The 115,343-nt window shown below is 37.1% G+C and carries 97 protein-coding genes and 1 pseudogene (2 of these 98 cut by a window edge); 38 read left to right on the forward strand and 60 right to left on the reverse strand.

Annotation, left to right across the window (positions count from 1 at the left end):
• On the reverse strand, positions 1–112 hold the 5' portion of the coding sequence (locus tag IPH52_20265) for a DUF1566 domain-containing protein (protein MBK7057335.1). The gene continues 1,844 nt to the left of window position 1, outside the view; 112 of the gene's 1,956 nt are visible here — the first part of the coding sequence; it begins with the start codon at positions 110–112; its stop codon lies off the left edge, out of view.
• Between the two features lie 222 nt (positions 113–334).
• On the opposite strand from IPH52_20265, the gene IPH52_20270 reads away from it, so the two are divergent.
• Positions 335–472: a hypothetical protein gene (locus IPH52_20270; protein MBK7057336.1), complete on the forward strand. Its 138-nt coding sequence runs from the start codon at positions 335–337 to the stop codon at positions 470–472.
• Between the two features lie 100 nt (positions 473–572).
• Here IPH52_20270 and IPH52_20275 read toward each other — a convergent pair whose 3' ends face one another.
• The 3 genes from IPH52_20275 to dnaE are packed head-to-tail and all read right to left on the reverse strand — an operon-like array spanning position 573 to position 6,306.
• Positions 573–1,637: a hypothetical protein gene (locus IPH52_20275; protein MBK7057337.1), complete on the reverse strand. Its 1,065-nt coding sequence runs from the start codon at positions 1,635–1,637 to the stop codon at positions 573–575.
• 47 nt (positions 1,638–1,684) lie between these two features.
• Positions 1,685–2,803 carry a DUF5009 domain-containing protein gene (locus IPH52_20280; protein ID MBK7057338.1) on the reverse strand — a complete coding sequence of 373 codons (1,119 nt, stop codon included), beginning with the start codon at positions 2,801–2,803 and terminating at the stop codon, positions 1,685–1,687.
• A 5-nt stretch (positions 2,804–2,808) separates the two neighbouring features.
• On the reverse strand, positions 2,809–6,306 hold the full coding sequence (gene dnaE / locus IPH52_20285; protein ID MBK7057339.1) for a DNA polymerase III subunit alpha: 3,498 nt from the start codon (positions 6,304–6,306) through the stop codon (positions 2,809–2,811).
• A 188-nt stretch (positions 6,307–6,494) separates the two neighbouring features.
• On the opposite strand from dnaE, the gene IPH52_20290 reads away from it, so the two are divergent.
• Positions 6,495–7,895: a hypothetical protein gene (locus tag IPH52_20290; GenBank protein ID MBK7057340.1), complete on the forward strand. Its 1,401-nt coding sequence runs from the start codon at positions 6,495–6,497 to the stop codon at positions 7,893–7,895.
• 13 nt (positions 7,896–7,908) lie between these two features.
• On the opposite strand, the gene IPH52_20295 is transcribed toward IPH52_20290, so the two are convergent.
• The gene (locus IPH52_20295; protein MBK7057341.1) at positions 7,909–10,854 is read right to left on the reverse strand and encodes an EAL domain-containing protein; all 2,946 of its coding nucleotides are present in this window, start codon (positions 10,852–10,854) and stop codon (positions 7,909–7,911) included.
• Between the two features lie 678 nt (positions 10,855–11,532).
• Between IPH52_20295 and fbaA the strand changes: the two genes are divergently transcribed.
• A complete protein-coding gene (fbaA, locus tag IPH52_20300; protein ID MBK7057342.1) occupies positions 11,533–12,615 on the forward strand; it encodes a class II fructose-bisphosphate aldolase in 1,083 nt (360 codons plus the stop codon).
• A 198-nt stretch (positions 12,616–12,813) separates the two neighbouring features.
• Entirely contained in the window at positions 12,814–13,398 is a 585-nt protein-coding gene (locus IPH52_20305) for a Uma2 family endonuclease (GenBank protein ID MBK7057343.1), read from the forward strand.
• Positions 13,399–13,588: 190 nt separating this feature from the next.
• On the opposite strand, the gene IPH52_20310 is transcribed toward IPH52_20305, so the two are convergent.
• The 18 genes from IPH52_20310 to IPH52_20395 form a co-directional block, all read right to left on the reverse strand.
• Complete coding sequence (locus IPH52_20310) at positions 13,589–13,816, reverse strand: hypothetical protein (protein ID MBK7057344.1); 228 nt, start codon at positions 13,814–13,816, stop codon at positions 13,589–13,591.
• Positions 13,817–13,861: 45 nt separating this feature from the next.
• Positions 13,862–14,311 carry a hypothetical protein gene (locus IPH52_20315; protein MBK7057345.1) on the reverse strand — a complete coding sequence of 150 codons (450 nt, stop codon included), beginning with the start codon at positions 14,309–14,311 and terminating at the stop codon, positions 13,862–13,864.
• An 810-nt stretch (positions 14,312–15,121) separates the two neighbouring features.
• Complete coding sequence (locus IPH52_20320) at positions 15,122–15,448, reverse strand: endonuclease domain-containing protein (protein MBK7057346.1); 327 nt, start codon at positions 15,446–15,448, stop codon at positions 15,122–15,124.
• A gap of 348 nt (positions 15,449–15,796) precedes the next feature.
• Positions 15,797–17,026, reverse strand: coding sequence for a response regulator (locus IPH52_20325; protein MBK7057347.1), 1,230 nt, complete (start codon positions 17,024–17,026; stop codon positions 15,797–15,799).
• Positions 17,023–18,114, reverse strand: a complete 1,092-nt coding sequence (locus IPH52_20330; protein ID MBK7057348.1) for a hybrid sensor histidine kinase/response regulator — start codon at positions 18,112–18,114, stop codon at positions 17,023–17,025. Before IPH52_20330 ends, IPH52_20325 begins: the two co-directional genes overlap by 4 nt.
• The gene (locus IPH52_20335) at positions 18,111–20,192 is read right to left on the reverse strand and encodes a response regulator (protein MBK7057349.1); all 2,082 of its coding nucleotides are present in this window, start codon (positions 20,190–20,192) and stop codon (positions 18,111–18,113) included. Before IPH52_20335 ends, IPH52_20330 begins: the two co-directional genes overlap by 4 nt.
• A 25-nt stretch (positions 20,193–20,217) precedes the next feature.
• Complete coding sequence (locus IPH52_20340; protein MBK7057350.1) at positions 20,218–23,997, reverse strand: PAS domain S-box protein; 3,780 nt, start codon at positions 23,995–23,997, stop codon at positions 20,218–20,220.
• Between the two features lie 13 nt (positions 23,998–24,010).
• Positions 24,011–25,045, reverse strand: a complete 1,035-nt coding sequence (locus IPH52_20345) for a response regulator (GenBank protein MBK7057351.1) — start codon at positions 25,043–25,045, stop codon at positions 24,011–24,013.
• A gap of 134 nt (positions 25,046–25,179) precedes the next feature.
• On the reverse strand, positions 25,180–26,043 hold the full coding sequence (locus IPH52_20350) for a response regulator (protein MBK7057352.1): 864 nt from the start codon (positions 26,041–26,043) through the stop codon (positions 25,180–25,182).
• A 192-nt stretch (positions 26,044–26,235) separates the two neighbouring features.
• Positions 26,236–27,456: a PAS domain S-box protein gene (locus IPH52_20355; GenBank protein ID MBK7057353.1), complete on the reverse strand. Its 1,221-nt coding sequence runs from the start codon at positions 27,454–27,456 to the stop codon at positions 26,236–26,238.
• Positions 27,457–27,466: 10 nt separating this feature from the next.
• Positions 27,467–28,615, reverse strand: coding sequence for a transporter substrate-binding domain-containing protein (locus tag IPH52_20360; GenBank protein MBK7057354.1), 1,149 nt, complete (start codon positions 28,613–28,615; stop codon positions 27,467–27,469).
• Positions 28,616–28,626: 11 nt separating this feature from the next.
• Positions 28,627–29,001 carry a response regulator gene (locus IPH52_20365; GenBank protein MBK7057355.1) on the reverse strand — a complete coding sequence of 125 codons (375 nt, stop codon included), beginning with the start codon at positions 28,999–29,001 and terminating at the stop codon, positions 28,627–28,629.
• A 162-nt stretch (positions 29,002–29,163) separates the two neighbouring features.
• The gene (locus IPH52_20370) at positions 29,164–29,484 is read right to left on the reverse strand and encodes a DUF874 family protein (GenBank protein ID MBK7057356.1); all 321 of its coding nucleotides are present in this window, start codon (positions 29,482–29,484) and stop codon (positions 29,164–29,166) included.
• 170 nt (positions 29,485–29,654) lie between these two features.
• The gene (locus tag IPH52_20375; protein ID MBK7057357.1) at positions 29,655–30,869 is read right to left on the reverse strand and encodes a hypothetical protein; all 1,215 of its coding nucleotides are present in this window, start codon (positions 30,867–30,869) and stop codon (positions 29,655–29,657) included.
• Positions 30,870–30,988: 119 nt separating this feature from the next.
• The gene (locus IPH52_20380; protein MBK7057358.1) at positions 30,989–31,555 is read right to left on the reverse strand and encodes a hypothetical protein; all 567 of its coding nucleotides are present in this window, start codon (positions 31,553–31,555) and stop codon (positions 30,989–30,991) included.
• A gap of 90 nt (positions 31,556–31,645) precedes the next feature.
• Positions 31,646–31,954: a hypothetical protein gene (locus tag IPH52_20385; GenBank protein ID MBK7057359.1), complete on the reverse strand. Its 309-nt coding sequence runs from the start codon at positions 31,952–31,954 to the stop codon at positions 31,646–31,648.
• Positions 31,955–32,470: 516 nt separating this feature from the next.
• A complete protein-coding gene (locus IPH52_20390) occupies positions 32,471–33,613 on the reverse strand; it encodes an FIST C-terminal domain-containing protein (protein ID MBK7057360.1) in 1,143 nt (380 codons plus the stop codon).
• Between the two features lie 3 nt (positions 33,614–33,616).
• Positions 33,617–33,838, reverse strand: a complete 222-nt coding sequence (locus tag IPH52_20395; GenBank protein ID MBK7057361.1) for a hypothetical protein — start codon at positions 33,836–33,838, stop codon at positions 33,617–33,619.
• A gap of 210 nt (positions 33,839–34,048) precedes the next feature.
• On the opposite strand from IPH52_20395, the gene IPH52_20400 reads away from it, so the two are divergent.
• On the forward strand, positions 34,049–34,858 hold the full coding sequence (locus tag IPH52_20400) for a hypothetical protein (protein ID MBK7057362.1): 810 nt from the start codon (positions 34,049–34,051) through the stop codon (positions 34,856–34,858).
• A gap of 339 nt (positions 34,859–35,197) precedes the next feature.
• Here the strand turns inward: IPH52_20400 and IPH52_20405 are convergent, their stop codons facing one another.
• Together IPH52_20405 and IPH52_20410 are read right to left on the reverse strand one after the other, a co-directional pair.
• Positions 35,198–37,699, reverse strand: a complete 2,502-nt coding sequence (locus tag IPH52_20405; protein MBK7057363.1) for a PAS domain S-box protein — start codon at positions 37,697–37,699, stop codon at positions 35,198–35,200.
• A 120-nt stretch (positions 37,700–37,819) separates the two neighbouring features.
• The gene (locus IPH52_20410) at positions 37,820–39,286 is read right to left on the reverse strand and encodes an outer membrane protein transport protein (protein MBK7057364.1); all 1,467 of its coding nucleotides are present in this window, start codon (positions 39,284–39,286) and stop codon (positions 37,820–37,822) included.
• Positions 39,287–39,486: 200 nt separating this feature from the next.
• On the opposite strand from IPH52_20410, the gene IPH52_20415 reads away from it, so the two are divergent.
• Positions 39,487–41,121 carry a DUF1566 domain-containing protein gene (locus IPH52_20415; protein MBK7057365.1) on the forward strand — a complete coding sequence of 545 codons (1,635 nt, stop codon included), beginning with the start codon at positions 39,487–39,489 and terminating at the stop codon, positions 41,119–41,121.
• A 5-nt stretch (positions 41,122–41,126) separates the two neighbouring features.
• On the opposite strand, the gene IPH52_20420 is transcribed toward IPH52_20415, so the two are convergent.
• Positions 41,127–42,767 (reverse strand): caspase family protein, encoded by a 1,641-nt coding sequence (locus IPH52_20420; GenBank protein ID MBK7057366.1) that lies wholly within the window; start codon positions 42,765–42,767, stop codon positions 41,127–41,129.
• 528 nt (positions 42,768–43,295) lie between these two features.
• Here IPH52_20420 and IPH52_20425 point away from each other — a divergent pair.
• Entirely contained in the window at positions 43,296–44,711 is a 1,416-nt protein-coding gene (locus IPH52_20425) for a HAMP domain-containing histidine kinase (protein ID MBK7057367.1), read from the forward strand.
• Between the two features lie 6 nt (positions 44,712–44,717).
• Here IPH52_20425 and IPH52_20430 read toward each other — a convergent pair whose 3' ends face one another.
• The 7 genes from IPH52_20430 to IPH52_20460 form a co-directional block, all read right to left on the reverse strand.
• Positions 44,718–45,293, reverse strand: a complete 576-nt coding sequence (locus IPH52_20430) for a DUF3365 domain-containing protein (protein MBK7057368.1) — start codon at positions 45,291–45,293, stop codon at positions 44,718–44,720.
• Between the two features lie 100 nt (positions 45,294–45,393).
• Entirely contained in the window at positions 45,394–45,870 is a 477-nt protein-coding gene (locus tag IPH52_20435; GenBank protein ID MBK7057369.1) for a hypothetical protein, read from the reverse strand.
• Between the two features lie 4 nt (positions 45,871–45,874).
• Positions 45,875–46,762 carry a hypothetical protein gene (locus tag IPH52_20440; GenBank protein ID MBK7057370.1) on the reverse strand — a complete coding sequence of 296 codons (888 nt, stop codon included), beginning with the start codon at positions 46,760–46,762 and terminating at the stop codon, positions 45,875–45,877.
• Between the two features lie 397 nt (positions 46,763–47,159).
• Positions 47,160–48,860 carry a VWD domain-containing protein gene (locus IPH52_20445; protein MBK7057371.1) on the reverse strand — a complete coding sequence of 567 codons (1,701 nt, stop codon included), beginning with the start codon at positions 48,858–48,860 and terminating at the stop codon, positions 47,160–47,162.
• 332 nt (positions 48,861–49,192) lie between these two features.
• On the reverse strand, positions 49,193–49,879 hold the full coding sequence (locus IPH52_20450) for a mobilization protein (protein MBK7057372.1): 687 nt from the start codon (positions 49,877–49,879) through the stop codon (positions 49,193–49,195).
• A gap of 63 nt (positions 49,880–49,942) precedes the next feature.
• On the reverse strand, positions 49,943–51,034 hold the full coding sequence (locus IPH52_20455; GenBank protein MBK7057373.1) for an acyl-CoA desaturase: 1,092 nt from the start codon (positions 51,032–51,034) through the stop codon (positions 49,943–49,945).
• Positions 51,035–51,229: 195 nt separating this feature from the next.
• Positions 51,230–52,312, reverse strand: coding sequence for a 2Fe-2S iron-sulfur cluster binding domain-containing protein (locus IPH52_20460; protein ID MBK7057374.1), 1,083 nt, complete (start codon positions 52,310–52,312; stop codon positions 51,230–51,232).
• A gap of 129 nt (positions 52,313–52,441) precedes the next feature.
• Between IPH52_20460 and fabR the strand changes: the two genes are divergently transcribed.
• Entirely contained in the window at positions 52,442–53,119 is a 678-nt protein-coding gene (gene fabR, locus IPH52_20465; GenBank protein ID MBK7057375.1) for an HTH-type transcriptional repressor FabR, read from the forward strand.
• A complete protein-coding gene (locus IPH52_20470) occupies positions 53,106–53,972 on the forward strand; it encodes a hypothetical protein (protein ID MBK7057376.1) in 867 nt (288 codons plus the stop codon). The genes fabR and IPH52_20470 overlap by 14 nt, the downstream gene beginning before the upstream one ends.
• A 207-nt stretch (positions 53,973–54,179) precedes the next feature.
• On the opposite strand, the gene IPH52_20475 is transcribed toward IPH52_20470, so the two are convergent.
• Positions 54,180–55,253, reverse strand: a complete 1,074-nt coding sequence (locus tag IPH52_20475) for a fatty acid desaturase (GenBank protein MBK7057377.1) — start codon at positions 55,251–55,253, stop codon at positions 54,180–54,182.
• Positions 55,254–55,412: 159 nt separating this feature from the next.
• Here IPH52_20475 and IPH52_20480 point away from each other — a divergent pair, with 159 nt between their 5' ends.
• Both IPH52_20480 and IPH52_20485 read left to right on the forward strand, forming a co-directional pair.
• On the forward strand, positions 55,413–56,060 hold the full coding sequence (locus IPH52_20480) for a TetR/AcrR family transcriptional regulator (GenBank protein ID MBK7057378.1): 648 nt from the start codon (positions 55,413–55,415) through the stop codon (positions 56,058–56,060).
• 58 nt (positions 56,061–56,118) lie between these two features.
• Entirely contained in the window at positions 56,119–58,386 is a 2,268-nt protein-coding gene (locus IPH52_20485) for a serine/threonine-protein phosphatase (GenBank protein MBK7057379.1), read from the forward strand.
• Between the two features lie 3 nt (positions 58,387–58,389).
• On the opposite strand, the gene IPH52_20490 is transcribed toward IPH52_20485, so the two are convergent.
• From IPH52_20490 to IPH52_20515, 6 genes are read right to left on the reverse strand one after another with little or no spacing between them, the layout of a single operon-like run.
• On the reverse strand, positions 58,390–59,103 hold the full coding sequence (locus tag IPH52_20490; GenBank protein MBK7057380.1) for a hypothetical protein: 714 nt from the start codon (positions 59,101–59,103) through the stop codon (positions 58,390–58,392).
• 2 nt (positions 59,104–59,105) lie between these two features.
• Positions 59,106–59,882 (reverse strand): hypothetical protein, encoded by a 777-nt coding sequence (locus IPH52_20495; protein ID MBK7057381.1) that lies wholly within the window; start codon positions 59,880–59,882, stop codon positions 59,106–59,108.
• Positions 59,863–60,972: an N-acetylmuramoyl-L-alanine amidase gene (locus IPH52_20500; GenBank protein ID MBK7057382.1), complete on the reverse strand. Its 1,110-nt coding sequence runs from the start codon at positions 60,970–60,972 to the stop codon at positions 59,863–59,865. Before IPH52_20500 ends, IPH52_20495 begins: the two co-directional genes overlap by 20 nt.
• A complete protein-coding gene (locus IPH52_20505) occupies positions 60,939–62,597 on the reverse strand; it encodes a DEAD/DEAH box helicase (protein ID MBK7057383.1) in 1,659 nt (552 codons plus the stop codon). Before IPH52_20505 ends, IPH52_20500 begins: the two co-directional genes overlap by 34 nt.
• 2 nt (positions 62,598–62,599) lie before the next feature.
• Positions 62,600–63,385, reverse strand: a complete 786-nt coding sequence (locus tag IPH52_20510; GenBank protein ID MBK7057384.1) for a class I SAM-dependent methyltransferase — start codon at positions 63,383–63,385, stop codon at positions 62,600–62,602.
• A gap of 3 nt (positions 63,386–63,388) precedes the next feature.
• Positions 63,389–64,105, reverse strand: coding sequence for an MgtC/SapB family protein (locus IPH52_20515; GenBank protein MBK7057385.1), 717 nt, complete (start codon positions 64,103–64,105; stop codon positions 63,389–63,391).
• Positions 64,106–64,177: 72 nt separating this feature from the next.
• Here IPH52_20515 and IPH52_20520 point away from each other — a divergent pair, with 72 nt between their 5' ends.
• Entirely contained in the window at positions 64,178–64,636 is a 459-nt protein-coding gene (locus tag IPH52_20520) for a RidA family protein (protein MBK7057386.1), read from the forward strand.
• A complete protein-coding gene (locus tag IPH52_20525) occupies positions 64,633–65,130 on the forward strand; it encodes a hypothetical protein (GenBank protein ID MBK7057387.1) in 498 nt (165 codons plus the stop codon). The genes IPH52_20520 and IPH52_20525 overlap by 4 nt, the downstream gene beginning before the upstream one ends.
• 33 nt (positions 65,131–65,163) lie before the next feature.
• Here the strand turns inward: IPH52_20525 and IPH52_20530 are convergent.
• From IPH52_20530 to IPH52_20545, 4 genes and pseudogenes are all read right to left on the reverse strand, one after another.
• Positions 65,164–66,113: pseudogene (locus IPH52_20530) on the reverse strand (alkaline phosphatase family protein).
• Entirely contained in the window at positions 66,110–67,351 is a 1,242-nt protein-coding gene (locus IPH52_20535) for a serine hydroxymethyltransferase (protein MBK7057388.1), read from the reverse strand. Before IPH52_20535 ends, IPH52_20530 begins: the two are co-directional and overlap by 4 nt.
• An 11-nt stretch (positions 67,352–67,362) precedes the next feature.
• A complete protein-coding gene (locus IPH52_20540; protein ID MBK7057389.1) occupies positions 67,363–68,214 on the reverse strand; it encodes a lipoate--protein ligase family protein in 852 nt (283 codons plus the stop codon).
• Positions 68,211–68,996 carry a rhomboid family intramembrane serine protease gene (locus tag IPH52_20545; GenBank protein ID MBK7057390.1) on the reverse strand — a complete coding sequence of 262 codons (786 nt, stop codon included), beginning with the start codon at positions 68,994–68,996 and terminating at the stop codon, positions 68,211–68,213. The genes IPH52_20540 and IPH52_20545 overlap by 4 nt, the downstream gene beginning before the upstream one ends.
• A 120-nt stretch (positions 68,997–69,116) precedes the next feature.
• Here IPH52_20545 and IPH52_20550 point away from each other — a divergent pair, with 120 nt between their 5' ends.
• Positions 69,117–70,061: an MBL fold metallo-hydrolase gene (locus IPH52_20550; protein MBK7057391.1), complete on the forward strand. Its 945-nt coding sequence runs from the start codon at positions 69,117–69,119 to the stop codon at positions 70,059–70,061.
• Between the two features lie 57 nt (positions 70,062–70,118).
• Here IPH52_20550 and IPH52_20555 read toward each other — a convergent pair whose 3' ends face one another.
• Both IPH52_20555 and IPH52_20560 read right to left on the reverse strand, forming a co-directional pair.
• A complete protein-coding gene (locus IPH52_20555; protein MBK7057392.1) occupies positions 70,119–71,291 on the reverse strand; it encodes a FecR domain-containing protein in 1,173 nt (390 codons plus the stop codon).
• Positions 71,292–71,313: 22 nt separating this feature from the next.
• Complete coding sequence (locus tag IPH52_20560) at positions 71,314–71,760, reverse strand: hypothetical protein (protein ID MBK7057393.1); 447 nt, start codon at positions 71,758–71,760, stop codon at positions 71,314–71,316.
• A 266-nt stretch (positions 71,761–72,026) separates the two neighbouring features.
• On the opposite strand from IPH52_20560, the gene IPH52_20565 reads away from it, so the two are divergent.
• A complete protein-coding gene (locus tag IPH52_20565) occupies positions 72,027–72,884 on the forward strand; it encodes a hypothetical protein (protein ID MBK7057394.1) in 858 nt (285 codons plus the stop codon).
• On the opposite strand, the gene IPH52_20570 is transcribed toward IPH52_20565, so the two are convergent.
• The 4 genes from IPH52_20570 to IPH52_20585 form a co-directional block, all read right to left on the reverse strand.
• Positions 72,881–73,900: a hypothetical protein gene (locus IPH52_20570; GenBank protein ID MBK7057395.1), complete on the reverse strand. Its 1,020-nt coding sequence runs from the start codon at positions 73,898–73,900 to the stop codon at positions 72,881–72,883. The genes IPH52_20565 and IPH52_20570 overlap by 4 nt on opposite strands.
• Positions 73,897–74,829 (reverse strand): hypothetical protein, encoded by a 933-nt coding sequence (locus tag IPH52_20575; GenBank protein MBK7057396.1) that lies wholly within the window; start codon positions 74,827–74,829, stop codon positions 73,897–73,899. Before IPH52_20575 ends, IPH52_20570 begins: the two co-directional genes overlap by 4 nt.
• Before the next feature lie 279 nt (positions 74,830–75,108).
• Positions 75,109–76,851 carry a DEAD/DEAH box helicase gene (locus IPH52_20580; protein ID MBK7057397.1) on the reverse strand — a complete coding sequence of 581 codons (1,743 nt, stop codon included), beginning with the start codon at positions 76,849–76,851 and terminating at the stop codon, positions 75,109–75,111.
• 480 nt (positions 76,852–77,331) lie between these two features.
• Complete coding sequence (locus tag IPH52_20585; GenBank protein ID MBK7057398.1) at positions 77,332–78,438, reverse strand: hypothetical protein; 1,107 nt, start codon at positions 78,436–78,438, stop codon at positions 77,332–77,334.
• A gap of 202 nt (positions 78,439–78,640) precedes the next feature.
• Here IPH52_20585 and IPH52_20590 point away from each other — a divergent pair, with 202 nt between their 5' ends.
• Positions 78,641–79,414, forward strand: a complete 774-nt coding sequence (locus IPH52_20590; GenBank protein MBK7057399.1) for a serine/threonine-protein phosphatase — start codon at positions 78,641–78,643, stop codon at positions 79,412–79,414.
• An 11-nt stretch (positions 79,415–79,425) separates the two neighbouring features.
• On the opposite strand, the gene IPH52_20595 is transcribed toward IPH52_20590, so the two are convergent.
• From IPH52_20595 to lmtA, 4 genes are all read right to left on the reverse strand, one after another.
• Positions 79,426–79,713 carry an immunity 53 family protein gene (locus tag IPH52_20595; GenBank protein ID MBK7057400.1) on the reverse strand — a complete coding sequence of 96 codons (288 nt, stop codon included), beginning with the start codon at positions 79,711–79,713 and terminating at the stop codon, positions 79,426–79,428.
• Positions 79,706–80,002, reverse strand: a complete 297-nt coding sequence (locus IPH52_20600) for a hypothetical protein (protein ID MBK7057401.1) — start codon at positions 80,000–80,002, stop codon at positions 79,706–79,708. The genes IPH52_20595 and IPH52_20600 overlap by 8 nt, the downstream gene beginning before the upstream one ends.
• A gap of 62 nt (positions 80,003–80,064) precedes the next feature.
• Entirely contained in the window at positions 80,065–80,964 is a 900-nt protein-coding gene (locus IPH52_20605) for an SH3 domain-containing protein (protein ID MBK7057402.1), read from the reverse strand.
• Between the two features lie 86 nt (positions 80,965–81,050).
• On the reverse strand, positions 81,051–81,812 hold the full coding sequence (gene lmtA / locus IPH52_20610) for a lipid A Kdo2 1-phosphate O-methyltransferase (GenBank protein ID MBK7057403.1): 762 nt from the start codon (positions 81,810–81,812) through the stop codon (positions 81,051–81,053).
• A gap of 257 nt (positions 81,813–82,069) precedes the next feature.
• On the opposite strand from lmtA, the gene IPH52_20615 reads away from it, so the two are divergent.
• Both IPH52_20615 and IPH52_20620 read left to right on the forward strand, forming a co-directional pair.
• Complete coding sequence (locus tag IPH52_20615) at positions 82,070–83,320, forward strand: 1-acyl-sn-glycerol-3-phosphate acyltransferase (protein MBK7057404.1); 1,251 nt, start codon at positions 82,070–82,072, stop codon at positions 83,318–83,320.
• A 168-nt stretch (positions 83,321–83,488) separates the two neighbouring features.
• Positions 83,489–84,367 carry a hypothetical protein gene (locus tag IPH52_20620; GenBank protein ID MBK7057405.1) on the forward strand — a complete coding sequence of 293 codons (879 nt, stop codon included), beginning with the start codon at positions 83,489–83,491 and terminating at the stop codon, positions 84,365–84,367.
• 3 nt (positions 84,368–84,370) lie between these two features.
• Here IPH52_20620 and IPH52_20625 read toward each other — a convergent pair whose 3' ends face one another.
• From IPH52_20625 to IPH52_20635, 3 genes are read right to left on the reverse strand one after another with little or no spacing between them, the layout of a single operon-like run.
• Positions 84,371–85,072 (reverse strand): DNA alkylation repair protein, encoded by a 702-nt coding sequence (locus IPH52_20625; protein ID MBK7057406.1) that lies wholly within the window; start codon positions 85,070–85,072, stop codon positions 84,371–84,373.
• A 53-nt stretch (positions 85,073–85,125) separates the two neighbouring features.
• A complete protein-coding gene (locus IPH52_20630; protein ID MBK7057407.1) occupies positions 85,126–85,545 on the reverse strand; it encodes an HIT domain-containing protein in 420 nt (139 codons plus the stop codon).
• A gap of 4 nt (positions 85,546–85,549) precedes the next feature.
• Positions 85,550–86,383 carry a DMT family transporter gene (locus IPH52_20635; GenBank protein ID MBK7057408.1) on the reverse strand — a complete coding sequence of 278 codons (834 nt, stop codon included), beginning with the start codon at positions 86,381–86,383 and terminating at the stop codon, positions 85,550–85,552.
• A 127-nt stretch (positions 86,384–86,510) separates the two neighbouring features.
• Between IPH52_20635 and IPH52_20640 the strand changes: the two genes are divergently transcribed.
• From IPH52_20640 to IPH52_20735, 20 genes are all read left to right on the forward strand, one after another.
• A complete protein-coding gene (locus tag IPH52_20640) occupies positions 86,511–87,029 on the forward strand; it encodes an HIT domain-containing protein (GenBank protein ID MBK7057409.1) in 519 nt (172 codons plus the stop codon).
• Positions 87,030–87,220: 191 nt separating this feature from the next.
• The gene (locus tag IPH52_20645; protein ID MBK7057410.1) at positions 87,221–88,501 is read left to right on the forward strand and encodes an MFS transporter; all 1,281 of its coding nucleotides are present in this window, start codon (positions 87,221–87,223) and stop codon (positions 88,499–88,501) included.
• A 48-nt stretch (positions 88,502–88,549) separates the two neighbouring features.
• Complete coding sequence (locus IPH52_20650; protein MBK7057411.1) at positions 88,550–89,254, forward strand: RNA pseudouridine synthase; 705 nt, start codon at positions 88,550–88,552, stop codon at positions 89,252–89,254.
• A 508-nt stretch (positions 89,255–89,762) separates the two neighbouring features.
• Complete coding sequence (locus tag IPH52_20655) at positions 89,763–90,602, forward strand: MoxR family ATPase (GenBank protein ID MBK7057412.1); 840 nt, start codon at positions 89,763–89,765, stop codon at positions 90,600–90,602.
• A 7-nt stretch (positions 90,603–90,609) separates the two neighbouring features.
• Positions 90,610–91,815: a VWA domain-containing protein gene (locus tag IPH52_20660; protein MBK7057413.1), complete on the forward strand. Its 1,206-nt coding sequence runs from the start codon at positions 90,610–90,612 to the stop codon at positions 91,813–91,815.
• A gap of 402 nt (positions 91,816–92,217) precedes the next feature.
• Positions 92,218–93,999, forward strand: a complete 1,782-nt coding sequence (locus tag IPH52_20665; protein ID MBK7057414.1) for a hypothetical protein — start codon at positions 92,218–92,220, stop codon at positions 93,997–93,999.
• Positions 94,000–94,008: 9 nt separating this feature from the next.
• Positions 94,009–94,278, forward strand: a complete 270-nt coding sequence (locus IPH52_20670; GenBank protein MBK7057415.1) for a hypothetical protein — start codon at positions 94,009–94,011, stop codon at positions 94,276–94,278.
• Positions 94,259–95,986, forward strand: a complete 1,728-nt coding sequence (locus IPH52_20675; GenBank protein MBK7057416.1) for an IPT/TIG domain-containing protein — start codon at positions 94,259–94,261, stop codon at positions 95,984–95,986. The genes IPH52_20670 and IPH52_20675 overlap by 20 nt, the downstream gene beginning before the upstream one ends.
• Before the next feature lie 32 nt (positions 95,987–96,018).
• Entirely contained in the window at positions 96,019–97,707 is a 1,689-nt protein-coding gene (locus tag IPH52_20680) for a sodium-dependent transporter (GenBank protein ID MBK7057417.1), read from the forward strand.
• Positions 97,708–97,745: 38 nt separating this feature from the next.
• The gene (locus IPH52_20685) at positions 97,746–98,681 is read left to right on the forward strand and encodes an EamA family transporter (GenBank protein ID MBK7057418.1); all 936 of its coding nucleotides are present in this window, start codon (positions 97,746–97,748) and stop codon (positions 98,679–98,681) included.
• Positions 98,668–100,149, forward strand: coding sequence for a betaine-aldehyde dehydrogenase (gene betB, locus IPH52_20690; protein MBK7057419.1), 1,482 nt, complete (start codon positions 98,668–98,670; stop codon positions 100,147–100,149). The genes IPH52_20685 and betB overlap by 14 nt, the downstream gene beginning before the upstream one ends.
• A gap of 162 nt (positions 100,150–100,311) precedes the next feature.
• Entirely contained in the window at positions 100,312–101,961 is a 1,650-nt protein-coding gene (gene betA / locus IPH52_20695; GenBank protein ID MBK7057420.1) for a choline dehydrogenase, read from the forward strand.
• A gap of 51 nt (positions 101,962–102,012) precedes the next feature.
• Positions 102,013–103,647 (forward strand): sodium:solute symporter family protein, encoded by a 1,635-nt coding sequence (locus IPH52_20700; protein MBK7057421.1) that lies wholly within the window; start codon positions 102,013–102,015, stop codon positions 103,645–103,647.
• Between the two features lie 52 nt (positions 103,648–103,699).
• Entirely contained in the window at positions 103,700–105,325 is a 1,626-nt protein-coding gene (locus IPH52_20705; GenBank protein MBK7057422.1) for a sodium:solute symporter family protein, read from the forward strand.
• Between the two features lie 231 nt (positions 105,326–105,556).
• The gene (locus tag IPH52_20710; GenBank protein MBK7057423.1) at positions 105,557–106,861 is read left to right on the forward strand and encodes a UDP-glucose/GDP-mannose dehydrogenase family protein; all 1,305 of its coding nucleotides are present in this window, start codon (positions 105,557–105,559) and stop codon (positions 106,859–106,861) included.
• Positions 106,862–107,525: 664 nt separating this feature from the next.
• On the forward strand, positions 107,526–108,296 hold the full coding sequence (locus IPH52_20715) for a hypothetical protein (GenBank protein MBK7057424.1): 771 nt from the start codon (positions 107,526–107,528) through the stop codon (positions 108,294–108,296).
• 310 nt (positions 108,297–108,606) lie between these two features.
• The gene (locus tag IPH52_20720; protein MBK7057425.1) at positions 108,607–109,998 is read left to right on the forward strand and encodes a hypothetical protein; all 1,392 of its coding nucleotides are present in this window, start codon (positions 108,607–108,609) and stop codon (positions 109,996–109,998) included.
• Positions 109,988–110,962, forward strand: a complete 975-nt coding sequence (locus tag IPH52_20725; protein MBK7057426.1) for a zinc ABC transporter substrate-binding protein — start codon at positions 109,988–109,990, stop codon at positions 110,960–110,962. The genes IPH52_20720 and IPH52_20725 overlap by 11 nt, the downstream gene beginning before the upstream one ends.
• Positions 110,963–110,965: 3 nt before the next feature.
• On the forward strand, positions 110,966–111,607 hold the full coding sequence (locus tag IPH52_20730; protein ID MBK7057427.1) for an ATP-binding cassette domain-containing protein: 642 nt from the start codon (positions 110,966–110,968) through the stop codon (positions 111,605–111,607).
• The gene (locus IPH52_20735; GenBank protein MBK7057428.1) at positions 111,604–112,431 is read left to right on the forward strand and encodes a metal ABC transporter permease; all 828 of its coding nucleotides are present in this window, start codon (positions 111,604–111,606) and stop codon (positions 112,429–112,431) included. The genes IPH52_20730 and IPH52_20735 overlap by 4 nt, the downstream gene beginning before the upstream one ends.
• Here IPH52_20735 and IPH52_20740 read toward each other — a convergent pair.
• The 3 genes from IPH52_20740 to IPH52_20750 form a co-directional block, all read right to left on the reverse strand.
• Complete coding sequence (locus IPH52_20740) at positions 112,413–113,192, reverse strand: hypothetical protein (GenBank protein ID MBK7057429.1); 780 nt, start codon at positions 113,190–113,192, stop codon at positions 112,413–112,415. The two genes, IPH52_20735 and IPH52_20740, sit on opposite strands and share 19 nt — an antisense overlap.
• A complete protein-coding gene (locus IPH52_20745; GenBank protein MBK7057430.1) occupies positions 113,182–113,778 on the reverse strand; it encodes a hypothetical protein in 597 nt (198 codons plus the stop codon). The genes IPH52_20740 and IPH52_20745 overlap by 11 nt, the downstream gene beginning before the upstream one ends.
• 362 nt (positions 113,779–114,140) lie before the next feature.
• Positions 114,141–115,343, reverse strand: partial view of a GTP-binding protein gene (locus IPH52_20750; protein ID MBK7057431.1) — the 3' portion only. It continues 81 nt past the right edge of the window; only the last 1,203 of its 1,284 coding nucleotides appear in the window; the start codon falls outside the window, past its right edge; its stop codon occupies positions 114,141–114,143.

Here is a 115,343-nt window from a genome sequence, read left to right on the forward strand (position 1 = left end):
TCCCAAAAAGAATTCCAATTAATAAAATAAAGGCTAGTATTGACTTCGCTCTTACTTCTTTTCTCTGCGATCTTTGCTGCTTAACTTTATCTATTTTGATTATCGAATTCATTTTTTTATCCCACTTTAGCATTGATAAATATTAGTAAAGAATCACATGCATTGAAGGTCACGTCGGAAGAACACTAAATGAAAAAGAAATAACTGTCAAGAGCTTTTGGTTATTTCTGTGGTCTGCATAAAGCCAATTATTTTTCTGAACCAGTTTGCTCTCTGTCTAAGATACTGATTTCTGTTTCATTAAATGTACTATCAAATATACTGAATTTTTTCTGTGAGTATCTTTGATAGTAAAGAAGACAGTATCATAGATAGTATCATTCATGCATCGCAAGTATACCAATTCCCAAAAGTAAATTCTGATTTGATTCAAGAAGACCTTCGTTTGGAAATTGGGAATACCCCTTTCTAGAAAAATAGCGGAACTTATTTATGAGAAGTGGTATATAAGAATAAAACAAATTTGTCAACTCCCCCAAAATGTATGGGAACAAAACCTTCTACCGTCCTCGTTAAAACTCTATCGTATAGCCCATAGTGAAATAGAAAATAGTGCGAACAAACTTTGTTGATGTCCAATCATTGTAAATTGAATTCGTAACTTCTTTCGGATAACGTCGATTTAACTCATCGTAAACGGCGCGGTTGTTTCCATATTGTCTTGCAGGGTCTGGAAGTTTTCCATCGCTTCTGTTCTGATCATAGGTATCATAGAGCCTCGCTTCGGGACGATATAAAACGTTAAGCGTCAAGTCAACGGCACCCATTAGAAATTGAACTGATGCTATGGCATTGGAAATACCGGAGCGTTTATTTGTGTTGTCATTATTCTGGACATACCCTGTTTGCAGTTTGGGGGTAATATGAATTAGCTTGTCTGCGAAAAATTGATGACTAACTTCAAACGAATAATAATTCTGCCCATTTGTATTGGCAAGTGGTGTTCCCTCTGAGCCTCCGTTATCAAAAGAAGTATTCAGAAAAAATTGAAACTTAGGATTTGCCCATTTCGCTACTGGAGGCGAATACCAAATAAACCATTCCTGCCAGGAATACTTACCAAAACGATTTAGATTATTCCACATCCAGGTTCCAACCGACCAATCTCCAATTGCAGTTTTCCAATCATAGTAGATTCCGAAAAACACACCATCATAACGACTAAGTGAATTTCTTTCTCGATAGCTTCTTGTCCGGCTAGGATCATAGGTCATTTTCCCATTCTGCAAATCGGAAATAACACCAGGTAAACGCTCCTCCTTTCCCGGAGCGTCTTGGAGCACAAACATATCATTATCCCTATCTTTCAAATTATTTAGGAAAAAATTTCCCCAGAATAATGTCTTAAGTCCCTTTAATGGAGTGGAGTAGATAAATTGAGGTTGGAGTGCCGGGGCAAAAGTAAAATTTGTGTAGGAAGTATTGTTTCTCTGACTTGCGAGTGCTGCATAATTATAGCCTCGAAAGTTGTGATCAGATGTCATGCGAACAGACATCCACATTGGTTTTTCTTCCTCTTCGCCAAAAAGAGAAATCGAAAAAGACAAAAGGAAAGTTAGAAAAAGGATTTTAAACATTCCGTAAAACATCCTATCCCTAATTAAAAAGACAAGAAGATTCTATTTTAGAGTTTAATAAATATTTTGCGTTTATAGAGAATAAAAAAAAAGGCAAGCCAGAGAAGCGTATATGCGAACGCCCAAGCAAACGATGCATTGTAAGTTGAAAAATAAGGAGTGAAGTATTGCGCATAGAGATAAGTTTTGAGTCCAATTTGTTTTCCATTCGCATGAGAGAGAAAAGGAATGGTTATAATTTTAGAAAACAGACTAGAAAGAAAAAAAGCAGCGAGAGCATTGACTCCAAAAATTTCAAATGCCTTATGCCATATCTTCGATTTGGAAACATCAATCCAATCATAGAGTAAATGCAATACTAAAATGGCAAGACCAGTTGTGAGTAATACATAAGAGCCAGTCCAGAGTCCTTTGTTAATCGGAAAGACTATATCCCATACAAAAGAGAGGCTTATCAAAAGTATCCCCAAAAAGATGCCAAAGTAAAACTGCTCTGTAGAGAATCGATTCTCTTCTACAAATATCTTTCCATAATAAACACCGAATAGACAAGAAGATATTGCGGGTATCGTCCCAAGTATTCCTTCCGGGTCCCAGGTCTTAGTGTGTATCCAGAGATGCTTTGGCATTAAAGAATAGTCAATCCAACCAGCCAAATTTTTTCCCATTTCTAAACTTGCTATACCGATTTCTGGCACAGGAATTTGAGTCAATAAAAACCAGTGTATCAGTAACATTAGGACAGACAGGCTAAGAATTAGTTTGCGCTCTAGAAATAAAAATAGTGTCGCTGAGAATAAATAAACAAGGGCTATTCGCTGTAAGACTCCCGGTATTCGAATACTTTGCCAATTGAATTCAGGAAATCCATTTAGAAAAACTCCAAGGATAAAAAGAAGCAAGCTTCGCTTTGCGATTTTAAAAAATAGGGGTAATGCTAATTTTCCGTTCGAAAGGTATTTAGAAGTAGAAACTGGAATTGCAAATCCTATGATGAAAAGAAAAAAAGGAAATATCCAGTCTGCTCCATAAAATCCATTCCACTTTGCATGTTTAAAAATAGGATAGATATGACCCCAACTTCCAGGGTTATTGACGATTAGCATAGAAAAAATAGTGATGCCGCGAAAGACGTCAAGCGAAAGAACTCTAGAGTTTGGATTCAAAGACACTAAGCTGAGTATTTCAAAATTTCGTTGCCGATTGTATAGAACACGCTATCGTTTCCTAAGAGTTGAGACAGCCTGGAGAGTAATTCGCGTGTCGGCTCCACAGAATAATGATTATGCGCTCGAATGACTTTCTTGAGATTTGGATCACCTATCAGATGAAAGAATACAGTAGAGTTGCCTTTGAATGCGGTGAGTATGGAATACAGGTTGTTAACCACTTGATTGTCACCGAAGTCTTTTGGATTGATCTTGATATGAAGAGATTTTTCTAGCTTTGCGACTAAGTTGTCTTCGTTTAGAATTTCTACATCGTTTACAATGATTTGTCCTCTAAGCTCAGCCTCTCCAATTTCTACTTTCTGTAAAATTCCTTTGATAAAGACTGCCTGATCTTCTTTCATGATCTCTTTGAATTTTACGTAGGTGCGTGGAAAAACAGTGCAATCAATATCTCCCGTAAAATCTTCTAGCTTGAAGTTCATAAACTCTTCATTCTTCTTAGTGTATTTTACCTCTGGACTTGTGACAATACCGCATAATTCCACTTTTGCGCCGGAAGATACTGCATCAATTTTTTCAATCGTGACCGAAGAAAGTGTAGATAGCTTGGCTCTGTATTTGTCTAGTGGATGACCAGAAAGAAATAAACCGGAGACCAATTTCTCTCGTTTTAATTTTTCATCTAGCTCCCACTCCTCTGAGTTCTTAGGAAGATTTAAAGAATACGTTTCAGAGTTTCCACCCATGAAAAGATTTCCCTGTCCTTCTAATTTGCGCGTTTGCTCCTTAGCCGCATAATTAGAAATTGCATCGACTGATTCAAAAAGACATTTGCGTGTATAACCAAAAGAATCAAACGCACCTACTTGAATGAGTGCTTCAATCACACGCTTATTTACACTATGTGTATCTACGTTTAATAGAAAATCATTGAGAGATTTGAAGCCACCTGCTTTTTTTCTAGCTTCAATTATACTGTTAGCCGCTATAGACCCAACACCTTTAAGTGCAGAAATTCCAAAGCGTATGGTATTATCCGCTGGAATACTAAACGAGGCTTCTGACTCGGTGACATCAGGATTTAGAATTTTAATTCCCATTTCACGTGCGTTGTTTACAAATTTTACAATCGCACTTGTATCATTACCGTCAGATGCAAGAAGAGCTGTCATATACTCTGTCGGATAATTCGCCTTGAAATAAGCAGTCTGATAGGTTACTAGCGCGTAGGCGACAGAGTGCGATTTATTAAAACCATATCCACCGAATTTTTCTAGCAAATCAAACAAATCGGAAGCAAGTTTTCCATCTATGCTTTGAGCCTTTGCACCAGCGACAAATTTGATTTTTAGATCAGCCATTAGATCAAGCTTTTTCTTTGCCATCGCTTTACGCAATACATCGGATTCACCCATAGTAAATCCACCCACTACGCGCGAAATACTCATTACCTGCTCTTGGTATACGGCAACACCAAAGGTCTCTTTTAGAATAGGCTCGCAGGATGGATGAGGATAGGCTACTTTTTGTTTGCCGCTCTTTCTGTCTAAATAATCTTGTAACATCCCTGAGTCCATTGGACCGGGACGATATAGGGCAATCAGGGCAACGATTTCTTCGAATGTATTGACCTGTGACTTTGCCACGAGATCCGTAATACCATTCGACTCTAACTGAAATATTCCAAGAGTATTTGCTTTCTTTAAAAGGGAATAAGTCTTTGGATCATCAATCGGTAGCTCATCGGGAACAATTTTAATTCCATGACGCTTTTCTACTAAGTGAACAGCATAATCAAGTGTAGTTAAGTTCTTGAGTCCTAAAATATCCATCTTGATAAGACCGACACTTTCTAGTTGGTCTTTGTCGTATTGAGTTACGATAGAGCGACCGTTCTTTCCTTTTTCGGCGACAGTGGAAAGAGGAACAATTTCTTCTAGCGGATAAGGAGAGATTACCACACCGGCGGCATGTCGTCCCGGCTGACGGTAGTTACCCTCTAGCTTCTCTGCGATATAAAAAAGCTTTTTATTGATTTCATTTTTTTCTTTGATTTGCTTTAAGTCATTGGATACATCAACTGCCTCTGCAATAGAAATTCCAAGTTTAGCAGGAAACGCTTTAGAAATCTCGTTTGATTCAGCGAAGCTAATATTGAGAACCCGCGCAACGTCTTTTAAGGCAGCCTTTGCAGCAAGACTTCCAAAAGTAATGATCTGCCCTACTTTTTCTTTGCCGTATTTTTCTTTGATGTAGTTAATGACTTGGTCTCGTTTTTCTACACAGAAGTCAGTATCCACGTCAGGCATATCTTTACGATCCGGGTTTAAGAATCTTTCAAAGAGTAGATTATAACGTAGGGGATCAATATTAGTAATGCCTAGCGCATAAGATACAATAGACCCTGCCGCGGAGCCTCTACCCGGTCCGACAGGAATACCGGAACGTCGCGCAAAATCAATGTAATCCTGCACAATTAAAAAGTATCCAGCAAAGTGCATATTGCGAATTGTATTTAACTCAAAATCAACTCTGTCTTGGATTTCCTTTGTAACGATTGGATATTTTTTCTTAATCCCATCGTTTACTAATTTTAATAAATAGGATTCTGTGTCGTAGCCTTCTGGAACTTTAAAATCAGGAAGAAGATTATTTCCAAACTTGAAAGTCAAATCGCATTTATCCCGAATCTCTAAAGTATTGCGCATCGCTTCTGGAATTTCTGGAAATAGTTTTGCCATCTCGGCAGGATTTTTTACGTAGAACTCCTGGTTAAAACCAAAACGCATTTCATCATCGATTTTCTTTTGCATTCCAATTCGAAGTAAAATATCCTGCGCGCTTTGATCATCTTTTGTTAAGAAATGAGAGTCATTGGTGACGACTAAAGGAATACCAGTCTTCTTATAAAAGTTATAAACCGCCTTTGCACAAATGTCTTGCTCTTTGATTCCGTGGTTTTGGATTTCCATGTAGAAATCTTCTTTGCGGAAAATTTCATTTAGCTTATTGGCAAGTGCAAGTGCGGCAGTGTCATTGCCTTCGATGATTTTTCTTTGGACTTCCCCTGCGAGACAGGCAGTGAGACAAATAAGTCCTTCACTATGACGCGCAAGCAAATCGTAATCGATGCGAGCCTTTTTGTAAAAGCCTTCTGTATAGGAACGGCTAGCAAGTTTAATGATATTCTTGTAGCCTACTTCGTTTTTGGCGAGCAAGATGAGATGGTAAGCGTTTCCATCGGGAATGCTTTCCATTTCCTTTTCTTCCGAGCGATTGGCGGAAACATAGAACTCACACCCGATAATAGGCTTAATTCCATTTTTCGTAGCCTCTTTATAGAACTCAATGGCACCAAACATATTCCCGTGATCGGTAATCGCAACAGAGGACATGCCCTGCGCTTTGACATATTTCATTAGCTCAGGGATACGAATCGCCCCATCGAGCATCGAATACGTGGTATGTAGATGTAAATGTGTAAAATCTTCAGCCATAAGGAGACATAATAAGAGAAATTCCCAAAAGGGTAATTTACATGAAATGCAGAAATTGTTTTAATTTCAATAGAAAAATGCTCAAAGATACATAATTTTTCCACCACTGTTTGGAAGCTTCCTTCAGCAGAATCCCATTTTTACATTGACCAACTTCCTTTTTTGTGAATTCTTATGCTACTATGTCTATGAACTCTCCCTCAATAAACCGCAAAACGGTTTTTCTATCTATTGTAGTTCTCTATTTCTCCACTGTTCTCTTGCAATGCTCAAGCACAAAGGTAATCAAAATTGCAGACACCAAGGAACCATTGCAAGCTGAGTTAATTATAAGAGTGGTAAGCACTAAACCTTGTATCACGCTTTACGGGGGAGGGACTTGTTCCTATCAAGAAGCTGCCATTCAATTGGGAGGTGTTTTGGATAGAGAGATTCCCTATGGCTGCTTTCTTTCAAAATCGGGTGCACCCGAAGCTGCCATTTCTACCAATAAGTCTGATGCTGGTTACAGAATTGCCTACCGATGTGACAAAAAAGATTCCTGGCACGTAGTTTACATTGGCTCGGAATATCGATCCTTCAAAGACTGCAAGGATTATTCCTTTGGGGACAATTTCAATTGGACGAATGTGCCTGAGTTGCAAGTAGCAGCTTCTGATATGGTAGGAAATAAATGTGGCAATTTTTCATTTGAAGAACTGGTTACAGAGCTAAAACAAATTGGAGGCGAAGCAGCAGTAACCGACTTACTGATTAAAACAATTTCTTTTAATGCGCATCGCCATATTTCAATGGATAATCTCCAAGCCTGGGATGACGCATACTTACGTTTATCCGCACCGGAAAAAGCAAAATTAATTCCAACTTTTCGAAAAGCGATCATGGAAGAATCTGAAATTCTTGCTTTAGAGCGAGCTGTGCGTTACTCTGATCTAGGTAATCCTGAATATATGCCCGCGATGATTGCTCATATGAAGCGGATAGTCAACTCTAAGCCGCATTATGAAACAGATGCCGCTTCCGAAATCATTCTAACTAGAATCGCAAAATCAGATTCAAATCTAGGAGGAGAGCTTGCTTGTCGTGAATTAGAAAGGGAAATGAAACGAGGGGCTATTGTGTATTTGCCGTCAGCTCTTCTCGCTGTTGCTTATGCAAATTATCCCTGCTCTGCCGTTCTTCCAACGCTTGCAAATTCCCGCTGTGATGCAGCGTATTTTTGTCCACAGGGTCAAACTGCCAAAATCTGTGAATCAAAAGATTTAAAACTAGAAGTCGAAAAAGCATTGAACAGTGATACAAGAAAACTCAGTATCCAAATGCGCGATAGAGCACTGTTAGCCGCAGCATTGCCATTAAAAGAATCAGAGAGTATTTTAAAACTCTGGCAGAAAAGGAGAACCTATACAATAGATCAAGTAGCAGAGCCTTCCTGTGAAAAAATATACGTGATTGGAAAAAAGGGAGTGGCTTGCAACTGCTTCAAAGAACTACCAAATTCCGCCTGCGGCAAAACGTATAATGAAACAACCTGTGTTTATACCGTCGATGATGTCTCAGGACAAATAAAGAATATAGTAACACCATAAAAATAATCATTACCTAAATATTGATTGGGGAAATATTCCATTTGGGTTCTGGCTTATAGGCATTTACCCAAAGGGCAAAGTCTTTGGCGGGCATGGGGCGGGCAATTCCATAACCCTGTGCAAGATCACATCCCATTTCCAATAAAAGAATTCCTTGCTCAATTGTCTCTACACCTTCGGCGATAACTTTTCTATGAAATGCTTTTGCAAGTCCAATTACGCCTTGCACAATTGCCTTATCTTCTTTGTCTGTGAGCATATCTCGAACAAAGGATTGGTCTATCTTTAAAACTTCGGTCGATAGACGTTTTAGATAGGTTAACGAGGAATAGCCGGTGCCAAAATCATCAAGCGCAAATAGAACTCCCATTTGCTTACATTCTTCAATCAACGTGCAAACTCTAGCGATATCCTCTAATGCACTGGTCTCTAAAATTTCTAATTCCAGTTGATTCGCTGATACATTCGGATACTTTTTTAAAAATTCAGACAGTCTACCCAGAAAAGATTTGTGTTGCAAATGCTTTGCAGATATATTCACGCTCACAGGTAGCATAATACCGTTAGCCGCCCATTCGTTCATCTGCCTTAATCCTTCATTGATTACCCATTCTCCTAGTGAAATGGAAAACTCACTATTTTCGATTACCGGCAAAAACTCCAAAGGAGGAACAATTCCTCTTTGTGGATGCATCCAACGAATCAATGCCTCAGCCCCAACTACCTTTCCTGTTCTCATATTTACTTTGGGTTGGTAATACAATTGAAACTCATTTCTCTCTAATGCAATTCTAATTCTTGCAATCGCTTCGTATTTTACACGAAAATGTCTATCTAGTTCTGAATCAAAGATATGAAATCTGTTTTTACCTGCTTGCTTTGCAAAATACATTGCCTGGTCAGCATGACGAATCAATCCATCTGCATCAACTCTATCATTTGGAAAAAATGTCACACCAATGCTTGCTGTCACAGAAGTTTCTAATAGATTTTCTTTCAAAGAATACTTAAATGATATTTCTTTTAGTAGATTAGAAAGTAGCTCTTCGCCTTCTTCTATAGATTGCAGGTTAGTAAATAGCAACACAAATTCATCTCCACCTAACCGCGCAACAGTATCTGCCTCGCGCAAAAGCTGTCTTAGCCTCCGCGCTACTTCAATTAAAAATCGATCTCCCGCTTCATGTCCGAATTGATCATTGATTGGTTTAAACTCGTCTAAGTCTAAATAACAAATGGCTAATAACTTTTCGGATGAAATAGTATGAAGCATAGCTTCTTGTAATCTTTCCGCTAATAGAATTCGATTGGGAAGTTGCGTCAACGCATCGTAATGCGCCATGATCTCTAATCTATGTTGCTGGTCTTTTTGATTTGTAATATCCTCTACTAGTGACCATATATACTCCTGTCCATCTTTGCCTGTGAGCAAAACACCTCTTAGCCGTATTGGAACAAGAATTCCATCCTTTCTTAAATATTCTTTTTCATAAGGTCCATACTTTCTTGTTTCACTCAACGATTTCAGTTGTAATAATTCCATGTCTTTGTATTTTTCGGGAGTCAACTTCCAATAGTCCAATTGATTTAATTCATCTTCGGTATAGCCTGTAATCAATCGGAATGCATCGTTGAATTCGTGATACTTCCCATTCATATCTGTAAGTGCAATCCCGATAGGAGATAGGGAAAATAAGCCATAAAGTTTTTCTTCATTTTCTCGAAGTGTTTTTTCTGCCTGCTTTCTTACAGAAATATCAGAAATATGACCATTCCAAAGTATAGATCCATCTTTTAACATTTCAGGAATGCCCTGAGCCTCTAACCAGACAAGCTCTCTTTTGGTAGAAGAAATTCTAAATTCAATTCGAAATGGAGTCTGCATGAAAGAAGAAGACTTCATTGTATCTTCGATTATTTTTAAATCTTCGGGATAAACCACTTCAAAAAAAAGACCTGCATCTTCCTGCACTGATTCAGGGGAAAATCCGAATATACCTTCAAAACCCTGACTAAGAAAAGGAAAACTTCGATTACCCTCTAAATCCATTTTGAATTGATAGATTACTCCCGGCACTTGATCTGATAGATCTGTTAATAATAAATCGCTAGAAGAAAGTTCTGAGACAAGTGCAGAGATAAGAACAGATAGAATCGTCATTGCTGTCATATAGCCCCAGAGTAAACCAAGACCACTGTAAATTCCGGCTTGCACAAACGGACCACTTCCATTTGCTGTTGCCCATGCACCAATCACCGAAGTCAGAAGCGTAGCAAAAGAAGAAATAGTCACCCCACTGCGAAGACCAAGCCAGCTAACCAGAATAAAGGATGCAAACAAAAAAACAGGGATGGAAATAATGACAAAGGGAGGAATACCAAAAAGTAAAGCCCCACACAAAAAAAGCAAAGCGAGGACAAAGAGATTTTCCACACCTTTCCAACCTTTTAATTCTCTTAGAACTCGTTTACCTGAATAACTTACAAAGGGTAAGCCAGCGACCATTGCGCCTACCGCATCTCCGAGCCACCAGCACAACCATGCCTCTGACAATTTGGAATAATCCAATACTCCAAAAAGAAAAAGACTAATAGAACCAACGCTTGCATTGATTGCCATTGCAATGGTAACGATTAATACATAGAGTAGAAGATCTTTTCGTCTTTCAAGGGAAATACGAAATCTTAATTTTTTTAAAAAGTATACAGCGGCTAACGGTCCCAATGTATTACCGGAGGCAATGACTAGAGAAAGTAAAATGGATGATCCGATTAGGTAATTTACAAAAAAAGAAGCAATCCAAATTCCAATTCCTGTAATAGTTCCAAATCTAAGTAGTCCTGCAATCGCAATTCCAGTAGGTGCCCAGAAAAGACTGATATGAGAGCCAACAGATGCAATCTGCAATCCAAGCATTCCAGCAAAAAAATAAGATACGGCAACTACTAAAATCTGCAAAAAAACTTTGCTACGCTGACTAAGGTTAAAGAAATTCTGCATTAACACTAATAAACTCATTTTATCAAACATCTATTTCATTTTGCAGATAAGAACATTTATCCACAAAGTAATGCTTTTTTTTTCTACTTACCATGCAACTCATTCTTTAATTTTAAGTTGTAAACTTCGAGTTTCAAGTCTTTTTTATTTTCCGAACTGTGAAGCAATGTAAAAGCATTGCCACAGAACTCGAAATACACTCAAGTCAGACTGGTTTTCGGAAGTTGTCATCCTGAGCATAGATTCGGACAAGCTCATTATGACAGTTTTCGAAAACCACTCTACCTTGAGTATAAAATAGGATTCCATTAAACGGGTCAACCTTTACTTAGTAGGTAAAAATACATGTTCTAAGAATATGAATTAAAAATTTTAATCTTGTCCATCTTGTAAATCATGTCTAGAAGAGTTTTTAGACAGGATTTACAAGATTCACAGGATTTTGTAAAACTTTACCTACTCAACAAAGGTAGACCCCCATTAAACCCTCTTCGTGAACTTCGTGTTCTTCGTGGTAAACCCTTTCCCTCCCTCTTCTCTGTGTCTCAGTGCCTCGGTGGCAATTCCAATGATTTTTTTTCTAAAAAAACAAAAACTAAATAGCAAAAAAAACCTATGCAAAAATAAAATATAAATATGGGAATTAAAGTTTTAGATAAAATCAAACCGGGTGTAGTATTTGGGGAAGACCTAAAGACATTGTTTTCAATTTGTAAGTCTGAGGGCTTCGCATTGCCAGCAGTTAATTGTGTGGGAACTGATAGTGTAAACGCTGTCTTGGAAGCTGCCAGAAAAGCAGGCTCTCCAGTCATCATACAATTTTCCAATGGTGGGGGAAAATTCTTTGCAGGAAAAGCAATTCCTGTAGAAGGCGAGAAAGGTGCCATTTTAGGCTCTATCTCAGGAGCACAGCATATCCATTTAGTTGCTGAGCATTACGGCGTTCCAGTCGTAGTTCACACTGACCATTGTGCTAAAAAACTTCTACCTTGGGTAGATGGACTACTCGATGCAGGCGAAGAGCATTTTAAAAAGACAGGAAAACCACTATTTTCCTCACATATGTTAGATCTTTCCGAAGAGCCTATCGCTGAAAACATCGAAATCTGTAAGAAATACCTTGCTAGAATGAGCAAAATGGGAATGTTCTTAGAAATCGAATTAGGTGTAACAGGCGGCGAAGAAGACGGCGTTGACAATTCAGGTGCATCACAAGATGACCTCTACTCCAAGCCAGAAGAAATCGACTTTGCTTATTCAGAGCTTTTAAAAATCAGCCCGAACTTCACCATTGCGGCTGCCTTTGGAAACGTTCACGGAGTTTACAAGCCTGGAAACGTGAAACTAACACCTCCAATCTTGAAAAAGGCACAAGACTTTGTAAGCAAAAAATATAACACTACAGATGCAAGACCAGTTACCTTCGTATTTCACGGTGGATCCGGCTCAAGCAGAGACGAAATCAGAGAAGCAATCAGCTATGGCGTTGTAAAAATGAACATCGACACTGACACTCAGTGGGCAACTTGGGAAGGAATCCTCAATTTCTACAAAGAAAAGGAAGGTTATCTCCAAGGTCAATTGGGCAACCCAGAAGGCGAAGACAAACCAAACAAAAAATACTACGATCCAAGAGTCTGGTTAAGAAAAGCACAAGAAACTATGATCAAAAGACTTGTAATAGCTTACGAAGACTTAAATTGCACAGGTAGAAACTAAATTTTAAACTGATTACCACCGATGGCGCAGATATCACCGATATTCGGTGAAGAATCTTACCCATCGGATGGTTTTTTATCCGAGGGAGAATTTTTCTCTTTCACGAAAGACACTTCTTCCGCCTTCCCCAATTCCTGAGTTATCTATTGACAATTTTTCTTCTTATAGAAGTATATAAAAGGAATAGTAGGAACTCAAATGGGAAATCTCGCACATAAAAAAATCACTGTATCGGAATACTTTGAAATAGAAAGAAACTCCTTAGAAAAGCACGAATACTATGAGGGTGAATTATTTGCGATGGCAGGAGCTAAAAAGAAACACAACCTGATCGTGAGTAATTTAATAGCAGCATTGCACGGAAAGTTTAAAGATCGACCCTGTGTAGTCTATCCATCTGATATGAAAGTAGCGGTAGACAGATACAACCATTACACCTATCCTGATATTTCTATTGTGTGCGGCGAGAGTAAATTTGTAAATGATTCGGAAGATTCTCTTACAAACCCAAACGTAATTATGGAAGTATTGTCTGACTCCACTGAAAAATATGATAGAGGTAAAAAATTCCAATCGTATAGAAATATTTCTTCTCTAAAGGAATATGTTTTGGTATCTACAGAGAATAAGAAGGTAGAAGTATTTACGAAATCATCCGAAGGCAAGTGGGTTCTTTCTGAATCAGATGAATCGGGTATAATAAAATTATCCTCGATTGAATGTGTTTTACTTTTGGATGATATATATGATAAAGTAGAAATATTGGAAGATGAAAACCGATGATCACTTGCGTTTCTATTACTAACGGGGTTGTGTAAAAACAAAGATTTTAATAAACCACGAAGAGCATGAAGGTCACGAAGGTCAAAATTTCCTAGGAAATTTTCTCTTTTTCTTCGTGTCCTTCGCGTTCTTCGTGGTAAAAAGAATGCTTTTACACAGTCCCCTACTTAGTGGCTAATCTTTATTCTCCTCAGGCGATTTCTTTTAGCATTTGCGAATTGTTGGCGAAGGCGATTTTGGAAATGGTGATTAGATCAGAATAGAATTCGTCGAGAGCTTCGATTTTTTCATCTCTGGATTTTGTGGCGAGGACTGCTTCTGTGTTTTCGCGGTAGAAATTGCTATAGGCAGAGACAGCATTTAAAAAGTCACCTTTGAAGCCGGATAATTTCTTATGGTCGTAGCTGTAGACTGACATGGCTTGGATTACGCTTTCGTCAGCAAGTGCGTTGTCATAGAAAGTTTAGATTTGGTCGATTAAACCACTGATGGTTTGCTTTTTGGCTTGGTCGGCTCCGAGTCTGGTTAATTTTTCCGGTTGTTTCTTGAATGCGATTTTTGCAATGCTGACCGCACCCGAGTAATTTTTTTTGGAGACACTAAAAAGCCTCTCGAATTCTGCATAAGCTTCCGCCTTCTCGCCAAATTCCTTTTGTTGGTGACTGTTTGCTTCTACAGCCTCGTTGTATAATTTTTCAAAAGAATTGATTTTCTCAGGAGTATAACCAAACACAGCCAATTGCCCCGCGATTTCTGGACTGCTCCTAATATTGTCTAAAGCTCTTTTGTTAATAACTAGACGTTGTGCGATATTTTGTCTTTGGTATGCCTTAGATTTCGCTTTAGTCTGAGTATCCTCGGTATCGTTCGGCGCTGTCGCCTCGGTGTTAGAATTTTCTTGGGTTGTAGTCATGGTTTTCCTCCCTATAACTAAATATTTCTGACATGAGACATATATTTCCTCTATTTTGCAAGTATTTTTTGGTGTATAGTCTATTTTTTCTTGGAGCTATACAGTTGAAATTTGGGGGAATAAGGAGTTGCAATCTGATGTTAAGTTAAGAAAGAAGAATTAACCACGAAGGGCACGAAGAACACGAAGCGATGCTCTGAGCTTGCTGAATGTGAAAAGAAGCTGCTGGGAAATTTCGACTCATGGACGAGGTTTATTCATCTCTAGACGATGTTTGTTCATCTCTAGACGTGGTTTGTTTGTCTCTAGACGTGGTTTGTTTGTCTTCGATCGGTATTTGTTCGTCCTTAGACTGGCTTTGTTCGCCTCTGGACGGGGTTTGTTCATCTCTTTATGTAGTTTGTTCACATCTATACGCGCTTTGTTCGCCTCTGGACGGCCTTTGATGAATTTTGATGTTCTAAGTTTTGCTTTTTCGTTCTAGGAATCCCCCCTGCCCCCCTTTGCGAAAGGGGGTAATTGTAATAAGTCACACTTGAAACTATTTCTGCTTATACTGCAAAGAAAACCTTCCCACAAAACCCCCTTTTGCAAAGGGGGATCAAGGGGGATTCTTACCCCTACAAACCTTCCACAATCCAAATCTCCTCCTCCGTCAACCCATACAACTTATACACCATCTCATCAATCTCCTTCTCCCATTTGCCTGTATCCGCAGCAGGGTCTTTCTTTTTGGCTTCGATGATTTTCTAGACGAGTTTCTTAAAAGGAAGTTCTTGTTTCTCGGTGATTTGTTTGACTGGGATTTTTTCAAAGAATACTTTTCTTAATCACCCTTTCCTGCACTCTTCTTTTTAAATCTATCACCACATCTTCAAAACGATTCAATATCTCTTCATTCGTATATCGCACAACTTCAATTCCATAGCTATTCAAAACTTTTGTCCTATGCTCATCATACTCCTTCGCATCTGCGGATAAGTGTGATTCTCCGTCAATTTCAACCACGAGTTTTAGTTCATGACAATAAAAATCTACAATATACTCATCAATAGGCTTTTGCCTCAAGAATCTTAATCCATTTAGATTATCTTTTGCAAATAGTTGAGACCAAATATTTTTTTCTGCAAGCGTCATGTTCCGTCTTAACTTGCATGCTTTTTCTTTTAAGTTTTTGTTGAATGGTAGCACTTTTAATCCCCCTGCCCTAAGATGCTATTTTTTTTGAAAATTCCCCCAGTTTTTTTAACACAAAGCTCACTAAGTATGCACAAAGAACACTAGGGAAGATATTTAACCTTTGTGCACTTTGTGAAACCTTTGTGACCTTTGTGTTAAATCTTTAGTTGGAAGAATTTCCTTGCTGTGCCACAACAATTTTATCATATTCCTCCAATCGCCCCCTCCGTCACCCCATACAAACTATACACCATCTCATCCATTTCCGAAAAATCAGCGTTAGGCGCAGAGAATGTATTTTTTCTATCAAACTACAAAAGGTAATTCTATACAAAAATCAATTAGAACTTGGTTATTCTTTTCGATGTAATTTTTTAGATTGGATACTCTGATTTTTCCTTTGTGGTTTTGAATTATTTTTTCTACATAGCAAAGTCCGAGACCGAAATCCAAAGTTGGAAAAGATTCAAATACATATTTAGAAATTCTAAAGAAGGGTTCAAATATAATATTCTCGTATCCCTGCCCGATTCCATTTTGTTCTTTGGTCTTTGAATCCGGTGAGTTTAAAAAAGAAATTTGAAAGCTTTCATTTATTTTTTCAAATAGAATATAAATTTTACTGCCTTGATCCGAAAACTTGAATGCATTGAATAACAATTCTCTCACAGCCTTCTTAAAATAATCAGAATTAATCTGTATTTTTTTTGTATTCGATGTTTGAATATTTTTTGCTACAGCTACACTATTGCCTCTAACCGATTGATAGGGGATAAGTTCTTTTACAACGTCTTCAATTATTCTGTGCAATTCTTGGATAGAAATATGATCTTTAGGCAAATCAACGTTAATCACATACTCAATGTCTCCGATAGTCTGGACTAATTTTTTTGAATACTCTGCATTTTCAAAAAGTGTATCAAGAACATCCTTTGGAACTGTATATTGATTATCTTCTAATACAGACGCTGACTTGATTAGGTCAACAATTGGATTTAGAGTTCCGAGTCCGGCACCCTGGATTAGACCTGTGTTAATACTTGTAATCAATCCGCCTTCCATTTTGCTAGAATCTTTTTTAATCAGATTTTCTTTGTATAAATTCCAGTTCAGTTGGTATTCAATTCGGATTTCTCTTTCTTTCTGTAAGTTTTCACTTATGATTTTAAGTTCCGCAAATTCAAAAGCTTTGCTCACTCTATTTATAAATTCCGATGCATTAAATGGCTTAACTATATAATCATGAATCCCAGTTTTAAAAAGCTCCACCACTTTTTTAACTTCTGTCTCAGAGGTGAGCATTATGAAAACAGGATGATGACCTGATTGAAATACATTCATCATGAATTCTCTTCCATTCATCTCAGGCATATCTAAATCGGAAATCACAACTAGGGTAGGATTTTCTAAAAATAAATCCAGTGCTTCTTTTCCATTTGTCGCGCAGATTACTTCGAAGTTTGCTTTTTCCAAAGCAACTCGAATCAATTCTAGCATATTGAGATCATCATCTACTGCTATTAGTTTGTTTTTCATTTCTTTCCTAGCGGCAAAGTAAAAGTAAACTTACTTCCTTTTCCGAATTCACTTTCTACTCTGATATTTCCATCTTGCAATTCTACAAATTCTTTACACAAAATAAGTCCAAGCCCAGTTCCTTTTTCTTTATCAGTTCCGGAATCTATTCTAAAGATTTTATCTAAGTTTTTAGGATTAATCCCTATGCCTGTATCCGTTACAGATATTTCAAAATAGTCTTCTTTCTTTTGTGTGGATACTATTACTTTGCCGTTTGGGTGAGTAAACTTAATCGCATTTGTTAAAAGGTTTCGAAGGATTGTCTTTGTCAGGGAATCGTCTGCAAAAACTGTCTCGTCTTCCATACATTCGTTTTCGATTGCGATATTTTTATTCAGTGCGTTTCCTTGCACAAGTGGAATTACATTCGCCACTAGACAATTTATCGAAATATTTTGTAGATTAACAGTAATTTTCCCTGTTTGTGATTTTGCCCACTCCATTAACGTATTAAGCAAATCAAATGCAGATTTTGAAGTAGAAAGAATCATCTCGTTGTATTTCAAAAGCTCAGGGATATCTACATTCGTATTCTCAATCAGATCAGCCTCTATGATTTCCGAAAGTCCTATAATGCCAGCGAACGGATTACGCAGATCATGCGCTATGATACTAAAGAATTTATCTTTTGTGGCATTTAGTTCGACTAATTTTTCACGTGACTGTTTTATTTCAATTTGAGTTGCCACTCGCACAATCAATTCTGCTGTATTAAAAGGTTTTGTAATATAATCCACTGCACCGAGTTCAAATCCATGCACTATTTTTTCTGACTCAACCATTGCAGTAAGAAATATCACTGGAATTTCTTTTGTGTCTGGATTTGCTTTTAGTGTCGCGCATACTTCAAAGCCATCCATTTCCGGCATTTGAATATCGAGTAAAATTAAATCAGGCTCTTCTGTTTTTACTAGTTCGAGAGATTGCTTTCCTGAAGTTGCGACAGATATACTATATCCCTTGTCTCGAAGAATATTTCCCAATACTTGAATATTCTTCGGTGTATCATCTACAATTAAAATTAAAGGCTTCTTTGTTGTTTTCATTTTCTTTCCTCATCATTAATATAGCTGGATAATTTTTCCAATGTGGCATAGATTATTTCTATATTGAATGTATCAATGCTGTCTTTTAATTGGATAGAGTATTCATTTAGCTGTGGTATATTGTGTTTTACCGCGAATACTTCTAACTCCTTTTGGAAATCCAGCAGGTCGTCTGAATTTAATGTCTTCTGTAATTTTATAATTCGCAAAAGAAATTTTTCATTGAACATAGCCTTCATTTCTATTGGTAACTTTTCGTATGTAGCCATTGGTAATGCGTTTGTTTTAATTGGAATCACAGATGGCTCTTCGTAAGGGAGGTATTTTGTAAGTAAGGCAAGTAGATCATATTTATAAATCGGCTTTAGTAAAAAATCATTTGCCATACTACCTAGTTTATCTTTTTCATGCGTCATAGCCGATGCAGTGAGGATAATGATGGGTATCTGTTTTAAATCATTGTCCGATTTTAAGATACTAATTGCTGTTGCTCCATCCATCACAGGCATCTGCATATCCATTAATATAAGGTCAGGTATTTTTTGACGTGCTACTTCAATGCATTCTTTTCCATTTTCTGTTTCTATTATAGTGATATTGAATGGCTCTAAATATTCTTTTACTACCTTTCTGTTTGAAATTATATCTTCTGCTATCAGTAGAATCGGATTATGAAAGTGTATATTTTTAAGCCAACTGCTATCTGCATTTGTTTTATCATCCTTATTCATTACACCAATTTCTATATCAAAAAGGGAAACACTAAAAATCGAACCTTGACCATACGTGCTTGCTACAGAAATAGTTCCACCAAGAAGTTCCACTAAGCGACTCGTAATGCTTAAACCGAGACCTGTTCCCCCATTCGTTCTTTTATTATGAATAACTACTTGCCTAAATGGCTCGAAAATATTTGTAAATTCACTTTCAGGAATACCAATTCCAGAATCTTTAACGGAAAATAGTAAATCAACTCTACTATCTTCTTCCTTCTTGGGGATAATGGCAACAGTTATAGCAACTCCTCCTTTATCTGTGAATTTTACTGCATTGCCAATTATATTATAGAAAATCTGTCTAAGATATTTTTCATCTGTAATTAGGCTCAAAGGAATCTCACCTGCAATATCAATGGATAGCGTTATTCCTTTTTCTTTTGCTCTCAATGCAAAGACGGAGCGTATTTCATTTATCAGTGCATCCAAACTTATAGGTTGATTGTTTACCACCATGCGACCTGCTTCCACTTTGGAAAGATCAAGAATGTCGTTTATCAGGTTTAACAATACTTTGCCGCTCTGAATTATATTTCCTAAATACTCCGTATATTCTTTGTTACCTTCTAGCTTTTCTTGGAGTATACTTGAAAAACCTACTATCGCATTGAGTGGAGTTCTTATTTCATGACTCATATTTGCGAGAAATTCGCTTTTCATTTTGTTCGCGTCTTCTGCAATTTGTTTTGCTTGCTTCAATTCAATTTCAGTTTTCTTAGCATTGGTGACATCGGTAGTGATTATACCCAATCCTTCTCCAGCTTTAAAAGCTTTGATCGTAACATAATATGCATTTAATTGTGAATCTTTAGGTTGAACACTTTCTAGAAGTAAAGGCTCGCCCGTTTTCTTTACATTCAGGTATGCTGTCAGTCTTTCTGATCCCGCAAGACCTGGAGCCAATTCAGTCATATTTTTACCTATTAACTCTTCTTTCGGAAGGGAACGAAACCATTTTAGGCTTGCTTGATTCGTCTCTATTAGATTGAGATCGGAATCATAAAGAGATAGACCGTCTATCGCAGAGTCCATGAAAGAACTCAATCGCTCTTGGCTAATTCGTAATGCTTCTTCGGTTTTTTTCTGTTCCGTTATATCAATCAAATGTGTAAATGCCAAAGATTCTCCTTTATGATTTAAGATTGCAACTACACCCAAAGCATTTCCTAACTCTCCTGATTTTGTGCGAAACTGCAAATCAAAAAGCGAAATAGGATTTCCTTCTTTAATGACTGTTACTCTTTCTTCACGAGCTTCTCGATCTACTACAAAGTCCAACTCTGGAGAAGTTCTTCCGATCACTTCCTCCGATTATAGCCAAGCATTTTCAAAAGCTATCATTCACTTCGATGAAACGTCCGTCAGAGATTCGATTTAGTGCAATGGCAGTTGGACTAGACTGAAAGAATGCATGGAACAATTCTAGGTGTTCTTTTGCTTTAGTCTCCAGTTGTTTTTTTTCTGTGACATCTCGAATAATACTTACAGTTTCATTCTGACCACTTTTTACAATACGAGCTTCAAAGTAACGTATACCTTCTTCAAATGGGACTTCATATTCATAGGTCTGTATTTCTCCTGTATCTAAAGCAACTTGTAAGCAGTGCCATAATTCTTCCTTAGCAGGAGAAGGTAGCGGTATATTGGCATAATTCTCTCCGATTATTTTTTCTTTGGAAATAATTGTATTGTCAGGAAGTGCTTTCACATCTAAATAAACACCCTGTCCATTCATTCTAAAGATTAAATCTGGAATTGCATTCAGAAGTGCTTCTTGACGCTCTTTGACTTGAAGCAATTCCTCTTCGATTCGCTTTCTTTCTGTAATATCTGTCCTAATTGCAATGTATTGTGTTGGATTTCCTTTCAAATCAAGAAAGGGAATGAGAGTGCTGTTTACCCAATAATACGATCCATCCTTTGCTTGGTTTTTAATGTCTCCCTTCCATACTTTTCCATTCTTAATTGTATCCCAAAACTTTTGCATAAACTCTTTTGAGTGATAGCCGGAATTGATAAGTCGATGCGTTTTTCCAATTAATTCTTCTCGATTGTATTTGGAGATTTCACAAAATTTATCATTCGCGTATGTAATTTGTCCATTCACATCTGTGATTGCGACTATCGCATGTTCATCTAAGGCAAACTTAAAATCTAATAAAGATTTTTCTAATACATTGCGCTCTGTTACATCATGTATAATTGCAAAAATAATTTTCTTATTTTTATAATCAATGGGCGTTGCATACATTTCTACGATTCGATTCTCACCACTTGCCAACTTATGCGGCAAAACAAAATAATTCTGTTGCCTGTTCTTCGCAGCATTCATTCTATCCTGTATTTCTTTTTGTGATAATGCATTTATATCTTTAGCATACATTTGCCCATTACCTAAATCTTTATATCCATAGAACTGAATCGCTGCTTGATTAGCTTTTAGGATTAATCCAGTTTCTGGATCTCCTAACAGCATAATTGCATTATGCCGCTCAAACATTTGATTAAAACGTTCTTCGCTTTCTTTTATTTTGGTTTCTGCAATTTTTCGATTTGTTATATCTATAAAGTTAGCAATGGCACCTTCTAACATATTATCTGAATCCAAAAGTGGGTATGCGTTTACGATTAACCATTTACGATTACCGGTATCGTCGATTAAGCCATGCTCTATATTAACTACTTCGCGTAGTTCGGTCATAGCAATCGCTAAGGGTAATTTCTCCGGTGGAAAAGGATCGCCCTTTTCGTCAATTTGCCTCCAGTCCTTTGAATTGAAATATTGGTTCGTAATTTCATCTCTCTCGATGTTTAATATTTCTGAAGCAGTATGATTTGCATAAACAATCATTCCTTCCTTGTTTATCCTAACCACACCAGCAATCAAATTCTCCAAAATGTTAAACAGATTTTCTTTTTGTTCTAATAGTTCACTTTCTAGCTTTTTAGTTTCAGTGACATCTGTTAAGATTAGCCCCATGCCCTCACCCACCTTAAAAGCCTTCACTGAAATATATTTTACTTTCCTATTTAGGTCTGCCGGTAAAACAGAATCTGCTACAAATGCCTTCCTCGTTTTAATTACACTTTGGTAGGTTTCAAATATTTCTGATCCACTTAATCCAAGCGAAAGTTCTAATATATTTTTTCCGATTGCTTCTTCTCTATTTGTATTGTGGAGCCATTCAAGACAGACTTCATTTAGATCAAGCAAATTTAGTTTGGAATCGTAAATACTGAAATTATCTGTTGCTGCATCCATAAATGCACGTAATCGTTGTTCGCTATTAATTGTAGCTTCTTCTGCTAGTTTACGAAATTGAATCTCTTCCATCAGTTTATCATTTGATTCAGAAAGTTCGGATGTTCGTTCCTTTACTTTATGCTCTAATGTTTTGTTTAAATTACTTAAATCGTTCTCTGCTTTTTTTCGCTTCGAAATATTTTCATGCGAAACAGTAACTAAAACTTGACCTTCTCCTTGAAAGCGCGTTACATTCATAATAAACCAGCGTTCCTCTGTCGGGGAATCGCAAGGGTATTCGATATCATATGTTTGAATTTCCCCTCGGATGACTGCTCGAATGCCGTCTGCAGATGCTTTTGCAAATACAGAATCTATAGATTCTGCGGGAACATTGTCACAGGCGTTTAAGTAATTATAACTTTTCTGTTTTTCTGACGGTAAAAGAGAATTATCCTCTCCAAAATCGCGCCATGCTTTGTTTTCAAAAATAATTTCTCCATACTCATTTAATACAACGATATGTGCAGATAAAGCGTCAAGAGTTGCTCTGCTAAAGCGTTCCGAATCGTGTAATGCTTTTTCTATTCGCTTACGCTCGGTAATGTCATTGATTAGAATTAGGATATAATCAATCGTTCCATCAATTTTCATAACGCCTTGCACCGAGAGGATAATATCAAGCATATGTCCATCTTTGTGCTGATATTGTTTTTCCATTACATAGCCATTCAATTTGCCACTCAATAAATTTGCCAGATTGACCGAATCCTCTTCGACCTTATCTTTTGGAAAAGTTATATCGACCCATGTTTTTTGTAACAATTCTTCTTCGGTATAACCTAACATTTTACAAAGATGCTGATTGGCAGAAAGAAAATAGTATGTATAGGGATGAGTAGTCGCCATACCGACAACGCCTAGTTCGAGTGTCTTGTGGAAAAGTTCCTTACTTTCTTTAAGCGCTTCATCTGCTTTTTTACGTTTAATTTCCGCAGCATGAAGTATATTTTGCATTTCGAGTAACCATCTTAGTATACTTCCTGGTGGAGCATTTTCAATTGAAATCGTGTTAGTAAAATCTCCGCTTCCAATTTTTGCAATCTTCGCTTGAACAGCATCGAGAGTTGCTCCCAATGTTTGATTCAAAGAATGATAAGTCTTCCATACCATGTAAAAAAGTCCGAATCCTAAAAATATGAATACTACTCGCATTATTAGCGCATTCTTCTCATTATGCGTTACCATTTCTAAGGTGCGAATATCTGCCATCTCATAGAAATCACCGATGAGATTCATGATTTCGCCTTTTGCTTGAAAGTATTTTTCGTTGTGAAGTAAAAATCTTGCTTTAGCACGATTTGTTTCCTGGCTTGGATAGTTTGTAGTTACCAAGGTAAGTGCTTCGTTTTCCGTATTGGATAGTAGATCAGAGAGTTGTTTTGCTTTTTCTAATTTTTGATATTCGTCTTCGGTGAATTCTTTTTGTCGAACCATAGCAAGGAGGGAAATTGTTAGATTGGAATCAGGATTAGGTGGGATTCCTGTAGCCAGCATGATAATCCAGTAAGGCTTATGGTAATTATCCGGTCTTGGTTTTTTTCCATCTCGAATATCTATTATATCTTGGAAATATTTTTTATGGATTGGATTTCCTGTTACAACATAAACTCTAGCCATTCGAGTTAAGTCTTCGGAAGATTGTCGTAGTTCATTTGCAATTAGAATGGAATCATGACGAAGTTCATTGGCTATATCAATTTGTTTTTCTGACCAAGCATAAATGGAGAATACGATAGCAAGAAGAATCAATAAAACAAAGGTTACAATCAGATTGCGTTTAAAAGGAGTTATGCTTTTCATTTTGTATTTATGTTTATCCTAGAAACTTTTGTTTTATTTCCAGAATGGCAGGGAGTTGTTCTAGAAAGAGGTCTGCTAGAATTGGATCAAAGTGCTGTCCTTTTTCTTTTTGAATGAAGTTGATTGCATCTTCCACAGACCATCCCTTTTTGTATGGTCTTTCCGAAGTGAGAGCGTCAAAAACATCTGCGATAGAAACAATTCTAACTTCTATGGGAATATTTTCTCCACTCAAACCATTTGGATATCCTTTGCCATTCCATTTTTCATGGTGTGATAGTGCGATGCTCTCAGCCATTTTTAGCAATTCAGATTTGCTTTCTGATAATAGCTCTGCGCCTAACGTTGTATGAGTTTTCATTACTTCAAATTCTTCGGGAGTTAATTTTCCTGGTTTTAATAAAATATTATCAGCAATTCCAATTTTTCCTACATCGTGCATCATGCTTGCACTTAATAACATTTCCAATTTTGTCTCATCCAATTTTGCGGCTCTGCCAAGGATAACACAATAATGGCTCATTCTTTTTACATGCATTCCTGTTTCGTTGTCTTTGAATTCTGCGGCTCTTCCTAATCGATCAATCAAATCATGTTGGGATATTTCAATTATCCTCAGAGCATTTCTAAGTTGAGTCGTTCTTTCTCCAACTATCTCTTCTAGATTTTCTTTCAGCTTTTTATTTTCTATTTGAGTTTTTACTCTTACTAATAATTCTAAAGATTGAAACGGCTTAGTAATATAATCCGCTGCACCTATTTCAAATCCTTTCACGATGTCATCCGTCTCTACATTCGCTGTTAAAAATATAACTGGAATTTTAGTTGTATGCCCAGACTCTTTAAGCCTTTTACATACTTCATAGCCATCCATTTCGGGCATTTGAACATCTAATAAAATTAAATCCGGAGTTTCTGTTTTTACTAATTCCAGTGCTTGTGCGCCAGAGGTTGCAACATAGATATTGTATCCTTTATCGCGCAGAATATTTCCCAATACTTGAATGTTCTTGGGAGAATCATCTACAATTAGAATGGATGATTTCATAATTTTTCCTTAAAGAAGTTATTAGATGAGTTTGAGAGTTTGAGAGTTTTAGAGTTTGAGAGTTTGAGAGGTGAACATTATCAATATAACTAAAGTTCTATTTTTTCGTCAATGGAATAAAATTTATATATGATTTATTCTTTCGAATACTTCATAATAGCCACTCGAAGAGTAGAATTCTCTTTATTTCGGTAACTTAAAGTTAAGTATATTGGAAATTTCATTGCTTCTTGGTAAATCAAATAAATAGAGATACATAGCGGAGCGTCTTTGCGTAATTCATTTGCTTGGTTTGTATAATTCGAGTCTATAAATTTCTTTTTATACAGATAAAATAAATCCTGATCTTCTTCTGAGATAAAATTATGAAAGTTCCGGTCTATTAGATTTGCGTGAACACCTAACATTTTTTGTGCAGTCAGATTTGATTCTTTAATCAATCCTTTTTCATCCAATGTCAAATAACCGATAGGAGAAAGATCGTAGAAGTCAAAGAACTTACGATATAAAGCTTCCCGTTCTTCTTGCTCTGCACGAAACATTTCAATCTGCATCTGTAATTCTATCTGATGCTTTATAAGTTCTTCTTCGATAGACTTTGCTTTTTCCTTTGCCTCAAAAAGCCTAAAAGCCATCTTGATTGAAGCATCTAGAACTGTGGCACCTGAATTTTTTACTACATAACCATACGATGTAATATTTTCTGTTAACTCAACGATTTCTTTTTCTGTATGGCTTGAAAAAAATAATAGCGGTATATTATGATTTGCCAGAATTAACTTCGCTAGGTCTGTTCCAAGATATTCGTCATCTCCTAAGTCTATATCCATTAGAATCAAAGCTAATTCCTTATTTACTTGAACTGTATTGATAGCCTCTTTACCTGATTGGGCATGTAAAACAGTATACCCAGAGTTTTCTAAATGCTTTGTATTTACCATTGCCATTAGTGGGTCATCTTCCACGAGAAGCAGTGTTTTTTTATTTATTCTGTTCATTATTATTCTTAGTAAATTAGATTCTGAACCTAAATATTAATTCTTCAATATTTTTGTAAAGCTTTTCATCACTGAATAAAGAATTAAAAAAAATAGCACCGATTAATGTATACAATGCACATGATTTCCAGAACTTTTATAAAAGTAACCGACAGAGAATTTGATAAGCTTTGTCAGTTCACGGACGGGATTTTATACTCTTGCCTTATATAAAGTTTTTGGAAATTCAAAGGTGCAGGTGATTCCTTCTTTGCTTTCCATAAGAATATTTCCCTTCATTTGTATTTCGGCGATGCTATAAATTAATTTTAGTCCTAATGTGTTTTGTTTTCTAAAATCAAATCCTTCTGAAACACCGACACCGTTATCGGAGTATTGTAAAATATAATTTCCTGAATCGTTAAGAATGAGATTGATTGAAATATTTCCACTTCTATTGTCTGGGAATCCATATTTTAAAGAATTCGTCATAAGTTCATTGATAATCAATCCAAATGGAACTGCCGTATCGAGAAGAAAGGATTGCTCCACAATATTTACATGCAAAGAAATTCTATTATTTGCAATATTAAAACTTTCCATTATTAAAACAGATAAGTCATGAATATATTCTTTGATAGAAATTTGAGATAGATTCTGTTTCTTATAAAGCATTTGGTGCACTAGAGAGATTGCAATGATTCTTTTTTCAGTTTCATCAACTAATTTTTTAAGTTCAGCATTGTCTTGAAAGTCCGCAGACTGAAGCCTTAGGATTCCTCCAATCAATTGCAAAGTGTTTCTTGTTCTATGATAGAGTTCTTTAATTAGAATTTCTTTTTCTCGTAGGGATTGAAGTATTTTATTTTCATTTTGTATACGTTCTGTGATATCATTCGAAATGGCGCATATTCCAAAAGGTTGATTATTTTGTAGGAAAATTGGAAATTTAACTGTTAAATAAGTATGCCAATTTCCATCTTTATGCATTACTACTTCTTCTGAATAAACAGGGCTTCCATTTTCTAAGGCAGCTAGATCGTTACTCCATAACTTCTCAGCAACTTCTTTTTGAAAGACATCAAATACATTTTTTCCTATGAATTCATTCAAGGGAGGAGCATCTAAGACCGCAAAACTTCTATTTGCAAGTAAAATATTTCCATCCAGATCCTTAATAGAAATTAGCGCGGGGGAATAATCCAAAATAGCCTGTAACTTGGAATGCTCTTTTTGCAATTCAATTTCTCTTTTCTTTCTTTCCGTAATATCGTTTGTAACAATTACAACTCGCCAATGAGGGAATGAACAAGCCACAGCACTTACTTCTGTCCAGATTAATTCATTATTTTCCTTTATGATTCCAATTTCGACATTATGAACTGCGTTTTCCCCTTTACGAATCCTTGTGCTTGGGAATTCATCAAAGTTCATTTCTGAGAAATCAGATTTTAAATACTTTCTTTTTTTTATACTCTCCTTTTAGTAAATTTTCAGGAGAAATTTCTAGCAATCTACTAATGTGGTCATTTTGTTTTATAATATGACCATCGCCATTTAATACAGTAATTCCAATGGGTAAAATACTAAAAAGGAATTCTAATTTCTGATTTAATGTTTGTTGGCATTTTTCATTTTCCTCGGCTTTTTCTTTGGCTAATAATAATTCATTTGTTTTTTGTTTAACTTTTTTTTGTAGAAATAGACTGAATAAGCCAATACCAGAAATGCCAATCAGAAATATAGCAGCAATTATTATCCAAAATTTAACTTCAAAATAAAAAGGTTTAACTTCATTCGATAGCCACTTGCTGTAAATATTTTGCTTTTCCGTTTTAGATATTGAATTCACTGCTTTAGATAGAATTGAATTTAAGGGTTCCAAATCTTTTCTATTTGCTATAGCAAGGTCATTGGAATAATCGATTTCTCCTGCGATTCTCAAATTACTAATGCCTTGATTTTCAATATAATACGTTGTAGAAGCTTGTTGCGATATGAAAGCATCAACCTGCCCCACAGAGACAGCTCTTAAACAAGTAATATCATCGAAAAATGGAATCAAAGAATAATCGGGATAGTTTTTTATTAAAAACTCTTGAACTGCATACATATTTACGACTGCAATTTTTTTATTTTTTAAATCGGCAATTGAAGTAATGCTTTGTTCGGTATTTCTAACTACAATCACATGCTTGTGAGATATAAGTAGAGGTGTGAAATTTAAGTATTGCTGCCTAGCATCCGTTTTTTGGACTTCAAGTATAACATCAACAGTTCCATCTTTTATTTCATTTAATAGTCTGGGGAAATCTGATTGGTAGATTCTTTTAAATTTATAGTTTATTCGATCTTCAATAATTGTTAAGAAATCAATAAATATTCCAACTTCTTCACCCTTGTCATTTATGAATTGGTAAGGTGGGGCATTTGGTGATAATCCAACAATGAGGTTTGGATGTTCTTTTAACCATTCCTTTTCACTCTCCGTAAGAATATCAAAATTATGACAGGAGAATTGACAGAATAGAAATATATAAATGAAAAAATATATTACTTTTTTTTTTATTAGTAAACAATTATACAGTTTCATTTTTTTAAATCCTAAACGTTTCTTGCTCCATTACCAAAATGGTTATCTAAAAGAATTTTTAATTTCTGAAATTCGAGAGGTTTTATAAAATAACCTAAAGGGTTGAGTTTTTCTGCTCTTTCTTTCATGGCATCTTCGTCATAGCCAGTCATAAAAACAAAGGGGATATCATGTTCCGATTTAATAATTGACATTGCCTCAATTCCATCCATATCATCTGCAAGTCTGATATCCATTAAAATTAAATCCGGAGGATTCGATCTTACAGAATCAACTGCTTCTTCCCCAGTTACTACATGATTTGTGACGGTATAACCAACTCCTTGCATTCGATTTTTCATGTCCATTGCAGTAATCACTTCATCCTCTACTAAAAGAATTTTCATTTCACACCCCCACCGTCTTGCACTACAATTGTCATTATAACCAATATACATCGCATTATGCAACTCATATTCGCATCTTTGATAAGTAAATATACCTAATTCAAGTGAGTTCAATACAAGAATTTTCCCGTTAGTCCCCCCAATAAGCACAGAAGGAGACTTTTAAAGATTACCTCCCGATGGACACCGATGTTTGGTGTTATAATCCTGCGCATCCGATGGATTTTTTGGAAATGGACGGTGTTTGTGCATCTTTTGACGGGATTTGTTTGTCCTTGGACTGGATTTGTTTGTCTCTAGGCGGGATTTGTTTGTCTTTAGACGGGATTTGTTTGTCTTTAGATGGGATTTGTTTGTCTTTAGACGTAGTTTGTTTGTCTCTAGACGTGATTTGTTTGTCTTTAGACGGGTTTTGTTTGTCTTTAGACGTGGTTTGTTTGTCTTTAGACGTGGTTTGTTTGTCTCTAGACGTGGTTTGTTCATCTCTGGATGGGCTTTGTTTGTCTCTGGATGGGCTTTGACGAATTTTGGCGTTTTAAGTTTTGCTTTTTTGTTTTAGAAATGAGGCTTGGTATTAAAACTTACTTCTAGAAATGCTTTGATCGACGCTAGTTTATCGCGCAGACCAAAGCGGAAATTCTGTGCCGCCAACTTTAATAAGAATAAACTTCTGAAGTCTTCTCGCTTCCATTTAAGATTAAAACAAATCCGTTTGATAATAAGGTGGATAAAGGCGCTCCCCTAACTTGATTCATAGATGCGATAGTAGAAAATACTCCCTTTGCTGTATCATATATTTCTGCATTCTTCACCGAGTTCGATCCTGCGAATAAAACATTCCCGTCGTTTAGCAATACGGCTGAACCAGACATTCTAAAAAAGTTAGCACTCCCAGTCGCTTTTGATGTGTAAGTATTCATATTTAGAATTTCAGCACTTGTTAACTCTACATTATTCAAATAGCCACCAACCACAAGAATAGAACCATCTCTTAGGAGAGTTGCAGAATAAGATTTTCTAGCACCAAGCAAGTCGCCTATTGATTGAAATGTTTCTGTTGACGGGTCAAAGATTTCTAAGCTTGTAATAGCAATACTACCATCAGAAGAAGAAACTCCACCGTAAACCAAAACTTTTCCATTTGACAATAGAATCGCTTTAGCTCCCGTCCTCGCGGTAATCATACTTCCTGTATAAGATCGATTACCCGTAAATGGATTGAAAATTTCCGCTGACGTAGTGGGATTACTACTATTTGCATCCGTTAGTCCACCTGCAGATAAAATTCTTCCGTCATTCAGAACTATACTGACATGACCAGCCCTTGCGGATAATAATGAATATTGACTCAGGAATAGACCTGTGTTTGGATTATAAATTTGTATATCATTCTTCAATGTTGAAGAAAGACTTGAGCGACCACCCGCTAGATATAGATTTCCATCTTTCAATATGCCGGCAGTATGTCCATAGCGAGGCGACATACTAGAGGCAACGGTGGTAAACTTTCCTGTCGTATAATCAAAGCGCTCTAGTTTATCATTTCCGCAGGGTAGCTGTATGCATTGCGTCCTAGCATAGGAAAAGCCCGAAAATGCAATTGCTGCATTATTGGTAAGACTGAATAAATCAGAAGCGCTGTCTCCCGAAAAACCACTTCTCTCTCCTGCATATTTAAAACTTCCACTACTAGTCGAAGGTGAAACAGGTGTGGGTGAATCCTGTGGCGATCCTTGTGTCGGTAAACGCTGCGTTTGCGTTAGCATGAAATAATAAGATGCAGCCAATATCTTTGTTTTGTTATCTTTCGAAGACGAACAGGAACTAGTGAAGACTAATATTAAAAGACCAATAAGAATTGTTTTCATGATTACACTCCTTTATAGGGACTTCCTTACTTTTTCCCTATTCATTTCCCCCTAATTATTAGACTTCTAGTTTTTTGAAAAAAAGCCTAAAGTTTTTCAAAGAATAGACTTATCTAATTTCACTTCAACCATTTCCATTTGAAAAAAATACTTATGAATGCAGGAGTCATATCGGCTTTAGTGGCTAATGATTGAATCGCTCCATCTCTAATTATTTTCGAACTGCCATCATTTAAGTCTTTGCCTACAACATTACCCACAGATTGAATGTATTCAAAAAGTAACGAATCTGTTCCACTACCCGATAGATATACTAAATGAGCTTTGTTGCTCAATGGAATCTTTGGTCTTCCTATTACAAGCACAGCTTCCTGAACTTTAATTGTGACTTCATGCATTTGTTTAGGGGGATACCCATGAACTGTTCTAGTCGAAATAATTAAATCTGAACTAGGATTTGATTCGGGAATCGCTTCCGATAAAGGAATTGCCTTTGGCGTCTTCTCTGAAATATCATGCTCTACCCCTCCACATTGGATAAGCCCTAAGCTCAAGAACGCATTACAAATGTGGATAATGGTCATAAGCCTAAACTTGGGGTAATATCCTTGTAGCCTTAAATTAAAATTAAGCGTAATTAGCCGCTGAAAGAAAATGGATTTGTCATTCTTAAAAAGAACATACATATTAATATCTCCTGAATAATGCATTCACGAATATACTAAATCACCAATTATAGTGAGATAGAAATTTTGATTATTGTGCTGATCTTCTAATTAGCAGTGAACAGGAGGGGGAAGGTCTGAGTTAAGATAAAGAATCTTTATTTGATCTACACTTTCAATTTCTAATAAGTCAATACTGTGTAAAAAAATATAAGTATGGCATATATTTGTAACGGGTCGCTGAAATAATACGTAACTCTGGACAAATGGATTTATAATTTTAGATTCTTGCTCATGCAGGATTATATAAATAGCATTTGATTTTGTAGTGTATTGATTAAGAATTCTATCGATTCTTGCGCAATGTATATAAAAGGGAATGATGATTAAAGAAATTAATAGAACCAATTTATAAAGCATTGGCAATTTAATCCTCATTTGTAATCCCATCATATACTTTATACCATTTCTCAAAAAGAATTGCGTCTCACCATCTTAAATAAATCTAAATGGTCTATACTGATTCTATAAAATCTTGCGCAACGATTAAATAGAATCAGTATATATGACGAAATTATGCAACAGAAATATCCATCCAAAAAAAATATAAAAGAATTTATTTTAAAAGGTATTTTTTAGAAACTAAGCTTTTCCACTATTCGACAATGATTAGTGTTGTAAATGCAGCTAAAACTACGAGCTACCAATAGCCAAATCAAACCAAGGAAAGGGGCTTTGTATTAAGAAAACTTTATTTGCGATTCATCTTCTTTCTTAAATCCATTCCCCATTCCCCATTAACCATTAACCATTAACCATTAACCATTAACCATTAACCATTAACCATTAACCATTAACCATTAACCATTAACCATTAACCATTAACCATTAACCATTAACCATTAACCATTAACCATTAACCATTAACCATTAACCCTACCTCTTTAAAATCGCAAGATAAGTCTCTGTTTGGTTTACATTGGCGCCGCAGAAATTTTCGCTGAATGTGCCGAAGCCTATTTTGGGAGTGCCGGGGAATGCAGTTTCATAGAGAGCGGCGATGGTTTCGATTTCTTTGTTGGCGTCTCTTGCTAAATAGCATAGAACACAATCGAAGGAAATGTATCCGATTAGTTTTTCCTTGTCGATTGTTTGCAATTTTGCCAAACGATCTTCGTATTGAAGTTTTGCTTTGTAGATATTAAGATGAGCTCCTTCGAGCAAATCATTATAAGTCAATAGACCAGTCTTTCCATCATCTTTCATAATACTAGTGATGAGTTTTTCTCCGTCACCGGGTTCAATTCCGAGAGTATACATTGCATATACCGCAGCTCCCAAATCAGAAGTGGATTTACCGATGACTCGCGCGTATTCCTCTGCTGCAGGACGATTGTTTAGTTCAAGAATGTAACGGGGAGAAGCAAGCTTTGTAACTGCGAGAATTCCTTCCATCGGATCAAAGCTAGAAGCACGATCGATAAAAAAATAGTATTCTGGTTTTAAGCGGATTACGGCTGTTGCCCCAATCGAGCCCATACCTTTACTAGAAATTACACTAGAACTAATAAAGTCTAGTTTCCCGCCGGAGCTTCCGCCTACCGTTTGTTGAAATAGACTCACTTCGTTTTGAGCGGATAATACTGAATTGGCAGATTGAAGTCCGAAGAGTAGATTAATAGAAAAATCTCTCTCCATATCAGGAGAAGAAAGATCAAAGCCTAATTTTGTTAAGATTCGAGAGTATTCGTCTTTGCTAGATTGATACATCGAGTGGTTACTCGTAGTTCTCCTCATATCATAGGCAATGACTCCTACTTTTTCTAGAATCTCTTTAGAAATTGTCATGACTGCAACTGAATTTGTCTCAAAGCGATACTCTGAATTGGAAAGTCTTGCGATATCCATACAACCTAAAAACGGGATTCCTGTTTTTTTAAGAGTATGAAAAAGTGTCGTATAATCGAAATCAGCCCCATAAAAACAAAGGATTAATCCTGCATTTTTATCTTGCACTGCTAAAGGAATTTCATCCGAGTTGTGAAAAAGTTGAGAAGAAATATATTGATTTTTATACATGTATTATGCCGCCGCCGGTAGATTTAAACTTTTTAAAATGATTTTTAATTTTTCAAGCTCTGCTGGATCATCGATAGAATCAGGTCCATGCTCGGAGAGATTAATTCCTTTTAAGGAAACTTGAATACGAATAGATCTTATTTTCGTTTTACCAGAAAGGGAATTTTCAGAAAGCCCTAGGCTTTGAAAGTAATCATTGAGGTATTTGTAAACTACGCCTTTCATTTTTAATGTCCTTACACTATTTTCTTAAGAATTATACACTAATATTCTTCACGAATTATAACGTCTATGCATTAAGTTTTTATTCTCTCGAAAAAAATCTATTGGCTAAGCTCAATTAACCCTTAGCCGCTTTGTACTCAAGGATAATTAATACTTGTAACGAGGAAGGCGAAATGGATAAATGTAGAATTGGATATAGAGAAGGCAATCATGCAAGAAAAATTTACAATAGAGAAATGGTTCCAAGTTTCTTTTCAAATACTAAAAAAAAATTGGATACAATGGATAGTCATTTCAGCGATAACGACTGTTATCCTCTCCGCGATATTTTATTTTTTATTTCAAGAAATAGGACTTCTTATTCTTCAAATATCGAGCAAGCCAGAAGATTATAAACAAATCTTACTTACGCAAGCGCATAAGACTGGTTTATTGGTATTATCCGCTTTACTAGTATTAAATTTCATAGATCTATATATGATTCACACAACGTCTCAATGGTATTCAGAGAAAATGCTTACTGTAGAGGAGACTTTCTTAAAAGTCCTTTCTGCAATGCCCGTTTCCATTATTTTAACAATCATTTATATTCTAATGACAACTATTTCTTTGTTCTTTTGTATAATACCTGTGATCTTTGTAATCGTTTATTTTTTATTTATTTTCCAGGCTCTCATCATAGAAGATAGAAGTTTTGGTTCCCTTGGAAGAAGCATTGAACTAGTCAAACCAAACTTCGGCATATTAGTTGTTCTGCCTTTCGTGATTTCTCTTGGTTTGCAATTTACGAATTCGCTTCCCTTTTACTTAATCCAACTCATTATAGAAAATTTTATCGGTCAGACAATTACTCCTGAAATGAGTTCAAGAGAAGTGTTTGAATTTTTAATCAAATCACCTTATATCCTATTTATTTCCGCGCCGTGGATATTATTCTTTTCTTTGCAATCAAATTTAAAATCCATTCTCTACACAGTTGCATTCGAACAAGCAAGACAAATCGATCCAACCAAAGAGTAAATTGACTAATGTGAAAACTCAATAATAAATTTAGTTCCGTTTGCTTATGCGTTTGTTCCCCTTTTGTTATAGTAGGTTTGTCGCCACCCGGGCACCTTCCCGGTTCGCCTTCCCTTGTGTTGCGCTGTATTTTAACACCCCCCTTTTCCTTCTTCAACCCCCGGTTTTCCGGCTTTTTTCTTCATTCCCCGCGGCCCCGGGTTGAGCCCGGCGCCCCCGGCACATGCCCGCCCCCCCCCCCCCCCCCCACCCCCCCCCCCCCCCCCCAGACCCCGGCCCGAGAACGGTTGTTGGTAGTAAACTGCCGTGAGTTCTATGTATGAATAATCCTGTCCTATTTCACATCTCGAACTCTAAAATAACTCTTGTTCCATTTTCCCGCTCGATTCGTATATTTCCTTTTAACTGTTTTGTGAGTAATCCAACTAGCATGAGTCCAAAACCAGTTGAGTTTTGAAAATCAATGGATTCAGGAATACTATTCCCATTGTCTTCCACAACTAAGAAAATAGAATTTACATTTGTTGTAGAATTTAGATTCACCGAAATATTAATTCTTCCCTGTTCTTTTCCATTAAACGCATACTTCATAATATTGGTCAAGAGTTCATTGATGATAATTCCAAGTGTTTGCAATCTCTTTACATCTAGCTCAATATCATCAATGTTTTTCTCAATTGTAACAACCTCGGCATTAGGAAAATTGATTACAATCTCATCTACCAAGGAAGGAATGAAATTTGCTATAGATATTCTTTGGAAATTGGTCGTATGATATAATTTATCATATAAAACCATCATACTCTGCACACGGCTTCCCGCATCTAAGAGAGCATTTCTTCCACGTGAAGGCTCTTCCATACTTTCTGCTTGTAAAGTAAGTAGACCATTAATTGTGCTCATATTGTTTTTAATGCGATGATGCACTTCTTTTAGTATGATTTCTTTTTCTTGGAGAAGGTTTTTTACTTCTTCCTCGGCTCGTTTGCGCTCTGTAATATCATGGGCAACCGTAAAGCGATACTTTCTATTTTGAACAAAAATGTTTTCAGCGGATAATAGCACATGTTTAATTTCGCCGGTCTTAGTTCTTAAATCGGCTTCCACATTATTTACACAACCATTCTCATCTGCTTGCGCTAAAATTGTTTCGATTACTTCGGGAGTTAATATGCCTAACTCAGTAGCTGTTCTACCAATCACTTCATTTTTATCAAATCCAAGTAGAGAATAAAATGCTTCGTTGACTTCAATGTATTTGCGATCTTCTAAATCACTTAATCCACAGGCAGACGGATTAATATAAAACAATTTGGAAAACTTTTCTTCTGACAATTGAATCTTGGAAATATCTTTCGTCACTCCAAAGATGGCAGGCTTACCATTCCAAGAACCAAGAGACACCCTTGTCTCAACTGGAATTTGAACGCCTGATTTTGTGATAACGGGAACAGGACAAAATTCTGCTTTTCCGTTCAACATTTCCCCTACTATTCTGCCTACTTCCTCACGACGCTCGGGAGGATGAACCATAAGGACAGATTTTCCGAGGAGCTCTTCTCTTGAATATCCGAGTCGATTCGTTACAGTTGAATTTTCATGGACTATTTTTCCCTGTTCATCTAAGACGAAGAGAAAATCATCAATAGTGTTAAAGAAGGTTTCGTAATTCTGACGGGTCTGCTGCAATAAATCTTCTGCTCGTTTCCGTTCCGTTATATCATGAGCAGAAGCATATAGAAAATTACTGTCTTCTAATTTAATACAAATACAATTGATTTCGACTTCATATAAAGAACCGTCTTTACGACGATGCCTTGTTTCAAATACAGCGGGATGATCAATTAATTCTTCTATTTTTTCTAAGATTTGTCTTTCTGAATACAATACATCCCAATCGGTAATCTTAAGCTGTAATAATTCTTCGCGTGTATAACCTAGCATTTTACAGAATGCCGGGTTTACTTCTATGATTTTTCCTTGATCATCCATTACATGAATGCCATCACTCGTTGCGTTCAGTAATGTTTGATTGCGAAGCGCGAGTAACTCAACTGCTGTCTCTGACTTTTTACGCTCTGTAATATCACTTACGCTTCCAATCAGTGCTAACGGTTTTCCAGTGGCATCACGTAACACCGTAAATTTATCATGAAACCATCTGAACTGACCATTTTTATGCCTAAAGCGATAGTTTACTTCGTATTCACCGGCGGGGTGATTTAGTGCATTTGAAATCACTCGCTTGGTTTCCGCTGCATCATCTGCGTGGAATAAGTTCATCACAGCTTCCAGTGGCATTTTATTGATTTCTTCTTGCGTATATCCAGAGATTAGAACAAAAACAGGGCTTAGATAATCATAGGAATTAGTTTGTAAATTGCGTTTGTAGGAAACATCAGAGGAATTTTCAAGAACCTCTCTTAAACGAGCCTCGCTTTCTTTGATTTGTTTGTTCGCATTGAAAAGCTTAAATGCCATTTTAATAGAGGCATCAAGAACAGTAGGACCTGAGTTCTTCACTACATAACCGTAAGAAGTAATCTTTTCTGTTTTTTCAACAACTTCGGGTTCTGTATGACTAGAAAGAAATACTACTGGGATTTCTTTTAGTTCTAATAGTGCCTCGGCTGCTTTCGTTCCGTCTAAACCTTCTCCTAAATCTATATCCATTAGGATGAGTTCGATAGAATTTGTTTCCTTAAACACTTCAATGGCTTTTTCCCCGGAGGTGGCAACGATGACTTTGTATCCGTAATTCTCAAGCGTTTGCTTATTAGCCATAGCTAAAATAACTTCATCTTCTACAAGGAGAAGTGTTTTTTTCGTTTCACTGCTCATAAATTACTTCTCTCCTTTTTTCACTCATCTGTCAAGGCGAAACTGAGTTCATTGGAATAACATTACTCATATCCATTCTTATCGTTTCCTTATCGGTGCTCATCGATGGTAATCTTCTTATTACTTTTTCACAGAAGCACCTAAGTATACTTTTCTATCTACAAACTCATAGGGAACAATGGGAGTAAAGTTAATAGGAAGAGCACTACCTCTGCCTGATTCAATTACATAGTTTAAGCTTAAAGAAGTATTACTTGTTTCATAAGAAATCCCAACTGAGTATCCTATTAAATTTACATAGTTCGGAATTCTAGTGCTCTGCTGACCGTTTGGATAAATTACTATGGAACTGTTTGAGTTAGATAGATTAATTAGATCTTTCCCGTTTGTGCGTAGGTTTGCGGCTATTGCTGATTCTAACCAAGAAACATTTCTGCTATTCGATTGATTGGTATGATAACCTGCTCTGAGTGCAATGAAGTCTGTTAAGAAAAACTCTAATCCTAAAGCATAATTGTCGGTTGCATAGACTCGCAAATCGCGATACTCTCTGTCTGTCAAAATGACTAGAGAAGCGCTGGGCTCATAGGCATATATTTTCTTGGACTTTGAAAAATCAGAGGTGTGAATCCAGTCCGCTGCCACAAGAAATCGCTTGGATAAAAAATAAGATATTCCCATTCTTAACTCAACTGGTTCTGGAATTCCTCCGTTCGTTACAGGCTTGCCAAAAAGCTTGAGTGGAGTATTGGATGGGAGATTCATTGCCTGCGGCTGACCGAGAATTGCATTGTCATAACGAGTGGAACTATCATATAGATTGATATCACTTGCACTTTGTGTAAAACTACTTGTTTGAATGTATTGGTCTCTTTGATACTTATACGTCGCAAACGGTTTTCTAGCAGAAAAACCCAAGCCGACTTTTTCTGTAATCATATACTGCAAACCAAAAATGGGAATGACTCCCCTCGTATCCCTCGTATGTTCGAGAGACTCATTTATATAGGCACCTCCCTTTAAACCAAAAACAGATTTTTGCGAGGCACGATTTTTATCTTGGAAGGCATAAATGGTAAGACCAATAGAGAGTTTGTCGGTTAAAAGATAAGCAATGCTCGGACCTGTATAGGTGATCTGGCTGTTTTGTGTAAATTGAAACTGAACACTACTCACAGTGCTAATACTCGCCGGTGTATAGCTTTGAATGCTCTGATCGTAGTTTTCCACGGAAGGATTTACGAGACTAAAAGCATATCTCCATTTGTCTATCGACTTAGCTACACCAATATAGGAAGGAAGCATTCCGGAGGAATGAGCCGTAAGTCCTTGACCAGGACCTTGTAAATTGTAATAAGAAGATCTCGTATCACTCGCACTAAACGTAGAGGTAGTCGAAGAACTGTCATACATAAACCCAAGTCCCGCAGGATTATAATAGGCTCCAGAAGCGTCATCCGATACAGCAGTATAAGCACCGCTCATGCCGGCAGCTCTATCCCCAAATGCACCTTTTATATTGTGATCCACGTCAGCCATAACAGATTGTCCTAAAACTACAATCAACAATAAGAAGATTCTATTCATAAATCTCCAAGCCTCCTTTCAATCAAATCAGAGAAAAAGAAATAGGGAAAAGTGAATAGTGAAATTTTATCTAAGCTATACTACTTTTTTCCGTTTCAGTCTAGAGAGTGGTTAATTGGGAGGGTTGCGAATAATATTTCATGTTGTTGACAGAGTAGAATCAAAGGCATACAATTCTAGATGGCGGGAGAGGTAGGAAAATGAAAACCATTATCTTAGTAATATTTGCATTATTCTTCGACTGTTGCTTTCTATTGCCTCCAAAGGCAGTTTTAAACAATGGCTATGATGGTCCTTTACCAATTATTGCTAAGCTGATTGACGATTTGAGCCAAAGGGCGAACTCTCTCTCACCGGTGAATACTTTTTCTCTAAGAAATGTTCCGACAAAGATTTCAGAAGGAGGATTTCAAACCATTTATATTCGTCTTTCTTTAAAAACATCGGATACGCAAACCGTTATCATAGCCAGTGACAATCCTGCCATAGAAGTTGGGAATGCGAGTAGCACGACTTTGACTTTTGCCCCCAATTATTCCACGATCGAACAATCTTTCACATTGAATGCATTGATAGATAATAATCAAATAGACGAAACTGCACAGATAACAATTAGTTCAAGCAGTATAGAGACAACAACATTGAGTATAAAAAATACAGATACATTGGGAAGTTGGATTTCTATCTCGAATGGAAATATAGTAGAAGGATCAACGGGGAATATCAATGTTAAACTCACACAAAAGCCATTTGAAAATATTGCGGTTACTCTTAGTTCGTCTCTCACAGAGTTGTCTATTGATACTCCGCAGATTATTTTTACCTCCGATAACTGGAACACAAATCAAACGATAGGTCTTACAGGCTCGATAGACTCGAATTCAATTTCTGAGACTGTTACGATTACCGGAAATGCTACAGGAATTTCCAATACAGGAACGGTTCAATACTTAGAGAATGGAATTATAATAGCGGGTGCGAATAGCATAAAGGCAAACAATACGGCAATAATTCTAGTATCATTGGAAAGGCAACCGAAGCAAAATGTTTCAGTCAGTCTTAAATCCAATACGGGAGAAGTTACAGTAAGTAGCAGCAATTTACTATTTACCGCACAGAATTATAATACAGCGCAAACTATCACCTTATCATCGGGAAGCCTTACAATTACAAAAGCTACTATCACTGCAAGTTCAAATGGAATTTCTGATAAAACAACATCTATCTGGTCAAGTATTCCAGTTGCTTACAGTTGGGGAACATTTACGGATAACTTCAACGGAACCATTCAGTTTGATGGAATAGCGGGAACTTTCGGTGGAAATATTTATACAGCAAAAACTTTAACTTTTATGAAATGCACCCAAGGACAAACCTATGATTCTACGAATAATACATGTATAGGCTCCCCAATCACGTATCAGTTCTGTTCTACTGTTTCAAACAATTGTAATAATGGAGATTTGAATCAAATACTCGGAAGTGCTTTTTTAAATAATGCATATAGCTCTGCATACAATACCTGCGATGATTTAATCTTTGCCGGAAAAACAGATTGGAGAGTTCCAACTATCAGTGAGCTAAAAACTTTAATCCATTGCACTGATAAAACAATGCCATCGGTTATGTATATGGGCTGTTCGCTTGGAAATTTTTCCTCACCAGCGGTTAATGGTTTATTTCCAAATACTGTTGCCTACAATTACTGGTCTTCCGCTACTTATGCCACTTTAGATCAAAACGCTTTGACTGTATATTTCAGTGATGGATCTTTGTCTAACAGTCCAAAGAACACAGATACCTACCATTACATTCGTTGCATTTCAGGACAATGAGTTATTTAAAATCTCCAAGACCACTGCACAGAATGTAAAGTTTCTGTTGAAGCTCCAACTGCAATAGGGGAAACTTTATACATTTTATAATCAAAAGCAAAGGTGTCAACTTTGGGCAAATCGGTATATAACCCTGCATGAGCGATATTCCAAACCCAAAAACCCAGCAGTAGCAGATAACCTCCAGTAGCCGTAGACTCAGCTTTATGCAAATCATTTCTCTTTGATTGCATATTCATGTATCCTGCTAGTAGGAGTTCAGGTTGCTGATAAGGAATGATTGCTTTATTATAATCAGACTGAGCTGCTTTTAAATGAGATAAATTCATCGAGTAGTAACCTAAGAATCCAAGACCTAATGCGAAATAAGTTGCGCCTGCCAGACGATTCCCACTATTCCATTGACCCCAACCTGGAATCAATGCAGATCTCCAAACAAAACCTAAACGAGATGGTTCTTTGATCTTTTTTTCCACAAGACTTTTCGATGTATCACCTGCAACTGTAATGATTAAATCTCCCGTCTTCTCTCCGTAAATTTTGGTAAACGGTTTTTGTTTTTTATTTTTCTTGAGAGACCATTCCTTTACTCCTTTCTGAACAAACTGTTCTAATTCTGAAAACGCCACGACTCCGTCTTTGTTTGTATCCGCTTGTCCTTCGGAACCCATAACCAAATACTTTGTGAATACACCATAGTCTGTTTCATCATCTTCATAACTATAAAAGCCAGCCTTTGTAGAATAGAAAGTTCCAGCAAGTTCTGCACCGGTGAATTCTTTTTCTAAGATACTGTTTCGAGAAGAACTTTTGCTCGCATAAAGAACATCTCTACATGCATCTAAAATCAAAAGGCTTTTTTTAATTCCATGAGTCTTGAATCTATTTACAATGGAGTTAATAGAAAGAGCAGTATTGAATTGTTTTTCAACTACAGTGTCTACGGCGATTAGATATCCATTTTCATCCATATCAGAAACTCCATGTCCTGAGAAAAAGAACACAATCATATCCTCGGGGCGGGTAAATCGCAGTATGCTGTCAAGCTTCTCTTCAATATTGAGTTTACTTGGAAATAAATTTTCGGAATCATTTCTTGGATCAATGTCATCAGTCATAACAAAGACTTGATCGAATTGTCCCATGTCTTTTAGAATTTTCCCAAAAATCTTTGCATCATTTCTTGCCTTAGAGAGTTTACTAATTGCCTTATCCTGGTATTCATTAACACCTACAAGTATCGCATAACGCTTTCCCTGGTTCTCTTCATCCAATTTTTCAATTTCAATTTTGATTCCTTTGGATTTGATTTCATATTTCTTTATTACAGTAGACTTGGTTGAAGTTTCGGGCACTTGGCTTGGTTCAGCAGGTTTTTCTTTTGCAATTTCCTTTGTTGTATCTTTTGCCGGTTCTTTCAATGCATCTTTCGCCGCTTCCACTGGAATAGGATTATTCTTTATGCCTTCCATTTCTTTGCGTAAGCTTTCATTTTCAGCCTCTAACTTTTTCAACCGTTCTTCTTGGGTCATCCTCTTCTTCTGTAAATCTTTCAAACCAATAGAGTCTTTCGGAAAAATCGTCAGAGAAACAATAAAGAGGATGAATACAGCAAGACCAAACTTCCTTGAATGAAGTATTAACATGAATAAAAAATACTCCTAATTCCATCGAATGTCAATAGAATTAAAAATCAATGTATTCACTTCCAGTAACGTATTATCTCTTCACCTTCACGAATGGAAAATCATTTATCCTCTCATCAATCGCTCTTCGACCAAGGGAAATAGACGGTGGAGTTTGAACAATGTCTTTCAAGTAAGGTTTTTTACGGATATGAAGTCCCTTGTATTTTCCCAAGGGCGTGGATTAACCCACGCCCTTGGGAAAACGTGTGAGGAATTTGCTTCTAGAATTTACAAAGAATTTCCCAAAGCTAACGTTGTATGGATCTCGTGCAAGAGGAAATTCCGCAAATGTCAGAATCCTAGACTCACGTGTGATGGTCATCTGAAAAGCTATCAAAAGCCCTACTCTTCATTTCTTCCATTTCCTAAATATCTCATTCAAATAGAATTTGACATAGCTATAATATTTAAAGAGTCTAGGTTTGGGAATCATCGAAAGCTATGTGATTTCATGCTTTTACTAAGTGAGGTTTGCTGTTGGAAGAATTGAGAAGAGAAATTGAAGATCTAAAAGGAATTATCAGTTCCTATGAAACATTGCATGAACTGAGCCAAAAGGAATTGTCAGAAGCGAAAGAGGCAATCAAAGGCTATGAAGCAATGCTCAATCTTTCAGCCGAAGAAAGAAAACAATCTTATGAAACAGTAGATGCATTTCGTTTGGTGCAAGAAGTTTCCAGACAGGAACTTCTAGATGCAGATAAAGTAATTCAAAATATTCTTTCGATGGATAGAGAACTTTCAGAGGTTTCGGATGTGAAACCGCTCATGACTAAGATTCTTCAATCTGCCATTCAATCTCTTGGGGGAGATCTTGGAATTATCTTCCTTAAGAAAGAAGGGAAATTAACTCCCATGTATTATGAAAATATCACCGAGCATCAAATTTCAATCCTGGGTTATATCAAGTCTCTCGCCGAGAGTGGTATGAAAGCAGAAGGTGGAAAAACAATTGGAACTTATTTAGTTCATCATGATAAAGAAGAAAAGAAGATTTCCTATATTTGCAATAGCTTCAAACAAGATGAGCGGGTAATCGGTATTATCTATTTGGAAAAATCTTCTAACGATATGGCATTTCACACCACTGACTTGACCACGCTAGAAGTTTATAGCCTGCAAACTTCCATTGCGTTACAACAATCTAAAACAAGTATAAAAGTTCTTTCTATGCTAAGAGAGATCAATCAGAAAAACCAAATGTTAGAGAAAGCGCAAGAATTAAACATTCGACTCAGTCAAACAAAGGATGCATTCTTAAAGAATCTTTCTTTTGAATTAAAGACTCCGCTTTCTTTCATTCGCGGTTTCTCGGAACTATTACAGGGAACAGATCCAACTCATATAGATCAAATAAAAGCTCATGTGGAATCCATCTATCTAGAGAGTGAAAAACTAACACTTCTACTAAGTGATCTTTTACTTCTCACAGATCTGGAAACAGAAATAAAACTCAAGAAAGAAGAAATTGCTCTTAAGCAAATAATAGATATTTGCCTCTCTAAAGTAGAAGAAATTTCCAAGCGCAAGAAATTAGAAATTACTATCACTGTAGCGGGTAACGTTCTAGCGGATAAAGTTCTATTTACCAAAGTCTTGTTTAATCTAATTAAAAATGCAGTGTATTACAACAGACGAAACGGAAAGGTAGAGATATTCTCGGAAAGGTTAAAAACAGAAACACGTATCACAGTGCGCGATACAGGACTTGGTATTTCAGAAGAAAACCTCAAACATGTATTCGAGAAATTCTTTCGGGCAGACAATGTAGATTCTTTTGATGGAATTGGTGTGGGACTTTTTATTGCTGAACGAGTCGTCGAATTACACGGTGGAAGTATTTCTGCCAAAAGTGAATTACTGGGAGGCAGTGAATTTCAAATCCATTTGCCTTTGGTCTAAATGGATTTATTTCATTGATTTCTTTCGTTCCACTACCCACATACCTCGAAGTTGATTTTCTGAATAGCCGATTGCTTTGTCAGTAGGATAGAGAAGAGAAAGTTTAGTTGCGACTTCTTTGGAAATATTCTTTTCTTTTTCTCCATGGCATTGTAAGCACATTGCGACTGTTTCTATCGGATAATATCCTATTTGCGCTACTTCGGTTTCAACTGTAACAGGACTTGGCTTTTCCTTGTTTGCTATCTGAGCTTTGAATGCTTGTAGGATCTTTAACTCTTCTTCACTTGCTGCATTGTCAGGATTACGAGGTCTATCCGTTACTCGCTTGAGCTTTACATTTTGTTTTTGAGAAATTTCATTCGTCAAGGAAATTGCATTGGTATTACAAAACTCAATAGATCCAACAATTCCTTTGGCTTGAATCGCATTCATTAGATTCTTTCCTAATTCAGCTTTTGCTTGCAGGGCAATCTCTTTTCCTTCTTCGAGGAAGGGTTTTGTTTTTATATCTGCACTATCTTTACATTGAATGACAGTTGAAAGAATGAGAAAACTTAGAACGGTAATTTTTAATTGCATGAATCAATACCTCTTTTACGTTAAAGTCTTAATGCTTCTAGGTTCAGATGAATGGTCAAGATAGATTTTGCCTATTAGCCACGAATTAGATTGATTTTTATCACCGCACGACAGTTATTTCATCGCTGAGCCATACTTTTAATTCTCCAAACCATTCTCCATACTCGCCTTTCTGATTGATTTCTTCATTGGAGAATGCAAGAATTGGAATTCCACAATCAACTAGAATCAATTCGTCCACAGAATCAGAAATTGTCTTTCCTTTCATAATCCAATCTAGCTCATAAACTTCCTGGATTTCTGGAAGAATAGGAGAAGAAAGTTTCTTCGCATAATGCCCAGTAGACGTTTCAGTCAATTCAACCATAACTCTAAACTTTCTACCCGGATATAATACCTTACTCACATTTTCGTATGTATCATATGGATCAAAAAGGGAAGTATCGCAAAAATTGCAGGAGAATTCTATATCATTATACCTAAGAACAAGTCTTGCTCCGTCAGCAAACACGATAAGAAGCTTTTCCAATTTTACTATCTCAACATCAATTGCAATAGGATTCAGTTCTTCTATCATCTAATTATTGTCCGGGCATGAATGTTTCGAGTGTAGTTTTAGTTATCACTTCCTCTACATTGGGAATATCGATTACTTTTCCATCTTGCATAAGATAAGGATTTCTTCTACCGGCAATCTGATGATAAGGATATAAATCTGTTTCGTTATTTAGAAGCAAATCATCCTTATCCTCTACTAGCCATCGGACTTTCTTTTGTTCTATCCATTTTTCCAAATCATATTCTTGTGGCTCCGATCTTTCTCCGACAAATGTAGCAGACGAAACTATTTGGTCTCTCGCAACATATTCTTCTCTTGCCCAACCGGTTGCAAATTCACTTTGCGAAATAAAATTCTTTGAAAAATAGGTAACAGGAAAACCGGTATACTTTTCTGCAATGAATACAGAGTGGATAACAGCAATTACTCCCTCTTTGTCTAAGATTCTTGGTTTGATAAAAGGAACTTCTGCTCCCATATAAATCTTATGACGAATAAAACTAAAGGCAGAAATTTTCTCAGGTATAGGTTGGTTATTCAAATTAAGAGCACCGTCCATCACAAACAGATGCTCACATTTAGAATCATCTGTAACGGTTTTTCCATCATCGTATTCCATCACCCAAAAACTTGCATTCAGTGTGAATACTCCATGTTTAATCCTAGCCCAAATCTTACGGGCACAATAAGGACATATTGCAACAAGCACATCAGGACTAGGAGCGGCTATAAGTTTACTAAACTCCTGTGTTCGCAAATGATAAAATGGAATCCGTTCTTTGACTGGTATCTCCCCAATTTCTATATCTAATTGCGATACCTTCTTTTCTGCTTCTTCATATTCTTGGATGGAGCGCAGCTTTAAGCTTTCGTCTTTTAGATTTGTGTATCGATAAATGTTTTTAGCCATTGGAGTTTACTTGCCACAGAGTCACTAAGGCACAGAGAAATGTCAAGGAATCTACGCACTTACAAAATCACCGATTACGGAAAAGGAAGCCGAATCTGTCTTGACAGACTTAGACAAGCAGTTCGCCCTTCAACAAAAATTGCTTTGGGGTGTGCTTTCTGTGGGGATGTTTCTGACGTTCAGCACAGGTGAGACAGACGACCATCTCACGAGAGACTGACGACCAGCACACGAGAGACTGACAACCATCTCACGAGAGTCTGGCACCAAGCCCTGATTATTTATGATTTTTTTTGAAAAACTGGAAGGAGAAGGGGCGGCAAATTCTAGATCTTTTTCTCTGTCCTTCGCGCTTTCGTGGTAAAAGAATGCTTTTACTCAGGCTACTTTTTAAATATTAATTGGATTTTTTAGTTTGTCCCCAAATGTAATAGATGGAACAAACACCGTGATTGGTATCTGTTTTTTCTAAATACTTCTTACAACGTCCAGAGACACTCTCTTCATCGGAATCATGATGTCTTTCAGAAGAATTTCCGTTATGACACTTTTCTTTTCCTGAATGCTCATCATCGCCTTCGCGATCTCTTCTATCGTCGCGATCTCCATCTTTTTCTTTCTTGCTCTTTTCGTTTTTATCGCGGTCCCCGTATTGGTTTCCTTTTCCTCTGTCGCTATTCTTTCCATCGTTGCCGTAGTGATTTCCACGATTTCCATGGTGCTCTTTTCCATCATGGTGCTCTTTTCCATCATGGTGTTCTTTCCCATCATGATGATCGTCCTTATCGCCTACGCTACAAGAATTATCGCCATTTCCAGAGTTACCACCGTTTCCAGAGTTACCACCGTTTCCAGAGTTACCGCCGTTTCCAGAGTTACCGCCGTTTCCAGAACTACCGCCGTTTCCAGAACTACCGCCGTTTCCAGAACTACCGCCGTTTCCAGAACTACCACCGTTTCCAGAACTACCACCTGTTCCACCAGAAGTAGAAGTATCAGTGATAGCAGCTAGAACTTCGTAATAAATGGCAGACGAACCTTCTGCTGGAATACTCAAAGCTTCATCAATAGATTGAGCAAAGCTAGCATCTCCGGTCATAGCAACGTCTAACACACAAGCATCAAAGACTACTTTATTGGTAATCCCTTGCGCTTTACATACAGTTTCTGCTGCAGTGATTGCTGCTGGATCAATTGGAGTGATCTTGTCCGGGATACCATCAAAAGAACCTAAAGATTGTCCATTTCCGTATTCAAACCAACTTTCACCCGATTTTAATCTCCAGCTATTGCCAAAGACCATATAGAGATTGTTGAAAGTAATTGGGGAAATAGCAGAAGTAGTATCTCTTGGAGCTAAATCATCTTTGAAGTTCCCGTTACAGTTACCAAGTAAACCTGCTACTTGTCCTGTTAATCTAACTGCACCAAGGTAAACGTTTATGTAAGAACTATTGACTGTAATATTTACAACAGTTCCTTCCGGCAAAGTAGCCTTGAAAGTTGTTCCAGTAAGAGCAATAGAACCACCATCTAAGTCAACTTTCTTACCTGATGTGAAGCTAGTTAAAGTCTTGTCTATATAAACCTTTCCACCTAGATACATAGAAACAGTATGTGTTCCGATTTTAACTGCTACAGCAGTGTTTACCGTTACTTTCTTGTTTGATTTCCATGCCTCTTGGCGAACTTGAATTCCGGAACCTTCAGAAGTGCGGATTAACCAGTATTCTCCTAAACCTTGGAAGTCGTAGACCATACCGTCTAGAGTTTTAAGGTGGGGATCCCCCCAGCTATGTCCTGGATTATTCAAAGAACAAGAAATATTAGCTTCTGAGGAATTAGAAGTAGAGGTTGATCCCTCAGAAGGTCTCGTATTTTCTGGTTCAGATGAAGGAACGGTTGGATTCGCTGTAAATACTGAAACGGTTGGATTTCCCGGATTTCCTGTAATTTGAACCCCAGGAACACCCTGTGATCCTTGGGCTTGCGATCCTGTTACACTCGCTAGCGGCAAAAGGAGAGCCTTTTTGTCTTTGCTGTCACAGGCAACTAGTATTAAACTAGAAACAAGCAACAACACATAAGTCGATTTCATTTTCATATATTCCTCATTAGCATACTCATATAAAGTCAGACTAGAAAAAATATAATTATTTGCCATAATAATTTATTGACCTTTTCTTTTTTTTTTCTAGATACCTATAGTTGAGTTCTAGTATCATTAAATAAATTTGAAATAAAAAGTCAGAATTTGAGTTCTAATTTTCGCGAAGGTTTCTTAATGGTTGTGAGGTTTGCGCCTAACGGTCACGGCTTGTAATTCATAAAGAAGATACGGAGTTCTCAGAAAGAATTTTTTCTCTCTTTGTCTCCGTACTCTGTGGCAAAAATCTACTTCAATTTATAATCGCGTTGCCTGACTAATCATCAAACATTGATTCTTCTAAATTCATCATAGGCTGAGTTGAGCCAAGTCTTGACTCTCTCTTTTTCCATTAAACCTAGACTTTGCGGTTTATTGTGAATTGCCGCCCAGAAGCTAGAATTTGTTTCATCAATTTTCTGCATCGTTCGCTCATGGAGTTTTTTCAAATTCACGAATGTTGCATTGTAGGATGCTGCTAGATCTTTAACAGAAGATGATTCAAATATTTTAAACTGAGTTCCCCTTCCCTGATTGAATACGATTGTATATTCTACTTTGTCCTGAAATCGATTGAGTAGATTTTCAAGAAGAATGACTGAGTCCTTGCTATCATCCATTACATGCCAGAATCTTAGGTTTAAGTTTAACTCTTTTGAAAGTTCGACCACATTACTCTCTTCAATCCATTTTTGCAATGGAAGAGTTGTCTGAGCAGCAAGGTCAACGATGATTCGATTTGGATTTTCCATATCATAGTTTTCAATCATCGCATCTAAATGTTCGTAGCTATCTACCGTAGTCGGAGAAGCAAAATCTTCATAAAAACGTAGAAACGTATTGTGTGATCTATCTGTGTCATAGCCCTTAAACGGGATTTGATTATCAATGAAATATTGAGCAAGTAGCCTAGAAATTACCGACTTTCCTACTCCCCCTTTTTCGCCGCCAATAAAATGTATCATTCTTATACAGAAATTACAAGCACTAAGCAAGTCAAGCAGAGAATTTGGGGGAGTAGAGTCTTCGAAAGATTAAGCCGCCATTACCTTCTCTGCGTATGGATCCGGTAAAGAAAATGCAAAGATTCGTTTCCAAACCGAGGCAAATTGTTTTACGAAGCTTCCATTGTTATAATGCTGACCGTAATCTTCACAAAGTGCTTTGAGTCTTGGAGCTATTTCTTCATAACGGGCAGCCGGAATATCAGGGAACATATGATGCTCTATTTGATGGCTTAAATGTCCACTCATTAGATAGAAAAGTTTACTTCCTTCCAAGTTTGATGAGCCTTTTAATTGGCGCAAATACCATTCTGCTTTTGTTTCATTCTCAATGTCTTTAGGAGTAAATGTTTCTGCGTTCTCCGTAAAATGTCCACAGAAGATAATGGAATACGTCCAGAGGTTACGCATAGTATTCGCAAGAAGGTTACCTAAAAATATTTTTGGAGCCATAAGTCCACCGAGTAGCGGAAAACCGATGTAATCCTTAAAGAGTTGGATTTCTATTTTCTTGTTATAGACTTCTTTGTAATCTTGTAGAGTTTTTTTAGTTCTTTGTTTTTTAGGTTTTTCTAAGTATTCTACTTTGTAACCATGTCCGCCTACTCCCCATTCAAAATTAAACGCTAGAAAGAAATTTGCAATGGATTGGAAAAGATGCACTGGTTTCCATTCTTGCTCTTCCGAAAGTCTTGTGAAGTGGTAACCGTAGTCATGGTCTTTCCCTACAACGTTAGTGTACGTATGGTGCATATAGTTGTGGTAAAATTTCCATTGGGAAGAATCAGAAACAATATCCCATTCAAAGGTATTCGAATTAAACTCCGGATCATTCATCCAATCGTATTGACCATGCATTACATTATGACCAATCTCCATATTGTTTAGAATTTTAGAAATTCCGAGCATACTAGTTCCGAGTGCAAATGTAATCGGATCCATGCTAAAATGAATCAGTAGTCTTCCCATAATTTCATTGTAACGATAAGTCGCCTGGACTTTTCTAATATGGTCAGCATCTTCCTGTCCTACTTTCGAAAGTATTTCAGTGCGGATAATCTCTAATTCTTTTCCGAAGTTTTCAATTTCTTCTTTTGTTAATGGTTTACTTTTCGTATTCATAAATAACTCCTTGTTATTCTTAATTTTTTTTTCTAATAGTTTCATTTGTTTTCAATCTTCTAAATTTCTTTTATTGTCATTCCGAAATCCCCTATCGGGAATCTCAATGTCTAAAGAATCCCAAGTTTTTTAATCAGAGTCTCAACTTCAAGAGATTCCCGATTGAAAAACTCGGGAATGACACTATAATATTCTTTAAATATCTAATTCTAAATTTTCTTCTGCGCGGCTTAGACAGAGTTGGATAGTTTCTTCACCGGACTCGGACTCACTGCCTTCTTGGAGATTTGTGACAACACCAGATTTTTTAGTGCAAGCACAGGTGTGGCAAATTCCCATACGGCATCCACTTTGCGGATAGATTCCGTTATCCTCTAATTCTTCTAGAAGATTTTTTTCTCCATTGAGTAGCAGTGTCTTGTGAGACTTAGTTAGAGTAACTTCTACTTGCTTTGCTTCTCTCTTAGTGCTAGTCTTTAGAAACGGTTGGAAATTTTCGGAGATGAGTTTCTCTTTGGGGATAATACTCTTTACACTCTCTTGCAAAGTTCCAGGACCACAGAGATAGGTAAGTCTTTCGGAAAAATCAGGCACTAATTCTAAAAGCATTTCTCTTGTAAAAAATCCAGTTCTAAATCCGAGAGAATCTTCATCAGTCAAAATGAATTCAACTGCAAGGGTTGGAAATTTTTCACGTAGAGAATTCAAATCAGAATAGAAGATAATTTCTTCTTTAGTGCGTGAGAAATACAGTAGTTTGACACTACCGGTATAATTTTGATTTTGCAAAGTATTTAGAATGGAATACACAGGAGTAATTCCACTTCCGCCTGCGACAAATAGGAATTTGCCCGGTAATGCTTTCGGAAGAACAAAACTTCCCTGCGCTTCTCCCAACTCGACAAAATCACCTAACTGCAAACTCTCATGCACAAAGTTAGAAACAAGACCTTGTTTTTGACGCTTTATTGTGATTCGAAGATTGACTTCAGAAGGCATAGAAGAAATGGAATAGTAGCGAGTTACACGCTTACCATTAATTTCAACTGTGACGGGAACATATTGACCCGCTTGAAATCGGAAGCCTTTCTTGTTCACTCGGAGAACAAGTGTTTTAGTTTCTTTAGTTTCTAGGTGTATACTGATAATCTTAGCCCTAGTCTTAGAAATGGAATATACTGGGTTTAATTCCTCTAAAAGGAAGTTAAACATGTTCTTTGGATTGAATAAATCTAGATATTCGCTTGGTTTATGGTATTTAAATGGAAAAGTTTTCATTTCGCCTCTCTTAAGTGAGTAAACACTTGTTCACAAAGTTTCACATATTAATTTTTAAGTCAACCGAAAAAAGACTTTTTTTCCCAAACTAATAAAAAAAAGTGAACAAGTGTTCACACAGGAATTTAAATGAAATTAAACCAGAGATACCAACAAAAGCTTAGAACTAGGACTACTTTAATCCAATCTGCCTTGAAATTAATGGGAGAAGACAAGAGTTTAGGCTCTTTAAGCCTGAGAGAAGTTGCAGGCGAAGCGGGAATTGTGCCTGCTGCCTTCTATCGACATTTTAAAGACATCGAAGAATTAGGGCTAGCATTAGTTGATGATATGAGCGTTAAACTGCGCGTTATCCTCCGCGACGCAAGAAAGAAAGGCGCCTACAAAACAGCCCTTCAAGTCTCCATGTCTCTCTTTTTTAATTATGTAAAAAACAATCGACTCCTTTTTCGTTTTATCACACGCGAACAAGTCGGCGGAAGTAAGCGGATAAGACAGGCTATCCGTAACGAGATGTCGTTCATTGCATCTGAACTAGCATCTGATATGAAGCGCCCAGGAATTCCCTTCTCAAAATTAGAATTTATCTCTGACTTCATCGTTGCCACTGCCTTTACATTAGCGGGAACCTATTTAGATTGTGACCCAAAAGACAGTGAAGCAGAAAAGAAATTAAAAATAAAAAGTATTAACCAACTACGACTCATCTTCAAAGGTGCGTTAGGCGGCAGAAACAATCGACATAGAATTAAAAAACAAATAGCAGACGAATCAGTAATCGGAGAAAATAAAAATGATAACAACTGACAGAAAAGGAATTTCCGAATTAGTCAAACTCTCTCTTCCATATACTGGACTATGTATTCTTTATTTTGCGGGAGTTATTTTTTTAGAAGAAACTTACGGAGATCACATATACAAAATATCAGGACAAATGGGAACTGTATTTGGATTAGCTTTGGCATTTTTTCTAGGCTTTCGAATGAATACAGCCTATGATAGATGGTGGGAAGGCAGAAAAATTCTAGGTGAGTTTGTTAGCACATCAAGAAGTTTCGCTGCAAAAGCGATCACTTACTTTCCGAGCAAGAAAGGTATTTCGCCTATCGCTATAGATTTAATCAAATTATTACAAGTCTACATTCATCAATTCAAAGATCAAATGCAACACAACTCCAACGTAAGAAAATACGCAGAAGAATTGGGAGAACTAGCAAATCGGCTTTCCACTAAATCAAATCCCGCCGTTCATTTGCTTGCAGAAATTAGTCTAGGCATCGAAAAGAATTGGAAGAGCAAAAACGAATTGGATAAGAATGATTTAATGCAGCATATAACACGTTTCTACGAAGCGCAGGGGAAAGCAGAGCGTATCCGCAACACTCCTTTTCTAAAAGTATACAAGGCTTTGACTAATTTAATGGTCTATTCTTATGTAATGCTGATTCCATTATTTATGGGTGATATTGACTTAGGTGGTGAAGTAAGTCGATGGGAATATCTTTCTATTCCTATCATGAGTTTAATTGGCACTGTGTTTCTGACCGTGAATAAATTAAGTAATCTTTATGCTGAGCCTTTTAGTGATCATATCATTTCCTTACCCGTAGACATGGTTACAAAAATCATTGAAACCGATTTAAAAGAAATGATAGAATAAGAAGATTGGCCACAGAGGCACAAAGACACAGAGAGATTTAAAGAGAGTCTCTATACGGAATATTGTTTGCTTTCGAAATTTAACTTTGTTATTATGCTATCACTACAAACATGAATTTGATTTACTCATCCGCTCTTTCTGACGGGATGCACATAAATTAAACTGGCACAACTCCATAATCTTCTCTGTGCCTCTGTGGCATCTTCCTTACTTAATATCACTAAATCGAACATAACCGCTCTTATCCTCATCCCAGAGATTGCAGTTGCGAATTGTTTGAAAGTAATGCTTCCAAGTAAATTCTTCTTCCTCAATGTCTTCGGAATACTTAGACTTGTTTAGATCAGATTGTGCGGCTAATAGCATATAGCTTGGAATTTTAATATTTAGATGATGGGGAATATGGATATCAATGTGAAAATGCAAAGCAGAAAGAAGGCGAGGCATTTTGTAGTTGGTTGTAGATTTAATCTGTCCCCGGTATTGATTCCATTCTTCTTTCGGATAAAAAGACATCTCCTCTGAGGTATGATGTAAAAAAGTATAAAGAGACATCCAGAATTGAAAGAATAAAGCAGGGATAATCCAAAAATGAAATACTGCAAAAAGACTTTCAGTCGCATAATAAATACTAGCCGCTATTAAACTCCCGGTGATCGCTAAAACAAAATAAGAAAATTTTACGTTTTCCCTATGCTCTGCTTTAAACTTGGAAGGAAAATAATGATATATCATATTGTGAATGAGAGAGCCAAGAGGAATAAAAAGTCTAGTTACTTTATAAGCCAAAGCATGAGAGGGATATTTTTCTTTCGTTGCCTTGTATTGATTCACAGTCATCGGAATCCACGCATTGTCAAAGTATACTGTATTAGCCTCTGCATAGAGTTCATTCGTATGTTGATGGTGTGCTGCATGAGAATACTTCCAGGCATAAAAGGGATAAAAAGTAGGGATAAATAATATATGCCCCAAGAAGGAATTGAGTTTTTTACTGCCAGTAAAAGATTCATGGGCACAATCATGGCCTAGAACAAAAAGAGATGTAAATACAAATCCACTAACAAACCAGGCAACAGGAAATAACGCCCAGTTACCCCAAGTCCAAGTCAAATAAGAGAAACATACTGCAAATAAAAATTGGATGATTCCTGAAAGCAAAAACAAAGATGCCTTTGTATAATCAGGCTGAAAGCATTCAATCCGAACTGATTTTTTTACTTCACTTAAGGTTGGCTCTCTTTCCAGCACAGATTCCAGCGGCTCGATAACACGTATCATGTAAATCTCCTGACTTGCATTGCTACCACATATTTAACACTGTTAGTATATGTCAATCACTAATGAATAGTGTTAGATATGAATTCAGAAAAATCTAAACTGAGAATGATTTTACTTGCTCTTATCTTATATGCTTTTTAACGTAAAAAAAGAAAATTTATGAGAAAGACCAAGACTATTGCTAAAAAACGCCCGCGCAGAGTAAGAAACAGCCTAAATCGAGCGGAGATTTTATCTGCCGCGTTGAAAATTATTCAAACGGATGGCGTTGAAAGTTTAAGTATGAGAACCATTGCCAAGCATTTAAACTGTAGTGTAGCAAGTCCCTATGCTCACTTTAAGAACCAAGAAGAAATCATCCAGGCACTTCTCTATAGCGGTGAACAAAAATTAACCGCTGATTTAAACATAGCGAGAGCTTCGACTGAAAATCCATTCGGACAAATCACCGCAATCGCTCACACCTACTGGCAATTTTCCGTTGAAAACCAAGGTCTTCATAAATTAATGTTCAGCTCCGGCGGAGGTTTACACAAAAAACTCTTTGCTGCTCCAAGTAGCTACCGAGTCTTTCTGAAAACGGTTCGGGACGGTTTAAAAAAGGAATCAAGTGAAATGCCGCGCCCTAGATACAATTCTATCGCAAGAACAATGTGGGCTTGGATGTATGGACTCCTAGTCCTACAGATGACTGAGATTCTAAATAGAGAAAAGTTAAAACAAGATCCGATTGAAGAAGGAATGCTTGTCTTTAAAACACTTTTCCGCAATGCAATCGACGAAGAGAAATCAAAAAAGAAAAAATAAATCTATCAGTAAATTTATTGCATGACATCGTAGAAAAAATATGCTTTTTTGATGCTGAATGTTTAAAAATATTTATTTAAAACTAACACTGCGGCTTGAAACGTTTACTCACGTTGTGCCTCTACCATTTGCCATTTATTTTTCTGTAGTAACTGGCTCTGGTTCTTATCTTTCTAAAGATGAGATGGTAGTTGTTGCCATGGCAGGCTCGATCAATGCAACCGCCCTTATCATAATGGGTTGTGTTTGGAGATGGTTTTATTTAAAGAAACTTCTTCGAGAAATTAAATCTATGTATACCGATACTTCCATTTCGGAAGAGCAAAAAGTGCAACTCAAATTGAAGCTTTTAAAATATCCGTTTCTCGAAGCGCGGATAATCGTTCTTCGCTGGTTAGCAGGAATCATTGGCTCTCATCTATTTGTATTTCTAGTAGCAGGTCCTAGACCGGGACTTCATCTAACTGCGCCCTTTCTATTTTTTATGATTACTCCTATTTCTTATGTAGCCTATTATTTTATCAGTGAGAACATAATACATATTATCTTCAAGTTAAGAAAAGTAAAACAAATCGAAATTGGAATAGAGCAAATTCCACAATTCAACTCTTTTCAAAGAATTATTCTTTCGATGGTGGCTATTACGATTATGCCAATCATTGTGCTCGGCTACATGCTTTACGGACTCAAGACCGGACTTGTAAAATTAGAAGATCCAGGTCTACACTTAACAATTATGAGTTTATTATTTCCTGTTCCTGTTATTATCGTTGGCTACGTTGTAGCAAAAACATTTCGAAACGGGATCATGGGAATTAACGATCACTTGAATCAACTGGGCAAAGGAAATTTCTCTATCGTAAGTATGCCTATGTCGTCTGACGACTTTGGATTACAGGCATACAACCTAAATGAAATTATCAAACAACTAAACTCACTCTACCGTGAAATTTCTGATCTAAATGTAAACCTAGAATACAAAGTGGAACTTCGCACCGAGCAGTTAAATTCTTCTCTTCAAAAAGTAGAAACACTAAAAGTCCAGCAAGATGGAGACTATTATTTAACAAGTCTATTGCTTCGACCACTCGGACGAAATTTAGCAATGAGTAAAAACTTTGATTTCTCTTTTTTCGTGAAACAGAAAAAGACATTTGAGTTTAGAAACAGAGAAAATGAAATCGGTGGGGATATCTGTGTTACCCACACAATCCAATTACAAGGCGAAACATTTCATGTAGTTTTAAATGGAGATGCAATGGGCAAGTCGATTCAGGGAGCTGGTGGTTCCTTAATATTAGGCTCTGTGTTTCAATCTATCATCGAAAGAACGTTGTTATCCCCTAGCCTCTCCGAGCAGTCTCCTGAAATTTGGCTCAAGAACGCATTCATCGAAATGCACAAAATCTTCGAAAGTTTCGATGGCTCAATGCTAGTATCTATTGTAATTGGGCTCATAGATGACTCCAATGGATTCATCTATTATATAAATGCAGAGCATCCACCTAGCATTCTGTATCGAGATGGAAAGGCTCAATATATCGAGGAAGAATCTTTCTTTCGAAAACTAGGAACTCTTCAAATCAATACAGGTATTTTTATTCAAACCTTTCAAATGTTACAAGGGGATACGCTTCTAATTGGCTCCGATGGAAGAGATGATATTAGAATGATGGATGAGGCAAGCATTGCAAACATTAACTCCAACCCTAAACGAATCTTGCAAATTGTAGAAGGGGAAAACTGTGATTTACCGCAAATCTATAAGACTCTTCAAACTTACGGAGAGATTACAGATGATTTATCTTTTCTAAAAATTTATTTCCACAAAAAAGATTCAAAGTCAAAAGAAATTCATCCTGATCTGATTCCAATTCTAGACAAAGTAGACAAACACTTGCAAGAAAAAGAACAGGAAGAAGCAATAAATTTTCTTATTTCCCAAACAAATGAATATCCAGATGACCATGAGTTATTAAAACAATTATCCATTCTATTTGCAAGAATCGACAAATATAAATTAGCCGTAGAGAAGGGACTCAGATATATCGAATTCGCTCCATCTGATACAGTCTTTTTCTATCGACTAGCCAGTTATTGTAAAATGGCAAATGACTTTTCCACTGGAATCGAAATTGCCGAGCGCCTTCGCTTACGAGAACCACAAAATCTAAACAACTTACTTAACTTAGTAGATTTATATTCTTTAAGTCAAAATCACAAGCGCGCAGAAGAACTATTACAATATTATCTAAAACTAGACCCATCAAATCCAACAGCTTTAGACTTAAGGGATGCAATTAAAAAAGAAAATCGTAGTAAATAGTCGTTATTCGCTAAATAGAATTAACGCTTGGTAACATAATACTAAAAATAAAACTATCGTGCTTCGTCTAACGGTTGATTCACTGAAACCACCTCTCGTTCTTTTCTCAGAAAATTGCACCAAGAAGAAAATGGAATTCACAGTAAGCATAAGAAAGAAAAACCGAATATCAAAGTATTTTAAATAAAAAAGAACAAAGCAAATAACTGCGGGCAAAAAGAAGGCAATTGCTTTTCCAATCTGCAATTTCCAATCGAAAACAAAGGATTCTACTTTTAAATTTGTGAATTTCTCAATCTCTATTTGAAATTCTTCTGGCTCAAGCAAATTCAGAATAGCCTCAGATGCTTCCCCTTCATAGATTAGAAAACGATCAAATCCGCGAAATCTATCTCTTTCGATTTTCTTTACCCGCTTTAGATTTATGGAAGTGCATTTACCGGTTCCAGTATACCATTGGAGTATATGGTTGTTAATCTCTAAGTAATTATTCTTAAGAATAGAAAGCTGGCGATTGAAATTTTGATTCAGAAATAAACCAATCGCAATAATTACAATAGAACAAATAGCAAGATAATTTAGAACACTTTCTTTGGGAGCATTCCACACTGTCCAGGAAAGCAAGATTAGATTGATCAAGAAAATAGAAATCGATCTAAGGATTAGTCTTTTCTTGTAAAGCTGTAAGTTGATCGGAAAGATTCTGAGGTTACTCAAGATTAGTTTCGCTTTTTTACTTCCGTAAGTTTATACTCAAGACCTGCAAAGTCTTTAGATACGCCATTGAGTTTAAATTCTATCGTCTCTACAGTAGAAAAATTTTCGAAGATGGTTTTCTCTAAAGCTCTGAGTGCAGTGTTTAATACTTTCACACGGGCAGCTTGCAATTCTTCCAATCTTTTCTTTTCGATAGATTCTTCTTCTAGATTTTTCTTGCCGTCTGGATTCTCTTCTGTTACTTCTAATTTGATTTTAATAGAAGACAATTCTTTTTGAATACTTGCTTCATTCAAATCAAGGATGAGTTTTTTATCTGAGTCTAATAGCCATACTGCGATAATCGGACTTCTTAAATCCGGAAGCTTCTTAGGAAAAACATTTTCCTCTGTAGTCTCGATTATATCATCATAGGGAGGCTGACTCAATTCTCCTATTATGATATTTAGATTCTTTCGTATATCGTTATCCGCAAGCAATATCTTTCGCTTTGACTTAAGCAAATTAGTCTTACCATCGGAGACGTAGAGGGTAACATTCGTTCGCCTATCCACACTAGGGAGATCGTAAAAGTTAAATGGAACCAAAAGGCTAAAAGGATTTTTCCCGACTAGAATGAATACAATGAAGAATAAAATCGCAAGAGAAGAAGCTAGAAATAAAAAACGAAATTGATTGTTCTTGGTTTCACCGGTAGCTTCTAAGAATATCTTAGAAAATAGATTTTTTAAAAATCCAATGCTTGTATTGAAGCCAGATTTAATTTTTTGCCATAACATAGTTTTTAATTCCTTCTGCGATTCCCTCTGCCAATTTTAATTGAACAGTTTTTTCTTCGAGCATTTTTACATCTTGTGGATGACTGATAAACCCAAGTTCAATCAACACAGCTGGCATCATACTTCCCCGTAAAACCTGGTAGTTATTTTTTTTCACGCCTCTACTTGCAATTTTAGAATCGAGTGACTCTTTGAGCTTTGTATCAATTGCTTTCGCTAAGAGAATGCTCCTGCGCTGAATCACAGAGGAAAGCATTCCACTTTGAATGTATTGCACTTTCGGGTCTCGCCTTGCATCGATTAATTGATTTGTAAGAATCGATGTCTCGCGAGTAGTCTCAATCGGACCACTTTGCGCTAGATAGTATACTTCATAACCATGAGGACTCTTTTCGGGAGTCGGAGTAGAATTGCAGTGGAGGCTAATGAATATTGTATCCCTACTCGTTCGTAATTTTTTATTTGCAATCTTAGCTCTATCTTCTAAAGGCACATAGACATCTTTCTTTCGAGTGAACTTAATTTTTAGATTTGGAAATTTCTTCTTGATGTATCTCTTCACCATTTTGGCAATTTTAAGAGTATAATTCTTTTCGTATTCGCCATTAACCGCTGTTGCTCCCGGATCTTTTCCCCCATGTCCTGCATCAATGATTAAATGACGAAGTCCAATCTCTTCTGGTTGAACAATCACTTTTTGATATAAATTTAAAGTCAAAGTATCATCTGTAAATTTATAAGAAACCTCTGTGTCAATTAGATAAATGAAGATTGCCTCAACCATTTCCCTTGGTAAATATAAATCCCGTCCAATGTAGAGGATAGGCTTTGTTAGACTCTCGATATTATTTCTATGAATGTAGTAAGCTGAATCTACTCGAAACTTAAATTCATTGCTTTTCTTAAAACGAATCTCACCGACTAAAATCACTTTGTCTAGTTTGAATTGCAAACCCGGTAGTCTTTTTTTTAATTCTTCGAATTTAACATACCCTCTTTCTAAAGAAATCGTATCCGCTTTTAAAGATACGATTCCAAAGAAAAAAAGTAGGAAGATTATCGACGAAAGAGTGATTTTATTCTTTTCCAAATTGATACCGGTTTCTTCACGTTGTTGTGATTTGCTTCATTGATATCAAATAGATTTCGTTTCGATTTATCATAAGTTTGTGTTTTAGGCTCATACGGTTTATTTGGTTTTACTTTAGAAACTTTATCTTTATGGTGCGCATGAGTTTCCTTTTTAGAAGGATGCACTTGCGCTGGTTTTAATTTTTCGGATCCTAATACAGAATCGGCTTTTTGTAAATAAAGCTTTGCTTCTTCTAGTGGATTTATAGGTTCTTTTTTGAAATTTCCTTGCTTACCTTTATTAAACTTATCTTTCTTGAATTTATCCTCTCTACCTTTGTCATTTCTCGCCTCTCTTGGCTCTCTAGCTTTTTCATCTTTGAACCTATCATCCTTACGCTTAGGAGGAAAATTCCCTTTGCCTTTGTTATTAGAATTGCGATTCGGTTTATTTTGATTAGACGCTGTGCCTTCTCGTAATTTTTCCCCGATGAATGGAGTAAACTCTCCTTCTGGAAATTTCAAGAATTCTTCTTCTACTTGAATGGTGCTCAACTTATCTCCTAAAAATTTTTCTATTTTTTCTAACTCTGCATAATCTCTTTCGGAACAAAAGCTAACAGACCTTCCTTTTTTTCCTGCCCGCGCAGTTCTTCCGATTCGGTGAACATAGTTTTCTGTGTCCATCGGCAAATCGTAGTTATACACAACCTTGATATTATCTACGTCAATTCCACGAGAAGCAACGTCAGTCGCAACCATGTATTTATATTTTCCGAACTTAAAGTCTTTTAAGAGTCGGACTCTTTTCTTTTGGTCTAGAAGAGAAGAAATTCCAGTAGCAGGAATTCCAAATCTAGAAAGCCGACTGACTATTTCGGGAACCATTACTTTCAAGTTTGTAAAAATAATTCCAAGTCCTTCTTCTGAGTCTTTTAAAATCAAGTTCACAAGGTAGGGAAGCTTTTCATCTCTACCTAAATGAATTAGCTTTTGATCGATATTATCAGTGACAACCTTGTCGGATTCAATCGAAACTTCTACGGCATCTTTTAAGTATTCAGATGCAAGACGAATCACATAATAAGACAAAGTAGCAGAAAACAACATTACCTGTTTCGTGTCAGGACATTTTTTCATGACATAGCGGATATCTTTGATAAACCCCATGTCAAACATTCTATCTGCTTCATCCAAAACAAAGAAGCTGATATTGGAAAGAGAAAGTTTACCGGACTTGATATGGTCAATCAAACGACCGGGTGTTGCAACGATGATTTCAGTTTTATCTTCAATGTCCTGCAATTGTTCTTTATAATCAGTGCCGCCGATAAAGCTTGCTACTTTTTTGTCTGAGTATTTTAAGAGTCTCTTTGCTTCTTCGCAGATTTGCATTACAAGCTCGCGGGTAGGAGCAAGAATCAAAGCAACAGGACCGACCGGATTTTCGTTTAGGATTTTATTTACAATAGGAATTAAGAAAGCTAATGTCTTTCCGGTTCCTGTTTGCGCAAGTCCTGTAATATCTCTTCCTTCTAATCCGAATGGAATGGATTTTTCTTGAATTGGGGTTAATTCTACGTAGCCGATCTCTTGGAAGACTCGTAGCATACTTTCGTGGATGTTTAATTCATCAAATTTCATAGTTATCTTCTTTTTGCAAGTATTTGGATTGTATCCCCGTAGGAAGTGAGTTTGGCGAGAGAATTGTAAAAAAGTTTAAATGGAAACCTGCCTCTAATTCCTCTATCTCGAGAAACATGAAAGGACATGGGCTCACAAAATAAAACTTTAGCCTCAAAGTATTGAAACACTTTTTTAAGGGATAATGGTGAGTAATCTGCGAAATGATCTTCTGGATGAGTCTTGAACCATTCGTCTGTGTTCGTGGAAAAAGTTGGTCCGTATAGAGAAGGCAGAGCAAGAAAAACAAAGCCGCCTTCGTTCAAAAGAGAGAAAATTTTAGTTAGAACTTTTTCTTGATCGGAAAAATGTTCGAGGACAAAGAAGGCAGCAATACAGTCAAATTTTTCATCAGTAGTATAATCAAGAAAGGAAATGCTTTCAGCGTCTAATCCTAATTTGTCTCTAGAATAAGCAACTTCTGATTGGGATATTTCAATGCCTTTTACTTTGTAGCCGATTTTTTTTGCCTCATCTAAAAAGAATCCAGCCGCAGAGCCGATTTCGAGTAGATTAGTTTTCTTAGTGTTAAATCTTTCTAATATTGCCAGACGTCTTTTGGCAAGCTGACGAAGAGCTGCTTCGTCTTCATAATAAGTCTTCTTGTATTGAGCTTTGTATTCATCCATGAAGTACGAGTTCGAATAACTACGTGACTTAGCAGGAATGTAAAAGCAGGTGCCCGTCTTTTCACAGTATGTATAGTATTCTGGAAATTTTGGATGGGCTGTAATTTTAAATAGACTCATTCGTTATTGTACGCTTGTAATATTAAAAGATAGTATATTGTCGTCTTCGCTTAAATGATTGAGTAGAGCCTCTTCCATCAAAGGGGAGATATTTATCTCTGCTCGATATTCGACTTCATCCATTCTTTTTTTAATTGATTCAGAATCAATAAAGATACCCTTTCTGTAAATTTCCTTTTTCAACTGAGCAATTTTTTTGACATTTTTAAGGATAATTAGTAGCGTTCTAGGTTTTGGATGTGTGGCATTCGTTCTCGTCTCAATCATTCGAACGACATAAAGTGTGAAAAGAACAAAAGCAGTGCTGATTCCCCCAAGTATATAAAACCCTGCACCGACCGCAAGTCCAATGGCAGCATTAGTCCAAATGGTGGCAGCCGTCGTAAGTCCTAGGACTGCTCCATTCGTTCGACTATGTAAAATTGCCCCTGCACCTAAGAAGCCAATTCCACTGATAACTTGAGCGGCAAGTCTGGCTGGATCCCCAACTATTCGCTGTGTCACCTTGCCGGTCAGCAAATCTGATTCGGGAACAGAATAAGAAAGATGTTGAGAAAGAATCATAACAAGTGCAGAACCAATACAAATCAGCATATTGGTTCTGAGTCCTGCGGGTTTTTTATGGTTTTTCCGTTCGAAGCCTATCAGTCCTCCGAATAAGGCAGCGAGAAATAGTTTGGTTATTATATCTAAAACATCTATGGTAGTCACAAAAACAATGCAACTCTGAAAGCCAAATTAGATTAAACAATTTTTTATTGTAAACAAAGTATTTTTTCAAATTCTGACAGAATGTCTATCGAAGAAAAACTAAAATCTCTCGGATTGGAACTCCCACCAATTCCAAAGGCAATCGCTTCCTATATTCCAGCCAACGGAGCCGGAAATTTGGTTTTTACCTCCGGTCAATTACCAATGAAAGAAGGAAAGCTTCTTTACACAGGACGAACAGGCGCAGAGGTCAGTCTCGAACAAGCAAAAGAGGCGATGAAACAATCCTGTCTAAATGCACTTGCAGCAATCAAAGGCTATATTGGCGACTTGGACAAAATAGGACGGGTTGTAAAAATAGGAGCCTTCGTGTCGTCGGATAACGCATTTTTCGAGCAACACCTAGTGGCAAATGCGGCGAGTGATTTACTGATGGAGCTATTTGGCGAAGCTGGAAAACATGCTAGATTTGCGATAGGCGTAAACGCTCTTCCTTTAAATGCCTGCGTGGAATTAGAGTTAACAGTCGAAGTAAAATGATTTTAGTGAGATACATTCGTGATTTTCTATTTTTTATACCGATAGCCGCAATAGGCTGGATCAAGGTTCTTCTGCGTTTTCTAGCCTATCTCTATTCTATCTGGCAAAAAAAATCTTCATTCGAAAAGGTTTCTATTCTAGTATTATTTTCCCAACTCGTATTTGCGACAAGACCCTGGTTTGAATACAAGATTCAATTCAACGAAGTCACAGAAGTTTTATCTGTGTCTTCCAAAGTCAACTTAATCTTCATCTTCCTCTCATTGGCTAATTTTATTTTGCTGCTAATCAATGTTTCCTTCTCGCGGCTAATGATTTTTATCTTACAAATAATTATGGGAGTCTTATTTCTTGTCGGCTACCAAAGCCCAACTTCTCTTCATGTGGATTTCCTTAACCCAAGCGATTATAAATTCAATCTCAATTTCTATCTATTCGCGGGTGCGTATTTTTTCGCACTGCTTCTTTCGATTCGCGGATTCTTGAAGAGGTAAAATATAGGGAAATGACGGTCAACTTATACAGATTCAGGAGTTAGGTAAAACTTCCCACTTAAGTTCAATGTCTACTCCTAGCTTTTCATATAAAAGTGGAACTATATCGCATAACGCAGAAATTTTATCTTTAAAAGAATCAGTGTGTTTACCATAGAGATAGGTTGGAACCGGGTTTGTTGTATGAGTTGTGGTTGTTAGGTTTTCTAGATTTCCATGGTCGGAGGTGATGATGAGTTGGTGTTTGGTTTTATCCATTGCATCGTGGATACCTTCGATAAACCGCTCTACTGTGTGTATGACTCTTTCTGCCATTTCCCAGTTTTGATCGTGACCTGTCTTATCAGTTAGGAAATATTCAAATATCACCAAATCATAATTATCCGACATTTTTACTACATTCTTTCCTACTTCATAGGGATCACGAAGATCGAGTAGACTATCTCCGGGAGGAAGAAAACTCTTCGCAAACTCTCGAAAGAATTCATGCGATATATCCATGAAGACTCCATTGTGATTTCGCAAATCTTCCATATCCCGAAATGGAATTTTAGAAGCCTGCTGAATCATCGTTGAGGCAGATACATGCTTTGGTTTTTTCTTTACGTTTTCGAAATAGATTGGGCTGTAGCAGTTTAGAACTGCCGCTTTTTTTCCTCTCTCGTCTAATACTTTTAGAATGGAAAATTCATCTATAATCTTACGAAGGGTAAATGTTGGATAGCCGCTGATATGTCTTTGTAGAACTTGTGGTGCGTTAATTCCTGTCCAGATAGCAGTCTGCCCCGTCGCACTCTGAGGCAAACCTTTTATTCCCATAGAAGCATCGGTTTTTACATACACTCCCTCGGCTAATTTGCTATTAGCCGGTAAAGGTAAATCAGCAAGGGGAAGAAAAAACCCTTTGCGTATTTAGCGAAAGGATTCTTTTCTACATCGTTCTCGCCAAAGCCGACGCCATCTATGAAGAAATAGATAATCACAAGCGGAATTTGTCCATTGGGAATTGTTTTGTGATTTCGGCAACGCCTGCTTTTACTTCTTTCTTCTTTTTGTCGTCTGTCATGTTTTCGAGTAAATCACAGATGAGATGTCCCACTTTTTCGAATTCGGTTTTACCTAGTCCGCGTGTTGTAAGAGCAGGTGAACCTAAGCGGATACCGGAAGTAACCGCTGGAGGTTTTTCATCAAATGGAATTCCATTTTTGTTTACTGTGACTCCTACTTTGTCTAGCTCATTCGCTGCATCTAGTCCGGTTAATCCTTTTACGGAAACATCCACAAGCATAAGATGATTATCCGTTCCACCACTGATGACTCTAAAGCCTCTCTTCACAAATACTTCTGCGAGTATACGCGCATTATCCACTACGTTTTGGATATAAGTTTTGAATTCTGGTTTTAATGCTTCTCCAAATGCTACTGCCTTTGCAGCAATCACATGCATTAAAGGTCCACCCTGCACTCCTGGAAATACACGAGAATTTAAAATCTTTTCGTGCTCGCTAGAGGATATGATTAATCCACCGCGTGGTCCTCTGAGCGTCTTATGAGTAGTAGTCGTTACATAATCACAAACTCCTACCGGTGTAGGATGATGACCAGTAACCACAAGACCAGAGATATGTGCGATATCCGCCATGATCTTTGCTCCGACTGATTTTGCGATTTCTGCAAATTTTGCAAAATCTATTTCGCGCGGATACGCAGAAGCACCCACTACTATAAGTTTTGGTTTATGCTCTTTAGCAAGACGATTTACTTCATCATAATCAATTCTGTTTGTATCTTTGGTAACTCCGTAAGGAACTACATGGTAATTTCTTCCACTAAAATTGACTGCGGAACCATGCGTTAGGTGACCGCCATGGGCTAAATTCATTCCCATAAATGTATCGCCTGCACTTAATGCAGCAAGAAATACTGCCATATTAGCTTGAGCGCCGGAATGTGGTTGTACATTGACATACTCTGCATTAAACATTTTCTTTGCTCGCTCGATTGCTAGCTCTTCTACTCGGTCTGCATTTTCACAACCGTTATAATATCTTTTTCCCGGATAGCCTTCTGCGTATTTATTTGTAAGTGTTGAATGGTAGGCTTCTAGAACTGCTTGGGATACAAAGTTTTCGGAAGCGATCATTTCAAGAGATTCTTCTTGCCTCTTGTCTTCGTGTTTGAGTGCCGCAAATACATCTGGGTCTTGTTTTTCTAAATACATTTCTGTTTCCTTCAAGGTTTACTAAAAATAAATTCTATATTTGCATATTTTTCTGACATAAGCCTTTTTGCATCTCTAAAAACCTGTCGTAAAAACTTTCTATCGCTTACTCCATCCACCTTACTATCGCTCGGGGTAAAATTATTTTCCAAATACTCCAGAAAAATTTTATGCAAGTCTAGCTTAAATTGGGATATGGAAAAGTCCCTCGGAAGAGAAGTTAAAAAATCAGAATGCTTTCGGTTCTTTCTGTATTCAGGTTCTTCCGGTGGATGGGATAGATTTTGCAACACACGATCGATTATCTTTGTATCCAAAATCATTGTTCCATGCTGCACAATGCAGTCTCTCTTTCGAAACTGAGCATTGCCCGAAATCTTTTTCAGAACTCCAGCACTTTCAACGGCTATATCTGATTTGCCGGCTGAGTCAGCGCTTATGCCTTGTCGGGCAAGTGCTTTTGTGAGAAGTCCAAGTAAGATCACATAAGAATCTTTCACGGGGTATAATTCTTTTTTTTCTTTGGTTGATGCGAAAAGCGAATAATTAAGATTAAACGCTTCATCATGAAAGACTGTTCCTCCACCGGAAGCACGTCTTGTGATGTAGAGAGAGTCTTCCTGAAACTTTCTAGTCTTTTGTAGACTTGGAAATCTTTCCTTAAAAGAATCAATCGTTTCTGAAGGAATATTTTTCGCTACACTATCTGAAATTCCAAGCACGACTGTATTGTGATTTGTCCAGAATCGAAGCGCTCCGCTGTAACCAAAGTCAAGTAAGTTAATCGCAATAGCCTCTTCCAATGCTAGATTGAAATAGGGGCTATAGCGTGATAGCTGGTCAAAGAAAAAAAATGAATTCACTCGGCGTAGTATTTAGTAGACGCATCTTTTAGGAATTGTTTTTCTTTTCTAGAAAGTGATTTCATTCCTTTCTTTGAAATTTTATCTAAGAGTTCATCCACTGTTTCCTTAGCATTTTGTCTTCGATACATTTCTTCCTGATATCGTTTCATTTTTTGTTTTTGCAAATAGCGGCTAATGGAAAAATTAAAATCATATTTGTATTTTGTCTTTGCAAAGAAAAAGATTACTCCCCCGATAAGCCCACCGAGATGCGCCATATGAGCAATATGCGTATCACCATTGAACATCATCATAACCATTAATAAGGGGATAAGAAATTTCATTTTGATAGGAAAAATTCCCCAAAATAAAACTTCACGATTAGGCCATAGAAGTGCAAAAACTACCATGACTCCTAATACTCCTCCTGAAGCTCCGACTACGCTATGCTGATTAATTCCCAGATTATGAACGAGCCAAGTTACGAACCCACCCATAAAAGCGGAAAAAAAATAGAGAATATAAAAGTTCTTTTTTCCCCAGAGCGCTTCAATTTCACAGCCAAAGAACCAGAGATTTAGCATGTTAAAGAGAATATGCCAAAAGCCTCCGTGCAAAAAACTGTAAGAAATTAACTGAAAGATGTAGAAATGGTTGACCATATTTGGATTCAGTGCAAATATACCTTCCAAGATTTTTGCATTGAAGAAATGGTCGGTAAAAGCCTGCAATAAAAAAATTACAGTGTTGCTGATGATAAGAAATTTGACGGCTGGTGTCCAAGTAGGTCCCAACCTCATTTCATAGTTGCGAGAATTTCCCATAGATACCATAGGTTTGAAGCATATATAACTTGTAAAAACTAAATTGGTATTTATAGTGGTTTACTATAAAATTTAATAAGAACGACTAACGTGAAAATAAAACTTTATGGAACAAGAGGCTCAATAGCCTCACCGCTCAGTAATAGTGCTTACCAAGAAAAAGTATTAGAGATTCTTGGGTTATTCGCGGCTAAGCAAATTAAATCTCAAGAAGAAGTGAACAACTTTTTTGATACACTACCAGAATATCTAAAATACACCAGCGGTGGGGATACTACTTGTATATCTGTCACATCGGATGCAGGCAAGGTATTCATGGTGGATTGTGGAACGGGGGCAAGAAATTTGGGTGACGAACTCATTCGCACTGAATTTGGTAAAGGAAAAGGAGTTTTAGAACTTTTTTTCACCCACACTCATTGGGATCATATCCAGGGTTTGCCCTTTTTTAAACCTGTCTATATCCCAGGAAATCAAATCAATTTTCATTCTCCGTACAATGACCTAGAAGCAAGACTCATCCAACAGCAGGTAAAGGAATTTTTCCCAATGCCGTTTCATGGAACTGCTTCAACAAAAAAATTTCGCACAATACAACGTGGCGAGCCTATTACATACGACACGATGACTATAGACTTCTACCCACTAAAACATCCCGGTGGCTCTTACGCATATAAGTTTACTGAAAACGGTAAAACTTTCATCTTTGCTACGGATGCTGAGTTCACTGGGGATGATATGGATTTAATTCGTTCTATGGCACCCTTCTTCAATGGAGCGGACATGCTTGTTTTAGATTGTCAATACACACTAGATGAATCTTTTGCTAAGTTTGATTGGGGGCATACTTCCTACACAATGGCAGTGAATTGTGCTACCATTTGGAACATTAAGACTTTAGTTATGACGCATCATGAGCCCGCTTACAATGATAAAAAAATCTATGAAATCTACGAAGATGCTAAGTTACACAAGACCTATCTAGAAGGTAGTCCTCTTGATATTATTCTTGCTAGAGAAGGATTAGTTTTAGATTTATAGTAAGAGCGTTTAAAGGGGTAATTTCGAATTACCCCTTTACTGAGTTTTCTTTTTAGACTACAATTCGATTGAATCTACTTCTTCTTCTTTGTATGTTTCCTGACCATCTGTTGTTAGAACATAATACAGATTACTCTCAAGAAATATTACCCCTTTGACTTTCTTTCCAGACTTTAAGATTAAGGTCTGTAAACTCTTACCGGTTATTTGCTCGATTCTTTTAAGAAGTGCATCTTCGCTCTTTGCATTTCTTTCCTTTACTGCTCCTGCTACTGTTACGGAATTTCCAGATTCGAGTTTTTGTTTTTCAATCGCAATCAACTCGGCGTATTCTTTAAGCTTTGTTTCTACTTCGCCATTCTTCGTATTCTCTACTTTCAAAGTTCCATTGTCCTTTAAAGACTTTTCGATTACAGGATTTTCTTTTCCTGCAACTTGATTATCTTTGTCAATGGTCGCAACAGCTTTTTGAACTTCTTCATTGCTAAGTTTTGATTGGAGGTTAAGATTGATTTGCTTGATTGATTCACCGAGTCCTGTTTCTTTTAAGATTTTATCTGTTTGTGTTTTTGTCACAGATGTTTTTTGACCGGCTTCAATGATTTGCTCTTGCGCTTCGATTTTTTTATTGATAGTGCTAATCGTTAGACTTTTTTCTTGCACTTCAATAGGAAGCTCTTCTGCTTCTGGAATTCTCACTCTAGAGGCGACCTTACCCTCTGTTACGGAAAGTGTTGTAGAACCATCCTTTGATACATTTACTTCAAACTTTGTTCCTCGAACACCAGCAGTTTGTGTAGGTGTTACAACTTGAAAATTCTCTCCGCTTTTTAGTTTGCCAGAAACATTCACCATCGCTGTTCCAATGCTAACTACAGTGCTTGGAACTTGTTTGCCATTAACCGCAATCGTCTTTAATTGGAAGCTCGATTCTGATTTCATACGCATAACGATGCCAGCATCTGAATCTTTGATTTGAAGATCACAAGCCGAATTCTTACCTGTTTTAACAGATTCATTTTCCAAAATAACATCACCTGTTTTTATCTTCTTTGTTCCACTTTGCACATCTCCAACTACGAATAGAACAACACCGGAGAGTGTCGGTTTACTCACAGTATCCGCAACTTTTCCTTCTTCCTTTTTGCAATTTACTAGCGGCAAAAAGAGAAGATTGATTCCTATCACCAAGCTTACCAATTTCACTTTTTTATGTCCTGCACTTTCCATAATTTTCTCCTTTATCCCTAAGCTACTTTGTTTTAAAATTAATGCTCTTTGTTACCCGCGTTGTTTCAAAATTACCGCCAATGATTGCGCGCTCTTTAGATTCTGTGTCTGTAAAAAAAATTGCATTCGATGGATTCTCTTTGAAATATCCCAAATTCAAAATTCCAAAAGCACCTAACGCACCATTGCCATGATTATAACTACTCCCAAAACAACCGGAAGCTCCAAACGTTGGATAAGATAGACTCCCTCCTTGCACATGGATATAAGGTTGCTTATAAAAAATTCCGGAAGCCCAATGAAAGGGAGAAATAAAACAATCCAGAAACGTTCCCGTTCCAACAAAAATCGTATCTGTGATATAGGTTTGACTCTTGCCGCTAGAATCAACATGTTTTATAATGAACGCGGAACAACCTCCATTTATAATGATACTAATAATTAACAAAGATACTCGAAAAAAATTCATACACATTATCTCTTGTCTCCAATAATTAAAATATAGGACTCAATCCTTACTCTGTTCATCTCGGTATTGAATAAAAAAAGATGTCGCATACTGATGATTTAACGCTACTGAGTCAGATTGAGATTAGTAAAAGACTAACGTCTTTTATGATTCCATTAAATCGAATAGAATGGAATTGTCACTCAAAATAAAATTTTTCGAAGTATACATTAGGATTACCTAATTATATATTGACGATTCTTTCCCATTTCATTTATTGATATGTCATGCATACTGTAAATACATCCATCAAAACGAAATTTCAAATTATTCTATTTCTCATTATTAATTTATCTTTTTATAATTCCCTGTTTGCCGAATCCGTCCGTTTAACGAGTGGTCAGATTTTGGAAGGAAAGATTTTGGAAGACTCGGAAAAGGTCATTGTCATTCAAACGAACAAAGGCACATTTACAGTTCGAAAAACAGATATACTAGAAATGGAACGTCCGGGCTCAAAGGATACAATTGTAAGACCACCCGAAGATAAAAAAATTGGAAAATTGGGATTAGCGTTTATGAGTTTCATTCCCGGATATTCCCCAATGTATCAATCCAAAGAGCATCCCGAGTTTGGAATCCCACTAGCAATGCTGAGTTTAAATTACTTTTATCACTTACTTCAATTTCAATTTAATTCATCAAGACCTGGATTTTTAAACTCAATCGAAATGAAAAATCCTATGGCACTGTATTATAATGTTTTTGTAGCACCCACAATCGTAGGGGAGCAGATGGGGATAATCCCGAAAAACCCCACTAATAATCCGATCAATGATTTTTACACGTACAGCCAAGCACTGACGACATACGTCAATGCAAGAAGCATTCTTTACAACAATAATAGTGATCGTATCGTAGAAGGCAAATTGATGACAGAAGTAGAATATCTAAATGAGAAAAAAAGATATTTAGCTAGCTTTGTTGCGGTGTCTGTATTAAACGGAGCCCTTTCGTATTATCTTCTGAGCAGTGAAGGAAATCTTGGAGCACTCTATAAAACAGAAACCAAGGGAATCAAAACTGTATTCTATGCATTTCCCGCACCGGATGGGGGCATATTTGGTGTAGCCTCTAGATTCTAATCCTCTGAAAATTGCAAGACACCTTCGTAGTAAACAGCAACCCAGGGGATTCTTTTTACAAGAGACTTCAAAGCCTTTTCGCTATAGGATACTTTACTCAGATAAACAACCTTTAGCCGTGGAAATTCCGCCAATGAATCTTCGTATTCATCGTTTATAAGCACATCTTCCAAAACTAAGATCTTTAAATTCTTCATTTTACTTAGATAGCTAATACCTTTTTGAGTAATCTTTGTTCCGCTCAGACTTAAAACTTCTATCGTTTGATTTCCGCGAAAAGATTCTAAGGCAAGGTCTGTGATTTTTGTCCAGGATAAATTCAAAGACTTTAAGCCAGGCAATTTAGTAATATATCGAACTCCTTCATTTCCAATCTCTGTGCCGGCTAACGTTAACACAGTTAATCTTTTTAAGTTCTGAAAGCTATTTAGATCTACTGCCGCAATCTTAGTGTTCCACAAATGAAGTTCGCGCAGATTTTCCATTGTGCCAATTGTTTTCATACCTTCATCAGTAATCTTTAGAGAAGTTAAATCAAGTCGAGAAATTCTAGAATTTTTCAGGGACTTAATGCCGTTATCCGTTACATTGGTTCTGCCAATATCGAGTCTCTCTAGATTATTCAATTTTGCAATCAATAGAAGAGCTGAATCATTGATAAAAGTTCCTTCCATATTTAGACTACGGAGTTGTGGAAATTTTCCAATATAAGCAATTCCATCACTGTTGATAATTGTATTGGCTACACTTAGAAAACTAAGCTTTGGATTATGAATCAATACCAAATCTTCATTTTGTATAAAAGACCCACTCAAATCTAAACTTTGTAAATTCACATACGTATGCAAGGTTGGTAAAATAACGGATATATCTTTCTTGCCACTTAAATTCAGACTTAATACTTTCGCATTGGCTTGTGCAGCTATTTCTTCTTTGGTTAATTCCTGCGCAAATAACTGATTGAAACTAAGAAGAACAGAGAGTATAATTATAATTTGCCACCGATTTGATTTCATTTTACAGTAGGCTCCTTTGTGGCAGAAATTAGATTTTCAAGATCCATTTCTATGGTTCCATAAGCAGTCTCAATCAAGAGAACAGTCTTCGAAATTTTTATTAATTTACCAGATACCGTTTCTCCATTGTTAAATAAAAAAGAACCGGACTCTCCTTCCTTAAAATTCAATTTAGTTTCCGGTGTAATTACTTTCGGTAAACCAGGAAAAAGAATTTCACTAGCGGATAATTTTACTTCTCCTTTGGATGTTTCTAATACAACTTGATCACCTAGATTTTTTAGAATTTTCCCTCGGAACTTCTCTCCACTGGCTAAGTATATAAAGCCGTTTACGAATTTTTCTTCTTTCACTGCGACCATCTTTGAAATATCAACTTTTTCTTTTCCTTTATCTGTTTCAATGACGATCTCTTCTCCAAAGTCTTTTGCGGTAAAATATATTAATCCTAAAATATTTCTTACATAATAGCGATTCCCTGCCTTTTCCATTATTTCTGTATAGATGGATTGCCCACCTGCATAAGAAACAAATCCCTCTGTGAATTGAAGGCGAACTCTTTCTTTCATAAGAGAATCATGCCTTCTTCTTTCTTCATTTACTTTTTGGGGCAAGGCAAAGTTTACCTCTCGCTGTTGTTCTAAAGCGGCTAATTCCCTTGCAATTCTAGCTTGTCGATTCTCTTTTAGATTATGATTGTCGTTTACTGGTTTGATCTGCCATGCGATAGCAGTGAATTTAATTTTTGCATTCTTAAGATCGGATTTGTTTTTAATCTCGGTCTTTCCATTTTGATAAATGATTTCTACAATATCTTTCCTGACTCGAATTTTAACATCTTCTAATATATTCCCATCACTAAACTGAATACTATCTGCAATGAGTGAACTAGAAAATAAAAACACAATAAATACTTTCCATGGATTCATAATTTTAGTATCTCCTATGCCTCTCATAGTAGAAGCATACATTAAAAAGATTACCACCTATGGACACCGAAAGCAACGATAAAAGATACGATATGGTTTTTATCTGCAAGTTATTTGTAACTCTTCTTTTATTGGTGTCCGATGTCTTAACGAGAACAAGACTATTACAAAGCACTTGCGTTTAAAGATGACGAACTAAGTTATCACCACCAAGTTCTTTTATCGGGGGGCTCTCAAGAAACTGAGATTCCCCGATAGAAAACGAAACTCAATTTCTTGTTAAACCCCGCTTATTACAGGCTCTGAAATTGCTTTTGCCGGAAAGCGATCTGTTTCACTCAAAAGTCCCGTTTCTTGAAACTGATCGAGGGTATAGATTTCATACTCATAGCCCTGCTCTGTTAAAAACAACTGGCGGTTTTGTCCAAATCTTTCTTCACTTGTATCACGCGAAATCAAAGAAAAGAAAGTCGCGGTATTATTTCCCTGTTTCGGACGCAAAATACGACCTAGCCGCTGTGCCTCTTCTTGTCTAGAACCAAACGTTCCGGATACCTGAACTGCAATATTAGCATCCGGTAAGTCAATGGAAAAGTTAGCTACCTTACTTACTACAAGCGACTTAATTGCACCAGACCTAAACGCTGTGTAAAGCTCCTGTCTTTCACCTAACGGAGTTTTACCGGTAATGAGAGGAATTTTAAATCTTTCCGCAATGGTTTCTAATTGGTTAATGTATTGACCAATGATTAGAATATGAGATTCTTTATAACGCTCAAGAATCAATTGAATCGCTGTCATCTTTTCTGGATTCTCAGAGGCTAATCGGAATTTTTCGCGGTCATCGGAAATAGAATAACGCAAACGTAAATCTTCATCCATTGGCACACGAATCTCAACACATTTCGCTTCTGCAATCCAGGATTTATTTTCTAATTCTTTCCATGGAACATCATACTTCTTTGGACCAATTAAACTAAATACATCTTCTTCTAGTCCATCTTCTCTTACAAGTGTAGCCGTTAGCCCCAGGCGACGTTTTGCCTGTAATTCAGACGTCATACGAAATACGGGAGCAGGAAGTAAATGCACCTCATCATATACAATCAGTCCCCAGTTGTTTGCACTGAAGATATGAAAGTGAGTGAAGTCAGATCCCTTCCTCTTACGGTGCGTCAAAATGTTGTAAGTCGCAATTGTAATTGGTTTGATTTCTTTTGTTTCGCCGGAGTATTCGCCGATGTCAGATTCGGGTATATCAGTCTTATCCAGGATTTCATTTTTCCACTGACGAATAGAAAGTGTATTGGTTACAAGAATTAAAGTCTCTGCTCCAATGATTTGCATTACACCCATTCCAACAATAGTCTTTCCCGCACCGCAGGGTAATACTACTACTCCGGAGCCGCCTTCATTTCTTCCGCCTGCATGAAACACTTCGATAGAAGCACGTTGGTAATCGCGCATACCAAATTTTCTACCATCGCGGGTAACAGGGCGTAGGTTGAATCCGTATTTGTTTCCTTCATCATATCCTGCTAAATCCTCAACAGGAAATCCAATTTTAATCAAGGCTTGCTTGATATGACCACGGTATTCTTTTTTGACTACGATCTTATCGTTGCCAAGTCGCTCTTGGATGAAAGGTTGCACTGCTCTATGGTTTGCGATTTCTTGTAAGAAACCTTTTTCGTTGGAGATAATAACTAACTCGCCGCTTTCTTCTTTTACTAATTTTACTTTGCCGTAACGGCTAATCTGCTCGCGAATTTCATTTACAACGTTTTTCGGAATCGAATAACGTGCATATTTTTCCATTCCTTCAATAATTAAATCAGCAGACATCGCAGAAGACGCCGCATTCCACAAAGACAAGGGGGAAATTCTATATGTATGTAAATATTCTGGACTTTTTTCTAACTCTGCAAAGCGGGAAATAATTGCTCTACATTCTTCAAATTCAGCATTATCGACCTCTAGCAAAAGGGTCTTATCACTCTGTATAATCAATGGTTTACTCATCTACTTCTCCTTAAAAAGGCACCTACAGCGTGAAAATTATGGCTCAACTGTCAAGCATAAAATATGGGTATTTTTTCGATTTGCATTTTGCCATAGAGTGCAACCTTTTTCATAAGAAGTGAGACATTTAAAAGATTACCACAGATGGACATGCGAAGGCGTAGGTCGCGAATACTTGGAGCGAAGGGGGACTGAACACCGATAAAAGATACGATAGAGTTTGTCTTTAGGTTTGGACTCATTTCGCGTTTTTATTTTTGTCCATGGGTTCCATTATTCAACATAAACATGAGTTGGAGTTTGCTTTCTGGTGCGGATAATAATAATATACTGTCAGCATTAATATTAGGGATACTATCAAAGATAATGAAAAATCGTTTTTTATTATCTTTGATAGTATACTTGAAGTGTATTTGATGTATCTTTGATACGAAGGAGAGTGAAGGGATGATGCCTTCCTTCCAATATTTATACAATCACCTACTGCACTGTCGCTGCAATCAAGGCATGAGTTTGCACCTTATAGCTCTTAGCCTTTCCTCCCATACTATAGGAGTAAGCGCTGACTTTAAATGAAGTTGACTCACCAGGAGCAAGCTTGGATTGATTGCCAAAGCCAATAGCTGAGCCAACGAACTTTTTGTTTTGATCAAATAGACTCAATACAATCTTAGGGTAAGTGATATTATACTCAGTATCATTTTTTAGAATGCCTGTTAAGGAAAATCCTTCTAAGCCGCTTGATTCCTCTTTGAACTTTTCGGAGACGATTTTAAAAGGAGTAAAGTTTCCATAGAATCTAGATTCCGGCTCAAAAAAGATTTCATGACTTCCATATTCAGATGGGAAATTGGCGAGAATACAATTAAACGAAACTTCCTCCTGTGGATAAACAGGTTTATCCGTAAAGCATTGAATTGTATCTAGAAAAGAATTCTTTTTGTCTTTGAGGTTAATAAAGAGTTTGTTCCCGGAGAACGCTACCGAGCCTGTATTTTTTAAGAGTCCAATGAAACGACCAAAGTTTCCGCTTCGAATCAGTTGTAAGTCTTTTACTTCTCCTTTGGGTCTTTCCTGGGATTCAATTGGTTTTAAATCCGAATCAGGTTTTGCGATAGACGAAATTGGCTTCGCATTAGAAACGCCCTCTGTCAAATAGGACACCTTGCTTGAACTCCAGATCTTTCCTGTTTCGGTATCTACAATTCTTGCGAGGATCGTTGTGTATTGACCTTCTCGAATCACAGTTCCTACAACAACTCCCTCAGCAGAAACTAGCTTCCCGATTCTCATGGAGTCGTCTTTTGAGGTAATTCCTGTTTGAGTCATTGATTGCTCTTTTAAAACGCGATCAATTTTACTTCGCTCAATGATTTGGTAGTTTTTTAATTTGACTAGCTCATGTGTCAATCGCTCTACAGCAAGCGTAGGATTGATTTCCTTAGAATTTGCCTCAAAGGGTAGAACAGCAACAGTCTTGCTTTCATTGCTGCTAGAAAGCTCTTCGGCAAGATTTGCATATACATTGCGATTTGTGCTCGCACATTGGATTAGAAAGAGGAAAACGGTTAAAAAAAGAGGTTTCATACTGATTTTAAAGTCCCTAGTTCTAGTTAAAATTTCAAGGAGAAAAATGAATCAGGCTATTGCATCAGGTTTAAGGCAGAAATAGCTCTTTGCAATTTATTTTTCAAAAGAAACCAATATGTTAAAAATTTCTTGACATGCTTTTATTAAATTTATAATCTTCTGAATCTTTGTCCGACCTCGGATAAAAACAACACACAAAATGATAATAAAAGCCAGTTATATAACAAACTACGGGAATTTTAGGATTAAGAACGAAGACAGCCTCCTTGTCCAAGATGAGATTGTGTATGAAAAAAATATGGAGGAGCCTGAAAATAAAATCTTAGAATCTAAAAAAGTAATTCTATGCGTTGCAGATGGAATGGGCGGTCATCTCGGAGGAGAGCTTGCTAGTCGCAGTGTGCTTTCTTTTGTGCGGGATAACTTTATGAAAATCTACAACGCACGCACAATCAAAAAGATTCTTCTAAAATCTAAAAATATTCTAAACACAATAGCCAGCGAAACTCGCTCGTATGGTTTAGGCACTACCGTTTCTGGAATGCTTCTAAAGGACAAAAAAGGAATTATATTTAATTGCGGAGACAGCCGTGTTTACCGCGTGCAAAAAATGTATCTTGAGCGGCTAACAATAGATCACTCCGTTGTCCAAGCTATGTATAATTCCGGTTTAATTGATGAAGAAGAAATGAGGACTCATCCAAATAAAAATCTTTTGACCTCAGCGATTATTGGTGATTATTCACAGAATCATCCAGTCATTGCAATGAAAGAAATTGCTATCAAAGAAGGAGACCAGTTTTTTATTTGCACAGATGGTCTCTGGGAGAGTATGAGTGTAGAGGAGCTAACAGAATTATTCTTCTCTTGCGAAAATCAAGACGAGAGAGCCTTAAAACTAAATCAACTCTCTCTTCACAACGGCGGGAAAGATAATATCACGATGATACTCTTTGAGATATTGGAGCTTTGAAAAAGGGATTTTTATTTCAAGACAAGTTCACGAAATTTTCCAAGTAGAAAATCAAGTTTAGTCGGATCCCCTGCTGCTTGGAATTTTTTATCCTTTATTTTTATTGCATACCAATCGGATTCAGAAATTTCTTTTGAATCAGGAAGCATTTCCAAATTTTCAAAACTTGTATCAAGCAAATCAATTCGAACACTCCATCCAGGATTATCGAGAGTCTGAATGGAAATACCGTATGTATGCTCCCAGTCCCCGTTGCATTCTTTCCTATACCAACTAGAAAGCCAGTCAACATTATTCAGAGTTGAGTCTTTTATTTCTTTTGGGGATTTCGTTATCGTTTGCATTTCTTATCTCTCCTGGAATATTACTCTCATGCACATGCGGCGTAGGAATATTCTCTTCGGTAACTTTATTGTAATGAGTGCCACCATACAAATCAACTCTTTTTATTTCGTCGAAACCTTTAGGATTCAACTTATTTTTCATATACGTCGCATACTTTAGAATCCTTCCAATCAAATCCTCTAAGAATGTAGTGTGATCGTCCTCTGCCTGATTATCAGGTTTTAATTTATTGAGTTTTGCCATTATTAGATAATGATAAAATCACTATTTTTTTGAATAGTATTTTTATTTTCAAAATCAATGTTTTACTTCTTCTCTGATTCTTTTGTTCTTTTGAAGTATTCTTTTATTTTTGCAGTCGGCTCAGACACTGAATACGTTTCCTTTCTAAAATCCTTCCATTTTTTACAATGCGAATTAGAACCTGAATGATCGCAAGATTCGTCATCGCATACGCTACCCACGCTAATTTCCCTTTTTATAAAAGTTTTAGATTTAAAAACATAAATAAAAGATATGTCAACTCCCCCTTGACTACAATTATCGCCTTCCCCTCCATCATATCCAAATCTTACAATTTCTTCATCCATATAATCCATTGTTCCGATTTGATCAATATCTAAATCAGTAAAAACGATATTATCCTTATCATCTAAAATAATGTTTATACAAGTTGAAGACATATAGAAATTACAATGGTCTCTATCTGAATATTTTTCGGGCATAAATGTATAAACAGTAAATCTAGAATTTGATTTCTTTTGATTAAATTGAATTCGGGACGTATCCCAGTTTTTATCAATTTGATATTTATATGAGAAACCATATTCTTTTTGTTTTTCGGACAATTTCCTCTTAACAAACTGAAACACCTTATCAAACCGCGCAAACTCTCTCTTATCCAGAAAATACCCATCAAACGCATAACCGGTCTTATCCTTCCACTTGACTTCCGCCCATTCACCAGAAGTATAAGCATCTAGAGAAAGTGCAATTCCGGTTTTGCGAAGTATCTCAACTTCTGATCCATATGGAAGCGCAATAATATTCTTGGATTTTAAATCAGGTGCTTCTCTAAGCCTAAGCCCTGCTGCGGCAAATACATATTTGACTTTGTTTGGTTGGGTTAGAGTTATAGGTTCTTTTGTTGGTTGATTACAGTGAATGGAAAAGCAAAAGACTAAAATGATTTTGAAAAAATCCATATCACTAAAAGTAAACTTAATACAATAGCCCCAAAGGGGCGCAATACCTTCCTCCGTAGCCTGCAAGGGCTACGGAGTGTATTCCGTTAACGCCCCTCTACATGTAACAACTTAGTAAACTTCACAATAATTCTAACGACAACATAAAATACAATTCCAGATATAGCAGCGTATATCTGAATTGGTTTTAGAAATCCAGGAAAGCCTTGTTCGAATAAAGCAGGCTCGTTGAAGTATACAATCATAATATCGTAGAGAACAAACATGAGGATAATGCCAAATAGACTCGGATACTCGCGTTTTAAAATATTACGAACGGAAAAACTCACTTCTGGTTTTTTATATTCCGAAAATCTAGGAATCAGTGCAGGAGTGCGATTTGCCCACTGTAAGTATTTGGCAGCAAACTTACCGCGAAGGAATTGTTCTTCAGTGAACATGATTCTCTCGTAATAAAACCAATAGATAAAAAAGAAAATCAAAACAAAAGAAAGACTTTTTGTGAGCAGTGCAATTCCTGCAAACATGAAAAAATTTCCTACGTATAGCGGGTGACGTATGAGAGAATAGATTCCGGTTTGGTTTACAGTCTCTGCTACTTGCTTTGTGGTATTACGACCGGAAGTTTTTTCAGGCGCATAACCGATTGTAAAACAACGAATAAAAAGTCCAAATAGACTCACCAAAAAACAAACACCTAAATAAATCAAATGTTGATTGTAATCGCTATTCGGATAACGATAAAACGGAATAAAGAAAAAAGATAAAACCAAAATCACCGAAGGCACATAAGACCTCCAACGAAATAAAAATGCACCCTGCTTTTCAAACTCTTCAATTAATGCCATGCTTAACCTTCTGTAAATGTAATTATTGAATTGGGGAAATAGCAATTCAACTGTCATCCCCGAAATTCCACCCTTTCGCTTTGCTCACACGACCGCCAAGCGAAGTCGGGGATCTGTTGAAGTTGAGATTCCCGACAAAAAAACTCGGGAATGACAATCTGATTCCCATAATTGTTCAATGGTAAATTAGATAAATCAAATCCAACTTATTATTAAAAATTTCTTGTTCTATATGATAAATTCTGTAGGCTTGCTTTATGTCAACCGAATCATTTATTCCCCCAATACACAATTACCCTCTTATGTGGTTTATGGATAGTGCGCTTAAAACCCTTATGAAAGGTATCAACAACGTCGATGAAATTGTTATTACTGAGCATGATAAGGAAATGCTTAAGAAATTCAAAGACGAGCGATTAATTTACATTTCCAATCACCCTTCGACCAAAGAGCCTCCGATTTCCTATCTGGTTGGAAATTATATGTATTCCCGATTTCATTATATGGCTTCTCGCGAAGTATTTGATTGGGGCAACGGCGCCGTCGGAAATCTAATTCGAAATATGGGAGGTTTTTCTGTCATAGCCGGAGCTTCGGATAGAGAATCATTAAAAACTACAAGAGCAATTCTTTCGAAACCCGGTGGCAAACTTGTATTATTCCCCGAAGGTGAACCAACTGGAGCGGAGAATGACAATTTACTCCCGTTTCAAGCTGGAGTCTCACAACTTGGATTTTGGGGATACGAAGATGCTATTAAGTTGGATTCTTCTGCTGACATAACAGTATTACCGGCTTTTGTAAAATATAGATTGAATGGAACTAAAGAAGAAATTCGTCGTGATGTAGACAAATCTCTTGCGATTATGGAAAAGCGTTTAGGTATTTCCAAACAGGGCAAAGACATTGTGCATAGGCTTCTTTCTATCGGCAAACGCCTAGTAGAGCGCGCGGAAAAACAATTTGCGATTGCCCCTGACGAAAAGCAAACTTTCGATTACCGCATTGGTCGGCTAAGACATCGTATCCTCGACACTGTAGCAGATACTGTCGGATTAAAAAAATACAACAAAGAAGACCATGCCATTGATAAACTCAGAAAAATTCTATCTACATTTGAAATGGTATTTGTAGGAGTTCCGGATCCCAAGGGAGAACTCCCTTCTCTGAACAAAGCAAAATGGGGACGCAAGTATTGTCAGCGTGCCTATGATTTTATTTCGATTAAGACAGACTATCTGACAAGTCTTCCATCAGCTGAAAGAATTTACGAATGGATCTATCGATTTGAAAGCGAACTCATTGGCTACACAATTCAACGCCCACAAAAGGCATACGTGCATTTTGCGCCAGCGTTTAAGATTTCAGAATACTATGGAGCTTACAAGAAAGACAAAAAAGGAACCGTTGAAAATCTCACGACTAGACTCCGTGACGAAATTCAAAAATTACTCGACAGAGAAGTGCAACTCTCCGAAAGACTCTTTCCGGAGAATTATATATTTTAGCCAATCATTTCAAAGATTACCACCGATGCACACTGATAACGGAGACGATTTGATTGAATCCGTAACATTTTTTATCGTATTTTCTATCGTTCTTTTATCTGTGTCCATCGGTGGTAATCAGTCTCGTATTTGTGGGTAAAGTTATGGAAGAGTCGGGAAGTTAGGTAGGTGCTCAAGAAAGAATACATCGTATTTGCCGCTTTTGTCTTAGTCAATGCAATGCTTGCTATGAATTGCTTTACCGCGTCGCTCTGGTATAAAGTAGAAAAGCAAGAGAAACAAAATCTGAAAACTCAATATAGCTCTGAAGAGATGGACGTTAGGCGAGATTGGAATGAAAATTTCGAAAGTTTAAATTCAGAGAATCCTATCAAGTCACCTGATATCAATTTACATTGGACTTTAAACGATTCATATTCTAAAAATAACCTTATAAAACTAGTATCTAAATCCTTTCGAAATGCAATATGCATTGTAGTGAATCAAAAAAAGGATAAATATGTAGATCCAAATATAAGTATTTGTTCTGTTTGGAATGATCCTTCCAATTCGATTCATGCAATTTCTAGAGAAATTTCAGAAAAAGAAATTGAGACTAGGATCGATCAAATAGATGAAATTATTTTAAATCCTAAGTATGCAGATAATATTGTTTTGCTACTAAAGGACGAAACCTATTTAGTAATCAATGCTACAAAGTTTTATCCAGAAGAAAATTCATGGGAATTGATTACTACACCGAATGACTATATTACAGATTTTTTAAATAACTCAAAAGAAAAATTAATTCGAAAAAAAATAAATACAATCGTTCGAGTAAATTATAAAACTTATGAAAAGAGTTATATATTTTTTCTTTCAGTAGACAAAGAAAAAAGTAGAGTCGTAATCTTGGAATGGGAAAGCATTTATGATTCAAAGAAAGATACGAAGTTTATCCCGCTTTCGCTTTTATATCCTGCCACAGTGGTAATGGATATTTTTCTATTGCCACTTGGTGCAATTCTTTTTTGGACAGGCATTCTTGAATTTCGAATAAACCCTTAGTAACTATTTACCCAGATACTCTTCTCTATTTTTCTCCGGTAATCTCTCTATTGCATAACGAAGCATAACCCGCGGCATTTTCTTAACGTGCTTATCTAAAAAACGTTCTAGCAATTTAACATCCACTCGTTTTCCCATCTCGCGAAGCATCCAACCGACTGCTTTGTGAATTAAATCTTCCTTATCCGCAAGTAAGATTTCAGATATTTGAATTGTATCTTCCGATTCTCCATTCTGTAAAAATACAAATGTAGAGATAATAGCATTTCGCCGCTCCCAGAGATTTTTAGACTTCACAAGTTTGTAAAGAATCGCGCGGTCTTTATCTAATAAATAAGAGCCTAGAATCGTTCTAGATGCCTCATCGACTAAGTCCCAATTATTTACATATCGTAAATGCTTTAGATAAAACTCATAGATTTGCTTTTTTAGTTTTTCGTCTGCCTTTTTATTGTGAAATTTACGACCAAGAATGAGTAAACAAAGAAGTCTTTCTTCATGAATCTCCGAGTGGATTAATTCCGTTAGCTCCTTAAATTCAAGTGTTTCAAATTCCTTTGCAACTTTTCTTAAGTTAGGAACTGTAATTCCAATAAAGACATCGCCTTCTCCATACTCGCCGCTACCGGTTTTAAAATATCCCTGGAGAAATTTTGCCTTTGTAGGATTAGATATTTTTTTAAGTTGAGATTTTAGTTTTTCCATTACTGACCGCTTTTACTTCTTTTCTCTACGCCTCAGTGTCTCTGTGGCAATCCCTAATTATCCACAAACAACGCAGCGACTCTTTCCAACTCCGCTTGCACTTTAGGCGTTGACGGCAAATGACCTGAAATTGCCTGTTGCAAAAATTCAATTCCCTTCGGTGATTCTTCAAAGCGCGGAACAAGATGAAAATGCAAATGCGGCACTGCTTCGGAAATAGTAATCGTATAAAGCTTCACCGGTTTAAAATGTTTGTAAATCCATTCGGTAGCAAGCTTCATGCATTCGCCTAGTTGCATAAACTCTCCGTGAATCAAATCATTGTAAGCCTCTACATGACGCTTAGGCTCAATGTATAAATACCCGGGAGCATTCTTAGAAAGCTCAGAATGTCTAACAACAAAGTGAAATGTCTCACCGATTACCATCGGAATCGTCTTTGAATGATGAATATCACATATTTTACAGTTCATAGTTTTAATCCTTTTTTCTATTTAATAAATACACAGCGGATATGGCTAGTAATCCGCCGATAATGGTTGTCCACTGAGGGGTTTCTCCGAGTAAGCCCCAACTACTAAGCATAGCACTTGCGGGAACTAGAAATATAAATGAGCTAGCTTTCGCCGAACCAAGTCTTGAGGAAGCAATAAAATAAACCGTTGTTCCAAACGAAGTAGAAATGGAGCCTAAATAGAATATATTAATCCAAAAATTGGAATCAAATGAAAGCGGAGCCAACCAATCATAGGGAAGCGCCAAACAAAAAGAAACCACTGTCCCAATTCCATAGAGATATAAGCTATAAGTAATCGGAGAAACATAACTCTTTGACTTTGCGGTGACAATAGACAATACAGCCCAAGTAAATGAGGCTAATATAAAGTAAACGTTACCACCGGAGAGCAACATAGAAAGTGACATTCCCCAAACTTTTAGAATTACAAGTCCACCCGCAAGTCCGAGCGCCAAACCGATGTATTCCCACAAATGCAATTTATATTTGTATAACAGAGCAACCAAAAAGAAATTGATAATTGGATTTAATGTAGTCACGAAAACTCCGCCTGCTCCTGAAAGTCCAGTTCGTAAGCCAATAAAAAAAAGCGCGTTGTAGATTAGCATCACAAACGCTCCACCAATCGCATATGGAATTCCTTTCTTTGGAATTCGAAAGCTATCTTTCGTAATCCAGAGGACAGGAATTAGAGATACAAATGTAACAAGAAGTCTCCAAAATAAAATTACTTCTAAGTTTGTGTAATTCGTAATCATCTTGGCAGACGCCCAACTCACACCCCAAATGACCATCGCGAATATTACTACATAAATTAAATTCAAGTTTAGCCTAGCCTTTCATTCCAGTTTTAAAAATTAACTGAAATTGAAAATCTAAAATTCTTGCCAAGATACATGCATTTTTTAAATTACTTTTAGAATGGAAAACGAAGAAATAGAAGAGATAAAACCAATCCGAAAGAATTTATTTTCTATTCACAAACTCGCCTATGCGCGCGGGGACAGACCACAGGTAGAATGCATTCTCTGTGGGGTAACCGAAAAAAATCCAGATGTCCCCAACCTCACGATTCACGAATCAACTCACTGCATTGTTTCTATAAATTTATTTCCCTACAATCCGGGGCATATCATCATTTTCCCCAAACGTCATACAATCGTCATCACAGACCTAAGCGACGAAGAAGTTTTAGACATGCACAAAATGCGAGTAAAAGCAATCCAAACTATTTCCAAAGCCTGGCGTGCTCAAGGATTTAACGTAGGATACAACCTTGGAAAAAACAGCGGCGGCTCGATTCCGCATATCCACGAACACATCGTCCCACGCTTCATCAACGAAGTCGGATTTTTAGATGTATTAGACAATACACGCATAGTAATTTACGATCCCTACCAAATGCTCGAAGAAATTCGTAGACTCTGGAACAGCGATTAAGATTGGGAATTGCGGCGCGGGAATTAAAATTAATGCGTGAAATGGTTTGAAACCGTTCCGTACATTTTGCAATCGCCGCCGCGCTCGCCTTCCTGAGTGTGGATGATGAAGATTATCCACACTCATCCAGTTGATCGCTAACGCTAGCATTAAGAAAAAAGATTTTTACAAATCCAAAATAGGAAAAAAAAATGCATCAAGAGATAATCAAAAAGCAGACAATGTGGCGAGTTCGAATTCTAACAGCAACTTGGTTTTCCTATGCGGGATTTTATTTTTGTAGAAAGAATTTTGCAATCGCAAAGTCTTCTATTCAAGAATCTCTCGCCATCACAAGCTCAGACCTCGCCCATATTTATACAGCTTATCTAATTGCTTACATGCTCGGGCAGTTTACAATGAGTATCCTCGGACCGAAAGTGGCAACTAGAATATTGCTATTAACCGGTATGGGAATTTCGATTGCCTGTAATATTATTTTCGGATTTTCTTATTTGCTCGGACCTGCGGGTTATTGGCCTTTTCTTCTATTTATGATTATAAACGGTTTTGCCCAAGCAGCGGGATGGCCTGGAAATGTAGGAGTATTGAGCAACTGGCTTCCACAAGGAGAGCGCGGGCGGATAATGGCTGTTTGGGCTACGTCGTATCAACTCGGAAGTATTCTTGCAAAAGTATTTGCAGCTTTTTTACTCGGTTATCTAGGAGTCATCTGGTCTTTTTGGGGAGCCTCCGCGGTTTTATTTGGAGTGTGGATTTTATTTTATTTCTTAGAAAGAGACAACCCCGAAGATGTTGGGCTTGATCCTATCATCGAAGAAGTAGAAGTTCCAGTTGAGACAAGCACACACCACGAATCCTTTTTAAAAGGGTGGAATAATAATGTTCTCCTCTCTGTTTTTTTCATGGGCTGTGTGTATTTCGTATTCAAATTTTTACGTTATTCGCTAGATAGTTGGGCACCTATGGCAATCGAAAAATTATTTCACCAAACAAAAGAACATTCTGGTTATATTTCAACTCTATTTGATTGGATTGGATTTACAGGAGTCGTCGTTGCTGGTTGGGTGTCTGACAAATACTTTCACGGCAAACGACACCAAACCATTTTCATCATGACCTGTGGAATGTTTGTCGCCTTCTGCCTAATTGCATTCATCGGAGTCAAGAGCGTATGGGCGTTTGCCGCTTGCCTCGCCTTCTGTGGATTCATGCTAATGGGTCCGGACTCTCTTCTTGCGGGTGTGGGAGCAATCGATGTAGGTGGACGAAAAATGGCAATCGTCGCAGCAGGAATTATCAATGGACTAGGCTCTATAGGACCAATCTTCCAAGAAGAAGTAATCGGTTGGATTCTAGATAGATACGAATTTCATTTTTCCTTTTACATGATGATAGGAATTTGTGCGCTAGGAATTCTAGGCAGCGGCTACTTAAGTTATCGATCCAGACACGGAAGTTCTAACTTATAAATTAAAATTAATGTTGTCGTAATCATCAAAAGAAATTTAAGTTACTAAATGACAAAACAGGCGAAAGGCAATACTAAGTTTCTACCCAAAGGATTGGAAATTCTTCACGAAGATAGAGATATACTCGTGGTCAACAAACCGAGCGGATTACTCACAATAGCCACAGAATCAGAGAAAGCAAAGACCGCCTACGCATCCCTCACCGACTATGTAAAAAAAGGAAATTTCAAATCCAAGAATCGTATTTTTATTGTTCACAGACTAGATCGTGATACCTCCGGCATACTCGTATTTGCCAAAACAGAGTCAGCAAAATTAAATTTACAGGACAATTGGGATACAACGAGTAAAAAATACGTTGCCGTTACCCACGGACGCTGGGAAAAATTGGAAGGAACAATCAGTTCCTACTTAACTGAAAACAAAGCACTACTGGTCTATTCCACAAAAGACCAGTCAATCGGAAAACTATCGCATACTCAGTATAAAGTATTAAAGGATACTACCAATTATTCGCTAGTCGAAATCAATCTATTAACCGGAAGAAAAAACCAAATCCGCGTTCATTTTGCAGACGAGCATCACCCCATCGTAGGCGATCTAAAATACGGCGATGACAAAAAGAAATACCTGCGACTTGCTCTTCATTCTCTTTCTATTCGCTTCAAACATCCATTCAGCGGAAATGAAATCTTCTTTGAAACTACAATCCCAACTTTCCTTTCTGATCTTGTCGGAGGATATGGGGGTTAATGGTTAATTGTTAATGCGGAATGGTTAATTGGGAATTTTGAATTAGGACGTTTCTTGTCATCCCCGAAATTTTATCGGGGATCTCAACTTATTTGCATATCCTGTTCATTAATTGAAAAATTATTTTTTGTGGAAATGGGTTTTTAATTGTTCTATATCGATAATCACGATAATAATACGTTCCACCCCAATTTGTAAAAGGAGCAAGTATTAGAATTCCTAGAAAAAATTTAAGAAATCGAATTTCAAAACGAGTTGGTTTACTTCTTATCCATAGCGGATCATGCTGATAGCCAAACGTCAAAAGTAAGGACTTGAGATTCTTTTGGTCTAAAAGAAAAACCTTCATTCAAAGCAATATCAATCGAAGCATAATATTCACCTTCTTTTATCAGTGTCCACTCCGCCCTTCGCTCCAAGTATTCGCGACCAACGCCTTCGCATGGTAATCTGTTTCTTAATCCAAAAAAGCATTTATTTTTTAACATGCAATTAGAACACTGTATGTATGAAACAAAAATCTGTTAGTTTAAAAGAAGGCTATGTAGTCTCGAGAGAATTAGAAGAAGCACTTCTAGTAGCAGAGGTTACAGGTAGACCACTTCTTATCAAAGGCGAACCCGGAACCGGCAAAACGCTGTTAGCCGAGCATATTTCTAAGACGCGCAATCTTCCCATTTTTAAATGGCATGTTAAGTCTACGAGTCTTGCAAAGGATGGACTTTATTTTTATGATGCAGTGTCTCGCTTAAATGACTCCCGTTTTAACGAAGGAAAAGATAGAGACAAAGTTCACAATATTGAAAATTACATTCGCATGGGACCACTCGGACTTGCCTTTGAGTCAAGTGTTCCGTCTATCGTTCTAATCGATGAGATTGATAAAGCAGATATAGAATTTCCCAATGATTTATTGCTTGAACTCGACCAAATGGAATTTGTAGTCATCGAAACTAACCGAGTTGTAAAAGCAAAACAGCGTCCCCTTACGATTATTACATCAAACAATGAGCGCGAACTTCCAGATGCATTTTTACGTCGTTGTATATTTCATTATATTGAATTTCCATCAAAAGAACTCATGGAGCAGATAATCCGTGTTCACCTCCCGGACATTGACTCAACTCTCATTCAAACTGCCATGAAAACATTTTACAAGATTCGCCGTATGGAAGATATGAAGAAAAAACCTTCTACGAGTGAATTACTTGATTGGATTCAAATTCTTCTCTACCAAGGAGCAAACTTAAATCCAATGGATAAAATTCCATTTCTCGGCGCACTTGTTAAAAACGAAGAAGACTTATTGCAATACGCCGGTCAATTGCATGTTCCGCCTAAGGAGTAGCTAATCTGTGTTTACCCAATTCTTCTACAGGCTAAAGAATAGAAAAATTCCAGTCTCAACGGCGGAGTTGATTGATTTACTAAAAGCGATTTCTTATTTCTCTGAGAAGCGTGGCTCGCTTTCGGTGAATGAATTTTACTCTATTTCACGCAATTGCCTCGTCAAAGATGTAAAATACTACGATGACTTTGATTTGATCTTTGCAGAAGTCTTTAAGGGGCAAATTGGAGAGACTAACGAGATGAAGCCTCTCATCGAAGAATGGCTCAAAAAAGCAATCGAAAGAGAAATTCCACAAGAGCAAAAAAACGCCGCAGTTAAACTAGATTACGAAGAAGTTTTAAAAAAATTAAAAGAAAGATTAGAAGAACAAAAAGAGCGCCACGATGGCGGAAATAAATGGGTCGGCACAAAGGGAACATCAGCCTTCGGTAACTCTGGATTTAACCCCAATGGAGTCAGGGCAGGCGGAGATTCTAGCGGCAAAACAGCATTTGACGTAATCGATGAAAGACGATTTAAAGACTACCGCACCGATGAAACTCTCAATGTGAGGCAAATCAAAGTTGCCCTCAAGAAATTACGCTATCTCAAAAAAGAAGGACGATTGGAATTTTCCATTCAAAAGACAATCGACAAGACCTCCGAGAATGGCGGCGAATTGGAATTAGTCCACGAGAGGTCTCGTAAAAATGATTTAAAGCTTTTACTTCTCATGGATGTTGGAGGAAGTATGAGTCCTCATGCTGCTCGTGTGAGTAAACTTTTTAGCGCGAGTCATCAACTCAATCACTTCAAAGAATTTCACTATTACTACTTTCATAATATTATTTACGATGCGGTATTTACAGATGCAAGTATGTCTAAGAAAATTTCTATTTCAAAACTCACAAAAAAATTTCGTCCCGATACAAAAGTGATTTATGTCGGTGATGCTTCCATGCATCCGTATGAGCTTTTTAATAAGACAGGGATGTATGATTATTACGGTTATGGATATTTAAAAAACACAAAGCAAGATGTAAAATTAAAAACAGGACTCCAAAGACTTCGTGATCTAACAGAATACTTTCAAGATTCAGTCTGGCTGAATCCCGACGATAGACGTTATTGGCATCACGAAACCATTGAGGCTATTTGGGATTTAGTGCCAATGTTTTTTTTGAGCATCGATGGATTACAACGAGCAGTGAAGAAATTACTCGGCAAATAACTAAAAATCATTGACTTGTCTTACTTGAAAAATACTCTCTAATGAAAATCAAATCTAGGAGTGTTTTTATGAAACAATTTTCCATTTTATTCTTACTCGTTAGCTTTCTACTTTCAACAGGTGTATGGAGTTTCTCAGATTCTCAAATTAAGGAATCCAATCTAAATACTGTAAAAAGAAAAAAAGAAAAAACCAGATAAAGCCTGCCCCAAAAAAGAAAAAGGAAGAAAAGGCTGAGGAAAAATCCGAAGAAGAGGATGATGAAACAACGAAAGGATTTGGCGGAAATAAATACAAGTTCGATAAGAATAAAGACGATAAAGGCAACAAATAGTGTCTATCAAAAAAATAAAAAGGTTTAATATGTTTTTCAAGTTCTCTATAAACGTTTTTTTTTCTAGTTTGAGAAAGGATAATCCTGTTAAACCTCTCACGGTTTACCAACTTATTTTCCTTTTTCTATTTACGCATAATTCCATTTTTCCGCAAAAGACAGTCACAGGGGATGAATCAAATCCGAACGGATTTAAGATTGAGCATTTTGCCATACTAGATGCATCCGAAGATCACTTTGATATGGCAATCTCTGGGAGAGATGAAGAAGAGCTTTGTCGTATTATTAAAGGCTTAGATAAACAAAATAGTTTTAAGATTAAAATCGGAGGAGTCAAAACAGAAATTTTTAAAGGAAGTCTGTACACTGGGGTAGAGTCAACCGTTCAGGGATTTTATTTTAATGCCTATGCCACTATACCACCTAACGCACAAACAAAGCTTGAATTGTTTCTTTATAAGAATGGTAAAGAAGAAAAACTAGATGAGGCTACTGTCATTATACCAGCTACATCAGGTCAAGACAAACAACCTAGCATTACGAAATTAAAACCAAGTGGAGGTGTTGTAGGTGATACGATTGTAATCGTAGGAAAAAACTTTGGAAGAGACATTGATAAAATTGACATATATTTACATGACCCATCTCTCGATGAAAAGAAAGCTTTTAATGTAACTAAAGCTGATTCCTCTGAATCCAAAGAGGTAAAACCATGTCTCGAAACTTATGTAGAAGATGTAAAAATGCCTTCCCAATACAATACGATGCTTACAAAACTCTCACCGGCGACTCTCTCCCAACCGGATGCTAAGACAGGCTTACAAGAATTATCCTTTAGCATTCCTGAAAACATGGATAAGTTTGCAAATGAGAATTTTATTCGAAGAAATTTAAAAATCCGAATCAATGTAAATGGACGTAATAGCCATTTCGCGACAATTACTTTGCTTCCAGAAAATTGGAATGTAAAAATCCTTCTGTTTACTCTTTTTACAACTCTTGCTACGCTTGGTTTAGTTTCCCTCATTCTAGGTAGATGGAATATAATTCCCAATATACTTTTAGATGTAGAGACTAACACTTATAGCCTCTCGCGCTTCCAAGCCTTTGCATGGACAATCGTTCTACTTGGAAGTTATTTTTATATTGCTATCTGTACTGGTTTAGTTTTGCGAGATGGAATTATTCCTGACTTCAATCCATCACTCATCGGGTTAATGAGTATTAGCTACACTGGTCTTATTTCCTCCCACTTTCTAGGAAAGAAAAATCCAAAGAATGAAATCACAGACCAACCTCCCGAACTAAGTAATTTATTTTCCTCCGGCGGTATAGTAGATATTTCAAGACTACAGCTTTTGTTTTTTACGCTCGTTGCCATCGCGGTTTACATCTATAATCTGGCAATTGACAATACGCTAAACGGGCTTCCTGATATTCCACCAACTCTTCACGGGCTACTCCTGACTAGCCAGGGAAGTTATATTGGGGGAAAACTTTTTGGTGATAAGATAGCGGTGAATCGAATTTTTCCTAACATATTTAGCCTAACTGATAAAGAAGTCGAATTTAACATGGTCGGCGGTGGATTCGTCGATGGAATCAAAGTCATGCTAGAAGGTTCTGACAAACCACCAGTGACCGCAATATTCTCAAGTCCATCTAGCATTAGCTGCAAGCTACACACAGACGAAATTCCAGGACTAAAAAATCTAATTCTCATTCCCCCTTCCGGCACTAGCATTACGCTAAAAAGAGTTCTCGAATTTACGCAAGACATTCCAATGAGTATCGAAGACTCGGATAAAAATGAAACGGATTCAAAACCAAAGAAAAAATCAAAAACGTAAGGAGTTTACATGAAAACGAAACTGATTATTTTACCATTGTGCATTTTTTTTCTAAATGCATCCCTATTTGCCTTTAACCGCATAGCAGAGGAAGAATCAATTCCAATGCAAAAAACGAAAGAGAATAAAAAGAAGTCAGAGGCAGATAATAAAGATGTTAAAGATACTGATTCTGACACAAACGATAAATCTTTAAAAGATAAAATCAAAGAAAAAATCAAAGAAAAAACAAAAAAAGATAAAAAGGAAGGGGGACGGTTTGGAGACAAAAGGTTTTAAATTTACGAAATACATCTATCTATATCTAGCCTGTGTCTTTCTACCAGCGATTGCATTTGCCCAAACCAAAACAGAAGTAAATGCAGTTAATTCTGAGTATTCCATTGAGTATATAGACTCTCTTGATTTATCTAAGGGCGACTATCGCATGGCTATTCGAGGGGATAATCCTGATAAGATGCTAGAAATTCTAAAAGGAAGAACTGATTCAGATTTTCATGTAGAAATTGCAGGAGTAAAAACGCAAATCTATCCAGGCTCTGTTTACCAAGAACGAAAAAATCTTGTCGAGTTTTACTTAAATGCTTACGACAAAATTCCCTCCGGGAAAGTGCAAGTAAAACTTTTCTTTAGTGAACCCTCTAAGAAAAATAGACTCTTAGATGAAACTCTTTTTCCAATGCCCGAAAATTTCGAGGAAGACAAACAGCCGTTAATCACTGGACTTTCTCCAATGGGGGGAGTTATCGGGGACACGATTACAATGTCTGGAAAAAATTTTGGTTCGAATGTAGATAAAATTGATATTTATTTTTATGATTTAGATGATAACACAATTGATATGGAATTGCCAGCCGATCTAGACGTTAGTGACTATCAACCAATCGAATACATGCAGATGAGAGCCAAGACTTCTCCATTTTATATTTCTACAACTCTCGATGGAGTGCAACATGTAAATTTTACTATTCCAACGACACCGTATTTAAAAGAACTTGCTGACAAAGCTTTTTTTCGTAAAAGTATTCGACTTAAAGTTTTCGTTGATGGCAGACCGAGTTCTTTTATGAAAGTGACGATCCTTCCTAAGAACTGGAATAAGAAAGTAATCGCACTGGCAATCGTAGTTACAGTTATAGGTCTTGCTTTTATTTCCCTTCTCATCGGCAAATGGAACTTTGTCCCTTATGTGCTGCTAGATAAAAATACAAATACTTATAGCCTCTCTCGTTTTCAAGCTTTCACGTGGACTGTAGTATTGACGGGAAGCTATTTTTATATTGCAATTGCGTTTGGAATTCTTTTACAAAATGGGAAAATTCCAGAGTTCAATCCATCTCTCGTCGGGTTAATGAGTATTAGCTATACGGGGTTCATAGCCTCTCATTTTTTAAATAAAAAAAATCCGAAGAATGCGATATCTGATACTCCGCCCGCACTCAGCGACTTATTCATGGAGAATGGGGTAATAGATATTACTCGCTTACAGCTTTTATTGTTCACAGTCGTTGCTGTAGTCGTGTATCTTTACAATCTTTATTTAAACAACACCCTCAATGGATTACCTGATATTCCGGCTACACTTCATGGACTTCTGGTATCTAGCCAAACTGGTTACATCGGTGGAAAGGTGTTCGGTGATAAGATAGCGGTTAATAGAATTCTTCCCCGAAAAATTTCCATTTCCGAGAAAGTAATTGATTTGCACTTGATTGGTGCTGGTTTCGTCGATGGAATGAAATTAATGATAGAAGGTTCCCATTCCGATCCAGTTCTCGTTCAGTATTCAAGCCCTTCCACTATCAGTTGCTCTGTTCCAATGGAACAAGAAATTGGCAATAAGAATCTTGTCATTATCCCTCCCTCTGGATCCACAATGGTTATACCAAATGCTATTGAAATTGTAGAAGGAACTGTAGCGGCTACAGAAGATTTGCCACCAGAGCCAGAAGTCGTAGCGAATGGCAATAAGAAAAAGAAAAATTAAATGAAATTTGTATTAGATTTACAGGAATAAGAATGAGTAAAAGCAACGAAGAATGGGGAAGTAGAATTGGAATTATTTTAGTAGTCGCCAGTGGAGCCATTGGGCTTGGGAATTTTTTACGATTTCCGGGACAGGCTGCCAAATTTGGCGGAGGAGCTTTCATGGTTCCTTATATCATAAGTTTTCTGATACTAGGAATTCCTGTTTGTCTTTCAGAATGGATCATGGGCAGGATGGGCGGCAAACACGGACATAGCGCTCCAAATATTTTCAAGAATTACATGAGCGGAATTCCTTTACAGGTTACTAGTGCTATTGCGCTCATCATTCCCATTATGATTTACACATATTATGTATTCATCGAAGCATGGTGTCTTGCGTATGCCGTTGATTTTATAACTGGCTCAATAAATCTTCATCCTCCTCACACACTTGCTTCTTCAAGTAGCGAGGCATTGATAGAGACTTCAAAAGAGCATTTTAATTCTCTGACCGGCACAAAGGCAAACGGAGCTTCTTTCGAAAGTAAGATAGTCTACTATGTATTAGCCTGTTATGCGATGAATTTCTTTTTGGTTTATAGGGGAATTGCAAAAGGATTAGAAGCATTTGCAAAAATGGCAGTTCCTATCTTATTAATTTCTGCATTCATTATTTTGGGAAAAGTTCTTTCGCTCGATAATATTTCTGTTGGACTTGGAAGAATGTGGAATCCTGATTGGTCAGCACTTTTGAAAGGTGAAGTATGGATAGCCGCAGCCGGACAAATTTTCTTTTCGCTTTCCGTTGGATTTGGAATTGTTCTTACACTTGCTAGCTATTTAAAAGATAAAGACGATGTGCAGTTATCGGGATTATCCGCAGCCTCTCTCAATGAATTTGTCGAAGTTGTCTTCGGTGGACTCATTACAATTCCTGTTGGATTTCTATTTTTAGGAGCTAGTGTAGTTTCCTTCGGAACATTCGGTATGGGTTTCGTTGCATTACCCGCAATTTTTTCTCAAATGCAAGGAGGGCAGTTCTTTGGTGCCATTTGGTTTTTCATTTTGTTCATCGCTGCTTTGACATCAAGCGTAACGATGGTGCAACCCGGAATTACATTTCTTGAAGAGGGATTTCACTTCAAAAGAAAAGAATCAATTCCTATCCTGTTTGCCTTTACCCTCTCGATTACTCTTTTAATTGTATACTTCAATAAAAATCTTGCAGCACTCGATCATACAGATTTTTGGATTGGAACTTTTTTAATTTATGTTCTAGCCACTATTCAAATTCTAATTTACGGATGGAAAATTGGAACCAAGGAAGCTAGACTAGAAGGGGCTAAGGGCGCGTTAATCCCTCTTCCTCCGGGATTTGACTTTATCATAAAATACATTACACCTGGTTTTTTGTTAATCATTTTCACAGCGTTTGTTTTAAGTGAAGATGGACTTATGAATTCATTTAACAAAATGAGTGAAAGCTATATGCTCACCAAAGTTTCCGCTACTCTAACAGCAGAAGATGCAATAAACCAAGCAAAAGTAGCGCGAGGTGTCTTCGTGGGGATAATCAGTATTTTTCTCTTCTTTGTTTTTTTGGTAAAATTAAGTCTTAAAAAAATAAGGAGATATAGTATGAATTCAGAGGGAATGCTCATCATGATTATTTCGATCTCACTTGTGACTGGACTTGCAGCGTTTTGCGTATTGAAAATAATGCAAGGACATGGAAAATAGTTGGACTAAATTTCCTGCCAATTATTTTCTTATCAAATATGACAAACTTAAGAGCCAAAGGTTTTTTTCATCTAAGTCTTGTATATCTCATCTGGGGAAGCACATTTCTAGGTATAAGGTTCGCCGTCAGAGGAGAAGGAGGCTTTCCGCCCTATACACTGGCTGCGATTCGCGTTGGGATCGCGGGACTGATTATGTTTCTAATTTCTATTCTTTCAGGAAAATCTTTAAGCGTTAGTCGCTCTACCCTACTTCATCTAGTAATGACTGGGCTTTTACTCTGGGTGGGTGGTCATGCGTGGGTGATCTGGGGAGCACAAAAGGCAGATTCCGGTTATGCAGCACTTCTTTTTGGAGCAACTCCTCTCTGGGCTGTTCTATTTGAATTTTTAATTCATAAAAAATCTTTAAACTTTCTTTCCATTGTTTCTGTTGTATTGGGATTTACGGGCATTATTTGCTTGTCTGTTCCGGGTCTTCTTGATAAGAACAATTCTGGCAATGCACCTGACTTACTTACCTTTCTTGCTTTGTCCTTGGCTCCCGCTTCCTGGGCACTTGGCTCTGTATTGCAAGGAGACAAATTAAAGGAAATTCCAGCTCTAGTAAGTGCGGGTTACCAGCAGTTATTCGCTGCCGTTGGTTGTGGGTTACTTGCCCTATTATTTTCAGAGCCAATCCCTCATCCTTCTAACGAAGCTTTATTTGGGCTAAGCTATATTACCCTCTTAGGTTCAGTTGTTGCATTTTACTCTTTTACTCGCGCTTTACAACTATTACCTTCTTCTATCGTAATGAGTTTTGCCTATGTAAACCCGGTCATTGCTGTAATTCTAGGCTTTTTTTGGGCGGGAGAGCAAATTACTCTTTGGAGTCTTGCGGGAATGTTTTTTATAATCACTGGTGTCATTATACTATTACAAGCGGATAAGAATCATTTGGCAGATAAGGAACTAGAACATGGGAATATTTAAGCGACAAACTTCTTTTATCAACGGGAAATTTCTTCCCTCCTCCTCTAAAAGAAATGTGGTAACTACAAGTTATCCGGCAACAGGAGAAATTCTTTGTGAATTGGAAGAGGCAAATTTGGAAGACATTGCCTATGCAGTAGAATCGGCAGAAAAAGGTTTTAGGATTTGGTCTAAGATGAAAGGTGCCGAGAGAGGAAGAATACTATTACGCGCTGCCCATTTACTCCGTGAAAGAGTTAATTCCTTAGCGGAAATCGAAGTGTATGACACAGGCAAGCCAATCTCAGAGGCGGTTAGTGTAGATATTCCTTCTGCCGCAGAGGCTATTGAGTATTTCGCGGGACTTGCCTCTTCTCTGCATGGAGATCATTTTGATTTAGGGAAAAGCTTTGTATACACCCGTCGCGAGCCAATTGGAATTTGTGCAGGAATCGGAGCATGGAATTATCCACTTCAAATTGCTTCTTGGAAAGCAGCCCCCGCACTCGCCTGTGGAAATGCGATGATCTTCAAGCCATCCGAATTAACACCATTAACCGCTCTAAAGTTAGGCGAGATATTTACTGAGGCAGGTGTTCCTGACGGAGTATTCAATGTATTAGTCGGAGGAAGAGAAGTTGGAAAAGAATTAGTTCGTCACAAAAAGATTTCCAAGATTTCAATCACAGGGTCAGTTCCAAGTGGAAAGGCAATTATGGCAGAGGGAGCGGCTACACTTAAAAAAATTACATTAGAGCTTGGCGGCAAATCACCGTTAATCATATTCGATGATGCAAAACTAGACTCGGCTGTGTCTGCTTCTCTATTAGCAAACTTCTATACGCAAGGAGAAGTATGTTCCAACGGCACGAGAGTATTTGTGCATGAGTCTATTCAGAAAGCTTTTCTAGAAAAACTTTTATCTCGCACTCGTAATTTAAAAATCGGCGATCCAATGGACTTGTCTACTCATGTGGGTTCTCTTATTAGCCGCGAACATTTAGAAAAAGTCATGCGTTATGTGAAATTAGGGAAAGAAGAAGGAGCCAAACTTCTATGTGGTGGAGAAATTCCTAGCTGGGAAGAAAAGGAAGCAAGGTTTAGGAAGGGAGCATTTATTGAGCCAACAGTCTTTAGCGAATGTGATGATAAAATGACAATCGTAAAAGAAGAAATCTTTGGACCTGTAATGTCCGTTCTATCCTTTAAGAACGAAGAAGAAGTAATTGAAAGAGCAAATGACACAGAATTCGGATTATCCGCTGGAGTATTTACACAAGACATTACTCGCGCTCATCGAGTAATCGCAGAAATGCAAGCAGGAACTTGTTGGATTAACAACTACAATATTACTCCTATCGAAGCTCCCTTCGGAGGATATAAGTATTCTGGAATTGGTCGTGAGAATAGTCTTGCGGCAATTGAGCATTATACGCAACTAAAATCTGTATACGTAGAAATGGGCGAAGTAGATTGCCCTTACCCTTAAAGATTACCACGGATGAAGTGAATACAGTCACCTCGAACAGCTTTACCGTGAGAGGTCTATCTGACAAAGAAACGATCGTTTTAAGCAAGATAGATTTCTCACGGTAAAGCTGTTCGAAATGACAGGGGTAGTATGAAATTATACATCTAAAAGAGGAATAGAATGAAACAAAAACAATATGACTTTATAATTGCTGGCGGTGGGTCTGCTGGCTGTGTGCTGGCGAACCGGTTGAGCGAAAATCCGACTAATAGGGTGTTACTCCTTGAGGCAGGACGATCTGATTATTTCTGGGATATATTTATCCATATGCCATCCGCTCTTGCCTTTCCGATTGGAAATCCTCTCTATGATTGGAAGTATGAATCAGAGCCCGAACCTTATATGAATAACCGTAAAATATATCATGCCCGTGGAAAAGTTTTGGGTGGATCTAGTAGCATTAATGGTATGATTTTTCAAAGAGGAAATCCAATGGACTATGAGCGTTGGGCGAAAGATCCTGGAATGGCAAATTGGGATTATGCGCACTGTCTTCCTTATTTTAAAAGAATGGAGACTTGCACTGCGGGAAGCGATGAGTTCCGTGGTGGTGAAGGTCCGCTCGTTCTAGAAAGAGGTCCTGCTGTTAATCCATTGTTTGACGCATTTTTTAAGGCAGTGCAAGAAGCCGGTTATCCTCTGACTAAAGATGTAAATGGATACCAACAAGAAGGTTTTGCAAAATTTGATCGAAATATTCGAAATGGAAGAAGGCTTAGTGCAGCAAGAGCCTATTTACATCCTGTAAAATCGCGTCCCAATCTCGAAGTCATTTGCAATGCTCATGTAACAAAAATAATTTTTGAAGGCAAACGAGCAGTAGGCGTTGAGTTTACAGGATTGTTTGGAACGAAAAGAAAAGCATTTGGCGGCGAAGTGATATTATCCAGTGGAGCGATTGGCTCTCCACAAATTCTACAACTCTCAGGAGTAGGTAACGCGTTAGAGCTAGATCCACTTGGTGTAGATATGGTTCATGATCTACCAACAGTTGGAGAAAACATGCAAGATCATCTAGAGGTATACATCCAGTATGCGTGCAAGCAACCAGTGTCTATGCAACCTTCCTTAAAAAAATACAACTGGCCCTGGATTGGATTTCAATGGCTATTCATGCACAAAGGTCCGGGAGCGACAAATCATTTTGAAGGTGGTGGATTTATTAGAAGCAATCAAGAAGTGAAGTATCCAAATATCATGTTTCATTTTTTACCAGTAGCGATTCGCTATGATGGCTCTGCTCCAATAAAGGGTCATGGATATCAAGTGCATGTGGGACCTATGTATTCAGATGCGATGGGAACTTTGAAAATAAAATCAACAAATCCAAGAGAAAAGCCAGCGCTACGATTTAATTATCTTTCCACAGATCAAGATAAAAAAGAATGGATAGAAGCAATTCGATGTGCTCGTAAAATTTTAGAGCAAAGAGCTTTTGATGAGTTTAGTGCAGGGGAACTGTCTCCCGGACCTGATGTAGAAACTGATACTGAAATTTTGAAGTGGATCGCAAAAGATGCAGAAACCGCTTTGCATCCATCTTGCACTTGTCGCATGGGAACAGATAAAACGTCTGTGGTTCATCCCGATACTTTGAAGGTGCATGGGTTAGAAGGAATTCGAGTAGTCGATGCGTCCGTTATGCGATATGTTACGAACGGAAATATTTATGCTCCCGTAATCATGCTTGCAGAAAAATCGGCAGATTTAATATTAGGTAATACTCCGTTATCTCCAGAGAATACCCAATTTTATAGCCACAAAGGATAAAGAAAAATGCAACAACAACCAGATTCGAACGAGCCACGTTTAAAAGACTTTATGCATTTTAAAGAAAGCCTTCCAACTTTACTTATGTTAGGCTTACTTTCCTTATCCGCTGTTTATGTTTATTTTTGGGGTCAGGGAGCAAAGGTTTTTTGGAGCGGGTTTATTGCGATTCTGGTTTTTTATGGACTGACTTTTTTTACAGGAAGTTATATTGCTCGTAGACATAGTCATACGGAAGAAGGAGCAGATGCGATATTAGGCGGAAGAAATATTCCGCTTTGGGTTTCTGTTTTTACAATGGCGGCTACCTGGCTCGGCGGGGGTTACATCAATGGGAGTGCAGAGGCTACATATAAAAGTGGACTTGTTTGGTTGCAAGCTCCGTGGGGGTATGCCATTAGCCTCATGTTAGGTGGATTGTTCTTTGCTAAAATCATGCGTAAGTTTAAATATCGAACCATGCTCGATCCACTTGAACAAAGATTTGGAAAAAAGATGACTGCCATTTTATTTCTTCCCGCACTCGTTGGGGAATTATTTTGGACTGCTGCAATACTTTCTGCTCTCGGCTCTACATTTGGAATCGTAATTGGTTTGGATTTTGGTGTATCAGTCATTATTTCTGCTGCAGTGGCTATTGGGTATACTGCGCTTGGTGGACTATGGGCAGTAGCCTTAACAGACGTAATTCAACTTTCTCTTTTATTTTTGGGACTTGGAGTAATTTTACCTTTTATCATTGATTCAAGTGGTGGTATGGCAAACACCTGGGCTGCTTATAGCGCAAAATGGGGCGAATCCGCTTCGTTTTTTCCCTCAACTGGTGCACTAGGCACTTCGTATTGGGTTTGGTGGGATTATGCATTCTTACTCGTATTTGGCGGAATTCCTTGGCATAGTTATTTCCAAAGAGTGCTAGCGGCTAAGACCGATAAGGCGGCAGTGAGTTTTTCTGTGATTGCAGGATTCATTTGTTTATTTGCTGCCATTCCTCCAATTATTATCGGGATGGTTGGTGGCGTGACGGATTGGACTTCCTTTGGAGGTGCGCCAGAAAATTCTCTTAACATTTTACCTTACGTAATTAAATATTTAACTCCAACAGCGATTGCAACCATTGGTCTAGGAGCAGTGGCTACTGCCGTTATGTCGTCAGTCGATTCTTCTATTCTTTCCGCTTCGTCTATGTCAGTCTGGAATATCTATCGTCCTCTTTTTGACCCGAATATCGGTCGCGATAGAATTAATCATCTAGTAAAAGTCTTTGTTTGGGTAAATGGAATTTTGGCTACACTCATTGCTTTACAAGTGCAAAGTATTTATACTCTCTGGATACTATGTAGCGATTTCGTCTACTGCTTGTTATTCCCTGCTCTTGTCACCGCCCTATTTGATAAGAAGGCGAATTTTTACGGAGCACTCGCTGGATTTATTGTTGCTTTTGTTCTTCGTTTTGGTGGTGGTGAGGCTTCTCTTGGTTTGCCTACAATTTTGCCTTATCCAGTATTAGATGCGGCTACTGAACTTGCGAAAGATGGATCTAGAGTTGCTATACTATTTCCCTTCAGAACATTTGCAATGCTCTGTGGTCTAATAAGCATTATCCTTGTTTCCAGATTGACACAAAAGTCCTTACCGGCTAGTGAATTAGTAATCGATGACACGCATAGCTTTGCTCAAAAATAGTTAAGAAAATCGAAAAAAGAACTGTATGAAAAATAATCTAGAATTCAAAAAGATGCTTCCGACGCTCTTTATGATTTCCCTTTTATCTCTGTCTGTTTTATATGTTTACCTCTGGGGTGATAATGTAAAAATTTTTTGGGATGGATTTTTTGTTATTCTCCTATTTTTTGCTGTTACTTTTTTTACAGGAAGCTATATTGCTCATAGAAAAAACTCCGAAAAAGATGGAAAAGATTTTTTATTAGGGGGACGCAATATTCCACTTTGGATTTCCATTTTTACAATGTCAGCCACATGGCTCGGCGGTGGATATATCAATGGAAGTGCGGAAGCTACATATAAGAGTGGACTAGTCTGGTTGCAAGCACCATGGGGATATGCCATTAGCCTCATCTTCGGTGGAATTTTTTTCGCAAAGATTATGCGAAAATTCAAATACCGCACAATGATTGATCCACTAGAACAACGCTTTGGAAAAAAAATGGCGGCTGTTTTATTTCTTCCTGCTCTCGTCGGCGAATTATTTTGGACAGCCGCGATTCTTTCTGCTCTCGGATCTACATTTGGAATCGTAATTGGTCTTGACTTTAATGTATCTGTTATTCTATCCGCGGCTGTGGCTATTGGATATACTGCGCTCGGAGGATTATGGGCAGTAGCCTTGACAGATGTAATTCAACTATCTCTTTTATTTCTAGGATTGGGCATCATTCTTCCCTTTATCATAGATTCAAGCGGGAGCCTCACATTAACATGGGCTGCCTACAGCGCAAAATGGGGAGAAGCCGCATCATTCATTCCTTCTAGTGTGGCACTTGGAACTTCTTATTGGGTTTGGTGGGACTATGCATTCTTACTCATATTCGGAGGCATTCCCTGGCATAGTTATTTCCAAAGAGTATTAGCGGCTAAGACCGATAAGGCAGCAGTGAGTTTTTCCATCATTGCTGGCTTTGTTTGTCTTTTTGCTGCAATTCCGCCCATCATTATTGGCATGGTAGGCGCAGTTACGGATTGGACTCCTTATGGAGGGGCACCCGAGAATTCATTGAATATTTTACCCTATGTAATGAAATATTTAACTCCTACAGTCGTTGCAACTATTGGGCTTGCGGCAGTTACTACAGCAGTGATGTCATCCGTCGATTCATCGATGTTATCCGCTGCCTCTATGTCTGCCTGGAATATTTATCGTCCTCTGATAGAACCTAGCATTTCTAGCAAACGCATAAATAATCTAATTAAAATTTTTGTTTGGGTGAATGGAGCTTTAGCGACACTGATTGCTCTTCAAGTGCAAAGTATTTATACACTTTGGATTTTATGTAGTGATTTCGTCTACTGCTTATTATTCCCTGCACTGGTAACAGCGTTATTTGACAAGAGAGCGAATTTTTATGGAGCACTCTCTGGATTTGTTATTGCTTTCATTCTTCGCTTTGGAGGAGGTGAGCCTTCTCTCGGTTTACCAACTATCTTGCCTTATCCAATACTGGATGCTACCTCAGAATTCGGACAGGACGGAATTCGAATCGCAGTATTGTTTCCATTTCGCACTTTCGCAATGCTTTGTGGGCTAATGAGTATTATACTTATATCAAGACTCACTCAAAGCCTTTCCGCTCCAAAAGCGCTTGTAGTGCATGAGTCGGAAGCTTTAAGCCAAGACTCAAACTAAATTGAAATCCTAGAATTTAAATTTACATTGCATACATAGACCTATCCAGCATTCTTCAAAGAATTGATTCCACTTCAAGAATATTGCCTTTATAGAGTATTCTATGATTTTTAAAATCCTAACAACCACATGAACAAATCAATTTTACTTTTACAAAAAAAATAAAAAAATGTTTTTTAATAAATCAGATATGCAAAGCTGACTTAGAATACAATTTGAGGAAAAAGTTTCATGAAAGTTTGTGTAATTGGAAGTGGTTATGTTGGACTAGTAGCTGGTGCATGTTTTGCGGAATACGGTAACGATATTATCTGCGTTGATATTGACGAAAAAAAAATCAATAATCTAAAGAATGGAATTATTCCCATCTATGAGCCGGGACTTTCCGAAATGGTTTCGCATAACGTTAGACGAAAGAGATTAAGTTTTACAACTTCTCTGCAAGAAGGTGTAGAAAAATCAGACATCATATTCATTGCAGTTGGAACTCCTACAGGTGCAGAAGGAGAAGCAGATCTTTCGATGGTTCTTTCTGTTGCAAAAGAAATCGGCAAAGCGATGAACGGATATAAAATCATTGTAGATAAATCCACCGTTCCAGTCGGCACAGCAGAAAAAGTAAAAGCCGTTGTATTGCAAGAAACAAAGCATCCATTCGATGTAGTTTCGAATCCTGAATTTTTAAAAGAGGGTGTTGCACTAGAAGACTTTATGAGACCGGAACGTGTTGTCATTGGTGCAGATACTGAGCTTGCGGGTAACACCATGAAAGAGCTTTATGCTCCTTTCGTTTTAAATGGAAATCCAATTTTACTCATGAGCATTAAATCAGCGGAAATTACAAAGTATGCGTGCAATGCATTTCTTGCTACAAAGATTTCATTTGCAAATGAAATTGCAAACCTTTGCGACAAAGTGGGGGCTAATTACGATGATGTGCGATATGGAATGGGAACCGATTCTAGAATCGGAAAGAAATTTTTATACGCAGGCATTGGCTATGGGGGTTCATGCTTTCCAAAAGATGTGCGTGCTCTAATTAAGACAGCAAAAGATGTAGGGTCACCGATTCGAATTATCGAAATGGTAGAAGAAGTAAACGAAAAACAAAAAATCAAACTCCTAGCAAAAATTGAATCTCATTACAAAAGCGAAAGTTTGAAAGGAAAAACCTTTGCTGTATGGGGAATGGCATTCAAACCAGACACAGACGATATGCGCGAGGCTCCCTCCATTCCAATCATTACAGAATTACACAGACTTGGTGTAAATCTTCAAGTATACGATCCAGAAGCAGTGGAAACATCTAAGTATTATTTCGACGGCAAAGTGAAATATGTCACTGATGCCTACGAAGCCTTAGACGGCGCAGAAGCGTTGTTACTTTTGACGGAGTGGAGAGAATTTAGAGAGCCTGATTTCAATCGAGTGAAGAAATTTCTCACCAAGCATGTCATCTTTGACGGAAGAAATTTATACAAAAAACCTCAAATGAACAAACTTGGATTTATTCATTACGGGATCGGAACGGCTTAAAAGAATCAAAACTGAATAGAATAAAGGGTAATTTCACTTATCCTTTATTCTACTTTAAAATACGCAACCTCCCAAATCTGTGATTGATTCGCCTAAGAGCCATTAGACGGTATTTACTTCCTCCCAATCTAAATTCTTTGTATTTCTAAATGAAATATAGTTGCATTTAGAAACAGGTCAAGAAACACTGGCATAATAATATTATGCTTTTTCAAATAAAAAAAATATTCCGATTTGCAAATTACCTAAAGCTATTCTTGCTCTATTTTCTATTGCAGACTAGCTTAGGCAATTTGCACAAGCATAGTGAATTTAATTTACACTTTCACGCAGAAAATATAATAACAAAAGACCACACAGTTGCAATAGAGAAGGATTGCAATGTCTGCCCTGCTCTCTATTCCGCTAGCCATTTTAATTTTCAATCTAATTACCTATATCATTTTCTCAGTTTTGATTTTCTTGAAATAAATATACCGCCAATCACCATTAAAGCAAAAAAATCATTCGGGTCAAAACTTGGTCGTGCTCCTCCCTTCATAGGTTAATACTGAGTATACTCAGCAAATAAATTTCTATTAATAAAAATCATTATTCAATTCTTAAATGGAATTTAATATTCCCGAAAGATTTGAGAGTAAAATAAAAAACTAAGGAAAAAAATATGTCAAAGAACATAACAATCATACTATCTCTACTCATTTTAATATTCTTCATCTCATGCGAAGAAAAGAAAAAGGACAATTCTGGCGCAGCTGCTGCAGCCTTTCTCTTAACAAGAAGCAGCACCTCTGGAGGATGTGCATCCGCATCTACTACAGCGATTTCAAATTCTGCCCTTTCAGGAACAACTCCCACTGCAACTCAATATTCTATCAGTGGATGTGATGCAAACTCTTTGTCTACCATTGGGTTCAGTAGCCAAAGTATTAGCACTGGTCTTACTGGCACTTCTGCAAACAGTAGAATCCTATCCAATGGAGATTTGTTTTCAGGAAGTGATGTAAACATTGAAGTTACTTTTAAATTGAATGATGCAAGCGGATACTTAGAAGTAATCGGTCACGGATCCGGAACGGCTGCAAGTTTGGATGGCACTGGAGTTCGAATTAATTCATCCTCAACACAAGCACGTGGAGCTGGAAGTTCCGCACTCACTACGATCAATGGTCAATCCACATCCGTAGGCACAACTGTAACCTATTGCGTTGATTTTCATAACGAGAGTCCTAACTTTCATACAGTAATTTGGCCTAGTGCTTGCACTGCAGTCTCTACAGCAGACAGGAATAGCTATACTGGTAGAGAAGCATCTGTCACATCCACGTTCCCTGGTAAACGTGTCGGTTTCATTTTAAACAATGCAACCTTACAAAGTTTTACAGTTAGAACTAAAATTGGAGTAGCGGCTAATCTACTAAATCCACAGTTTTAAAGTGAAGAATAAGATAGCGCGACACAGTATTGGTAAATCCTTCTTAGCCGGAGGATTTATCTTAATTCTGTTAAATGGATTAAATCCTTTATTCTCTGAAGATATTGCACTTTCCACAAATCATAAGGAAAAAGTAGAGAAACTCTTTCTCCAAGACCTCAATCAACATGGTGGGAAAAAAAATTTCCCCATGTTCACAGTTCCCCTAAATAGATTTACAAGTGATAAAAAGAAGCAAGACGAAAATGCATCGATCGATGATGAAAAATACAAAAAGCTACTAGATAGAATTATCAAACTAGAAGCTCAACTGGCAGAAAAACAGAAAAAAGCGGATAATACCGATTCTTCTCAACAAGAAGATTGGGAATTACAATTAGAAAAGGATTTAGATTCTCAAAAAAAGAATAGTGAAAAGCAGAAAGGACAACAAGATGCAACTGCAACGGATAATGCGAATAATCCAGAAGAATGGGAAGAACAACTCGAAAGAGAATTGAGGCAACAAAAAGCTCAGTCCAAAAAATCTCAGAACTCAAGAAACACGAATTCCCCAACTGTTCAAAGCCCACAGGCATCCAATCAGAACGCTCAAAATCTAATGATGGATATAAATGCATCTGTAGACATGGTCGGCGCTTGGGACAAGAACAAACCGAAGACAACAGCAAACAGTTTTGATATAAGAGAAGCGGAATTTGGATTTAATGCTGCTGTCGATCAAGTAATGCGCGGCACATTTCTAGTAGCCGCTCACAATGAAGGTGGAAAATATTTTTTCGAGATTCATGAAGCTAAAGCACAGTTTCCGTTTCTATTCAAGAATGTTTCCGCAACAGTTGGAAGAATGTTTTTAGATCAAGGGCGACTTAACCGTATTCACAGACATGATCGCCCCTTTACACAAGCTCCAATCGTTCACCGAAAACTCATGGGAGAAGAAGCAACCCAAGATACAGGTGCGGAATTAAGTATTCTTTTACCCTGGATGAAAATAAATCAAGAACTTGTTTTGGGAGCAACAAATGGTCGAATATGGGGGCATTCCCACAAAGATGGTCCACCTAAGAATAACCCAATGTTTTACGCACATTTAAAAAATTTCTATTACATTGGAAATAACTGGGGAACTCAATTTGGCTTCACCGGAATACGTTATGAGCCAGACCAAAATACAAAAACAGTCAGAAACCAGTATGGAGTAGATATTGTATTCAAATGGAATCGCTCTTTTCTACGTTCCTTTATGTTCATGGCTGAATTATGGTTAAGAGAAACGGAATTTCCCTACGAAATATTAAAGAATAACAAGCCTGAGATGGATAGACAATACGGATACTATGCATTTGCCGATTATCAGTATCACCAGCAATGGCATGTAGGTTTTCGATATGATTATTTTTCTGTTACGAGCCTTAGAGATAAATATGGATACAAAGCGCCTAACTCAGAGATAGCCTATACACCACAAATAACATATAAACCATCTGAATTTTCTTATATCAGAGCTTCGTTCGAAAGACGATTTACGAAAGACTTCACAATTGAATCAAATAAAATTGATTTTAGACCTATAGAAGATCAACTAAAAGACTTCTATGAAAATCAAGGAGCAAATAAAACTTCTCCTACAGTAGTAAGCTATCAATTCTATATTCAATGTGTATTCATACTAGGCTCACATCCACCCCATGTATATTAATAAAATCAACAGGACAAATAAGTATATGATAAGAAAAATTTTAAAAATCATTTCCGTTTACTCTCTATTAGCCACATTCTCTCTAAATGCGGAGACAAATGTGATTACAACTGTTACAGATCTTCGCTATATTGCTGAGCAAGTTGGGAAAGATAAAATAAAAGTAGAGTCAATGATTCGTGGCTTTGATGATCCTCATTATGTAATGACAAGACCAGACTTTCTAGTTAAACTAAGTGAAGCTCATGTATTTTGCCAAGTGGGTCTTGACTTAGAAATAGGCTGGGCTCCACTTCTTTTGCAACAATCCAGAAATATAAAAATCCAAAAAGGACAAAATGGTTTTTGCGATGGTTCTGTTGGAATAAACATATTAGGAAAACCAACAGTTCAAGTAGATAGATCAATGGGAGATATGCATATTTTTGGAAATCCACATTATATTTCTGATCCGGTCAATGCAATTCAAGTGGCTAACAACATTATGTCGGCACTGCAGAGAGTTGATCCTGAAAATAATGATTTTTACCAACAAAACTACGAAGAATTTAGAGAGAGACTTGTGAAACTTACCAAAGAAGAAATGAAAGCATTTCAGCCTTATTTTGGATCGAGGGTCGCTGTATTTCATGATGAATTTATGTATATAGCAAATCGATTTAAGTTTAATGCCAATTTGACGCTAGAAGAAAGACCTGGAATTCCACCTTCTAGTCGCTACCTTGAACAAGTAATCAAAAATATGAAAGCAAATAATATTAAGGTAATTTTAATCTCACCTGTGAATAATCCTCAGTTTGCGGAGTATGTTTCAAGCCAGGTTCCGGGAAGTCAAGTAGTCATCATGCCTACTTCTGTCGGTGCTTTGCCTGAAATTAAAACTTATGAAGACTCGATTCGCATCGGTCTCAAAAAAATTAAAGATGCTCTAGAAAAAACCAAGACTGTCGGTGGGAAAAAATAAAAAATGTCGTATGCGTTTGAAACAAAAAATCTATGTATCGGATTTGACACCCGTTATCCGATTCTAAATGAAATAAATCTTACATTAAACAAAGGTGATTTTGCCTGTCTACTTGGTTCGAATGGTAGCGGCAAAAGCACATTTGTCAGAACAATCTCAGGAATCATTCCAAAATGTTGTGGAGAATTTTTATTAGCCTCTGATGTAAAGATATCAATGGTCCCTCAATTTAAAAAAATGCAGTTTCAATATCCCTTAACGGTAAAAGAAGTTCTATTACTATCTGAAAAATTTACACTATTTCCAAAAAAAGATTTTACAGAAGAACAAAATTCCTTGCTAGAAAAAATGGGAATTGAACCCATATTAAATTTACTTGTAAGAGAATGCAGCGGTGGACAGTTACAGAAAGTTTTAATAGCAAGATCACTTCTTTCAGAAGCTAATTTGATTTTCCTTGATGAGCCACTTGATGCTCTTGACTCGGACTCAAAGAATATTGTAACCGAAATTTTAAAACGAGAGATCAAAGAAAAAAACAAAACAATTTTTATCATCACCCACCATATAGAAAAAAATTGGCTCTCTGAATTTAATCGCAAGTTTACCGTAGACGGTATGCATATCAAGGAGTTTAAAAAATGAATGAAATTTGGACTACCTTTCAATTCTTTCTGCCTCAGATATTACTCGGAACTATCATTGGCGGACTTATAGCTTGCCTTGGGGTAATCATTGTTTTGCGCAAAATGGCATTCTTCGGAGTAACTCTTTCTCAAGTTGTTTCTTCTTCGGTCGCAGTCAGTTTATTTTTGGGAATACAAGGGGATATTTTCATTTTACTCCTATCCTGTCTATTCTTGATTCCACTCATAATGCTTTATAAAAACAATGACTCCTCCGGCGATACAATCCTTGGAATTGTATTCGTAAGCTTTACCGCATTATCCCAATTACTTTTAAATCTTGGGGGAAATGTAAAAAATCATCTAATGGCTGCTTACTTCGGAGACATTCTCACTTCACAGGTCCGTTTGAATTCTACACTCATATTAATTTTAACTTTTAGTATATTACTTTTTATTTTTATGTATAAGAGAATTCTATTTCTATCCTTCGATGAAAATGAATTCATAGTAAGAAAACTTTCTCCAAAGCTAACAGAGATTAGCTTCTACTTCATAATGACTGTTGCAATTTCTATTAGTGTAAATTTACTTGGATCCTTTTATAGTATTGCACATCTACTCATTCCTGTTTATACAGGACTTTTCTTTGCTCGTAGTATGAGATTTTTGTTTATTTTCTCAATTGTATTTAGCACATTTTCAACATTAATCGGTTTTGCAATTTCTCTAAAAGGATTCCAGTATAACGCAGAAATAATCTATCTACCAACATCGAGTGCCATTGTAGTTCTTATGAGCCTTATTGGCTTTGGAGTTTTACTTTATAAAAAAATTCGGTAGCTCTCAGAAAATAAATATTTTGAAACTACCGAAATAAGAGAATAAAATCCTGCCAATATAACAAGAACAGAAGCTCCCATTTGAAGTCGATACCCATACCCGGATTTGACTTCAAATTTATGAATCAATTTGGTTCCCCAAAATTTCGAGAAGATAATAATTCCAAGTAATGCTAAAACAATACCCAGACTAAAGAGGATAACACTTATTATTCCACCAATTAAATCTCCTCTTGCACCCGATGCCACAAAAGAAGCAATCGCAGTAGGACATGGAATAAGTCCACCAGAAATTCCAATCCATCCTGCAAGCCTAGTTGTTTTTTTATCTAGATCAATGTCTGGTTCTATAGGAATTTCAACTGATAAAATATTAGCATTCCCTCTTACAAAATTATGAACCTTATTCTGATTAACCGCTCTATTCGCCTTATGCAAGCCACAATTACATTCAATAGGATGTTCATTTTTCTTAGGGAATAAGTTATATCCAATGAAGAATAAAATTCCAGAACCAACCAATGTGATAAAACCAAAAACAAATTTTTCCTCAATTCCCTTTAAGACTGTATTTAAAAGCACAGCCAATCCAATTAACATCAAGGAATGAGAAATAAAGATACCGGTCACAAGAGAGAAAATATGTTTAGTTTTAATATTCTGCGTAACTGAAAACATAGCGATTGCTGTCTTACCATGTCCAGGCTCAAAGGCATGTAAAACTCCAAGTGAGAGAGCTAAAAAATAAGATTCAAATTCCATTCTTATTTCCTACTCTTCTTTTCGATTCTTTGGTAACTTTTAAGTTTTTTAAAAATTGAGTTAAGAAATAATGAATGTCTGGATTTCCCATTTGCTGCATTGGTATATACGCAGCACAAAAAACTCCTTCGTAAAGTCCAAAAAGACCATGCGCTATACGAGCATTACCCTCTACTCCAACTCCGAATGCACTTGCAAAGTATTCTCGGTCTTTTAGTTCAGACTCATACAAAGAAAAACCATAAGCTTTTAAGTCTGGATGAATTTCATCTACCTCTTTCCAATGCGACTTGGCATCCGAAGCAATATGAAATATCTTTGCCTCTGGAATTAATTTCTTAGTTAGATTCTCCAAATCTAAAACTTGGTAATGACATGCGTTTGTGTGAATATTTGGAAGCGTGGATACTATCGTTAATCCTTTACTCAGTATTTTTTTTGTTAGACTCTCTTTAGAATTTCTTGCGGGCTTAATCTCAAAGTCCGCTTCCAATCGTTCTCCTATTCTTGGTTTTTTGCCGAGTAAATGGATTTCTGATTCTCCTAAATAAGCTTTTCTTTTGTGGAAAAATATTGAACTTTTCATAAATGACTCCTTTATTCGTAAATAAATCTATACAATATTAATAGGGAAGTGGCCGGGAATATGTTTCAATGTCATTAAGATAAGAGCAAGTTTTACAGTCACCTCGAACTGTTTCATCGTCCACCCTGCGCTTGACGCGCCCTTCGCCTTCGCAAGGTCTATCTTGCAAACGCTGTATAGGATTAACCAATACAATATTTGCAAGATAGATTTCTCACACTTCGCACAAACTGATGTGCTCGGTTCGAAATGACTGTATAATCCTTAACTTAATGACATTGGGAATATGTTTGAATGATAATTAGTAAGCGCATAATACTAATAAACTTCAAAGTGTTTTTACATAAAGCCAGCCCTTTTAATTATCTAATGAGAGTTTCTATTTCCTTTTCCTCAAACTCATCATCTTCATCATCATAAAACTCTTCGTCCTCTCCTTCTTCTTGTTCCCCATTAACCGCCCAATTTGGAAACGGATCGTTAAAGGTTTCCCACTCCTCTTCTCCCAATTCCATTTCTTTGTCGGTTAGTAAGCAGGAGTCAAACATTCTTATCAAAGATTCTTGATTCATATTCTGTCCAATCAAAACAATTTCTTGACGTCTATCTCCATAAGGATCAGCCCAATTTTTCTTTACAAAATCAACTTCTTCTAGATCAGTTGGCCATTGTCCTCTATCCATTGCATCCCACCATAGTCCGACAGCCTGATTGCGACAAGCTGCACCGGCTTGCGACCATAAACCAACAAAATCATTTCTTGTGGCTAACCAAAAGTATCCCTTTGAACGAATGATACCTGGCCATTCCATTTGAATGATATTCCAGAATCTTTCTGGATGAAATGGTCTTCTTGCCTTATAAACAAAGCTAGAAATTCCATATTCTTCTGATTCAGGTATATGCTCCCCTCGAAGTTCTTTTAGCCATCCAGGAGCTTGTGATGCCTTATCAAAATCAAATCTACCAGTATTTAAAACTTTGTCTAAAGATACTTTCCCGAAAAGAGAAGTAATGATTTCAGCTTCAGGATTTATTGCTCTAAGCATATTTTTTAATTCTTCTAATTGGTAAGGGGAAATAAGATCTGTCTTATTCAAAATAATAATATCACAAAATTCAACTTGCTCAATGAGTAAATCTACGAGAGTTCGATCATCTTCTTCTGATACTCCCATATCTAATTCTTGTAGATTTTTTAGTGAGCCGTAGTCTCGAAGAAAATTTAAACAATCGACTACAGTTACCATAGTATCTAAATTTGCAAAGTCAGAAAGGCTATTTCCATTTTCATCTTCAAATGTAAAAGTCTCTGCGACTGGTAATGGCTCGGAAATTCCGGTAGACTCGATTAGCAAATAATCAAAATGTTTTGCTTCAGCCAATTTTTTAATCTCGACGAGCAAGTCTTCGCGAAGAGTGCAGCATATACAGCCGTTAGACATTTCGACTAACTTTTCATCCGTTCGGCTGAGAGAAGCACCGCCATTAGCCACTAGAGATGCATCAATATTTACTTCGCTCATATCATTTACGATAACGGCAACTTTTTTGCCTTCTCGGTT

It is taken from the genome of Leptospiraceae bacterium (genome assembly GCA_016708435.1).
GTDB lineage: Bacteria > Spirochaetota > Leptospiria > Leptospirales > Leptospiraceae > UBA2033.

Bases quoted from the DNA above. Each gene is read 5' to 3' on its own strand.
- IPH52_20275 (MBK7057337.1), bottom strand. From the start codon at position 1,637: ATGTTTAAAATCCTTTTTCTAACTTTCCTTTTGTCTTTTTCGATTTCT.
- dnaE (MBK7057339.1), bottom strand. From the start codon at position 6,306: ATGGCTGAAGATTTTACACATTTACATCTACATACCACGTATTCGATG.
- IPH52_20290 (MBK7057340.1), top strand. From the start codon at position 6,495: ATGAACTCTCCCTCAATAAACCGCAAAACGGTTTTTCTATCTATTGTA.
- fbaA (MBK7057342.1), top strand. From the start codon at position 11,533: ATGGGAATTAAAGTTTTAGATAAAATCAAACCGGGTGTAGTATTTGGG.
- IPH52_20305 (MBK7057343.1), top strand. From the start codon at position 12,814: ATGGGAAATCTCGCACATAAAAAAATCACTGTATCGGAATACTTTGAA.
- IPH52_20310 (MBK7057344.1), bottom strand. From the start codon at position 13,816: ATGTCAGTCTACAGCTACGACCATAAGAAATTATCCGGCTTCAAAGGT.
- IPH52_20315 (MBK7057345.1), bottom strand. From the start codon at position 14,311: ATGACTACAACCCAAGAAAATTCTAACACCGAGGCGACAGCGCCGAAC.
- IPH52_20320 (MBK7057346.1), bottom strand. From the start codon at position 15,448: ATGACGCTTGCAGAAAAAAATATTTGGTCTCAACTATTTGCAAAAGAT.
- IPH52_20325 (MBK7057347.1), bottom strand. From the start codon at position 17,026: ATGAAAAACAAACTAATAGCAGTAGATGATGATCTCAATATGCTAGAA.
- IPH52_20330 (MBK7057348.1), bottom strand. From the start codon at position 18,114: ATGAAAACAACAAAGAAGCCTTTAATTTTAATTGTAGATGATACACCG.
- IPH52_20340 (MBK7057350.1), bottom strand. From the start codon at position 23,997: ATGAAAAGCATAACTCCTTTTAAACGCAATCTGATTGTAACCTTTGTT.
- IPH52_20345 (MBK7057351.1), bottom strand. From the start codon at position 25,045: ATGAAATCATCCATTCTAATTGTAGATGATTCTCCCAAGAACATTCAA.
- IPH52_20350 (MBK7057352.1), bottom strand. From the start codon at position 26,043: ATGAACAGAATAAATAAAAAAACACTGCTTCTCGTGGAAGATGACCCA.
- IPH52_20355 (MBK7057353.1), bottom strand. From the start codon at position 27,456: ATGAACTTTGATGAATTCCCAAGCACAAGGATTCGTAAAGGGGAAAAC.
- IPH52_20360 (MBK7057354.1), bottom strand. From the start codon at position 28,615: ATGAAACTGTATAATTGTTTACTAATAAAAAAAAAAGTAATATATTTT.
- IPH52_20365 (MBK7057355.1), bottom strand. From the start codon at position 29,001: ATGAAAATTCTTTTAGTAGAGGATGAAGTGATTACTGCAATGGACATG.
- IPH52_20370 (MBK7057356.1), bottom strand. From the start codon at position 29,484: ATGAACAAACCACGTCTAGAGACAAACAAACCACGTCTAAAGACAAAC.
- IPH52_20375 (MBK7057357.1), bottom strand. From the start codon at position 30,869: ATGAAAACAATTCTTATTGGTCTTTTAATATTAGTCTTCACTAGTTCC.
- IPH52_20380 (MBK7057358.1), bottom strand. From the start codon at position 31,555: ATGTATGTTCTTTTTAAGAATGACAAATCCATTTTCTTTCAGCGGCTA.
- IPH52_20385 (MBK7057359.1), bottom strand. From the start codon at position 31,954: ATGCTTTATAAATTGGTTCTATTAATTTCTTTAATCATCATTCCCTTT.
- IPH52_20390 (MBK7057360.1), bottom strand. From the start codon at position 33,613: ATGTATAAAAATCAATATATTTCTTCTCAACTTTTTCACAACTCGGAT.
- IPH52_20395 (MBK7057361.1), bottom strand. From the start codon at position 33,838: ATGAAAGGCGTAGTTTACAAATACCTCAATGATTACTTTCAAAGCCTA.
- IPH52_20400 (MBK7057362.1), top strand. From the start codon at position 34,049: ATGCAAGAAAAATTTACAATAGAGAAATGGTTCCAAGTTTCTTTTCAA.
- IPH52_20405 (MBK7057363.1), bottom strand. From the start codon at position 37,699: ATGAGCAGTGAAACGAAAAAAACACTTCTCCTTGTAGAAGATGAAGTT.
- IPH52_20410 (MBK7057364.1), bottom strand. From the start codon at position 39,286: ATGAATAGAATCTTCTTATTGTTGATTGTAGTTTTAGGACAATCTGTT.
- IPH52_20415 (MBK7057365.1), top strand. From the start codon at position 39,487: ATGAAAACCATTATCTTAGTAATATTTGCATTATTCTTCGACTGTTGC.
- IPH52_20420 (MBK7057366.1), bottom strand. From the start codon at position 42,767: ATGTTAATACTTCATTCAAGGAAGTTTGGTCTTGCTGTATTCATCCTC.
- IPH52_20430 (MBK7057368.1), bottom strand. From the start codon at position 45,293: ATGCAATTAAAAATTACCGTTCTAAGTTTTCTCATTCTTTCAACTGTC.
- IPH52_20435 (MBK7057369.1), bottom strand. From the start codon at position 45,870: ATGATAGAAGAACTGAATCCTATTGCAATTGATGTTGAGATAGTAAAA.
- IPH52_20440 (MBK7057370.1), bottom strand. From the start codon at position 46,762: ATGGCTAAAAACATTTATCGATACACAAATCTAAAAGACGAAAGCTTA.
- IPH52_20445 (MBK7057371.1), bottom strand. From the start codon at position 48,860: ATGAAATCGACTTATGTGTTGTTGCTTGTTTCTAGTTTAATACTAGTT.
- IPH52_20455 (MBK7057373.1), bottom strand. From the start codon at position 51,034: ATGAATACGAAAAGTAAACCATTAACAAAAGAAGAAATTGAAAACTTC.
- IPH52_20460 (MBK7057374.1), bottom strand. From the start codon at position 52,312: ATGAAAACTTTTCCATTTAAATACCATAAACCAAGCGAATATCTAGAT.
- fabR (MBK7057375.1), top strand. From the start codon at position 52,442: ATGAAATTAAACCAGAGATACCAACAAAAGCTTAGAACTAGGACTACT.
- IPH52_20470 (MBK7057376.1), top strand. From the start codon at position 53,106: ATGATAACAACTGACAGAAAAGGAATTTCCGAATTAGTCAAACTCTCT.
- IPH52_20475 (MBK7057377.1), bottom strand. From the start codon at position 55,253: ATGATACGTGTTATCGAGCCGCTGGAATCTGTGCTGGAAAGAGAGCCA.
- IPH52_20480 (MBK7057378.1), top strand. From the start codon at position 55,413: ATGAGAAAGACCAAGACTATTGCTAAAAAACGCCCGCGCAGAGTAAGA.
- IPH52_20485 (MBK7057379.1), top strand. From the start codon at position 56,119: ATGTTTAAAAATATTTATTTAAAACTAACACTGCGGCTTGAAACGTTT.
- IPH52_20495 (MBK7057381.1), bottom strand. From the start codon at position 59,882: ATGTTATGGCAAAAAATTAAATCTGGCTTCAATACAAGCATTGGATTT.
- IPH52_20505 (MBK7057383.1), bottom strand. From the start codon at position 62,597: ATGAAATTTGATGAATTAAACATCCACGAAAGTATGCTACGAGTCTTC.
- IPH52_20510 (MBK7057384.1), bottom strand. From the start codon at position 63,385: ATGAGTCTATTTAAAATTACAGCCCATCCAAAATTTCCAGAATACTAT.
- IPH52_20520 (MBK7057386.1), top strand. From the start codon at position 64,178: ATGTCTATCGAAGAAAAACTAAAATCTCTCGGATTGGAACTCCCACCA.
- IPH52_20525 (MBK7057387.1), top strand. From the start codon at position 64,633: ATGATTTTAGTGAGATACATTCGTGATTTTCTATTTTTTATACCGATA.
- IPH52_20535 (MBK7057388.1), bottom strand. From the start codon at position 67,351: ATGTATTTAGAAAAACAAGACCCAGATGTATTTGCGGCACTCAAACAC.
- IPH52_20545 (MBK7057390.1), bottom strand. From the start codon at position 68,996: ATGAGGTTGGGACCTACTTGGACACCAGCCGTCAAATTTCTTATCATC.
- IPH52_20555 (MBK7057392.1), bottom strand. From the start codon at position 71,291: ATGGAAAGTGCAGGACATAAAAAAGTGAAATTGGTAAGCTTGGTGATA.
- IPH52_20560 (MBK7057393.1), bottom strand. From the start codon at position 71,760: ATGAATTTTTTTCGAGTATCTTTGTTAATTATTAGTATCATTATAAAT.
- IPH52_20565 (MBK7057394.1), top strand. From the start codon at position 72,027: ATGCATACTGTAAATACATCCATCAAAACGAAATTTCAAATTATTCTA.
- IPH52_20570 (MBK7057395.1), bottom strand. From the start codon at position 73,900: ATGAAATCAAATCGGTGGCAAATTATAATTATACTCTCTGTTCTTCTT.
- IPH52_20575 (MBK7057396.1), bottom strand. From the start codon at position 74,829: ATGAATCCATGGAAAGTATTTATTGTGTTTTTATTTTCTAGTTCACTC.
- IPH52_20580 (MBK7057397.1), bottom strand. From the start codon at position 76,851: ATGAGTAAACCATTGATTATACAGAGTGATAAGACCCTTTTGCTAGAG.
- IPH52_20585 (MBK7057398.1), bottom strand. From the start codon at position 78,438: ATGAAACCTCTTTTTTTAACCGTTTTCCTCTTTCTAATCCAATGTGCG.
- IPH52_20590 (MBK7057399.1), top strand. From the start codon at position 78,641: ATGATAATAAAAGCCAGTTATATAACAAACTACGGGAATTTTAGGATT.
- IPH52_20600 (MBK7057401.1), bottom strand. From the start codon at position 80,002: ATGGCAAAACTCAATAAATTAAAACCTGATAATCAGGCAGAGGACGAT.
- IPH52_20605 (MBK7057402.1), bottom strand. From the start codon at position 80,964: ATGGATTTTTTCAAAATCATTTTAGTCTTTTGCTTTTCCATTCACTGT.
- lmtA (MBK7057403.1), bottom strand. From the start codon at position 81,812: ATGGCATTAATTGAAGAGTTTGAAAAGCAGGGTGCATTTTTATTTCGT.
- IPH52_20615 (MBK7057404.1), top strand. From the start codon at position 82,070: ATGTCAACCGAATCATTTATTCCCCCAATACACAATTACCCTCTTATG.
- IPH52_20625 (MBK7057406.1), bottom strand. From the start codon at position 85,072: ATGGAAAAACTAAAATCTCAACTTAAAAAAATATCTAATCCTACAAAG.
- IPH52_20630 (MBK7057407.1), bottom strand. From the start codon at position 85,545: ATGAACTGTAAAATATGTGATATTCATCATTCAAAGACGATTCCGATG.
- IPH52_20635 (MBK7057408.1), bottom strand. From the start codon at position 86,383: ATGGTCATTTGGGGTGTGAGTTGGGCGTCTGCCAAGATGATTACGAAT.
- IPH52_20640 (MBK7057409.1), top strand. From the start codon at position 86,511: ATGGAAAACGAAGAAATAGAAGAGATAAAACCAATCCGAAAGAATTTA.
- IPH52_20645 (MBK7057410.1), top strand. From the start codon at position 87,221: ATGCATCAAGAGATAATCAAAAAGCAGACAATGTGGCGAGTTCGAATT.
- IPH52_20650 (MBK7057411.1), top strand. From the start codon at position 88,550: ATGACAAAACAGGCGAAAGGCAATACTAAGTTTCTACCCAAAGGATTG.
- IPH52_20655 (MBK7057412.1), top strand. From the start codon at position 89,763: ATGAAACAAAAATCTGTTAGTTTAAAAGAAGGCTATGTAGTCTCGAGA.
- IPH52_20670 (MBK7057415.1), top strand. From the start codon at position 94,009: ATGAAAACGAAACTGATTATTTTACCATTGTGCATTTTTTTTCTAAAT.
- IPH52_20680 (MBK7057417.1), top strand. From the start codon at position 96,019: ATGAGTAAAAGCAACGAAGAATGGGGAAGTAGAATTGGAATTATTTTA.
- IPH52_20685 (MBK7057418.1), top strand. From the start codon at position 97,746: ATGACAAACTTAAGAGCCAAAGGTTTTTTTCATCTAAGTCTTGTATAT.
- betB (MBK7057419.1), top strand. From the start codon at position 98,668: ATGGGAATATTTAAGCGACAAACTTCTTTTATCAACGGGAAATTTCTT.
- betA (MBK7057420.1), top strand. From the start codon at position 100,312: ATGAAACAAAAACAATATGACTTTATAATTGCTGGCGGTGGGTCTGCT.
- IPH52_20700 (MBK7057421.1), top strand. From the start codon at position 102,013: ATGCATTTTAAAGAAAGCCTTCCAACTTTACTTATGTTAGGCTTACTT.
- IPH52_20705 (MBK7057422.1), top strand. From the start codon at position 103,700: ATGCTTCCGACGCTCTTTATGATTTCCCTTTTATCTCTGTCTGTTTTA.
- IPH52_20710 (MBK7057423.1), top strand. From the start codon at position 105,557: ATGAAAGTTTGTGTAATTGGAAGTGGTTATGTTGGACTAGTAGCTGGT.
- IPH52_20715 (MBK7057424.1), top strand. From the start codon at position 107,526: ATGTCAAAGAACATAACAATCATACTATCTCTACTCATTTTAATATTC.
- IPH52_20725 (MBK7057426.1), top strand. From the start codon at position 109,988: ATGTATATTAATAAAATCAACAGGACAAATAAGTATATGATAAGAAAA.
- IPH52_20730 (MBK7057427.1), top strand. From the start codon at position 110,966: ATGTCGTATGCGTTTGAAACAAAAAATCTATGTATCGGATTTGACACC.
- IPH52_20735 (MBK7057428.1), top strand. From the start codon at position 111,604: ATGAATGAAATTTGGACTACCTTTCAATTCTTTCTGCCTCAGATATTA.
- IPH52_20740 (MBK7057429.1), bottom strand. From the start codon at position 113,192: ATGGAATTTGAATCTTATTTTTTAGCTCTCTCACTTGGAGTTTTACAT.
- IPH52_20745 (MBK7057430.1), bottom strand. From the start codon at position 113,778: ATGAAAAGTTCAATATTTTTCCACAAAAGAAAAGCTTATTTAGGAGAA.